At 59.8% G+C, this 115343-nt stretch carries 105 protein-coding genes and 5 tRNA genes (2 of these 110 cut by a window edge); 78 read left to right on the forward strand and 32 right to left on the reverse strand.

Going from position 1 to position 115343, the window contains the following annotated elements; translation table 11 throughout:
- Positions 1-85, forward strand: partial view of a class I SAM-dependent RNA methyltransferase gene (locus QWU43_RS03030; RefSeq protein ID WP_370914038.1) — the end only. Its footprint begins 1244 nt before the window's first position; 85 of the gene's 1329 nt are visible here — the last part of the coding sequence; its start codon lies beyond the left edge, outside the window; the stop codon is at positions 83-85.
- Positions 86-422: 337 nt separating this feature from the next.
- Complete coding sequence (gene dxs / locus QWU43_RS03035; RefSeq protein ID WP_370917083.1) at positions 423-2375, forward strand: 1-deoxy-D-xylulose-5-phosphate synthase; 1953 nt, start codon at positions 423-425, stop codon at positions 2373-2375.
- A 43-nt stretch (positions 2376-2418) separates the two neighbouring features.
- On the opposite strand, the gene QWU43_RS03040 is transcribed toward dxs, so the two are convergent.
- Entirely contained in the window at positions 2419-3624 is a 1206-nt protein-coding gene (locus QWU43_RS03040; RefSeq protein ID WP_370914040.1) for an HRDC domain-containing protein, read from the reverse strand.
- Positions 3625-4080: 456 nt separating this feature from the next.
- On the opposite strand from QWU43_RS03040, the gene QWU43_RS03045 reads away from it, so the two are divergent.
- From QWU43_RS03045 to QWU43_RS03060, 4 genes are read left to right on the forward strand one after another with little or no spacing between them, the layout of a single operon-like run.
- The gene (locus tag QWU43_RS03045) at positions 4081-5085 is read left to right on the forward strand and encodes a siderophore ABC transporter substrate-binding protein (protein WP_370917084.1); all 1005 of its coding nucleotides are present in this window, start codon (positions 4081-4083) and stop codon (positions 5083-5085) included.
- 9 nt (positions 5086-5094) lie between these two features.
- Positions 5095-6036, forward strand: a complete 942-nt coding sequence (locus QWU43_RS03050; RefSeq protein ID WP_370914042.1) for an ABC transporter permease — start codon at positions 5095-5097, stop codon at positions 6034-6036.
- A gap of 10 nt (positions 6037-6046) precedes the next feature.
- A complete protein-coding gene (locus QWU43_RS03055) occupies positions 6047-7057 on the forward strand; it encodes an iron chelate uptake ABC transporter family permease subunit (RefSeq protein WP_370914043.1) in 1011 nt (336 codons plus the stop codon).
- Complete coding sequence (locus tag QWU43_RS03060; RefSeq protein ID WP_370917085.1) at positions 7054-7809, forward strand: ABC transporter ATP-binding protein; 756 nt, start codon at positions 7054-7056, stop codon at positions 7807-7809. The genes QWU43_RS03055 and QWU43_RS03060 overlap by 4 nt, the downstream gene beginning before the upstream one ends.
- A gap of 11 nt (positions 7810-7820) precedes the next feature.
- Here the strand turns inward: QWU43_RS03060 and QWU43_RS03065 are convergent, their stop codons facing one another.
- Complete coding sequence (locus QWU43_RS03065) at positions 7821-8459, reverse strand: DUF3000 domain-containing protein (protein WP_370914045.1); 639 nt, start codon at positions 8457-8459, stop codon at positions 7821-7823.
- Between the two features lie 185 nt (positions 8460-8644).
- Between QWU43_RS03065 and hemQ the strand changes: the two genes are divergently transcribed.
- Positions 8645-9346 (forward strand): hydrogen peroxide-dependent heme synthase, encoded by a 702-nt coding sequence (hemQ, locus tag QWU43_RS03070; RefSeq protein ID WP_370914046.1) that lies wholly within the window; start codon positions 8645-8647, stop codon positions 9344-9346.
- A gap of 54 nt (positions 9347-9400) precedes the next feature.
- On the opposite strand, the gene msrB is transcribed toward hemQ, so the two are convergent.
- The 7 genes from msrB to QWU43_RS03105 all read right to left on the reverse strand — a co-directional run bounded on the left by msrB (position 9401) and on the right by QWU43_RS03105 (position 12386).
- A complete protein-coding gene (msrB, locus tag QWU43_RS03075) occupies positions 9401-9820 on the reverse strand; it encodes a peptide-methionine (R)-S-oxide reductase MsrB (RefSeq protein ID WP_370914047.1) in 420 nt (139 codons plus the stop codon).
- Entirely contained in the window at positions 9817-11148 is a 1332-nt protein-coding gene (locus QWU43_RS03080; RefSeq protein WP_370914048.1) for a glycosyltransferase family 87 protein, read from the reverse strand. The genes msrB and QWU43_RS03080 overlap by 4 nt, the downstream gene beginning before the upstream one ends.
- A 30-nt stretch (positions 11149-11178) precedes the next feature.
- The gene (locus QWU43_RS03085) at positions 11179-11946 is read right to left on the reverse strand and encodes a pyrimidine reductase family protein (protein ID WP_370917086.1); all 768 of its coding nucleotides are present in this window, start codon (positions 11944-11946) and stop codon (positions 11179-11181) included.
- A 71-nt stretch (positions 11947-12017) separates the two neighbouring features.
- Positions 12018-12093, reverse strand: a tRNA-Gly gene (locus QWU43_RS03090).
- A 31-nt stretch (positions 12094-12124) separates the two neighbouring features.
- Positions 12125-12196, reverse strand: a tRNA-Val gene (locus tag QWU43_RS03095).
- 13 nt (positions 12197-12209) lie between these two features.
- A tRNA-Cys gene (locus tag QWU43_RS03100) sits at positions 12210-12283 on the reverse strand.
- A 30-nt stretch (positions 12284-12313) separates the two neighbouring features.
- A tRNA-Gly gene (locus tag QWU43_RS03105) sits at positions 12314-12386 on the reverse strand.
- A gap of 367 nt (positions 12387-12753) precedes the next feature.
- Between QWU43_RS03105 and QWU43_RS03110 the strand changes: the two genes are divergently transcribed.
- The 24 genes from QWU43_RS03110 (at position 12754) to QWU43_RS03225 (ending at position 37355) form a co-directional block, all read left to right on the forward strand.
- Positions 12754-12825 (forward strand) — tRNA-Val (locus QWU43_RS03110).
- A 321-nt stretch (positions 12826-13146) separates the two neighbouring features.
- Positions 13147-13746 carry a copper resistance CopC family protein gene (locus QWU43_RS03115; RefSeq protein ID WP_370914050.1) on the forward strand — a complete coding sequence of 200 codons (600 nt, stop codon included), beginning with the start codon at positions 13147-13149 and terminating at the stop codon, positions 13744-13746.
- Positions 13747-13753: 7 nt separating this feature from the next.
- On the forward strand, positions 13754-14356 hold the full coding sequence (locus QWU43_RS03120) for a copper chaperone PCu(A)C (protein WP_370917087.1): 603 nt from the start codon (positions 13754-13756) through the stop codon (positions 14354-14356).
- Positions 14357-14469: 113 nt separating this feature from the next.
- The gene (locus tag QWU43_RS03125; protein ID WP_370917088.1) at positions 14470-15771 is read left to right on the forward strand and encodes a Dyp-type peroxidase; all 1302 of its coding nucleotides are present in this window, start codon (positions 14470-14472) and stop codon (positions 15769-15771) included.
- 310 nt (positions 15772-16081) lie between these two features.
- Positions 16082-18067 (forward strand): threonine--tRNA ligase, encoded by a 1986-nt coding sequence (gene thrS, locus QWU43_RS03130; RefSeq protein ID WP_370914053.1) that lies wholly within the window; start codon positions 16082-16084, stop codon positions 18065-18067.
- A complete protein-coding gene (locus QWU43_RS03135; protein WP_370914054.1) occupies positions 18039-18650 on the forward strand; it encodes an HIT domain-containing protein in 612 nt (203 codons plus the stop codon). Before thrS ends, QWU43_RS03135 begins: the two co-directional genes overlap by 29 nt.
- Entirely contained in the window at positions 18643-19287 is a 645-nt protein-coding gene (pgsA, locus tag QWU43_RS03140; protein ID WP_370914055.1) for a phosphatidylinositol phosphate synthase, read from the forward strand. The genes QWU43_RS03135 and pgsA overlap by 8 nt, the downstream gene beginning before the upstream one ends.
- Positions 19288-19304: 17 nt before the next feature.
- Positions 19305-20291 (forward strand): phosphatidylinositol mannoside acyltransferase, encoded by a 987-nt coding sequence (locus QWU43_RS03145; protein ID WP_370917089.1) that lies wholly within the window; start codon positions 19305-19307, stop codon positions 20289-20291.
- The gene (locus QWU43_RS03150) at positions 20288-21412 is read left to right on the forward strand and encodes a glycosyltransferase family 4 protein (protein WP_370914057.1); all 1125 of its coding nucleotides are present in this window, start codon (positions 20288-20290) and stop codon (positions 21410-21412) included. The genes QWU43_RS03145 and QWU43_RS03150 overlap by 4 nt, the downstream gene beginning before the upstream one ends.
- Positions 21406-21870 carry a hypothetical protein gene (locus tag QWU43_RS03155; protein WP_370914058.1) on the forward strand — a complete coding sequence of 155 codons (465 nt, stop codon included), beginning with the start codon at positions 21406-21408 and terminating at the stop codon, positions 21868-21870. The genes QWU43_RS03150 and QWU43_RS03155 overlap by 7 nt, the downstream gene beginning before the upstream one ends.
- A gap of 125 nt (positions 21871-21995) precedes the next feature.
- Positions 21996-22892 (forward strand): pyridoxal 5'-phosphate synthase lyase subunit PdxS, encoded by an 897-nt coding sequence (gene pdxS / locus QWU43_RS03160; protein WP_370914059.1) that lies wholly within the window; start codon positions 21996-21998, stop codon positions 22890-22892.
- An 85-nt stretch (positions 22893-22977) separates the two neighbouring features.
- Entirely contained in the window at positions 22978-23517 is a 540-nt protein-coding gene (locus QWU43_RS03165; protein WP_370914060.1) for a hypothetical protein, read from the forward strand.
- 134 nt (positions 23518-23651) lie between these two features.
- Entirely contained in the window at positions 23652-24530 is an 879-nt protein-coding gene (locus QWU43_RS03170) for an acyl-CoA thioesterase (protein WP_370917090.1), read from the forward strand.
- Complete coding sequence (gene pdxT, locus QWU43_RS03175; protein WP_370914062.1) at positions 24530-25120, forward strand: pyridoxal 5'-phosphate synthase glutaminase subunit PdxT; 591 nt, start codon at positions 24530-24532, stop codon at positions 25118-25120. The genes QWU43_RS03170 and pdxT overlap by 1 nt, the downstream gene beginning before the upstream one ends.
- Before the next feature lie 195 nt (positions 25121-25315).
- The gene (locus QWU43_RS03180; RefSeq protein WP_370914063.1) at positions 25316-26077 is read left to right on the forward strand and encodes a YebC/PmpR family DNA-binding transcriptional regulator; all 762 of its coding nucleotides are present in this window, start codon (positions 25316-25318) and stop codon (positions 26075-26077) included.
- Positions 26078-26284: 207 nt separating this feature from the next.
- A complete protein-coding gene (gene ruvC, locus QWU43_RS03185) occupies positions 26285-26875 on the forward strand; it encodes a crossover junction endodeoxyribonuclease RuvC (protein WP_370914298.1) in 591 nt (196 codons plus the stop codon).
- Entirely contained in the window at positions 26872-27471 is a 600-nt protein-coding gene (gene ruvA / locus QWU43_RS03190) for a Holliday junction branch migration protein RuvA (RefSeq protein WP_370917091.1), read from the forward strand. Before ruvC ends, ruvA begins: the two co-directional genes overlap by 4 nt.
- 57 nt (positions 27472-27528) lie before the next feature.
- Complete coding sequence (gene ruvB / locus QWU43_RS03195) at positions 27529-28632, forward strand: Holliday junction branch migration DNA helicase RuvB (RefSeq protein WP_370917092.1); 1104 nt, start codon at positions 27529-27531, stop codon at positions 28630-28632.
- 82 nt (positions 28633-28714) lie between these two features.
- Positions 28715-29140 (forward strand): preprotein translocase subunit YajC, encoded by a 426-nt coding sequence (gene yajC / locus QWU43_RS03200; protein WP_370917093.1) that lies wholly within the window; start codon positions 28715-28717, stop codon positions 29138-29140.
- A gap of 326 nt (positions 29141-29466) precedes the next feature.
- Positions 29467-31485 carry a protein translocase subunit SecD gene (gene secD, locus QWU43_RS03205; RefSeq protein WP_370917094.1) on the forward strand — a complete coding sequence of 673 codons (2019 nt, stop codon included), beginning with the start codon at positions 29467-29469 and terminating at the stop codon, positions 31483-31485.
- Complete coding sequence (gene secF, locus QWU43_RS03210; protein WP_370917204.1) at positions 31485-32627, forward strand: protein translocase subunit SecF; 1143 nt, start codon at positions 31485-31487, stop codon at positions 32625-32627. The genes secD and secF overlap by 1 nt, the downstream gene beginning before the upstream one ends.
- A gap of 245 nt (positions 32628-32872) precedes the next feature.
- On the forward strand, positions 32873-34522 hold the full coding sequence (locus QWU43_RS03215) for a peptide ABC transporter (RefSeq protein WP_370914068.1): 1650 nt from the start codon (positions 32873-32875) through the stop codon (positions 34520-34522).
- Entirely contained in the window at positions 34519-35073 is a 555-nt protein-coding gene (locus QWU43_RS03220; protein WP_370917095.1) for an adenine phosphoribosyltransferase, read from the forward strand. The genes QWU43_RS03215 and QWU43_RS03220 overlap by 4 nt, the downstream gene beginning before the upstream one ends.
- On the forward strand, positions 35073-37355 hold the full coding sequence (locus tag QWU43_RS03225) for a bifunctional (p)ppGpp synthetase/guanosine-3',5'-bis(diphosphate) 3'-pyrophosphohydrolase (protein WP_370914070.1): 2283 nt from the start codon (positions 35073-35075) through the stop codon (positions 37353-37355). The genes QWU43_RS03220 and QWU43_RS03225 overlap by 1 nt, the downstream gene beginning before the upstream one ends.
- Before the next feature lie 105 nt (positions 37356-37460).
- Here QWU43_RS03225 and QWU43_RS03230 read toward each other — a convergent pair whose 3' ends face one another.
- The 4 genes from QWU43_RS03230 to QWU43_RS03245 all read right to left on the reverse strand — a co-directional run bounded on the left by QWU43_RS03230 (position 37461) and on the right by QWU43_RS03245 (position 40315).
- The gene (locus QWU43_RS03230; RefSeq protein ID WP_370914071.1) at positions 37461-37943 is read right to left on the reverse strand and encodes a hypothetical protein; all 483 of its coding nucleotides are present in this window, start codon (positions 37941-37943) and stop codon (positions 37461-37463) included.
- 230 nt (positions 37944-38173) lie between these two features.
- The gene (locus tag QWU43_RS03235) at positions 38174-38545 is read right to left on the reverse strand and encodes a hypothetical protein (protein WP_370914072.1); all 372 of its coding nucleotides are present in this window, start codon (positions 38543-38545) and stop codon (positions 38174-38176) included.
- Positions 38546-38751: 206 nt separating this feature from the next.
- Entirely contained in the window at positions 38752-39162 is a 411-nt protein-coding gene (locus QWU43_RS03240; RefSeq protein WP_370917096.1) for a hypothetical protein, read from the reverse strand.
- A 295-nt stretch (positions 39163-39457) separates the two neighbouring features.
- Positions 39458-40315 carry a peptidylprolyl isomerase gene (locus QWU43_RS03245; protein ID WP_370914074.1) on the reverse strand — a complete coding sequence of 286 codons (858 nt, stop codon included), beginning with the start codon at positions 40313-40315 and terminating at the stop codon, positions 39458-39460.
- Positions 40316-40472: 157 nt separating this feature from the next.
- Here QWU43_RS03245 and QWU43_RS03250 point away from each other — a divergent pair, with 157 nt between their 5' ends.
- Entirely contained in the window at positions 40473-41120 is a 648-nt protein-coding gene (locus QWU43_RS03250; RefSeq protein ID WP_370914300.1) for an MBL fold metallo-hydrolase, read from the forward strand.
- Between the two features lie 90 nt (positions 41121-41210).
- The gene (hisS, locus tag QWU43_RS03255) at positions 41211-42491 is read left to right on the forward strand and encodes a histidine--tRNA ligase (RefSeq protein ID WP_370917097.1); all 1281 of its coding nucleotides are present in this window, start codon (positions 41211-41213) and stop codon (positions 42489-42491) included.
- 42 nt (positions 42492-42533) lie between these two features.
- Here the strand turns inward: hisS and QWU43_RS03260 are convergent, their stop codons facing one another.
- Positions 42534-43301 (reverse strand): hypothetical protein, encoded by a 768-nt coding sequence (locus QWU43_RS03260; RefSeq protein WP_370917098.1) that lies wholly within the window; start codon positions 43299-43301, stop codon positions 42534-42536.
- A 131-nt stretch (positions 43302-43432) separates the two neighbouring features.
- On the opposite strand from QWU43_RS03260, the gene QWU43_RS03265 reads away from it, so the two are divergent.
- Entirely contained in the window at positions 43433-44074 is a 642-nt protein-coding gene (locus tag QWU43_RS03265; protein ID WP_370917099.1) for a hypothetical protein, read from the forward strand.
- Between the two features lie 9 nt (positions 44075-44083).
- Here the strand turns inward: QWU43_RS03265 and QWU43_RS03270 are convergent, their stop codons facing one another.
- On the reverse strand, positions 44084-44662 hold the full coding sequence (locus QWU43_RS03270) for a TetR/AcrR family transcriptional regulator (protein ID WP_370914078.1): 579 nt from the start codon (positions 44660-44662) through the stop codon (positions 44084-44086).
- A 1365-nt stretch (positions 44663-46027) separates the two neighbouring features.
- Between QWU43_RS03270 and QWU43_RS03275 the strand changes: the two genes are divergently transcribed.
- The 3 genes from QWU43_RS03275 (at position 46028) to QWU43_RS03285 (ending at position 47489) form a co-directional block, all read left to right on the forward strand.
- The gene (locus QWU43_RS03275) at positions 46028-46348 is read left to right on the forward strand and encodes a hypothetical protein (RefSeq protein WP_370917100.1); all 321 of its coding nucleotides are present in this window, start codon (positions 46028-46030) and stop codon (positions 46346-46348) included.
- A gap of 541 nt (positions 46349-46889) precedes the next feature.
- Positions 46890-47087, forward strand: coding sequence for a hypothetical protein (locus QWU43_RS03280; protein ID WP_370917101.1), 198 nt, complete (start codon positions 46890-46892; stop codon positions 47085-47087).
- A 195-nt stretch (positions 47088-47282) separates the two neighbouring features.
- Positions 47283-47489, forward strand: a complete 207-nt coding sequence (locus tag QWU43_RS03285) for a hypothetical protein (RefSeq protein ID WP_370914081.1) — start codon at positions 47283-47285, stop codon at positions 47487-47489.
- A 115-nt stretch (positions 47490-47604) separates the two neighbouring features.
- Here the strand turns inward: QWU43_RS03285 and QWU43_RS03290 are convergent, their stop codons facing one another.
- The 3 genes from QWU43_RS03290 to QWU43_RS03300 form a co-directional block, all read right to left on the reverse strand.
- Positions 47605-47946 (reverse strand): low molecular weight phosphatase family protein, encoded by a 342-nt coding sequence (locus QWU43_RS03290; protein WP_370917102.1) that lies wholly within the window; start codon positions 47944-47946, stop codon positions 47605-47607.
- A 97-nt stretch (positions 47947-48043) separates the two neighbouring features.
- Entirely contained in the window at positions 48044-49138 is a 1095-nt protein-coding gene (gene arsB, locus QWU43_RS03295; protein ID WP_370914083.1) for an ACR3 family arsenite efflux transporter, read from the reverse strand.
- A gap of 98 nt (positions 49139-49236) precedes the next feature.
- Positions 49237-50124: a neutral zinc metallopeptidase gene (locus tag QWU43_RS03300; protein WP_370914084.1), complete on the reverse strand. Its 888-nt coding sequence runs from the start codon at positions 50122-50124 to the stop codon at positions 49237-49239.
- 187 nt (positions 50125-50311) lie between these two features.
- Between QWU43_RS03300 and aspS the strand changes: the two genes are divergently transcribed.
- From aspS to nusB, 15 genes are all read left to right on the forward strand, one after another.
- A complete protein-coding gene (aspS, locus tag QWU43_RS03305; RefSeq protein WP_370917103.1) occupies positions 50312-52111 on the forward strand; it encodes an aspartate--tRNA ligase in 1800 nt (599 codons plus the stop codon).
- Between the two features lie 361 nt (positions 52112-52472).
- Positions 52473-53732, forward strand: a complete 1260-nt coding sequence (locus QWU43_RS03310) for a phosphotransferase family protein (protein WP_370917104.1) — start codon at positions 52473-52475, stop codon at positions 53730-53732.
- A 93-nt stretch (positions 53733-53825) separates the two neighbouring features.
- Entirely contained in the window at positions 53826-55187 is a 1362-nt protein-coding gene (locus tag QWU43_RS03315; protein WP_370914087.1) for a replication-associated recombination protein A, read from the forward strand.
- 144 nt (positions 55188-55331) lie between these two features.
- Positions 55332-58001: an alanine--tRNA ligase gene (gene alaS / locus QWU43_RS03320; RefSeq protein ID WP_370917105.1), complete on the forward strand. Its 2670-nt coding sequence runs from the start codon at positions 55332-55334 to the stop codon at positions 57999-58001.
- 245 nt (positions 58002-58246) lie between these two features.
- Complete coding sequence (ruvX, locus tag QWU43_RS03325; protein WP_370917106.1) at positions 58247-58777, forward strand: Holliday junction resolvase RuvX; 531 nt, start codon at positions 58247-58249, stop codon at positions 58775-58777.
- Positions 58778-59968 carry an endolytic transglycosylase MltG gene (gene mltG, locus QWU43_RS03330; protein WP_370917107.1) on the forward strand — a complete coding sequence of 397 codons (1191 nt, stop codon included), beginning with the start codon at positions 58778-58780 and terminating at the stop codon, positions 59966-59968. It abuts the gene before it with no gap.
- A gap of 93 nt (positions 59969-60061) precedes the next feature.
- A complete protein-coding gene (locus QWU43_RS03335; protein ID WP_370917108.1) occupies positions 60062-60910 on the forward strand; it encodes a shikimate dehydrogenase in 849 nt (282 codons plus the stop codon).
- A 402-nt stretch (positions 60911-61312) separates the two neighbouring features.
- The gene (locus tag QWU43_RS03340; protein WP_370914092.1) at positions 61313-61744 is read left to right on the forward strand and encodes a prepilin peptidase; all 432 of its coding nucleotides are present in this window, start codon (positions 61313-61315) and stop codon (positions 61742-61744) included.
- Positions 61745-61804: 60 nt separating this feature from the next.
- Positions 61805-63016 (forward strand): chorismate synthase, encoded by a 1212-nt coding sequence (gene aroC / locus QWU43_RS03345; RefSeq protein ID WP_370917109.1) that lies wholly within the window; start codon positions 61805-61807, stop codon positions 63014-63016.
- Positions 63016-63525 (forward strand): shikimate kinase, encoded by a 510-nt coding sequence (locus QWU43_RS03350; RefSeq protein ID WP_370914094.1) that lies wholly within the window; start codon positions 63016-63018, stop codon positions 63523-63525. The genes aroC and QWU43_RS03350 overlap by 1 nt, the downstream gene beginning before the upstream one ends.
- 64 nt (positions 63526-63589) lie before the next feature.
- Complete coding sequence (gene aroB / locus QWU43_RS03355; protein WP_370914095.1) at positions 63590-64684, forward strand: 3-dehydroquinate synthase; 1095 nt, start codon at positions 63590-63592, stop codon at positions 64682-64684.
- Positions 64685-64694: 10 nt separating this feature from the next.
- Positions 64695-65132, forward strand: a complete 438-nt coding sequence (gene aroQ / locus QWU43_RS03360) for a type II 3-dehydroquinate dehydratase (protein WP_370914096.1) — start codon at positions 64695-64697, stop codon at positions 65130-65132.
- Positions 65133-65384: 252 nt separating this feature from the next.
- Positions 65385-66491, forward strand: a complete 1107-nt coding sequence (locus QWU43_RS03365; RefSeq protein ID WP_370914097.1) for a M24 family metallopeptidase — start codon at positions 65385-65387, stop codon at positions 66489-66491.
- Between the two features lie 82 nt (positions 66492-66573).
- On the forward strand, positions 66574-67137 hold the full coding sequence (gene efp / locus QWU43_RS03370) for an elongation factor P (RefSeq protein WP_370914098.1): 564 nt from the start codon (positions 66574-66576) through the stop codon (positions 67135-67137).
- Between the two features lie 20 nt (positions 67138-67157).
- Complete coding sequence (gene nusB / locus QWU43_RS03375) at positions 67158-67775, forward strand: transcription antitermination factor NusB (protein WP_370914099.1); 618 nt, start codon at positions 67158-67160, stop codon at positions 67773-67775.
- A 183-nt stretch (positions 67776-67958) separates the two neighbouring features.
- Here the strand turns inward: nusB and QWU43_RS03380 are convergent, their stop codons facing one another.
- From QWU43_RS03380 to QWU43_RS03395, 4 genes are all read right to left on the reverse strand, one after another.
- A complete protein-coding gene (locus QWU43_RS03380) occupies positions 67959-68852 on the reverse strand; it encodes a hypothetical protein (RefSeq protein WP_370917110.1) in 894 nt (297 codons plus the stop codon).
- A gap of 55 nt (positions 68853-68907) precedes the next feature.
- Positions 68908-69408 carry a YbjN domain-containing protein gene (locus QWU43_RS03385; RefSeq protein ID WP_370917111.1) on the reverse strand — a complete coding sequence of 167 codons (501 nt, stop codon included), beginning with the start codon at positions 69406-69408 and terminating at the stop codon, positions 68908-68910.
- A complete protein-coding gene (locus QWU43_RS03390; protein WP_370917112.1) occupies positions 69398-69919 on the reverse strand; it encodes a YbjN domain-containing protein in 522 nt (173 codons plus the stop codon). The genes QWU43_RS03385 and QWU43_RS03390 overlap by 11 nt, the downstream gene beginning before the upstream one ends.
- Before the next feature lie 63 nt (positions 69920-69982).
- Positions 69983-71377: a TIGR01777 family oxidoreductase gene (locus QWU43_RS03395; protein WP_370917113.1), complete on the reverse strand. Its 1395-nt coding sequence runs from the start codon at positions 71375-71377 to the stop codon at positions 69983-69985.
- Positions 71378-71529: 152 nt separating this feature from the next.
- On the opposite strand from QWU43_RS03395, the gene pyrR reads away from it, so the two are divergent.
- The 25 genes from pyrR to secG all read left to right on the forward strand — a co-directional run bounded on the left by pyrR (position 71530) and on the right by secG (position 102512).
- Positions 71530-72102: a bifunctional pyr operon transcriptional regulator/uracil phosphoribosyltransferase PyrR gene (gene pyrR / locus QWU43_RS03400; protein ID WP_370914104.1), complete on the forward strand. Its 573-nt coding sequence runs from the start codon at positions 71530-71532 to the stop codon at positions 72100-72102.
- Positions 72103-72110: 8 nt separating this feature from the next.
- A complete protein-coding gene (locus tag QWU43_RS03405; RefSeq protein WP_370917114.1) occupies positions 72111-73034 on the forward strand; it encodes an aspartate carbamoyltransferase catalytic subunit in 924 nt (307 codons plus the stop codon).
- A gap of 51 nt (positions 73035-73085) precedes the next feature.
- Complete coding sequence (locus tag QWU43_RS03410; protein ID WP_370917115.1) at positions 73086-74444, forward strand: dihydroorotase; 1359 nt, start codon at positions 73086-73088, stop codon at positions 74442-74444.
- A gap of 86 nt (positions 74445-74530) precedes the next feature.
- On the forward strand, positions 74531-75697 hold the full coding sequence (gene carA / locus QWU43_RS03415; protein ID WP_370914107.1) for a glutamine-hydrolyzing carbamoyl-phosphate synthase small subunit: 1167 nt from the start codon (positions 74531-74533) through the stop codon (positions 75695-75697).
- Positions 75698-75702: 5 nt separating this feature from the next.
- Positions 75703-79059, forward strand: coding sequence for a carbamoyl-phosphate synthase large subunit (gene carB, locus QWU43_RS03420; protein WP_370917116.1), 3357 nt, complete (start codon positions 75703-75705; stop codon positions 79057-79059).
- A gap of 8 nt (positions 79060-79067) precedes the next feature.
- Positions 79068-79898 (forward strand): orotidine-5'-phosphate decarboxylase, encoded by an 831-nt coding sequence (gene pyrF / locus QWU43_RS03425; protein ID WP_370917205.1) that lies wholly within the window; start codon positions 79068-79070, stop codon positions 79896-79898.
- A 228-nt stretch (positions 79899-80126) separates the two neighbouring features.
- A complete protein-coding gene (mihF, locus tag QWU43_RS03430) occupies positions 80127-80453 on the forward strand; it encodes an integration host factor, actinobacterial type (RefSeq protein WP_198735979.1) in 327 nt (108 codons plus the stop codon).
- An 8-nt stretch (positions 80454-80461) separates the two neighbouring features.
- Positions 80462-81034: a guanylate kinase gene (gmk, locus tag QWU43_RS03435; protein WP_370914109.1), complete on the forward strand. Its 573-nt coding sequence runs from the start codon at positions 80462-80464 to the stop codon at positions 81032-81034.
- 74 nt (positions 81035-81108) lie between these two features.
- Positions 81109-81384 (forward strand): DNA-directed RNA polymerase subunit omega, encoded by a 276-nt coding sequence (gene rpoZ / locus QWU43_RS03440; RefSeq protein WP_370914110.1) that lies wholly within the window; start codon positions 81109-81111, stop codon positions 81382-81384.
- Between the two features lie 184 nt (positions 81385-81568).
- Entirely contained in the window at positions 81569-82843 is a 1275-nt protein-coding gene (gene coaBC / locus QWU43_RS03445; protein WP_370914111.1) for a bifunctional phosphopantothenoylcysteine decarboxylase/phosphopantothenate--cysteine ligase CoaBC, read from the forward strand.
- A 204-nt stretch (positions 82844-83047) separates the two neighbouring features.
- The gene (gene metK, locus QWU43_RS03450; protein ID WP_370914112.1) at positions 83048-84271 is read left to right on the forward strand and encodes a methionine adenosyltransferase; all 1224 of its coding nucleotides are present in this window, start codon (positions 83048-83050) and stop codon (positions 84269-84271) included.
- 48 nt (positions 84272-84319) lie between these two features.
- The gene (locus QWU43_RS03455) at positions 84320-86350 is read left to right on the forward strand and encodes a primosomal protein N' (protein ID WP_370917117.1); all 2031 of its coding nucleotides are present in this window, start codon (positions 84320-84322) and stop codon (positions 86348-86350) included.
- Between the two features lie 103 nt (positions 86351-86453).
- On the forward strand, positions 86454-87398 hold the full coding sequence (fmt, locus tag QWU43_RS03460; RefSeq protein WP_370917118.1) for a methionyl-tRNA formyltransferase: 945 nt from the start codon (positions 86454-86456) through the stop codon (positions 87396-87398).
- On the forward strand, positions 87395-88948 hold the full coding sequence (locus QWU43_RS03465) for an RsmB/NOP family class I SAM-dependent RNA methyltransferase (protein ID WP_370917119.1): 1554 nt from the start codon (positions 87395-87397) through the stop codon (positions 88946-88948). Before fmt ends, QWU43_RS03465 begins: the two co-directional genes overlap by 4 nt.
- A 44-nt stretch (positions 88949-88992) precedes the next feature.
- Positions 88993-89652 (forward strand): ribulose-phosphate 3-epimerase, encoded by a 660-nt coding sequence (gene rpe / locus QWU43_RS03470; RefSeq protein WP_370914116.1) that lies wholly within the window; start codon positions 88993-88995, stop codon positions 89650-89652.
- A gap of 108 nt (positions 89653-89760) precedes the next feature.
- Entirely contained in the window at positions 89761-90297 is a 537-nt protein-coding gene (locus QWU43_RS03475; RefSeq protein WP_370917120.1) for a PH domain-containing protein, read from the forward strand.
- Between the two features lie 43 nt (positions 90298-90340).
- Entirely contained in the window at positions 90341-92404 is a 2064-nt protein-coding gene (gene uvrC / locus QWU43_RS03480) for an excinuclease ABC subunit UvrC (protein WP_370914118.1), read from the forward strand.
- Positions 92405-92439: 35 nt separating this feature from the next.
- Complete coding sequence (gene rapZ, locus QWU43_RS03485) at positions 92440-93354, forward strand: RNase adapter RapZ (protein WP_370914119.1); 915 nt, start codon at positions 92440-92442, stop codon at positions 93352-93354.
- A 10-nt stretch (positions 93355-93364) separates the two neighbouring features.
- Entirely contained in the window at positions 93365-94378 is a 1014-nt protein-coding gene (gene yvcK, locus QWU43_RS03490; RefSeq protein WP_370914120.1) for a uridine diphosphate-N-acetylglucosamine-binding protein YvcK, read from the forward strand.
- An 80-nt stretch (positions 94379-94458) separates the two neighbouring features.
- Positions 94459-95445 (forward strand): DNA-binding protein WhiA, encoded by a 987-nt coding sequence (whiA, locus tag QWU43_RS03495; RefSeq protein ID WP_370917121.1) that lies wholly within the window; start codon positions 94459-94461, stop codon positions 95443-95445.
- 423 nt (positions 95446-95868) lie between these two features.
- Positions 95869-96873, forward strand: a complete 1005-nt coding sequence (gene gap / locus QWU43_RS03500; RefSeq protein ID WP_370914122.1) for a type I glyceraldehyde-3-phosphate dehydrogenase — start codon at positions 95869-95871, stop codon at positions 96871-96873.
- A gap of 180 nt (positions 96874-97053) precedes the next feature.
- Positions 97054-98268 carry a phosphoglycerate kinase gene (pgk, locus tag QWU43_RS03505; protein WP_370914123.1) on the forward strand — a complete coding sequence of 405 codons (1215 nt, stop codon included), beginning with the start codon at positions 97054-97056 and terminating at the stop codon, positions 98266-98268.
- A gap of 72 nt (positions 98269-98340) precedes the next feature.
- The gene (gene tpiA, locus QWU43_RS03510) at positions 98341-99123 is read left to right on the forward strand and encodes a triose-phosphate isomerase (protein WP_370914124.1); all 783 of its coding nucleotides are present in this window, start codon (positions 98341-98343) and stop codon (positions 99121-99123) included.
- Between the two features lie 204 nt (positions 99124-99327).
- The gene (gene ppc, locus QWU43_RS03515) at positions 99328-102078 is read left to right on the forward strand and encodes a phosphoenolpyruvate carboxylase (protein ID WP_370914125.1); all 2751 of its coding nucleotides are present in this window, start codon (positions 99328-99330) and stop codon (positions 102076-102078) included.
- 197 nt (positions 102079-102275) lie between these two features.
- Positions 102276-102512 carry a preprotein translocase subunit SecG gene (secG, locus tag QWU43_RS03520; protein WP_370914126.1) on the forward strand — a complete coding sequence of 79 codons (237 nt, stop codon included), beginning with the start codon at positions 102276-102278 and terminating at the stop codon, positions 102510-102512.
- Between the two features lie 156 nt (positions 102513-102668).
- Here secG and pgl read toward each other — a convergent pair whose 3' ends face one another.
- The 5 genes from pgl to tkt all read right to left on the reverse strand — a co-directional run bounded on the left by pgl (position 102669) and on the right by tkt (position 109476).
- Entirely contained in the window at positions 102669-103421 is a 753-nt protein-coding gene (pgl, locus tag QWU43_RS03525) for a 6-phosphogluconolactonase (protein ID WP_370917122.1), read from the reverse strand.
- Between the two features lie 27 nt (positions 103422-103448).
- A complete protein-coding gene (locus QWU43_RS03530; protein ID WP_370914128.1) occupies positions 103449-104417 on the reverse strand; it encodes a glucose-6-phosphate dehydrogenase assembly protein OpcA in 969 nt (322 codons plus the stop codon).
- Positions 104418-104463: 46 nt separating this feature from the next.
- Positions 104464-106020 carry a glucose-6-phosphate dehydrogenase gene (gene zwf / locus QWU43_RS03535; protein WP_370914129.1) on the reverse strand — a complete coding sequence of 519 codons (1557 nt, stop codon included), beginning with the start codon at positions 106018-106020 and terminating at the stop codon, positions 104464-104466.
- 98 nt (positions 106021-106118) lie between these two features.
- The gene (gene tal, locus QWU43_RS03540; RefSeq protein WP_370914130.1) at positions 106119-107198 is read right to left on the reverse strand and encodes a transaldolase; all 1080 of its coding nucleotides are present in this window, start codon (positions 107196-107198) and stop codon (positions 106119-106121) included.
- A 178-nt stretch (positions 107199-107376) separates the two neighbouring features.
- A complete protein-coding gene (tkt, locus tag QWU43_RS03545) occupies positions 107377-109476 on the reverse strand; it encodes a transketolase (RefSeq protein WP_370917123.1) in 2100 nt (699 codons plus the stop codon).
- A 440-nt stretch (positions 109477-109916) separates the two neighbouring features.
- Here tkt and QWU43_RS03550 point away from each other — a divergent pair, with 440 nt between their 5' ends.
- Positions 109917-110849, forward strand: a complete 933-nt coding sequence (locus QWU43_RS03550) for a heme o synthase (protein WP_370914132.1) — start codon at positions 109917-109919, stop codon at positions 110847-110849.
- Between the two features lie 29 nt (positions 110850-110878).
- Here QWU43_RS03550 and QWU43_RS03555 read toward each other — a convergent pair whose 3' ends face one another.
- From QWU43_RS03555 to mptB, 5 genes are all read right to left on the reverse strand, one after another.
- Entirely contained in the window at positions 110879-111841 is a 963-nt protein-coding gene (locus tag QWU43_RS03555) for a quinone oxidoreductase (RefSeq protein ID WP_370914133.1), read from the reverse strand.
- 71 nt (positions 111842-111912) lie between these two features.
- The gene (locus tag QWU43_RS03560) at positions 111913-112911 is read right to left on the reverse strand and encodes a heme A synthase (RefSeq protein ID WP_370914302.1); all 999 of its coding nucleotides are present in this window, start codon (positions 112909-112911) and stop codon (positions 111913-111915) included.
- Between the two features lie 73 nt (positions 112912-112984).
- Positions 112985-113791: an ABC transporter permease gene (locus QWU43_RS03565; RefSeq protein ID WP_370917124.1), complete on the reverse strand. Its 807-nt coding sequence runs from the start codon at positions 113789-113791 to the stop codon at positions 112985-112987.
- Between the two features lie 2 nt (positions 113792-113793).
- Positions 113794-114780: an ABC transporter ATP-binding protein gene (locus QWU43_RS03570; protein ID WP_370914135.1), complete on the reverse strand. Its 987-nt coding sequence runs from the start codon at positions 114778-114780 to the stop codon at positions 113794-113796.
- Positions 114777-115343, reverse strand: partial view of a polyprenol phosphomannose-dependent alpha 1,6 mannosyltransferase MptB gene (gene mptB, locus QWU43_RS03575; protein WP_370914136.1) — the 3' portion only. The gene runs 1131 nt beyond the window's last position; 567 of the gene's 1698 nt are visible here — the last part of the coding sequence; its start codon lies off the right edge, out of view; the stop codon is at positions 114777-114779. Before mptB ends, QWU43_RS03570 begins: the two co-directional genes overlap by 4 nt.

Consider the following 115343-nt stretch of genomic DNA (forward strand, 5'->3'; position numbering starts at 1 on the left):
TGCGGTAGCCGGAGCGTTTCCGGGAACCCACCATCTCGAGGCGTTCGGTCTGCTTTTACCGAGCCGTGACAACGAAGCTCGCTAGGAAGAGACCATCTTCGGGAAGAGTCTTGCACGCTCCCTGGGTTCTCGTGTCTGCTGGCAGCCAGAATCCGCCACGGGGTAAGATCGACGGAACAACCGTACCCGGTTGTCCCGTGGCGTCTCGACAGCAACGGTTCGTACAATGTCCTCCCGGGCAGCCGCTGTTTCAGCCCCTGGCGGCACTATCGTCATCACGGATTACCGTGATCCGGTGGAGAACGAACCGTGGACGAGTGCGCCGACCACCAGGTCGTCCCCAGCCGGACGGCGTGTCCGATCAGGGTCTCGGCCACCCACCGACAGGACCCGACGAAAGAAAAGGTGTCTGACTCACGCCAATGGAGATCCTCAACCGTATCCACACACCCGCTGACCTCCGGGCCCTCGGCGATCTCGAGCTGAAGGGACTCACGGAGGAGATCCGCGACTTCCTTGTGGAGAAGGTCTCCGCAACCGGGGGACATCTTGGTCCCAACCTCGGTGTCATCGAGCTGACGATCGCGCTGCACCGAGTTTTCGACTCACCACATGATCCACTCATATTCGACACCAGCCACCAGTCCTACGTTCACAAGATTCTCACAGGACGTGCCGACCGGTTCGATTCGCTCCGCCAGAAGGCCGGTCTCTCGGGGTACACCAGCCGTAGTGAAAGTGAGCATGATTGGACGGAATCGTCCCACGCGTCGGCGTCGCTGAGCTACGCCGATGGATTGGCGAAGGCCTTCGAGATTACCGGTCAGACCGACCGCACGGTTGTCGCCGTGGTCGGAGACGGCGCGCTTACGGGTGGTATGTGTTGGGAGGCACTGAACAACATCGCGGCAGGGCGCGATCGGCGGGTTGTGATCGTTGTCAATGACAACGGCCGAAGTTACTCCCCAACCATCGGTGGTCTCGCGGAGAATCTCGCGTCTCTGCGTATGCAGCCTTTCTACGACCGTTTTATGGAGCAGGGGAAGTCCACCCTGAACTCGATGGGGTGGATTGGGCGACGTACCTTCGAAGCCCTTAGGGCGGTGAAAGAAGGTGTCAGGCATTCGATGATTCCCAGTGAGATGTTCCCTGAACTGGGAATGAAGTACATCGGCCCGGTTGATGGGCACAACCTGGAGAGTCTCGAGAACGCTTTCCGATATGCGCGGGAACATCAGGGACCGATCATCGTGCACTGTGTCACCGAAAAGGGGCGTGGGTATGCACCAGCGGAGAATAACGTTGCTGATTTGATGCACTCGACAGGTATCATTGATCCTCTCACCGGAGAAGCGGTTGGTGTTTCGGCTCCTGGTTGGACTGGTCTGTTCTCGGCTGAACTTGTTGAGCTTGGTTCTGAGCGTGATGACATCGTCGCAATCACCGCTGCAATGGCGGGCCCCACGGGACTCGCGCAATTCGGGGCTGCATATCCGGACAGGTTCTTTGACGTCGGTATCGCTGAGCAACACGCGCTCACCTCTGCCGCAGGACTCGCTCTCGGAGGCCTGCACCCGGTCGTCGCGGTGTACTCGACGTTCCTCAACCGTGCTTTTGATCAACTTCTCATGGATGTGGCACTACTCAGGTTGCCGGTTACTCTGGTTCTGGACCGTGCGGGAGTCACCGGCTCTGATGGCGCGAGTCATAACGGTGTCTGGGATTTGGTTGTTACGGGTATCATCCCGGGAATCCGGGTGGCTGCTCCCCGCGACGGCCTGCGTTTGACTGAGCTACTGCGTGAAGCCACGGAGATTGATGACGGACCGAGTGTTGTACGTTTTCCGAAAGGCTCGTTGCCCGATGAGCTTCCGCCCGTATTCAGCCTCGGCGACGGAGTGGATGTTCTCGTCTACTCGGACTGCAGCCATCAGGAAGAGGACGCTGGCGAGGAAACGGACACGGTGCCGTCGGTTCTTCTCGTTTCCGTCGGGTGCATGGCGCATACTGCTGTGGCAGTGGCGGATAAACTGAGGGAACGGGGTGTCGATATGACCGTGATTGACCCCAAGTGGGTTATCCCGGTTGCCCCCTCCATTCCGGGGCTGGCTGCCGACCACGATCTCGTGGTAACTCTCGAAGACGGGGTCGTCCATGGTGGTATCGGGTCCCTTATTGCAGAGGCGCTCAACGCCTGTGAGATCGATACCCCACTACGGCAGATGGCCGTACCGGAGCGATTTTTGGATCATGCGTCGCGGGCCGAGATATTCGAGGAACTAGGCCTGGATGTTGACGGGGTCACCGAGCAAATCGATATCTGGCTCAGGACCATCGGATCTGATGATTCCCTGCTGGATCCGGACGACAACTAGCCGGGGAGATTGTTTCTCGTCCCCTGGGAACATAGGAGAGGTGTCAAAGAAGCTCCTGGGCGAGTACCGGGACGCTGAGTTCCATCTGCCATGGGCGGGCCTGCATCCTCTCCAGATGGTCGATCAGCTCGCCGACCGATCGAATCCGCCTGGTTTCCACAGCGTGCCACACCACAGAGCGAAGTGTGGCGGGAGCGAGGATATTTTCTACCGGAACCTCAACCTGCCCGGAAATTTCCGTGAGAGACTCCCTCGCACGGGTGAGAGACGCTTTGACCTTGGGATAGGAAGCGAAAGCAGATCTACCGGGGACATGCTGCGCATTGTGGGCGGGAAGCGTCGGCCATGATGACTGAGGGCTGTTGCGTGCGTTATTGATGACTGACATCCATCGTGATCGAGTACGTTCGTCCCTCCTCGGGAAACCACTGATGGTGGTGAGCTCGCGGGGTGAATCGGGTAATCGTCGCGCAATTTCTATCATCGTCCTCGTTTTTAGGATTCTATGTACTGCGCAGTCCCGCTGGCGTGCTATTCGGTCCCGTTCCAGCCATAGTGCACGTGCTACGGCGCGCTGCTCCGGCCGGTTCAGGCCATTGATGCCTTTGGCTTGTGCCCACGTTGTAGACCCTGAATCTGTATCGCGCCTGTGTGTTCGCAGGATATGGTGAAATTCCTGTACTGCCCAGTCGAGTTTTCCCTTGTTGTCGAGGATCTCGGTCATGGCCTCTGCGAGTTCGTTGAGCAGCTCGACGTCCAACGCAGCATAGTCCAGCCAGTCGGCGGGAAGCGGGCGTGTCGACCAGTCCTCCTGTCCATGCCCTTTGGATAGTGTGTAACCGAGGACGTCCTCGACCATGGCGGCCAGGTTGACCCGTTCCATCCCGGCGATCCGGCCTGCTAGTTCGGTATCGAAGAGATCGGCCGGGTACAAACCCAGCTTGCTGAGACATGGGAGATCACTGGGAGCGGCATGGATGATCCAGACCGCGGAATTCAGGACCGGGGCTAATGCCGCACGCAGCTCCCTACGCATGCCTTCAGGGTCCAGGAGGATGGTCCCGGTGTCGCGGCGACGGAGCTGGATCAGGAATGCTCGCTCGTCGTATCGGTAGCCCGATGCACGTTCAGTATCTACGGCGATAGGACCTCGGCCTGCGGCAAGCAGCTCAGCCGCGCCATTGAATCCCGGGGCGTGGTCGATGAGCCCTGGTGTTCCTTCGGTCGGTGATGTGAGGGGTACTGCCATAAGGGCCAAGTGTAATGCGGTCCCTGCTGTTCATGGCTGCCACAGGCTGATGCTGGCCTAATGTTTTCGGTGTTTTCTAGTTTATTTAGGCTGGGTTTAGGAATATGGACAACTGGGGGTGAAGGTTTCAGATTGCGGATTTGGTTATGGTTTTCATAGGGGAGCCTGCGCTATCCTGGCACGGTCGTTCGCAAATGGGAGGATGCTCGACCGATAGATAGTCATAGATAGTGCTAGATAGTGCTAGATAGTGCTAGATAGTGCTAGATAGTGCTAGATAGTGCTAGATAGTGCTAGATAGTGCAGTACGTGTGCTGTCGGCTGGGGCGTCTCATTTGTTGTGCGGCTGGAAAGCGGGTGCCGTCCCACGGTGAGTGCCTCCGGGGAAACCAGTTCAGTCATATGGCTTGGTGCGGGCGGTCCCGACACCTCAAGATCTGAAGGATAAGGAAGAATATGACTATCAGGACCCGTGTCACTGCTGTTGCCGTCGCCGCAGCTCTCACACTTGTCGGCTGCTCATCTGCGGCCGATGACACTGATCGGGAGGCCACTGCCGGATCCAGTGGGGTGAGTTCGACGGCTGCGGCATCGGGAGATGACAAAGCTACGGCCAATTACCCGGTGACTGTGAAGCACCGACAAGGTGAGACTGAGATCGCCGCCGAGCCAAAGAAGATCGTTGTCATGAACTATTCCGGCGTCGACTACCTGGACACTCTCGGTTACGGTGACCGCATCGTCGGGGTTGCCTCCGGTGGCGCGAACCCGGAAATTCTTGACGGTTACGAGGACAAGCAGAACGTCGGTTCCTTCCGCGAACCGGACTATGAGGCGATCGCATCTCTCGAACCTGACCTAATCGTCATCGGTGGCCGGACCGCGAAGACCTATGACCAGATGTCCGAGATCGCACCGACGATCGACATCACTGTTGAATATGATGATTACCTCAAGTCGAACGCGGAATCCGCCGAGATGATCGGTACCGTTTTTGGTGTCGGTAAAGAAGCAGAGAAGAAGGCCGACGAATTAGAGAAGAAGGCCGACGAGTACAAGAAGGAGATCTCCGCTGGTGGGCCCACCGCACTCGTCATTATGACCAGTGGCGGTGAACTGTCGACCTACTCCGAAAAATCTCGTTTCGGTACGATCTTCGATCTCGGTTACACTCCTGCGGCAAAGGTTGAAGAGGCTGGACCCCACGGCGATCCCATCAGCTTCGAGTTCGTGGCGGACGCTGACCCCGACTACCTGTTTGTCGTCGATCGGGATGCAGCGATCGGACGCGATGGTAGTACCGCAGAAGCAACCCTCGACAATGAGCTGATCAATAACACGAAGGCCGCGAAGAACGGCAACATCGTCTACCTTGACTCCTCGGACTGGTACCTCGTCATCGGCGGGCTGAACACCATGTCGAAGATGATCGATGCCGCCGGATCTGCGTACAAGGGCTGACCTGTCGGGATGAAATTCAACTCAACGACGCTGCTGCTTCCAGCGATCCTGGTGCTGGCAGCATTGTCTGCTCTCAGTCTGTTCGTCGGCGTTGCCGACTCAGATTGGCGCATCATGGTTGTCTCGCGGATACCGCGTACCGTCGCCATAGTGCTCTCGGGTGCGACGATCGCGGTGGCGGGGCTTCTCGTGCAGTTACTGGCCAGGAACCGCTTCGTGGAACCATCGACTGTCGGTACCACTGAGTCAGCGGCACTCGGGTTACTCCTCGTCACCCTCTTCTTTCCGGCGGCACCGATCGGATGGAAGATGACGGCAGCATCGTTGACCGCTCTAGCCGGAACCGCGCTGTTCCTCGGCGCGATTCGGCGGATCCCCAACCCCGGACTATTCACCGTTCCACTGGTTGGTATCATGCTCGGTAGCGTCATCGGAGCAGTCGCGACGTTCATTGCCTATAATTACGGCCTCCTCCAATCCCTCGGCTCCTGGCAGTTGGGTAGCTACGCAGGGGTTTTACGTGGCCGTTATGAGCTGCTGTGGATCATCGGTGTGCTCGTGATCGTCAGTTACGCGGCAGCGGACCGTTTCACACTTCTGGGACTTGGGCGTTCCTACGCCGTGAACGCGGGCGTCAATGCTCGTGCCGTGGAGACGTTCGGCCTCGCAGTCGTATCGGTGGTCTCCGCTGTGACAGTAACCGTTGTGGGGGCTATCCCGTTTCTTGGTCTCGTTGTCCCGAACCTCGTGAGTGCGGTGATGGGGGACAACACCAGGCGGTCTCTGCCCTGGGTAGCGTTAATCGGAGCGATGATGTGCATGGTCTGCGACCTTGTCGGACGCACGATCCGGTTCCCTTATGAAATGCCCGTCGGCACGGTGATGGGAGTCATCGGCGCTGCTGTTTTCCTGGTGATCCTATTCCGGAGGAATTCCCGTGTCCGTAGCTGACAATTCATCGATGACGAACACTCGGTCCGTCATCGATGAACAACGAGAACGGCGTCGTAAGGCTGATCGTTCCCGAATTCTCCTTGTCGTGGGCCTCATGTCTCTGGCCACCGCAGGTGTTGTTTTCTCCCTCACCTGGGATCTCCCGTCTGCATGGAAATTCGTACTCAAACTCCGGTTGTCGGCGGTCGCTGGCCTCGTCATCGTGGGGGTGGCGATCGGAGCCTCCACCGTTGTCTTCCAGACGATTACGGCCAACAAGATCCTCACTCCGGCGCTCATGGGCTTCGACAGTCTCTACCTCCTTATCCAGACGATCATCGTGTACTGGTTGGGGGTGATGTTCTTCTCGACAACTCCGTCGGTCGTGATGTTCTTCGTTAACACGGCCATCATGGTCGGTTTTTCACTATTTCTCTTCTCGGTTGTCTTCGTGGGCGGGCGGACCTCCATCGACCTGTTGCTGCTCATCGGAATCGTGGTGGGCGTTTTGTTCCGTTCCCTGTCCGCGCTGCTGCAGCGGATGCTCGACCCTGGTGAATACCAGGTGTTGCAGGACGTCTTCTTCGCGACATTCTCCGTGGTGGACAAGCATCTGCTGCCGTGGGCTGCCGTTGTCACCGTCGTGTGCGTCGGTATTTTCCTGGGTCGGCGCAGGCAGCTCGACGTACTGCTCCTCGGGAGGGAGACTGCAGTATCCCTCGGGGTCAATCACCGACGTGAAGTGATCATCGCACTCGTCCTCTGCTCCATCCTGGTGAGCGTCTCTACTTCTCTCGTCGGCCCAGTGACCTTCTTCGGCCTGCTCGTGGCCAACCTTGCGTACCTGCTTGTCCGCAGTGACAGGCACGGATGGACCATCCCGGTCGCTTCTGCCCTCGGTGTGGTGTTCCTCGTGGTGGGCCAGTGGGTCCTCGGCAAGCTGTTTTCCTTTGAAACCTCCCTCTCGGTGATAATCGAGTTTGCTGGCGGAATTCTGTTCCTCTACCTTCTGCTGTCAAAGAAAGGCCTGGGCCGTTGATTCGAATCGCCGGTGTGACCAAGAAATACGACTCCAACACGGTTGTTAACGATGTCAGCGTGGACATCCCAACGGGAGGCGTGACCAGTGTGATTGGGCCCAATGGGGCCGGTAAATCGACTTTGCTCGGAATTATCAGCAGATTGATTCGGGCGGACGGCGGAACCGTGAGTGTCGACGGGCATGATGTCAGGTCAACTCCCTCCCGAAAGCTCGCGCAGATCCTGTCCGTCCTTCGCCAGGAGAATCGGGTCGCTGTTCGACTTACCGTCCGTGACCTCGTCGCTTTCGGTCGGTTTCCCCATAGCGCCGGACAAATGACGCAGCGAGATGAGGAAGCCATACAACGTGCGTTGGAGTATCTGGAACTGGAGGAGTTCTCCGAACGTAACCTCGATGAACTATCCGGTGGGCAGCGCCAACGGGCATTTGTCGCGATGGTGCTGGCCCAGGAAACCGACTATATATTGCTCGATGAGCCATTGAACAACCTCGATATCAAGCACTCTTTGGCGATGATGAAACTGCTGCGGCGGACAGCGGAGGAATTGGGCCGCACAGTTGTCGTCGTGATTCACGACATTAACTTCGCTGCAGCCTATTCCGACTGGATCATCGCAATGAAGAATGGATCCCTCGTGCATAGTTGTACCCCAGAAGAACTCATGACTACCGAAAACCTGGCATCACTCTATGACGTTGACCTCACTGTCACCGAGGTGTGCGGGAGACCCGTCGCGATGTACTTTTGACTGCTCCAGATTCATAAGTGGGGCCTGGAGCTCCGCTGACTCAGTGGAATGACACCCTCGGGGGGAAGACCGGCGACATGACACAGTAACTCACTGAATGCGGCGACGTGCTCGGTCAAGTCGTTGCCGACCGCTGTCCATGACGCACGCATCTCCACTTGGAATGCGCGGGGTGGACCGCCGATTTCACCGAAGCGGACGGATGCAGTGGAGGTGACGGTCCCGCCGAGGTTCGTATGAGAGGCATCACAGTGGGCGAGTGATTCTTTCAACCAGTCCCATGCGACATCGGGCAGTAATGGGTCGCCGGCCACGGAGTCGTCCATGTCAGCCTGAATGTAGGCGACCAGACGCATCTTGCCGTCCCAGCTTTCTTCAGCTCCGGGATCGTGAAGGAGGATCAATCTGCCGAATGCGTCCCCTTCGCTCTCTGCGGTGATGTCTCCATTCGTGGAGCGTTCGATCTCGAGTCCGATCGCATGACTGTACGGGGCTAGCCGTTGCGGCGGCCGGATGGTTCCCAGGGACACCTCCGGACGTAGACGGGCCCGGTGCATGGATTCGACAGCGTCGTTGAACATCTGCGGAGCGCCGGTGTCGGCCGATGTCCCGGCGGGGGCGGGATGCTGGGGAGCTTCGGAGTCGGTCACGGGTTTCAACCTAACGCCGCAAAACCTTATGGTTGGGGAGGCGCGCCGAGGGGGCGGTCACGCCCTCCGGTGGGTATCCAACTTATGATGGATGGCAGTGCTCGCCGGTGAATACATGATGCCGACGACGTTTCACCGGTGGTTCCGTTTCGGGGCCACCCCACCACGAAAGGAGCTCGAATACCGTGGCTCAGCGCAAGGATTTCGAGAGACTCAACTCGATGCAGCAGTACTCCCAGTTCGCCACCTTCCGGATCATTCCGGGGGCGCTCGGGGATGATCGCTCTCAAGCGATTGTCGACACCAGGGAGTTCTTCCAGAAACTCGAGGACAGCGCTGTCACGGTCCGGGGAATCTACGACATTTCCGGACTGCGTGCTGAGGCCGACGTCATGATCTGGTGGCATGCGGAAGAAATCGAGGATATCCAGCGGGCTTACAACGATTTTCGTCGTACGACGACGCTCGGCCGGTGTACCGAGGCTTTCTGGACGGGAACCGCGCTGCATCGCCCGGCAGAGTTCAACAAGTCCCATCTCCCGAGTTTCATCATGGGGGAGGACCCAGGCCGGTGGATCTCCGTCTATCCGTTCGTCCGTTCCTATGACTGGTATCTGTTGGATGATGCGGAGCGCCGGAAAATCCTTGTCGAACACGGTATGGCGGCGCGGGACTTCCCCGATGTGCGTGCCAACACAGTACCTGCATTCTCCCTGGGGGACTATGAGTGGATCCTCGCGTTCGAGGCACCAGAGATGCACCGCATCGTGGATCTGATGTACCGCATGCGCTACACGGAAGCACGTCGGCATGTCCGGGAGGAGATTCCGTTCTTCTCCGGTAGACGTGTCGATGATGTCGAGGAGATCATCGCGGTTCTTCCCTGATCCGTGTCGATGCCCGCCCAATCCCGTACCGGGAAAGGCGGGCATCTGTGGTTCTCAGGATTCGTCGAGAGGTTTCTCCTCGAGGCTGAGACAGATTGAGTTGATGCAGTAGCGCTGATCCGTCGGTGTGTCGTATCCCTCACCTGTGAACACATGTCCCAGGTGGGAATCGCATGCTGCGCAGAGTACTTCGACGCGGGGTCGCCCGGGTAGTGAGTTATCCGCACGCTCGATCACCCGATCCGCAGCGAGGGGTGAAAAAAACGCGGGCCAGCCACAGTGAGCGGAGAACTTCTCGGTTGACCGGAATAGTTCGGTACCGCATGCACGGCAGGAATAGACGCCCTCAGTGACCGTGTCCGTATATTTCCCTGTGTGGGGAGCTTCGGTTCCTCCCTGCCGCAAAACCCTGTATTCCTCGGCAGAGAGCCGTTTGCGCCACTGGTCATCGGGGATGAGGGTGAAGTCGGTCATCGTTCCTGCGCTTCGCTTTCTTCTCGGGGGTGGTGGGCTGAATCAGTTGTGGTGGGGGATGGGACCGTGGTTCCTGGTGGTTCAGATGCCACTGCAGCTCGCCCGTTCCTTTCCTGCCACCACCAGATGACAGATGCCACGGATATAGTCAACACAATGAGTGCCCAACCGATGGTCGGTTTGAGATAGTGGATCGCGCGGCCAGCATCGATCCACTCATCGGAGAACCATACATCTGCGGACAAGAAACAGTACACAGCAATCCATGCGACGGGAGAGTGCATTGGGGAGCGTCGGAGTAGAACGGTGAACAGCAGCGGAAACAACAGCATCGAGTAGTACATCTGTCCGAGAGAGGACAGCAGGAACACGCCTGCTAGAAGCAAACCCGAGGTCGTCGTAAGCCAGAGCAGAGGATCGGAGTAGCGCCAGCGAAGAAGAACGAACGTCCCTACCGTGACGCAGCCCGCGAAGAACAGGAACCAGAACTTCTCCTGCCACCATGGCATGCCGTAGTAGGTGGCGATACCCGGGAGTGAACTGTTTGCGTAGTCCCTGACCTCTCCGAGATAGGGCATCGTACGGGTGATGTAATCGGTCGCGCCGGGGACAATTGGCCAGGCGATCGCGTTGATGATCGCAGGGAGAAGTACGCCGATGGCGACGGTACGCCAGTTCAGCTTCACCAGGGGGAGAAATAGCAGGGGTGCGAAGATCGGTTTGATGAGGATCGCCATCCCGATCAGAATGCCAGCGGCCCACCTGTGTTCGTGCAGCAGGCAGTAGAGGTAGGCGGCTAGTGCGAGAAGGAGTATCCCGTTGATGTTAGAGAAGACAAGGGTGTTCCGGACAGCTTCGGTGAGAAACGTGAAGAACACCGCTCCGGGGAAAACCACTGAAGACAAGGCATACCCGAACATTCTCGTCAGTACTGCGAGTCCCGCCACGATCGCACCAGCGTTGATGCAGATGAACCACATCCGGGCGGAATCGAAATCTGTGAGCATCCCCAGCGGGGACAACACCAACGTGGCTCCCGGAGAATACAGATAATGTGGATCGACATAGTGGTAGACCTCGTTGTAGATCGGCACCCCCTCATGGAAACGGCGAAGTGCGTAGTAGACCGTGGAGAAATCATCGGTCACGGATCCGTTGACGGAGAGGATCAGAATGCGGTGGATGATCAGCATCACCGACAATGGCCAGAAGACCACTCGACCGATACCGTCGAAACCGGTGGTCCGTGGGGTCGGGGAGGTTGCGGGTGCGCGCTCACCCGGGGAGATCCAGAGTGTTGTCAAACGGGATTGGGCTAGGTCAGTCACTGCACCACCATACCGCGGAAACAGCCCTGCTCAGGGAGTGGGACCAGGGTGTCTCGTGTGGTAACGAAGAAAGACGCATCCGTCTTTCGTCGCCTGCATGTCCGCTAGCTCAAGTTGGTGCTGCTCTGGTTCCCCTCCTAGATCCTCGGGGGGCGACGAAATGAGCGGAGGGGCGGCGGGCAGCGTGAGACTCGGGTCGATGGTGACGTGATGGATATCTGTCAGTCCCGCACGAACGAGTTGCCCGAGCAAGCATGCTCCGCCCTCGCAGAGAATCCTCCGATGGCCGAGTCGACGTAGTGTCTCCATGATTTTTCGCGCATCACCATCCCCAATCGAGAAGATCTGGGCTCCCGTCCCCCTAATCATTTCCCGCGAATCGGTGAGTGCAGGATCGGTGTAGGACGATTCCGGGGTGAGTATGAGCGGCGGGATACAGGTGTCGGCGAACAGTCTGGAATCAGGGGACAGAGCTAAGGATCGGCTCACGACGGCGAGAGGGGGAACCTCACCGCGTCCCTCCTTCGCGCGTCGTAAACGGGTATCAGTATCCACCACGACACCCCCGTAGTTCTCTGAACGGACGGTCTCGGCACCTACGAGAACAACGTCGCTCCAACGGCGTAGTGCCAGAAGCAGCTCGGTGTCCGTGGCATTTCCGATGGCACGGGAACTGCCGCCGATCGCTGTGGCGCCGGTGAGTGTCATGGCGGATAACGCGCGTACCTGATCTTGGTGAGGATCGGCGATTGGTCCGATCAGGAGTTCGGGTTCCAGAAAATCGGAAAGGGGGATCATGTCCTTGAGGATACGGAGCTCCTACTATACAGGAAGAGGGGCATCCCGGATTTAACCGAGATGCCCCTCTTTGGAGCGGATGACGAGATTCGAACTCGCGACCCTCACCTTGGCAAGGTGATGCGCTACCAACTGCGCTACATCCGCACACACATTTTTAGGAGTTGTGTGACTCCGGTGCGCGATACTGGGATCGAACCAGTGACCTCTTCCGTGTCAGGGAAGCGCTCTCCCGCTGAGCTAAACGCGCAAGACTTTGAAGCTGGAGGTGGAAACGGGAATCGAACCCGTGTGCACGGTTTTGCAGACCGTTGCCTCACCACTCGGCCATTCCACCGTGGTTGTTCAGGTACGAAAACCATACCAGAGCGGATGACGAGATTCGAACTCGCGACCCTCACCTTGGCAAGGTGATGCGCTACCAACTGCGCTACATCCGCATCGCAACATACTCCGGATCAGGAATCCGGTGTGGTGCGTTTTCAAACTCTAGCCCTATCCGGTTCCGTGCACAAATCCCCAGTTAAGCTGTGTTGGGGGATGGGGATCGAGCCGTTGTTCGGACGGGTGTGTGGAGTCCAGCGCTCCTTGATGTGGGTTTTGGTCCGCCCTTCCGGGATGTTCTGGTGGTCAAGACTTGCTCCCGGAGCCGGGATCATTTTCTATGGCCTTATGGCCGTCCGTGCCCATTTAGACTGGTAATTGTCCGTTCAAGCAGGCGATTAGGTCTATGGTTTAGGGTCGTGTTAACTTCTGTGTGGAAGACGGTTACTTCTTTTCTTCAGTATCGTCACCATTATGTTTTGAGGTCCCATGGCTCAGTGGAAGAGCGTTCCGTTCACACCGGAAAGGTCGCTGGTTCGATCCCAGCTGGGACCACAAATGAACCGCCCATGCGCACTACCTGCCTCGGGCGGTTTTTCATTTGCCGGGTCTGCCGTGTGGCATGGTCCGGGGAGAAGGGCAGAGCGCTGCTTTCGATGACGGGTTAGATTTGTGGCCGGAGGGTCATTCATGAGGTTTCCGTTGTTCCTGATTCGGGCGAATCCGAAGCTGGCGGGAACTTCCGGGGAACGGCAGCCGACTAGTCTAAGAGGCTGCCGTGAAAATCGGGGCCGATCACGTTCCGGCATGTGGGTTCCAGTGGTGCTGGATGGTGATTTACCCCGGAAAATCCAACAGAATCCCAGGGAGTTGAATGTGAGACAGCAGTCCGAACACCAGTGCCGTCGTGGCATGGGGCGCGCCATTTCAGCGCTTTGTGCGTCCGTGATCATCCTTGGTGCACAGTCTGGCCTCGGACCTGCGTGGTCGGAAACCCGGGCGGTTGCACATGACGTCGTAATCAACTCAACCCCTGCTGATGGGGCAACGGTGGAAGTGTTTCCGCGTGAGATAATTCTGGAGTTCTCCGGTATTCCCCGGGACAGTTTCAATACCGTTGCAGTGAGCGATACTGAGACCTCGACTGTCCTTTTCAGTGATGAGCCGGCCCTCGAAGACCAGATTGTTCGGGTGGCGGTTCCCGATGACATCACTCCGGGGCCCGGCGAATATACCGTGGGATTCCAGATCACCTCATCCGATGGGCACGCTACCCGTGGCAGAACCACGTTCACCGTTTCGGATGAAGGCGTCCCGTCGGAGGATCTGCTGGCGTCGGAGTCTAATCTGGGGGATTCCGCACGGCCCGGTTCCGCGGAATCCTCAACCCCGTATCTTCCCGGTATCGCGATCGGTGCCGGGCTCCTGCTCCTCGTGATCGTCGGTGCAGGACTGATCCTCAAGAAGAGAAAGTGAGTCCACCATGAACACCCGTACCCTAACCCGTGCAACCGTCGCTACCCTCGCCTCTGCGAGTCTTATCCTTGCCGGCTGCTCCGATTCCACGAAGGAGTCCGTGGATGATGCGACTTCAGCCGTTACTTCTGCCGCTGCTGAAGTTGGTGAAGACGTCAAGGAAGAAGTAGCTGATGCTGTGACGGAAGTGGCGTTGCACCTCGAAGACGGTTACGTTAGAGCCATCCCGGAGAACTCCGGGATGACCGCTGTTTTTGGGGTTCTGGAAAACCGAACCGACCGGGACATCACCCTGGTCGGATTCACCACTTCGCTCGATGACGCGGATTACGAGATCCATGAGGTCGTTGATGGCACGATGCGGGAAAAGGACGGCGGAATCAAGATCAAGGCGGGCGGGAAGCACATCCTGGAACCTGGCGCCGACCATCTGATGATCCTCAACCATGATAGGGCCATTGAAGCGGGATCCACCATCAATGTCATTCTCGAGTTGTCGGATGGCACGAAGGTGACGGTGAAGGATGTGCCGGTTCGCGCGATCGCAGCAGGTGAAGAAGATTATGCATCGCACGGAGACCACGGTATGAAACATGGTGATGATAGTTAGGCAAGGAACTGACGGGGGGGCCGGCGGTATTTCCGGGGGGGGGGGGGCACCTCACGTGTCACTGAATTTCTACACCTCAGCCTTATCATCCTGAAAGTCCGGTGAGATACCCGATGTCACCAGATCACCCATCCTGCCCTGTACCGCGTTCCCTGACCCGTCGCGGTTTTCTCGCGGGTTTGTCCGCAGGTGCTGCCGGGGTGGGGTTAGCCGCCTGCTCTCCGGAAACTCGCTCGGATCTGGGGCCCGAGGTTATTCCTCCAGGTGATCGTGAGATCGGGGATGCTCGTCCTGGAAATGAGACCGTGATGTTTGACGGTGAGCACCAGGCGGGTATAGCCACGCCGTTCCAGGCGCACCTCAACCTGGTGGCGTTCACCTTCGTTGAGGGCGCTGACCGGGGTTCGGCCAGACGACTGATGCGACTCTGGACGGAAGACGCTCGTCGGCTCTGCCGGGGGCAGACACCACTCGGTGACCTCGAACCCGAAATGGCGGATACACCAGCGAACCTGACGGTAACCTGTGGTTTCGGGGCCAGGTTCTTCGACGTCATTGGACGTCCCGAAGCGAAACCCGGTTGGCTCGGAGCATTGCCAGCTTTTTCGCGCGACCAACTCGAGGAAAAATGGGGTGAGGCTGACGTTGTTCTCCAGATCTGTTCCAACGACCCGGTGACGTTATCGCACGCTACTCGTCACCTGATCAGAGCCGGTGTCGACTATGTCACCGTGAGGTGGTTCCAACAGGGTTTTCTCAACTCTGACGGAAGACGTCCGGACAATGCGACCCCCCGTAATCTGTTCGGGCAGAAGGATGGCACGGTGAATCCCCGTACCGAAGAAGAGTTCGACGATATCGTTTGGATCGATGAAGGGCCCGAATGGTTGTACGGAGGTACCGCTCTCGTCGTCCGCCGTATAGCCATGAACCTCGATGAGTGGGAGATTCTGGACAGGACTTCCCGTGAGGTGGTGATGGGCCGGACACTCGAAAGTGGGGCACCGTTAACCGGAAGTGACGAATTTGATGCCCCGGACTTCGGAGCCAGGGACTCTTACGGGTTGCCGGTCATTGATCCGGCAAGTCACGTCGCGCGTTCGACCAATCCGGTGGACGAGCCGTATCAGAAGATCAGGAGGCGGGCCTTCAACTACGATCTTCCCCCGGAACCCGGGAGCGGACAAAGTTCGAATGCGGGTCTTGTCTTCATCTGCTTCCAGAAGAACCCGCTCGATCAGTTTGTGCCCATTCAACAGCGTCTCGATGAGAAGGATCGGTTGAACCAGTGGATCGTTCACGTCGGGTCCGCCGTATTCGCTTGTCCGCCCGGGGTCCAGGAGGGCAAGCCAGGTGACGGACGAACCCAGGGGGGCCGAGATCTCTACTGGGGAGCCGCGCTCCTCGAAGAATGAGACGGCGGGTTAAGATGATGGCTGACAGTTTGGCCGTTCCGCCTCGTTCGCTCCGCCACGCAGAAGTGTACGGAGTTCAGGTGGTCCGGCATTGGCCCACCTGACGCCCTGGCGACGGGCCCGCCCGGCACTGGTGAATTCCGGTGCCTGACGTTACTGTTCCACCACCGTGAACGGGATCCGGCCAGGTATGCCGGTTCCGCCGATCGCAAGAAGGAGCGCGACCAGCATCGTGTGCAACACAGACAAATCAAACGCCGGATCTCATCCGTCTATCCGAGTTTCCGCAGGTACCGCAGTAGGTGTAGCAATGCGTGAACTGGACCTTCCCAATAAGGGGGCGGATGCCGTCGTCTGCGTCGCTGATGCGGACGGCACGCTCTTTGATCTCTCTCATGTCCCGGACACCGATACGGTGTTTTCACCCGTTGCAGCGAATACCGAGGCTGGGAGGTCGGTTATCCGGCACTCCTGCGCCCATGTTCTCGCGCAGGCCGTGCAGGCTGAGTTTCCCGGTACAAAGCTGGGGATCGGCCCCGCGATCACGGGAGGTTTCTACTACGACTTCGATGCAGCAGAACCTTTCACCCCCGACGATCTCCGAACCCTGGAGAAGCGGATGAAGAAGATCATCAAGTCGGGTCAGAAGTTCGAACGTAGGGTTTTCCCGACACTTGACTCCGCCCGAGAGGCTCTCGCTGAGGAGCCTTATAAGCTGGAGCTGATCCAGGACAAGGGATCTGTCGACCCTGATTCCGATGAGGCGACAGAGGTGGGATCCGGCGAGCTGACAGGCTACTACAACGTGAATCCCCGGACCGGTGAACCTGAGTGGTATGATCTTTGCCGTGGTCCACACGTGCCTACGACACGGTATATCCCAGCCTTCGCATTGACCCGTAGTTCCGCGGCCTACTGGCGGGGAGATCAACGCAATGCCGGTCTCCAGCGTATCTATGGTACCGCTTGGGAGAGCCGGGAGGCACTTGAGGCGTACCAGACCATGCTCGCGGAGGCGGAGAAGCGGGATCACCGAAGGCTCGGCACCGAACTCGATCTCTTCAGTTTCCCGGACGACATCGGGTCCGGATTCCCTGTCTTCCATCCGAACGGTGGCATTGTCCGACTCGAGATGGAGGAGCATTCACGGCGTCAGCACATCAACGCTGGATATAGTTTCGTGAATACACCACACCTGACCAAGGGGGAGTTGTTCGCCAAATCCGGGCACCTCGATTTTTACGCCGACGGGATGTTCCCACCCATGCAGTTGGACGGAGAAACTGACGCGGATGGAAACGTCACCAAACAACCGCAGGACTACTACGCGAAACCTATGAACTGCCCGATGCACAACCTCATCTTCGCGTCGCGTGGGCGAAGTTACCGTGAGCTGCCGTTGCGTCTGTTCGAATTCGGGACTGTCTACCGATACGAGAAATCCGGGGTCATTCACGGACTCACCCGTGCCCGTGGGTTCACCCAAGATGACGCACACATCTACTGCACCGATGACCAGCTCGAAGCAGAACTCACAACGGTTCTCGAGTTCGTGATCTCGCTGTTGCGAGACTATGGTCTGGATGACTTCTACCTCGAACTCTCAACGAGGGATGCAGAGAAGAGTGTCGGATCCGACGAGATCTGGGCGCGCTCCACGGAAATCCTCGAACGGGTGGCTCACAACTCCGGGTTGGATCTGGTCCCGGATCCCGGTGGAGCGGCATTCTACGGGCCGAAGATCTCGGTCCAGGCTAAGGATGCCATCGGTCGTACCTGGCAGATGTCCACTGTACAGCTCGATTTCAATCTTCCGGAGCGATTCAATCTCGAATACACGGCCTCTGACGGAACCAAGAAACGACCGATCATGATCCACCGAGCGCTGTTCGGTTCCATCGAGCGCTTCTTTGGTGTGCTGTTGGAGCACTATGCGGGTGCCTTCCCTGTGTGGCTGGCACCGCACCAGGTCGTCGGTATCCCGGTGGCGGATGACTTCGCACCGCACCTTGACTCAGTATGCGAAAGGCTTCGGCGTGCTGGTATCCGCGCAGAGGTTGACGAATCGGATGATCGGATGCAGAAGAAGATCCGTAACCACACGACCGGCAAGGTGCCGTTCATGCTCCTAGCGGGTGCCCGCGACGTCGAGGCAGACGCCGTCAGCTTCAGATTCCTGGATGGCAGCCAGGTGAACGGAGTGCCAGTAGAGGAGGCGGTTAATTTGATCGTTTCCTGGGCCCGGGATCGGATCAATGATCAGCCGAATGAGGATCGTCTTGCGGCCCGCCGCTGAGGGAGAGAAGGCGGCGGCTGACGGAATCGTCGTCGACAGTGGCCTGGGGAACCCCGACCATCTGCAACGTCTCTGGGCTCCGTACCGCATGGCCTACATCGCGGATCCCGGTGCAGGTGGGCGCGCTGCTGATGGAAGAGTCTCTGATCCTTTTCTCCGGATTCCTGAACTCGACGACGAGGAAGGCCTGATCATCGCCCGTGGTTCATTCGTGTACTGCGTGTTGAATCTCTACCCGTATAATTCCGGGCACATGATGGTCGTTCCCTACCGTAAGGTGGCGAATCTCGAGGACCTCACCCCAGAAGAATCGAAGGAGTTGATGGTGTTCGCGCAGACCGCGGTCAAAACCGTGAAGGCGGTTTCCGGTCCGGATGCCATCAACGTCGGTCTGAATCTCGGCAGGGCATCCGGAGGATCGGTGGCTGATCACCTGCACATGCACATTGTTCCGAGGTGGGCCGGTGACTCAAATTTCATGACGGTCATTGACGGAACGAAGGTTCTGCCGCAGCTTCTGCGTGACACGAGAAGACTTCTCGCGGATGCCTGGGTGACCCCTTTGGGAGGCGGGGATGCTTAGCGCACGCGGTCGACGTCCGGCCGCTGTCGTCGTCGAACCTGTCGCCCGGGTGATGCTCAGGTTAGGTCTCACCCCAAACACGATCACCGTTGTCTCGGCGACCCTGGCTATTGCCCTGTCCGTGATTCTGATTCCCACGGGTCACCTGTTCGCCGCTGCTGTGCTTACGGGTCTGTTCTCTGCGTTTGACATGATCGACGGGACGATGGCCCGAATGCGGGGTGGAGGAACGAAGTTCGGTGCTACATTGGACGCCACCTGTGACCGGATCACCGACGGTGCATTCTTCGGTGCCGTAACCTGGTGGCTCATCTACACGCACCAGGCTGCTGGCTCGGTGGTTGCTGCGTCGTTGGTCGTTTTGGTCGGTTCCCAGGTTATCTCCTACGTGAAGGCGAGAGGAGAAGCATCCGGTCTGCGCATCGTCGGGGGACTCATCGAACGCCCCGAACGTCTGATCATCGGACTGCTGGGTATCGGATTGACCGGGCTCGGTGTTCCCTGGGCGATTGAGATCTCGATCTGGGTGCTCGCCGTTGGTACGGTCCTCACAGTCGTGCAGCGGCTCCGCTTCGCTTCACGTTCGTCAAATGCTTCAGATCGAACAGCCCCGCCCACAGGAGCGCGAACCTACTAGGTCGAGGAGACAGACACATGGACGGCAACCACGCTGATCGATGTTGGCCCGGGAACTTTCGCCGCCCGAGGTGTGATCTCATTGAAGCGGTGCTCTCCGGTGATCCTGCCGCGGTGGGGTACCTGCTCGGGTGGCGGGTCGTCCGTTGGCTTCCGGCTCCGATTGCGCGAGCGCTCTTCACCTTCGGAGCGGATCTCGCGTCGGGAGGGGGGCGTGGTATGGAACAGCTCCGTGCGAACCTGACCAGAGTTGTAGGTGCGGAGAACGTGACCCGTGACCTCGTTCGAGCTTCGGTTCGTTCCTATGCACGTTACTGGCTTGAGGCGTTTCGGTTGCCGGTCCTGGCGAAGCGCCGGGATCTCTTGGCGGAACTCGCCCCCAATGTGGTTGGACTCCGTACGTTGGATGCGGCGGTGGCCTCGCCACGGGGCCTGATTTTGGTATTGCCACACTCCGGAAACTGGGACATGGCGGGGCTCCTGATGGTGCAACGGTACGGCAGCTTCACCACAGTAGCGGAGCGGTTGAAACCCGAGGTGCTGTATGACGCCTTCGTGCGGTTCCGTACGACACTCGGATTCGAGGTGTTGCCGTTGACCGGTGGGCCCCCACCTTTCCCCATTCTCCGAGATCGACTCCAGTCTGGTGGGATCGTCTGCTTGATGGGGGAGCGAGACCTAAAACACACGGGGGTGACAGTCAACTTCTTCGGTGAGTCGGCCCGGATGCCGAGCGGTGCCGTTCGGCTTGCCCGGGATACCGGTGCCGCTCTGCATGTCGCACACAGTTACTTCACCTCCGATGGGTGGGGGTTCAGTGTCTCCGATGAAATCATCGTCGGCGAGGATATCGATGCGGCCGTGCAGAAGATGGCGGACATCTTTGCGGCTAACATTGCCGCCTACCCCGCTGACTGGCACATGCTCCAGCCGCAGTGGAACGCCGATCTTGATGCTGATCGCCTTGCACGCGGACTTCAGCGTAAGGCCGGGCAGTCGCAATGAGGATAGGAGTCGTTTGTCCGTATTCATTTGATGAACCTGGTGGAGTCCAGGCTCACATTATCGATGTTGCACATCGTTTTATCGATTCCGGGCACCATGTCGAGGTGATCGGGCCTTGTTCCGCAGACACTGAGGTACCTGATTTCGTCATCCGTGGGGGCCGAAGCTTCCCGTTCCGCTACAACGGGTCCGTCGCTAGGCTGTCATTCGGCCCCTGGGTGAACCGCAGGTTGCGGCAGTTTATCCGGAACGGGCATTTCGATGTCCTGCACATCCATGAACCCAACTCCCCGAGTTTCTCAATGTCGGCGCTTCGTCTCGCGGAGGGGCCGATAGTTGCCACCTATCATGCTTCATCGTCAGGATCACGTCTTCTTCGTCTCGCTATGCCCCTGCTCCGGCCGATGCTGGAGAAGATCCGCGGCGGAATCGCGGTGTCTGAGATGGCTCGTCGCTGGCAGGTCGAGCAACTCGGTGGAGACCCGATCCTCATTCCCAATGGGGTCAACACCGCCTTCTTCGAATCTGCGCGTATCGATCATGAACGTGCGGTGGCGGCAGGGAACAGGCCCCGGCGGGAAAATCGACGCCCCGAGATCGTCTTTCTCGGCAGACTCGATGAACCGCGGAAAGGCCTCGACATTCTCCTGCGGGCATTGGCGAAACTAGAACGCGAGGTCCACTGCACGGTGATCGGAGGCGGAACACCCCGGTCCATGGACTCCGTGAGTTTCGTGGGACGCGTCAGCGATGAGGAGAAGGCCGCGATTCTCGGGGCCGCCGACATCTACGTGGCTCCGAATACCGGGGGAGAGTCCTTCGGGATTGTCCTCGTCGAGGCAATGGCTGCCGGAGCTGCCGTGGTGGCCAGCGACCTTGAGGCGTTTGCTGCTGTTTGTGATGTCGAATCCGAGCAACCGTCGGGACTTCTGTTCGCTGTTGGCTCCGATGGTGATCTCGCAGAGAAACTCAGATGTCTCCTGGATGATGAGGATCGGCGACTAGCTCTGATCGCGGCTGGTCACCGGAGAGCGAAAAAGTACGACTGCCAGGCGGTCGCGGACAAGGTTCTCGAAGTCTACCGTACCGTCGATGATGGATCAGGGGTGCGTCTGTGCTGATCATATGGGTAACTCTGGCGGTCATCGTGACCGCATTCGCGTGCTGGTGTTATTTCACGGCGCAACGGCTCAACCGGCTGCACATAGGGACGGATGCGGCACTGTCGAGTCTACAAGCGGCCCTCGATAGGCGTGCGGATCTCGTGGGGGTTCTCACCCCGGGGGCAGAGGCTGATGCGCGGCAGGCGATCGACGTTCCACTTCTTCCCGGGAGTTTCACGGAACGGGCGCAACTGGAGCACCGCATCAGTGCCCACATGAGGAACATGGAGGGAGATCCCCCGGAACTTCTGGAGCGCGCGGTGTTTCGGGTGGACACGTCCTACCGCTTCTACAACGACTATGTGACCCGCACGAGGGCGCTGCGCACCCGGCCGCTCGTGCGGCTCATGAGGCTTGGTGGGACGGCACCTCTCCCAGAGTATTTCGCGCTTTCTCTCAATGACAGCGAGAGCTGAGCCCAGGGCCATCCCGGGCGGTGGTGAAAGTAAGTCGACCTGTTGTGTACCTCGAAGGGTCTTCCGTTCTACTATGAGCGGGTACTTTCCAGGACCCACCCCGCATACAGGAGACGGAAAACGCAGTGAGCAACAACGAACCAACCCGAGGCACAGCACGAGTCAAACGCGGTCTCGCAGAAATGCTCAAAGGCGGCGTGATCATGGACGTCGTTACACCGGAGCAAGCCAAGATCGCCGAGGATGCCGGTGCCACCGCAGTCATGGCCCTCGAACGGGTTCCCGCGGATATTCGCGCCCAGGGGGGCGTGTCCCGCATGTCAGATCCCGACATGATTGAGGGCATCGTCGAGGCCGTTTCCATTCCGGTGATGGCTAAGGCACGTATCGGTCATTTCGTGGAAGCACAGGTTCTCCAATCGCTCGGGGTGGATTTCATCGACGAGTCCGAGGTGCTCACACCCGCCGATTACGCGAATCACATCGACAAGTTCGGGTTCACCGTGCCGTTCGTGTGTGGTGCGACGAATCTCGGTGAGGCGCTCCGGCGTATCAACGAGGGAGCAGCGATGATCCGGTCCAAGGGGGAAGCGGGTACTGGCGACGTATCCAACGCGGTCACCCACATGCGTACCATTCGTGCGGAGATCAAGCGCCTGTCCTCCATGGCTGAAGATGAGCTCTACGTCGCCGCCAAGGAACTTCAGGCACCCTACGAGCTTGTTCGCGAGGTCGCGGAGACTGGTGCCCTCCCCGTCGTCCTCTTCACCGCCGGTGGAATCGCCACCCCCGCTGATGCCGCGATGATGATGCAGCTCGGAGCAGATGGTGTGTTCGTGGGCTCCGGAATCTTCAAGTCCGGTAATCCCGCCGAGCGTGCCCGCGCTATCGTCCAAGCAACCCAGAACTACGAGGATCCGGCGACCATCGCAAGGGTGTCCCGTGGTCTCGGTGAGGCCATGGTCGGGATCAATGTGGATGAAATTCCGCAGCCTCACCGACTTGCCGAACGTGGGTGGTGAAGGATCCTGAGATGGGTGTGACCGCCCGTCCGTGGGACTACACTGGGATCAAAGCACCGTTCATTTTCAGCAGGAGGTTTCGTTCATGGCTAACCGCAGCCGTATCTACGCCGCGTCAGCGCCCGAGGGTGGTGACCGCATCCTGCTGGGGCAGCATGCTGACGGCGTTCCGCTGGTTTTCAAGATCCTGTTGAGTTCCGAACCTGCACTGGTCACGGAGACTGATTCCGTGGTGTTCGCCGGAGAGTTTGCAGGGGGTGTTCAACGCTTGGAGAGGTTCCTCGAGGATCTTGGCCCGGGTTCCGGTGCTGGATTGGACCGCGGGGAACTGCGGCGTAGCGCGGAAACCGCCAGAATGGTGTTGCACAGCAAGCGGCTCCGAAACTGCCGTTATGTCATCCTCGACTGTGCTGACGGAGCCTGCGGCTTTTCCGTGGATGAACTGTTGACGGAGCTCCGCAACATCAACGACACCATCGACTCCGATCCGATCCTTGTGGGGGACCGTGCATCAAGTCTGTCCGAGCTTCTGCATAATCAGTCGCTCGTTGCACCGCAGGATGCTGAAGCCGGAAGTCGGCGGGTGTCGGAGATTGGTCTTTCCAGTATTGGCGCGGCCGTGTAGTTTCAAGCGTTTTCGGGCCTTTTGGAACTGAATTTCACCGTTCCGGGGCCCGATCCGCGTTTTATTCAGGCCCCACGTCGCCCTGGGAAACGGGTGTGCCGGGTTAGTCGGTGTCGAGGAGCAAAAGCAGGATCATGGCCAGAATAAACCGGGTCCTTGATCTGGAGCAGATCGAGAGGGACCTGTTCCGGGGAACCGTGATCGAGTCCGCACTGCTCCGTACCTTTGGTGGTCAGGTCGCTGCACAGGCACTCGTGGCGGCGACCCGGACGGTGGATGACGGGTTCGCGGTGCACTCGCTCCACGGTTATTTCGTATCCGCCGGGAGATCTGACCGCCCCACGATTTTTCTCGTTGATCGTATCCGGGATGGGAGAAGCTTCTGCTCCCGCCAGGTCAGGGCAATTCAGAGTGGGCAGCCGATCTTCATCATGTCGGCTTCCTTCCATTGCTCAGGTGACCACGGTATTGAGCACTCCGACCAGATGAGGAAAGTTCCTGATCCGGAGGAAATAGTGACGGACGTGTCCAATATGCGGGAATCGATGCGTGCGCTGTTGGCGGAGTGGAGTGATTTCGACATCAGAGTCGTTGATCCAGCCCACTACCAGCACAATCCCTATACTGCGAGTCAACAGGTGGTATGGCTTAGATCGCGGACGCGGTTACCTGACGACGATGTCGCGCACGTCTGCACCCTGGCCTACATGTCTGATATGACCTTGCTCCAGTCAGCGCTGGTGCCGCACCCCGGGGCGGAGGTTCAGGAGGCGTCGCTTGATCATGCGATGTGGTTCCTCCGCCCGTTTCGTGCCGATGAGTGGCTCCTCTACGACCAGGTATCCCCGTCAGCGTCGGGGGGCCGGGCTCTGACTCATGGACGTATCTTCGACCGAGCCGGCAACCTGGTGGCGGTTGTCACTCAGGAGGGATTAGCGCGTACCTTGAGACCGGGAACACAGTCCATCCCCATGTCCACACTGGCCACCAATGAAAGGACATCACCACAGTGATGATCGGGATTCTGGCGCTGCAGGGCGGCGTCAGAGAACATGAGAAGACTCTCGACTGCATAGGTGTCGCGCACCGGCAGATCCGGCGTACGGAACACCTGGAGGGGATCGACGGGCTCATCATTCCGGGTGGAGAATCTACCACGATGTCCAAACTCCTTGATCTCGGAGGGCTTCTGGAGCCGTTACGGAAGCTCCTCGTTGACGGACTTCCCGTCTACGGAACCTGCGCGGGAATGATTCTGTTGGCAAGAGAGGTCCTTGATACCCGCGCAGACGCACATAGCTTCGGCGTACTCGATGTGACGGTACGCCGGAATGCATTCGGCAGGCAGGTCGACTCTTTCGAGACAGACCTTGCATTCGCCGGGATTGAGGGCGCCGTCCACGCCGTCTTCATCCGTGCCCCCTGGGTGGAACGGGTGGGACCCGGTGTCGACGTACTTGCGACCGTCCCGGACGGTCCTGCCGCGGGTGCGGTTGTCGCCGTCCGGTCCGGCACTGTCCTCGCTACGTCATTCCATCCGGAATGCACCGGGGACACGAGGGTACACCAGATGTTCCGGGACATGGTCACGGCCAGCATGTGAAGGAATCGCTATGTGGACCCGGCTCGGGGTGCTGCCATGGTCCGCGTATAATCGGAACGAATCAAACGACGTATTTCAGTGGTGCCGCCGTGTCGTCAGTGACATTGGTGGGAGGGGGCACAGTCCCTCTCGTCATCCGTGATCCGACTCATCGGATGACGGACACAGAGCACCGCACCGAGGAAAGGGTATACGATGTCCGGCCACTCCAAATGGGCGACCACCAAGCACAAGAAGGCCGCCAACGATGCGAAACGCGGTAAGGAATTCGCCAAACTCATCAAGAATATCGAGGTGGCGGCACGTACCGGTGGCGGTGACCCTTCCGCCAACCCGACCTTGGATGACATGATCAAGAAGGCTAAGAAGGCCTCGGTTCCGAACGACAATATTGAGCGTGCCCGCAAACGTGGTTCCGGTGAGGAAGCTGGTGGCGCGGACTGGCAGACGATCATGTACGAAGGCTACGGACCGAATGGTGTCGCGGTGTTGATCGAGTGTCTCACCGACAACCGGAACCGGGCAGCCACCGAGGTTCGGACGCGGATGACCAAGAACGGTGGGTCAATGGCGGATTCCGGTGCGGTCAGTTACCTGTTCAGCAGGAAAGGAATCGTAACCGTGGCTGCCGAGGGGCGCACGGAGGATGATCTCCTCATGGCTGTTCTCGAGGCTGGAATTGATGCGGAGGACGTCACTAAGGTGGGTGACCTCTTCGAGGTTGTTTCCTCTCCCGGAGACATTCCCGCAGTGAAGGATGCACTCATTGCGGCGGATATCCCGGTTGATGACTCTGACAGTGACTTCCGTGCATCGGTTGAGGTGCCGCTCGAAACTGCCGACGCCCGCCGCATATTCAAACTCATCGACGCCCTCGAGGAGTCTGATGACGTTCAGAACGTCTATACCAATATGGATCTTTCGCCCGAGGTTCTGGCGGAACTCGAAGAGGATTAAACCCACCGTCTGGGACAATCGCAGGATCCGCACCCGATTCGCAAGTCTGTGCTAATCTGGGCTGTGGTCCGGCGGCTCCCTCATTCAACCTTGCTCTTCATGGAATGGTCCGCTGGTCATCCGATATCCCCGCCGGATGACTGGGGTGATTCTGCCCGGTACCTACATTGGTAGTGGGGCGCATCGACGGAGGGACCGGTGTCACGGGTGAATCTCGAGGGAATACGAGTGATGGGGATTGATCCGGGACTGACCAGGTGCGGGCTCTCTGTTGTTCAGGCGGGTAGAGGACGTGCGGTTTTCCCGGTATCGGTCGGTGTCGTGCGGACACCGGCTACGGAAGATCTCGCACACCGACTTCTTCGTTTGTCCGTCGCTGTCCGGGAATGGATGGCGGAATATCAACCTGATGTGGTTGCAGTGGAGAGGGTCTTCGAGCGGGGCAACGTCTCTACCGTGATGCATACCGCTCATGCCGTGGGGGTTCTCGTTCTCGCAGCCGCTGAACGAAACATTCCCGTCCACATGTACACCCCCAGCGAGGTGAAGAAGGCCATTTCCGGAAATGGTCGTGCGGACAAGAAACAGATGACCGCGATGATTACCCGAATTCTCGGGCTCTCGGAACCGCCAAAACCGGCTGATGCGGCTGATGCCCTCGCGTTGGCTGTGTGCCACTGCTGGCGGGCACCCATGATTTTCCGGCAGCAACAGGGGCGTGTCGTCGGTAATCATCAAGGAGCAGTCACCGGAGGGACACCTTCCCCGGACAGAGGCAAGAGGAGTTTTTCAGCATGATCGCTTCACTCCACGGAGAAGTCATCGACGTCGGACTCAATACCGCGGTCATCGAGTGTGCCGGAGTGGGGTATCTGTTCACCGCGACCCCGCAGACCCTCGCGACACTGCATAGGGGAGAGCACACCCGGGTACTCACTACGCTGGTTGTCCGTGAAGATGCGATGAACTTGTATGGATTCACCGATCCCGAGAGTCGGGAAATGTTCACGCTCCTGCAGACTGTGTCTGGCCTCGGACCGCGTCTGGCCCTCGCTGCACAATCGGTCTTCGACCCCGGCGAGCTGGCGGTCGCGATCGGTGGAGGTGATGTGCGTGGTTTGCAACGTATCCCTGGTGTCGGTAAGCGCATGGCTGAACGGATGATCGTTGATCTGAAGGACAAAGTCGGAACATACACTGCCGGAGGTGCGCCCGAGAAGACGGAGGTCGTCCCCGGAATGATCATTCCGCAACAGGTGGTCGAAGCGTTGATCGGACTCGGGTTCCCCGAGCGCACCGCAGCGACAGCGGTGAATGCGGTTTCCGAAGAGAACCCAGGACTCGACACCGCCGGTGCACTCCGAGCGGCGCTCGCTCGCCTTGGACGGGCCTGATGCCGCAAGCTGAAGGATTGGAAGTACTCCCGATCTTCGTGGGATTAGGGTGAGGACATGTCCGACATCGAGAAAACCGAGTTTCAGTTACCGGACACCAGAGATGGAGTCAGCGGCCGAGGCCGCCCAGTGGATGCGTCAGTAGCCCCGGATCGGCAACCGGCTGACGGAGACATTGAGACCACCCTGCGTCCTCGTTCCCTGGACGAATTCATCGGACAACCGAAGGTACGCAATCAGTTGGACCTCGTTCTCACTGGAGCGAGGAAACGAGGGGTTGCACCTGATCACGTCCTACTGTCAGGTCCCCCGGGTCTCGGAAAGACGACAATGGCGATGATCATCGCGCAGGAACTCGGCAGTTCCCTCCGGATGACCTCCGGTCCCGCTCTGGAGCGGGCCGGTGATCTCGCGGCCATGCTGTCCAATCTCATGGAAGGGGATGTCCTGTTCATCGATGAGATTCACCGGATGGCGCGGCCTGCGGAGGAAATGCTCTACATGGCGATGGAGGATTTTCGGATCGACGTTATCGTGGGTAAAGGACCCGGAGCCACGTCTATCCCCCTCGAACTGGCACCATTCACTCTGGTTGCCGCGACAACCCGTTCCGGGATGCTGACGGGGCCGTTACGGGACAGGTTCGGCTTTACCGCACAAATGGAGTTCTATGACACCACAGATCTGACGAGGGTGGTGACGCGTGCGGCCCGAATCCTCGGAGTAACCATCGACGCAGATGCCGCCGGCGAGATAGCATCACGCTCCCGGGGTACGCCAAGGATCGCGAACAGGTTGCTGCGACGCGTCCGCGATTTCGCGGAGGTGTACGGTGACGGACACATAGACATCGGTGCCGCACGTGCAGCTCTCGTGGTTTTCGACGTCGATGCAATGGGACTGGACCGGATTGACAGAGCAGTTCTTGATGCACTGATCAGAGGTCACGGTGGTGGCCCGGTTGGGGTGAATACCCTTGCCGTAGCTGTTGGTGAAGAACCCGCGACCGTGGAAGAGGTCTGTGAACCCTACCTAGTCCGGGCCGGGATGATTGCACGCACCGGACGAGGGAGGGTGGCGACGGTAGCTGCGTGGCGTCACTTGGGGCTCCAACCTCCTGAGGGCACACCCGGCATTGAACCTGGGGCGCTTCAGGGCTGATCGGTAAAGGCTACGCTCGTATAGAGCAGACCGCAGACCCGACTGTGCGATTCGAGGTCATGTCTCTGGCATAGTGGTGGACATGGATCTCACCAATATCTTGATATTCGGAGCAATTGCCGCCATCTTCATCATCCCGACCACGATTCAGGCACGCCGTCAGCGTCGTCGCATGGAGGAGATTCAGTCCCTGCAGAACTCCCTGCACGCTGGGGACCGGGTCGTCACAACGTCAGGCGTTCACGGGGTAGTCCGTGGAATGTCTGAGGAACTGGTGGATCTCGAGATCGCAGTGGGGGTGACGATGACCTGGGAACGCAGCGCGATCATCCGGAAGGTGGATACATCGTCGGTGTCCACCGCTGCCGACGGCATGAATTCCAATGAACGATTCTGGGAGGACACGGATGTCCGCACCGATTCAAATGATCGAAACGAGGATGATGAGATTGTCCGCTCGGAGGCCATCGAGCATCCTGATGATGGGACCAGAGGCGAACGGAATTAAACCCGGATATACGGTACGACACTACCCGGATAATCTGGTTATCCTCGCCTAATTCTCGGTTTGCTGGCGAGAGGGGAGACCGCAACCGGTCGGATGCCCCGGATGCCGTACTATAACCGTGACGACCGGACGGCGTGACCCACAGTGTGGTCTCAGGCTCCGTTCCGGACAAATGCTATGACGACCACAAGCACAGATGAACGCTGGCCCCTGGACTGTCCAGGGGCAGAGTTTCATCCGTCCGAAACCCCTATCAGCGCTGGCCGAGTTTCCCTTCCGGAAATCGCGGGCCAACGGAATACGCTGAGACACAAGGAGACACTCCATTGGCTTCGCAATCTGGGCGCAGACGCGTCGGGCAGAAGAACTGGCCGGTGATCGCGCTCGCCCTTTACCTGGTGATCCTGATCTTCGTTTACTCACTGGTCCTGCTGACCGGTGACCACTCGGCGAAGCCCCGACTGGGCATCGACCTTCAAGGTGGAACTCGGGTGACTCTGGTTCCCCAGGGTGAGGAACCGACGAAGGATCAACTGGATCAGGCCCGTAACATTCTCCAGAACCGTGTCAACGGTATGGGTGTCTCCGGTGCAGAGGTGGTGACCGACGGTAATACGCTCGTGATTACGGTTCCGGGTGAGGATACATCCCAGGCACGGGCTCTCGGACAGACCTCCCAATTGTTGTTCCGCCCCGTCGCGGAGCCGGGACAGCCAGATCCGGAGCGGTTACTTGAACAACAGACCGAAATGGCGGAGAGATGGGTATCCCTCGGAGTGATAACTCCCGAGGAAGCCCAGGACGCTGTCAATCAACTGACCGAGCAACTCAACCTCGACGCAGAACAGCAGGCCAAAGCAATATCAGACATTCAAGCACAGGCTGAGGGGACAGATGAGGGGGCTTCCGCCCCTGAATCGGAGAATTCCGGTGCTACCGTCGAGGTGGAGAAGATTGATGCGCCGAAGATCAGTGCAACGGCTCCTAAAGAACCCGCGAACTCAATCGAGGCGGCGGAACGCCGCGCTGAGGTCACCGCGATGCTGCGTGAGGATCGGCAGTCCGAGGACCCGACGACCCAGCTCGCTGCGGCATCGTTGTTGATCTGTAACGAAGAACTCGATCCGATCGCAGGCACCGATGATCCAGCGAAGCCTCTCGTCGCCTGCGACGTGGAATCCGGAGCGAAGTACATCCTCGGTCCGTCACCGCTTCTCGTCGGGGAAACCGATCCAGTTCACGGGATGCGTTTGAGCGGAAATGAAATCGACACCAATCGTCCGATCAATGGTGGTCTGAATCCTCAGACCGGGCAAATGGAGATTAATTTCTCCTTCAAATCCGGCCCCGGTGAGCAGGGCGGTGCATCGTGGGCTTCCCTGACCCAGGAATACCTGAAGCGTCAGGTGGCCATCACCCTCGACTCCGAGGTGATCTCGGCGCCTGTCATCCAGTCTCCGACACCGGTCGGATCCGGTACCTCGATCACCGGGTCCTTCACTCAGCAGGAAGCGATGGACCTCGCCAGTAACCTCCGTTACGGGGCGCTGCCCCTGTCCTTCGCGGGGGAGAATGGCGAGCGAGGTGGTACAGCCACGACCATCCCGGCTACCCTTGGATTTGCGTCCCTCAAAGCCGGTCTGATCGCAGGGATCATCGGCCTGATCCTGGTGAGTATGTTCTGCCTTGCGTACTACCGGATCTTCGGTTTCCTCGCGGTGTTCACACTCTTCGCATCAGGTTCGCTGATTTATGGATCGCTTGTGCTCCTGGGACGCTGGATCGGGTACTCCCTGGATCTCGCCGGGGTCGCTGGTCTGATCATCGGAATCGGTACCACCGCTGACTCTTTCGTCGTGTTCTACGAGAGAATCAAGGATGAGGTCCGGGAGGGAAGGACATTCCGTTCTGCGGTGCCGAGGGCATGGGAGCGAGCCAAGCACACTATTCTCTCCGGCAACTTCGTCTCCTTGATCGCCGCTGTCGTGCTTTACCTTCTTGCAGTCGGAGACGTCAAGGGCTTCGCCTTCACACTCGGCCTCACGACCGTTTTCGATCTGCTGGTGATCTTCCTGATCACATCCCCGCTAGTCATTCTTGCTTCACGTAAGCGGTTCTTCGCTAGCCCGCGGGTCAACGGACTTGCTGGGGTCATGAGGGTTGCGGGAGAACGACGTACCCGTGGTGAATGGCTCGCAGGAGACCACGCCGACAACGCGCTTGACGGAGAAACCGATGCGCAGACCATCGCTCGACTCAGTGAAGCGGGCGCCACGCCATCGGGTTCAACCCCGGTAGCCTCAGTAAACTCCGGTGTCGAGTCCGGCGAGAACGAGGAGAAATAATCATGAGTTCTTCCATCTTCAGACGTCTCTACACAGGTGAGGGCGGAATCGACTTTGTCGGGCGCCGTCGGGTTTGGTATGCCATCACGGGCATCGTTCTCGTTGTCTGCTTCCTCGGGATAGTCATCCGCGGGTTCACGCTCGGGATTGACTTCGAGGGGGGAACCAAAATGAACATGCCTGCGGAAGGTATCTCCACTGAGGCAGCGGCCGAGGTGTTCACTGAGGCCACCGGTGTTATTCCACAGAAGGTTCAGGTCGTCGGTGCCGGAGACTCACGGATCCTTGAGATCAATTCCGAGCGCCTCGATGAGCAGCAGATCCAGAATGCCCGCGAGGAACTATTCGGGAGCTTCCAGCCGGTGGATGCTTCCGGTGAACCGAACCCCGATGTCGTTGGTGACTCGACGGTGTCCGAATCGTGGGGATCGACGATCACGAATCGGATGCTGCTCTCACTTGGGGTGTTCCTCGTCTTGATCTTCGGTTACATCACCGTACGTTTCGAGCGCGACATGGCGATCGCCGCCATGGCGGGCCTATTCGTCGACGGCGTTGTTGTTGCGGGTATCTACGCGATTATCGGATTCGAGGTTACCCCGGCCACGGTCATCGGTCTGCTCACAGTTCTTGCGTTCTCGCTCTACGACACCGTTGTCGTATTCGATAAGGTAAAGGAAAACACGGCGGGATTCCTCAATACGAAACGGAGAACGTATGCTGAGCAGGCGAACCTCGCTGTCAACCAGACGGTGATGCGGTCCATCGCTACGACGGTCATATCCGCGCTTCCCATTGCAGCGCTTATGGTCGTGGCGGTGTGGCTCATGGGAGTTGGCACCCTGAAGGATCTCGCGCTCGTCCAATTCATCGGCGTGATTGAAGGAACATTCTCATCGGTGTTCCTCGCCACACCTATCCTGGTCACCCTCAAGAACCGCCAGCGTAAGATTCGTGAGCACAATGAACGTGTTCTCGCGGAACGCGAAGGACGCCAGGATGTCCGGGTCGGAGTTTCCGACTCCGGGTCAGGAGCTTCAAACAACAGCGAACGTGGGCCCCGCAGGACGGTATCCACGCCGGTTCCCGCCGTGAACCCGGGCCACGGACCTCACGGTGCTAGCTGGCGGCCCGGCCAGTAGATAAGCTCGGGCACACTGTGTGACAAGATCAGCCGTAGGATACGTTGATGTCCTACGGCTGATCTCATTGAGGTGGCCTGCCCTTCCTCCGGTGATGAGAACTATGCGCGGGTTGCTTATACTGTGATGAGTTCCGCGTGGAGCATTCTCGGTCTTTCTACCCGGAGTCCAATGAAAAAAGGGGGTGGACCGTAGGAAGTATCCGAGGCGATATGATTCCCCGAAGACCAACAAGGACTGTTCGCATGGCCGACCTGCTGCCCCGAAAATCGGTGAAGAGCAAGTACTCGCTGTCACGAGTGTTCGCTGTGATTTCCGGGGCCTTGGTCTTTCTCGGTGCCTGTGGGACGCCTGGTGATGTCTCCGGTGAAGGGACTCTTCCTCCGGAACCGACACGGTTGACACTCGCCACGTCCTCTCCCTTGGCAACCACGAATGCGGCAAGCCTACTCGGTGCGTCGACAAGCGCTGATACCCTCGCTGGAAGGCTTTATCCACCGGCGTTTGTTCACGGTCCCTCCGGACAACAGATCCCGAATCGGGACCTCATCACCGCGCAGAAACTTCCGGGAGCGGAGCCCCGGGTGATCTACACCATTAATCCCGAGGCATCCTATTCCGACGGCGCGCCGGTGACCTGTACAGATTTTCTGCTCTCCTATAAAGCCGGTGTGCTTCCCGGTCTTTTCGACGCATTTTTGCCGCTCAACCACCAGGTGAAGAACTTGGACTGCACTGCCGGAGCGAAAGAGTTCACCCTCGTGTTCAATGAAGGCACCGGTGCACGGTGGAGGCACATGTTCGGCCCGGGGACGGTGCTGCCGTCGCACGCCATCGCCGCCAAGGTAGGGATCTCTGAAGGAGAGCTGGTCACGGCACTGGTCACGGAGAACGTCGAGGCACTCCGTCCGGTAGCTGATGTCTGGAACACCGGGTTCAACCTCAGTTCCTTTGACCCAGAACTTCAGGTTTCTTCGGGGCCGTTCACCATTGACAGAGTGGATGGGGACGGGACTGTCATCCTCCGGCGTAACGATCATTTCAACGGAGATCCCGCTGAGTCGGAGTCGGTGATGGTCTGGCCTAGGGGTACAGACATTGCCGAGCGCAGAGAAGAAGCCTCGGCGGTTCTCGCTGACTTCAGCGGTGGAACATCGGTTGATTGGGTGAACCGGGATGATCCGGGAAACACCGCTGATGTCGAGTACATGACCGGCGACCGGATCGAACAACTGGTTTTGGGGGATGGGAGCCTGTTCTCTGTACCGGAGAATCGTGCGGCGTTTGCCGCGTGCATTGATCAAACGGCTGTTGCAGCGGCATCGTCGAGAATCGCGGATCATCCGGTCCCGCCGATGGGGGTGAGGCTTTCCCCCGCGAACAGCCCCGCTACGGATCATGATCGTCCGATTTCCGACGCCCATCTCGGTGTCGATATCGCTCGCGCCCAGGTTCTTGCCGGAAGTACCGTGCGGATTGGTTACCTCGGCCCGGATGCACGGTTGGCGGCGATGGTGGAGGCGATCAGAGTTTCCTGTGAACCAGCCGGAATCACCGTGATCGACGCAAGTACCGAGGGCGGGACCCTCGCTGATCTCGATGTCTCCTCGTTTGACGAATGGTGGAATCCCAAGGTCACCGAGGGAGAACTCGATGCGTTGCTGGTGGCACTGGGGCCGGCTGCCGAGTATGGTTCCGTGAACGTCACCAGTGACGATCTCGAGGGTTTCCGGGCTGCCGAAGAACGGCTCTGGCAGGAGGTTCCGACCATCCCGTTGGCTGCAGAACCCCGCATATTTGTGGTGGACCGCAACGTAGGTAACGTTGTGGTGAATACCGGTAATTCCGGGATCGGGTGGAACATGGACCGGTGGCAGGAGAGTGAGGGACAATGACGTACGACAATGCGCGCGAGGCACTCGCAGCGAAGATCCGTTACGTCCAGGATTTTCCGGAGGAAGGAATCCTGTTCGAGGATCTGACTCCGGTTCTGGCGGACGCGGAGGCATTTCAACTGGTGGTCGATGAACTCGCGGACACGGCCGAGCGCTATGGCGCCCAACTGATCGGAGGCTTGGATGCGCGCGGTTTTCTCCTCGGCTCCGCTGTCGCTTACCGTCTGGGGCTCGGTATTCTCGCGATCCGCAAGAAGGGGAAGCTTCCCCCTCCGGTACACACCGAGGAATACCAACTGGAATATGGAACGGCAGCGCTTGAGGTACCGGCAGACACTGGGACGGATCTCGAGGGCGTCCGGGTCGTGCTCGTGGATGATGTACTAGCGACCGGAGGCACTCTCGTTGCAGCAAGGAAACTCCTGGAAAGCTGCGGTGCTGTGGTGTCTGGGCACGCAGTGGTTCTGGAGGTTCCGAGGCTGGGCGGACGGGAACGCCTCGGGGATAGCCCGCTGACCGTGATCAATGAACCTACCGGTGGTGATTGCTGATGTCTCAGAACCGGCATGGCAGTAAACAGCAGGTCAACATGCGGAGCATGTCAGCACGACTGGCACGAAGTCTTACCGGGACCAGGACGAAGGTTGACCCGGTCCTCGATCCTCTGGTGAGCATTCACCGCAAGATACATCCGAAAGCGAACATTGAGGTTCTGCAGCACGCTTACCGTACTGCCGAACGTCTTCATGATGGCGTATACCGGAAATCCGGTGACCCGTACATCACTCACCCGCTTGCGGTAGCGACCATTGCCGCTGAAATCGGGATGGACACCACCACCCTGATCGCCGCGCTGCTCCATGACACTGTGGAGGACACGGACTACAGTCTCGAGGATCTCTCCGCCGAATTTGGGGAAGAAGTCGCTCGATTGGTTGATGGTGTCACCAAGCTCGATAAGGTGGCCCTAGGAGCTGCGGCAGAAGCCGAGACGATCCGGAAGATGATCGTTGCAATGAGCCAAGATCCTCGGGTTCTGGTCATCAAGGTAGCGGATCGACTGCACAACATGCGGACGATGCGATTCCTTCCACCAGAGAAACAGGCCAAGAAAGCTCGGCAGACCCTAGAAGTGATCGCCCCGCTGGCGCACCGACTCGGGATGGCGACGATCAAATGGGAGCTGGAGGATCTCTCTTTCGCGATTCTCTATCCCAAGAAGTACGACGAGATTGTACGTCTGGTGGCAGATCGTGCACCGTCCCGGGACAGGTACTTGGCCGAGATCATCTCCGATGTCCAATTCACCATGCAGGAAAACTCCATCACCGCCAGCGTGATGGGGCGTCCGAAACATTATTGGTCGATTTACCAGAAGATGATTGTACGCGGACGTGACTTCGACGAGATTTTCGATCTGGTCGGAATACGCATTCTCGTGGACAACCTCAATGACTGTTATGCAGCCATCGGTGCCGTCCACTCTCTCTATTCAGCGCTGCCGGGACGCTTCAAGGACTACATCTCGGCACCACGGTTCGGGGTATACCAATCACTTCACACCACTGTCATGGGTCCGGGTGGGAAAGCCCTTGAAGTGCAGGTTCGAACTCATGAGATGCACTACAACGCAGAGTTCGGGATCGCAGCCCACTGGAGGTACAAGGAGACGAAGGGATCCCACGCCGGTGAGCAGTCCGAAGTAGACCAGATGGCGTGGATGCGTCAGCTTCTCGACTGGCAGAAGGAAGCTGCGGACCCCAATGAATTCTTGGATTCGCTGCGATACGATCTTCAGGCCACTCAGATCTTCGTGTTCACTCCGAAGGGGGATGTGATCAACCTGCCGGTCGAAGCGACTCCGGTTGATTTTGCCTACGCGGTTCACACCGAAGTCGGGCACCGGTGTATCGGTGCCAAAGTCAACGGCAAGCTCGTCGCGCTTGAATCCACTCTGAAGTCAGGGGACCGTGTCGAGGTGTTCACCTCGAAGGATCCTGGTGCTGGCCCTAGCGCCGACTGGCAGAAGTTCGTCGTCTCTCCTAGAGCGAAAGCCAAGATACGGCAGTGGTTCGCCAAAGAACGTCGTGAGGAATCCCTGGAACTCGGCCGTGACGCGCTCGCTGCCGAAGTTCAGCGCGGGGGACTTCCGATGCACCGGCTTTTCACTGCGCAGTCCATGAAGACGGTCGCGACTGAATTGCACTACCCGGACGTCGATGCGTTGTACACAGCAATCGGAGCGGGCTCGGTGTCCGCGAAGCATGTGGCTTCACGCCTGATGGCCAACTTTGGCTCTGCGGACGAAGCCGAGGACGCGCTCGCGGCCAGAACACCATTCAGCGAGCTGGTCAGTTCTCGAAGCCAGGCTCCGGGAGACGGCACTGGCATCCTCGTCGAAGGAAGCCCCGACGTTATGGCGAAATTGTCTAAATGCTGTGGTCCGGTACCGGGTGACAGTATTTTCGGTTTCGTCACTCGGGGCGGAGGTGTCAGCGTACACCGCAGCGACTGTACGAACTCCGCGAAACTCCATCAGGAGCCCGAACGTCTCATAGCGGTATCATGGGCGTCCGAGGAATCCGGGAGTGTCTTTGCGGCGACACTCCAATTGGAGGCGCTCGATCGTCATGGACTTCTGTTCGAGCTGACTCGGGTCATCAATGAGCAGCGCGTTACTGTCACCGCGATGAACTCGTATTCTGCGGAGGATCACGTCGCGGTTTGTCGATTCACCTTCGAGGTCTCCGATACCAAACAACTCGGCTCCCTCATGACCCAGCTTCGTAATACTGAAGGAGTATTCGACGTCTACCGGGTGTCCACCGGCTAACGTGGATCTCGTCGCAGGTCTGTATGCGAACGGAAACACCGTACACATCCTATCGGAAAAAGAGTTGTGTACGGTGTTCCGACGACTGTTTCTTCTCCAGGTGACTTAGTGGGGAAGGTACTTCTGGATGAGCTTCGTCAGCGAGGCTGCCGCGGATAAGAGGCTGATGATGCCGACAACGGCCTTGATGATCTGCATGATCTTCGTGATGACCATTGCGGCCCTGGGCCCCTCGACCGTGTCACCATCGAGATTCTTGTACTCGGTCTTCTCACTGGAGCCGATTCCCGAGGACAGTGCATTATCCGAGGAGCCCTCCACGGCGGTGGCGATCGGATCGGTCTTCTCAGCATCGGATTTGCCGGTAGTTGTGCCACCGGTACCTTCCTCGGTTCCAGCGGAATCCTTGTCGGACTTCTCGTCTTTGTTTGAACCAGTGCGGACTGACCCCTCGGTACTGCCGGATACCTCAGAAGATGAGCTGCCAGGCATGGTGTCCTCGGCCCATGCTGGGACAGAGAGGACGGAAGCAGTCAGGACGGTGGTGGTGACTGCGGAGATGAGTGTGGAATGTGAAATGAGTTTCATGGTACAGGTCCTCAATAGGGGGTAGGTCAACGGTTGACAGTAGCCCACGCATGATGTCGGTCATCCGGGGGGGGGGGCATTGAGATTCTTCGATTATCAGACAACTTGCCCCGGGGATCACATCATCGTGGGGATGTGTGATGGCGGAAAAAGATAAAGCGGCCAGCCCCGTGAATACGACGGGGAGACCGCTTCATCATGTGCTTGTGCCGGGTAACTAGTTCCGGCTACTACGCTTTCGGGGCCAGTTTCTGGATGGCGTTGCTGATGGAGTAGATCGCGGTGAACAGCGAGGCGATCGTGGTCAGCATCTTGACGAATGCACCGATCTGCTTTGCGTAGTACTCGATCTTGGTGGTCTGCTTCGTCTTCCCGTTGTCATCGGTGTAGGTCACCTTGTCGCTGGAAGAACCGAGCGAGCCACTGCCCTCCTTATCGGCGTCGTCGCTCTTTTCGGAGCTGCCGTCGGTCAGCGTTGAGACGGAGCTTTCCTGCGCGTTGGTGTCATCATCATCAGCGAACGCCGGTGCGGTGATGACAGAGGCGGACAGGGCGATCGTGGTTGCTGCGGCGATCAGGGACTTGCGGGAGAAAACCTTCATGAGGATCCTTCTGTTGATGTATGGGGCGGGTGTCTGGCGCTAATGATAACCCAAATATCCGATTTATGTCGCCCCCACGCGTAAGCTAGGTGAAAGGACGGGACCAAACCGGTGTGAACGACAAGCACCACCACGTAATTATAACGTGATGGTGCTTTACTCCGGTGACCGTATCTCGCGGACGAGATCGTTCGGAAATCGGAGGATTAACCGGCGATCTTGGTGACCTTCTGGATTGCGGTGCTGATCGCGAAAATTGCGGTGAAGAGGGACGCAACGGTGGTGAGCATCTTGACCCAACCGCTGATCTTAGAGACGTAGTAGTCGACGGACGAGCACTTCTTCTCCGTGCCGTTCTTCAGGCAGGTCTTCTCATCTGAGGAAGAACCTTCGGAGGAATTATCGATGGAAGAACCCTCAGGGGAGTTCTTCTTCGGCTCCTTGTCGGTCTCCTTATCGGTGTCCTTGTCGGTGTCCGCGGTGTTGGCGGAGACGCTGCTGTTCTCTTGGCTGCTGTTCTGGTTATCTGCGGCCATCGCCGGTGCGGCGAGACCGGTGGTGGAAAGTGCAACAACGGCGGCGATGGAGACGAGGGACTTACGGGAAAGCAGCTTCATGGAGATTCCTTTTATCGGTGTTGTAAAGCGTTGGTACTTGTAGACAGACTATCCGGTTACGTTGAATCCGCAACAAACCTGCGGTTGGTCGGGGTTGACTGGGGCGGTTTTGACCGCAGATATAAGGGAATATCAAGTTGTGAGGGTTGACTTAGGATGAATAATTCTGGCGTGTGGGGGTGGAAACCGCCCCCGGATGCGTGCAAAAAAGTTTGAGAGAGAGCGCTGGAGGCGTTGTGGGGAATCACAGTACTGTGATTCCCCACAACGCCTCCAGCGCTAAACTTGCGTTCGGTCAGCCGAGTTTCGCGGTCTCGATCCGGACCTCTTCGGAGGGAGCGCCGTTTGCTCCGTCGCCGTTGACACCGGCCTCAGCGATTTTGTCGAGGGTCGCGAGGCCTTCATCTGTGATTGTTCCGAAGTATGTGTACTTCGCGGGAAGCGGAGAGTCATCGTAGTTTAGGAAGAACTGGGATCCGTTGGTTCCCGGGCCCGAGTTCGCCATTGCCACTGACCCGCGTGGATAGACAACCTGGGTATCCGCATTATCGGTGTCATCCGTGGGGTATTCGTTCGGATAGATGAAGCCCGGACCACCTGTACCGGTACCTGTGGGATCGCCGCACTGCAGAATGAAAATTCCCTGGTTCGTCAGACGATGGCAGATGGTGTCATCGTAGTATTTATTGTATGCAAGGTGTTCGATTGCGTTGACCGTGCAAGGGGAGGCCGCGCGGTCAAGCTCCATTGGGATGGGGCCTCTGTTGGTGTTGAGGGTGAGTTGGACAGTCCCCGTGGCGGGTACGTCGGTCGTGTGGGTGGGGGTGTCGACTTCTCTGGCCGCTGGCTGATCTTCGGAGCTGTAAGTGCACGACACCTTGTCTGCCAGGGGGGTGGTGCGCTTCCCATCGAGTACGCGGATGTCTGAGTCTGTCTCTTGAGCCTGGGGAGTTTCTTTGTTGGCTTCGAGAGTAGCTTCATCGGAACCTGTCCGGGTGCTTGCGAACCAGATCCCTCCAACGATGAGGGCGATGACCGCAAGGGACGCGAAAGCGACCGTTAGCGGTTTCGTCTTTTCGGAACGGTCCCGGCTCTTCAGCTCGGCTCCCAGCTTTTTCATCGCTTCGGTTCTTCGGGTTCTGTTACTGGTCAACTTTTGTCCCCTGGTCGAATCTTGTTGGCCGACCGAGATACGTTTTGGTACTCAGTGGCCATGAACATTTCCCGCTCATCCTAGCCGGTGTCCATCACCGGGCAGCAGCCGCAGGGGGATGGACCCGGTGGCGCTGTTCAGCGGTTACGATGGGGACATGGAGATTCTCGGTTTCGCGGCCGGCCCGTATCAGACCAACACATGGTTGCTCGTCGATGGCGGCCGGTGTGTTGTCGTTGATCCGGGTATGCATGCGGCTCGGCGGGTTCTTGAGATTTTCGACGAGCGTGGGCTGACTCTGGAATCAGTGGTTCTGACGCACGGTCACATTGATCACACCCGGGACTCCGGAACCTTGGCGAATCGATTCGAGGTTCCGGTTTACATTCATCCCGCTGATCGGCTTATGCTCGATAATCCGGGGGCAGGAGTCTCGGCGGCATCAGTGCAGCTTTTCACCGCTGACCGGATGACCCGGCCAGCCATCGTTCGGGACCTGGAACACGGCACTCAGCTCAGTCTCGCAGGAACTCCGTTTTCTGTTCGGCACGCACCCGGGCATTCCCCTGGAAGTACACTCCTCGTCGGTGCAGGGGTCTGTCTCTCCGGGGACGTTCTTTTCCGGGGCACCATCGGACGTACTGATCTTCCGGCCTCTGACCCTGAGGCGATGGAACGGACGTTGCGAAATGAGGTTCTTGCCCTTGATGATCGTCTTCAGGTGCTGCCCGGGCACGGTCCGGCGACAACGATGCGTGCGGAACGCCGCACCAACATCTTTCTTCTAGGGCTGACCCAGGGCTGATCTTGACGATTGCGGTTGCCGGGTATCGGCTGATGGAAATGATCGGGCAGCATCGTTTTCGGTGTGGGGCATCCTCTATACTTTGCACCCGTGAGCAACTCCCCGAAATTCAAGCCGTTTTCCGCCCCCAAAGGTGTCCCGGACTATGTGCCGCCGGTGTCTTCTGAGTTTCTGGCTGTGCGTGAGGCATTCACCAGGCAGACTCATCTGGCGGGCTACGAGCACATTGAGCTCCCCATATTCGAGGAAACGGGCTTATTCGCGAGGGGAGTCGGGGAGTCCACGGATGTAGTGAGTAAAGAAATGTACAGCTTCGAGGATCGGGGCGGGCGCTCAGTGACTCTCCGGCCGGAGGGAACCGCTGGTGTGATGCGGTCGGTGATCGAGCACAATCTTGATCGTGGCCAACTTCCCGTGAAACTCTCCTACACTGGACCATTCTTTCGCTACGAGCGTCCCCAGGCCGGACGGTATCGGCAGTTGCAACAGGTAGGAGTGGAAGCGATCGGGGTTGAGGATCCGGCTCTCGATGCGGAGACCGTGGCCTTGGCGGATCGGTGCTTCCGGGGTATCGGTCTGACAGGATTTCGGTTGGAGATCACGAGTCTCGGAGACCGCGAGTGCAGACCGGGTTACCGGCGTCTACTTCAGGAATTTCTTTTACGTCTTCCCCTGGATGAGGCGACGCGCCAGAGGGCTGAACTCAATCCGTTGAGAGTTCTGGATGACAAGAGAGTTGAGGTCCGTGACATGACCGCCGATGCTCCGCTCATGCCCGATCATCTCTGTACCGGATGTCGTGATCATTTCGAGACGGTCACGGGTCTTCTTGATGACATGGGTGTTGCCTACGTACTTGCGCCACGCCTGGTTCGAGGTCTCGACTATTACACCCGGACCTGCTTCGAGTTCGTGCATGACGGACTCGGTGCGCAATCCGGTATCGGTGGTGGCGGCAGATATGACGGCCTGATGGCGCAGCTAGGAGGTCAGGAACTCTCCGGCATCGGGTTCGGCCTCGGGGTGGATCGTGCGCTGCTCGCTCTTAAAGCAGAGAATGTCAGGGTCTCCGACGGTGCCCGGGTAGCGGTTTACGGTGTGGCTCTAGGTGAGGTCGCCCGTCGCCGGATGGCATTCGAAATCAATCGACTGCGGGGCGCAGGCATCAGCGCGGACATGTCCTTCGGCGAACGAGGTCTCAAGGGGGCAATGAAGGGAGCTGACCGCGCTGGGGCGCGGTTCGCCCTCGTCCTCGGGGACCGTGAACTAGAGTCCGGAATTGTCGCTGTGAAGGATCTCTCGGCCCACGAGCAGGTTGATGTCCAACTCTCTGAACTGGTGTCGTTTCTCCAATTGCGACTGAAGGCATGAGGTCACGGTCATCTTGCGCTGAGACCGACGTGGCGTGGATGATCAGAAGGAGACGGCGTCGAGTAGCGTCGGAATATCGGATGCCACCACGATCGCCAATGGGCGTTGGTCGCCATGTCCATTTTCTGTCACGATGACTGCCTCTGGCGTGTGTCCTGTGTCATCCCTTGATCCGAGACACTCGAGGACCTCCGGGACAGTTGCTGTTCGTGCCATGAGTTCCGCTCGATCTGTGCTCTCGGCAAATCTGAGAATGTCGGAGACGTTTGCGGCATCGATCCGGCCGTTGACTCCGAGATCATGGGCTATCCACCGTGCGACAGACCGTGATGTAAGCAAGCGATGGTAGTTTCCTTCCCGGTACACCGGGAACTGCGCGAATCCGGTGTCACGGATTGCTGCAAGAACATCGTTCACCGGGCTCTCCGGTGTGAAACCGATGATCCGATCCTGTTTCAGCACAGCGACAGCCGTTGGGGCAGCCAGGAGAACATTACGCAGTTTCCTAATTTCCTCGATGGTGTCGGGACGTGGATCAGCGATCGGGCGGCCACCGCGATACTCTCCATGGCTTATCGCATTCCGGAGATCGGCGAAAGATCGGAGTGCATCGGTTTGGGTACGGGTCAAACGATTCCGATTCGCGAGTTGGCGTACCATCCACGTGAAGGAATCCGATCGACGGGCGCCCAGTGTCTCGCGGAGGAAACCCTCGATCTCGTTGAAGGTCGTGAGAAACGCTGTGGCGGGCGATTCTCCGGGGGATCGTGTGGACTGCTTCTCGGACATGGCGGCTGATGATTCGGACACATCCACCACTGTAGCTTCGGGAGTTCTGCACGGTTGTGCACGAAAAGGATGGTATGACTTGTACAATCGGCCGCGTCAATGGTGCCGTTCCGCCGGTACTTTGCCCTGAAACCCGTGAGGAGTATTCACCAATGACCCGTAATCAGACCATACGTATCGCTGCAGCGGTAATTGCCTCAACTCTTCTGACAACGAGTTGTGGCACTTCAGATGACAAGAACGGGGAAGCCCCCACGGGAACTCCCTCGGCCATGATGTCCGTGCCACCGCTGACGGAGACCACTAACCCCGAGAGTCCCTCGTCAGTGCATGAGGAAAACACGCGTTCCAGCGTCACGGGGGCTGGGGTATCTGGTGAAGTGGACGAGGGGGAATCCGCCCCGTCAGTCACGAATAATCCGCTTGTTCCGGATGCCGAATCGAAGCGCTGGGGCGGAGATGATTACGATCGGGATCTGGCGGCGAAGATGCCGGAGGATCCGCTTTACCCTGGTGATCAGGTACAGATCCTGGGACAGAATGGTGTGATCTGTGCCGCCGGTGGATTCTATGGAGTCCACTATATCGCGGCCCCGGTTTCTGAGGGATGTGGCGTTGCGGAGGAATCGATGTCCGCTGCTTTCAGAGGGGAGGATGCGACACGTAACGTACATTTCACGCAGCCCAGGTTGGTGAAGCTGGGTGACGGACGGGATGCCCGGTGTGTGGAGAAGGGTAATATTCTGTTCGAGTGCCGCGACTTCCAGGGGGTTCCGGTCTCCTGGTTCTGGTGACCGTTGCCCTCAGTATCTGAGGGGGCGGAGGGCCCCGTGTCTTAAGCCTGAAAGATAGATTTCCACGAGATTCGCAGTGATGTTCGGCTCTAGTGCGAGGACACCGGGTACTGGGGGGCGGGAGACCGTGAGGAGCCCGATCATGAAGGTGTCGTACTGAATTGATGCTTCGATGAGACCGTGTTTTTTGGCGGAATCGAGGATCATATTGCCCAGTTTCGCGGTGTCCTGCCTCAGATCCATCACATCTGGCGGTAGCTGCGTTAAATCGTCGGGGGCGAAAGATGACACAAGGGAACCGAGGCCCATTCCCACGAGCGAATCCACGTAGAGGAGCCACTGTCCCTCGGGGTCTGTATCCAGATTGTCTAGTACGGATCTCTGGAGCTCAATGGCACGTGTGTAGAGTCTCGCTCCGCATGCGTGCAGCAGTGAGTCGCGGTCGGGGAAATTCCGGTACAGCGTGGCGATACCGACACCGGCACGGTCCGCGATGACTTCCAGCGGAACCGTGTCCGGTTGGCTGCGGAAGAGCTCGCAGGCGGTGTCTATTATTCTGTTCCGGCGTTCGAGGGCATCGGTGCGCAACGGATGACTCCAGGTGTAGGGGGGGATGGGGTACCACGCTCTAGGTGGATGGTGAACTCAAGTGATAGTCGGAACTTCCAGTGCTGTCTAGTTGATCTCGAGGATACTGTTCTCTGGAGCACCGACCGGAAGACAGGATAACCGCATGGATCGAACTCGGATCCGGATTCTACTGCGTGATGCCGATGAAATCAGGTAGCTGGCTGGACAGGCGGTTCTTCTCCCCGATGTCATCCAGGCGGAGCCATCAGAGGCGGATCTTGGGGAGAATGGTTCATCTCGAGAGTGTGGGCGGGAGTATGATCTTCTTCCCCCGTTACGATCACCTGGCCACCGGATCTCTATATACGTGTGGAGATGAGGCACTTTGCTCAGATTGTGCACGAGTTGGCGTCCGTGGTCATGCGTAGCGACGTCCTGCGTGATGATCCCGCTTCCACTGCGGGAACCGGCGGGTCGCTAGGCAGGTTCTGGGTTTTGCCCGAACTGATACCGTTGCTGAAACGACTACACAATCTTTTGTCCCTGCTCCTGGATCCGCAGACCCGGTGGACGGGCGGGAGGGGGCGTGATGACCTGACGAAGGTGCGGTGCACCAGGGAACTGTACGGTTGGGACGGAGTGGCTTATACCCCGAACACATTGGCCCGCCCAGCACCTCATTGAGCCTTTTCGAGATGCCGTGCTGAGGAGCATTGGCCCATCCACCGTAGGGATCGGATTTGATCGCCTTGACGAGGTGACGGTCGCAGCAGCCGGAATGGCTGTTGAGCGGATATTGGGCCACTAGGATTCTGAGGCACGTCTTAGGGAAGAGGTCGAGGAAGCTCTCTGGAAACTCACCCGTAAGTGCAGCCGGAGCTCACTTCACAGTTACCTCTGGATGTCCTCCGGCAACTTACTACGGATCGTCTCCGGTTCACAGGTTTGGAGAACTCCGGAATCACCATTGTCGCGGGTGTCCTGGCTGCCCCCGTTGATCGACTGACCGCGAGGTCAACGGAATCGGTGAACGGACGGCTCAGCGGATGAAGGTCGCCGCCAGAACCCATGTCGGGGAAAGATGAGAAACACCGGACACTGGGAATAGGGGAGGATCCTGTTCCCGAAGCCCTGGTTTGACACGCACACGATCTTGCTATTGTCAAGTTTCCGAACTTGACAAAGGCAGATGCTTGCGTCGCTATCGAGTACTTGATTTTTCCGCGCGTTACCGCCCGGGCCCGTTCCTGATGAATATGATGTGGCGACCCACGGTGACGGCACCGGTGAACCCTCGCTGGACATCCTTCGGACTGGTCTTGAGTGGGCCGCCGCGGCCTCTCTGCCGTTTCCTCATTCAATCATCGATTCTGGCGATGAAGCGTGGGAGGACTACCTTTCACCGACGACAGGTATTATCAGGCATTTCTCGTCGGCCTCCTCCGGATCGAGGCCGGAACGAGAGAGACGGATCCGCTTCTGGCCGACGACCTCGTTGGATGGATCCGGAAAATCCGGGTCAACCGGCTTTCCTCCGTCAACTACACCTTCGTGGGCGACAGTCCCATGGTGCCAGATTCGCGGTGGTACAACGTCGGATCATTCTGGGAGACGACAGGGGGCTGGGAAAACGGTCCAGGCTATTGCTGTCCTCGTGTATCTCGCCGCGGAGAGACATCAACCCCGAGCGGAACCTTGACGTAGCGTTGTCGTCTCCGCGGCTTCGGTTATCGTGAACTGGTTGAGCGAACTCTGATCATTCTGCGCTCTGGAGGTGTTCGTTGCACACGGTCCGGACAAGCTCTCCGCCACTGGGTTGTGGCGGGACAGAGGAGGGTTCTCATCTGCACCTACGACGGTGTCGGGGCGCTCGATCTCGGGAACCCGGATGTACTGGTCATCGATGAGGCGCGCATGATAAAAATCCCAGGGCGAAGAGAACGATTGTGTGATCTGCACTCGCCGCATCTGCAGAGACCGTGATGCTACTGGGGGAACTCCACTCTAGAACAAGGTCGAGGAATTCATAAACCTTGTCCGGATCGTCAGACCGGATCTGGCCGCACCAGGAATGGCAGACATGGAGGCGGATGATCTCCGGATCTCGTCGCCGATGCGTATCTTCAACGCAACGCCGATCAGGTGCTGGATCAGCTTCCGAACCGGGTTGATGAGCCTGAGCCGGGTGGAAGTAATAGGTGCGGATGAGACCTTTTGCCGTTGAAGTGTCGTAGAAGGATCGTGGGTGGGGATTAGCCGTGCGGCGTGGCTTACTCCTGGAGTCAGACCCGCGGAGTTGAGCTGGTTCGAAGAAGTCGTGGCTGATGCCTATGATTCGGGAGAACTGGTTCTGGTGTTCAGCTTTTTTCTGGACGTGTTTGAGTTGATCGCAGATGAATCCGGTGATTCAGTCATCGGCGGCCCGGTGTCACCGCGATACTGACCGTCCATATGTCGATGCGTTAGGAATCGCGCCCGTCGAAAGTCTCCTCTTCGCACAGATTCAGGCGGGTGGACAGGGACTCAATATTCAGGCTGGCTCCGTGGTTGTCCTCGCTGAACCCCAGGTGAAACCGACATAAGGAGGACCAGGCGATAGCCCGTGCCTACAGGATGGGGCAGCCCGTAGCGCGTTCACGTGCATCGACTGATAGGAGCTGAAACAGTCGATGAGTGGCTGTCGGAGGATACTGGCAGGAAATCGTCAATCTTCGATTCCTTCGCCGGGACAGTCGACCCTGCGCGGATGTCTGACGCGATCGACGTCTCCGAACCAGAGCTCGCGCGTGGATTTATCGCCGATGAACGGTGTGCCGACTCGGGTTGGCTGAAGGCAACGACATAGTGTTCGTGGAGGTTCCTCTGAGCTGTGACACCGCGGACTTATGGGAACATACGGAAAAATCTCGTGGCACCACAAGTTTCACCGAGCTAGGATTTCCTGGACACGCCGAGTTCCGTCAGGAGCGAACGCACCCGCCTCTCGATGTCGTCACGGATGATCGCATACGTTCAATGCCGTCGATCCCGCGGAGAGAGGGCTCATCGGTGATCCAGATCTCAGGGGTCACGACCATTCCGGATATCGGATCAAGCACAGCTTCGGCCCCCAACACGATGACCCGGTCGGCTCTGCGGAGGAGATTGGTGTCGATCTCCGAGGACACCGCATCGTCCATTGACGCGCCGATTTCAGCGACTGCGACGATTGAAAGCTGGTTCACGGATCCCTTCGGGGCGGTTCCCGCGGAATGAACTTCAACGTCGGTACCGGCGTATTTCCGTGTGATGGCTTCAGCCATCTGGGATTTTCCTGCGTTCCTCGTGCAGATGAACACAACAACCGGGCATGCTGGTGGCATCGTGGATCTACCCCGTTCTTCTTCAGCGGGACTGGAATTATTGGGTCGTGGATGCGGTTGAGGGCAGTGTCGGGTCCTCAGGGAAAAAATGCGGACCCCACCACATGATGAGGTACACCAGTGCCAGGAGAACCGGTACCTCGATGAGTGGACCGATGGTACCTGCGAGGGCCTGTCCCGACATCGCACCGAATGTTCCGATGGCGACCGCGATCGCCAACTCGAAGTTGTTGCCTGCGGCGGTGAATGCAATCGTCGTAGAGGTGGCGTAGCCGAAACCACAGGCGCGGGAAAGGCTGATCGCGAGAGCGAACATGATGAGGAAATAGAGTGTGAGGGGAATGGCGATGCGGATGACTGCCCAGGGATCGGCGGTGAGCTGTTTACCCTGCAGACTGAACAGGACAACGATTGTGTAGAGGAGGCCCCCCAATGCCAGTGGAGAGATCACGGGCAGGAATCGGGCCTCATACCATTCCCTAGACCGTGCCTGCTCACCGATTACCCGGGAGAGAAAACCCGCGAGCAACGGTACTCCAAGGAACACGAGCACCGAGATGAGAATTGCCGTGAAGGAGAAGCCCGCGGTTGTGGTCTCCAAGCCGAGCCATGACGGAAGAATCTGGAGGTAGAACCAGCCCAGAGCGGAGAACATGATCACCTGGAACACCGAATTAATGGCAACGAGGACAGCCGCGGCCTCCCGGTCTCCGCAGGCGAGATCATTCCAGATGAGCACCATCGCGATGCACCGCGCCAACCCAATGATGACCAGACCTGTCCGGTATTCGGGAAAGTCGGGAAGCAGCGTCCATGCGAGGACGAACATCAGCGCCGGACCGAGAAGCCAGTTGAGGGCGACAGTGAGAGTCATAAGCCGCCGGTCGGCGGCGATTTCCGCCGTCTTGTCGTAGCGGACTTTTGCGAGTGGCGGATACATCATGACCAGCAACCCAATTCCTATGGGCACCGATATCCCGCCGATCGACCATGAATCAAGGAGCCTGCCGAAGGCCGGAATGAACCGTCCGAGGAGAATACCGAGGGCCATGGCCGCGACTATCCACGCCGGAAGCCATCTGTCGAGGAAACCCAACCGTGCGGAAACGGGTATGCGTGAGGTGGTGCTCATTGCGTGATGCAACCTGTCTGTCGGGTGAGCTGGCCGTTGAACACTCTAGGTAGGGCAACCTCTACGGTCAATAGTCCGGAGTGGTGCATGCTGTGCCGTCACATCCTGTAGCCGCCACGGTCGAGGGTATCGCAGGAGCTCATCGATCCGGAGCGGTATCCGGCGAGGAATGCCTGTTCACGTTGTTCGGAGGATCCGTGGGTGAAAGCGTCGGGACGCACCTCACCCTGGGTGCGGCGCTGGATGTTGTCGTCACCCACTGCACGGGCTGTGGCGACGGCATCCCGGACCTGAGCATCTGTGATGGGTTGGAGCAGCGCGTCTGCGCCATCATCGGCGTAATGTGCCCAGACCCCTGCATAACAGTCAGCCTGAAGCTCGATCTTCACGGCGTTGGAATCCGCACCGGGATTCTTGTAGTCACTGAGTCCCAGAGTTCCCTCGAGGTTCTGTAGATGATGTCCGAACTCGTGAGCGACGATGTACTCCTGAGCAAGGGGAGCATTCTCTCCACCGAGATCGACGACTTGTTCGAAGAAGCTGACATCGAAATAAGCCGTTTGATCGATGGGACAGTAGAACGGTCCGGTGGCTGCGGATGCGACCCCGCACCCGGATCTGGTTGAGTTCTCGAAGATAACCAGATCAGGTGGGGAGTAATCGATACCGGCCTGAACCGGGAGTTCCTTCTCCCAGACGAGATCCAGGGATTGTGCTGTGGCCGATACCCGGCAGTCCGCGTGACGGTTGGCGTCCGCCCCTGTCCTGCAGTGATCGAGTGTTCCGGTCTTTCCGCCGCTACCGGGAGAGACCTGCGTCTGCTGCTGATTCAGAACCTCACTCAACTCTCCGGGGTCGCCTCCGAGGAGCACGAATGCGATGGCCACCAGAACGGTGCCGATACCGCCGCCTGCAGCGAGTCTCATCCCGCCACCGGACCGTCGGGCGCGGGAGGCGTTCAGGTCGACATCATCACGAAAGGTCATGCGATGATCATGCCACAGAAGTCCAGGAATCCAACGCGGCTGAACTCGCTGAATTGATCTACCGGTACCGCTGACCGGGTGCCGGTAGCAGGGCTTTTCAGCCCGGAAGGACCGGGCTGAGGTATCGGAGGGTAGACTCGCAGGTCGATCAAGTTTCATCTTTGACTAGTGGAAGGACACCAGACACGTGTTGCGCACTCATCTTGCGGGCGACCTGCGGAAGGAATCAGCGGGACAGACGGTGACGCTGACCGGATGGGTTGCGCGCCGCCGTGATCATGGGGGCGTGATATTCATCGACCTGCGGGATCGTTCCGGTGTCGCTCAGGTGGTCTTCCGGGACTCCGACGTCGCGGAAAAAGCCCACCATCTGCGCAGTGAGTTCTGTATCAGGGTTACTGGTGTTGTGGAGGCTCGTCCGGAGGGGTCAGAGAACCCCAATCTGGCGTCAGGCGACATCGAGGTCAACGTGACCGGATTGGATATCCTCAACGAATCTGCACCGCTCCCGTTCCAGATTGAGGATTCCGCCACATCCGGTGAGGTCGGCGAGGAAGCTCGACTCCGTTACCGCTACCTGGATCTCCGCCGTCCGAGTCAAGCGAAGGCCATGCGGTTGCGTGCCAAGGCGAACCAGGCCGCACGGCGGGTTCTCGATGCCAATGCATTCACCGAGGTTGAGACGCCCACCCTGACGAGGGCAACTCCGGAAGGGGCCCGTGATTTTCTGGTTCCGGCTCGCCTGAAGCCCGGGACCTTCTATGCCCTGCCACAGTCTCCGCAGTTGTTCAAACAGCTCCTGATGGTTGCGGGACTCGAGCGTTACTACCAGATAGCCCGGTGTTACCGGGACGAGGATTTCCGTGCGGACCGGCAGCCCGAATTCACGCAGCTCGATGTAGAAATGAGCTTTGTCGACGAGAATGATGTGATCGAGCTCGCAGAGCAAGTCCTGGTGGAGCTGTGGAAGTTGATCGGTTATGAGATCAGCACCCCGATTCCGCGTATGACGTACGCGGACGCTATGCGTCGTTATGGTTCAGACAAACCTGACCTTCGCTTCGCTATCGAGATCACCGAATGTACAGATTTCTTCTCCGAGACCACCTTCCGGGTGTTCAAGAACGAGTACGTCGGTGCGGTCGTGATGGCTGGCGGAGCCAGCCAGCCGCGCCGCCAGCTTGATGCGTGGCAGGACTGGGCCCGTCAGCGTGGAGCCAAAGGGTTGGCGTACATCCTCGTCGGTCAAGACGGAGAACTTGCGGGACCAGTGGCCAAGAACATCACGGACCAGGAACGCGCGGGTATTGCAGACTACGTCGGAGCGAAACCGGGGGATTGCATCTTCTTCGCCGCCGGCGACACAAAATCTTCCCGGGCACTTCTCGGTGCGGCACGCGGTGAGATCGCCCGGAAGCTTAGCCTCATCAAAGAAGGTGACTGGGCCTTTACCTGGGTCGTTGACGCACCCATGTTTGAGCCTTCTGCGGATGCCACCGCTTCCGGTGACGTTGCGCTGGGGCATTCGAAGTGGACTGCCGTCCACCACGCGTTCACCTCTCCGAAGCCCGAGTTTCTCGACACCTTTGACGAAGATCCCGGTTCCGCGCTCTCTTACGCCTACGACATCGTGTGCAACGGCAACGAGATCGGTGGTGGATCGATCCGTATCCACCGGCGAGATGTTCAGGAGAGGGTGTTCAAGGTCATGGGCATCACTGATGAAGAGGCCCAGGAGAAGTTCGGATTCCTTCTCGACGCCTTTGCCTTTGGGGCACCGCCGCACGGTGGTATCGCTTTCGGATGGGACCGGATTATGAGCCTTCTCGGTGGGTTCGAGTCAATCCGTGATGTCATCGCGTTTCCGAAGTCTGGCGGCGGAGTCGATCCACTGACGGATGCTCCGGCTCCGATCACCCCGGAACAGCGTAGGGAATCGGGGATTGACGCGAAACCGAAGAAGCCAGTACAGGCTGAGCGGAACTGACGTGAAGGATTACGGCACTCGGATAACTTCGGGTGCCGTAATCACCCAGTGCCGGGCATCTGTGTAATCCACGGTTGCCGATATTGGGGGAGGTTTGCTACCCCCGATATGCCTTTGGAAAACATCCGGGCTTCGATGTCCTCCGCTTTCTTTTCCCTGTCGACACCACATTTATTCCACTTCCTGGCGAATTACTGTGGAAGGCACATCGTGCCAGTCTCCGTGGGGGGAATGACGCATTTTCTTCACTAGGGATACAGTGGGGGGAGTGTCGAGGGCTGAGTGATGATCACTTACGTGACCGTCCCGAGTGCCCTTTTCACGTCGGATTCCCGGCATACGACCCATGAAGGAGTGTTCCATGCTCGCGACCGAAGAGATCGTCGAGGTGGCCCAGGAACTGCTGTCCGAGCGTTTCGGCGGCACCCAGAAACTCGGGGATGTCACATCCCTCGGTGGGTCCGGTACCGCTGTGGTGCTACGGGCCCGCGTCGCGGTATCTCCGTTTCTGCAGCAGCGGTCAGTCGTCCTGAAATACACCCCACCCACTGGAGACCGCATTGATGATGCAGCACTGATCCGGGAGGTCGTGTCCTATCAGTTCACCACGTCGTTGCCCGCCGATGTCCGGCCTGGCCCGGTCCTTCTTGCCTATGACATTGACAGGAGGATCCTTGTCATCACGGACTCCGGAGACGGTGAAACCTATGCGGATCTGCTATCCACCACAGAAGGCGACGAACGTCTTTCACTTGTGCGCAATCTCGGGCGGGCACTGGGGCGTATGCACGCCGGTACCGCCGACCGTGAGGCAGGGTTCGATATCCTGCTCAAGCGGATGCTCCGGGCATATCCGGACACCGGAGAACTGCAGTACGCACGCGACCAGGGTTTGCCGGGATCGATTGACCGTGGTCTGGAATTGCTGTCCGCGGCAGGTATTGAGATACCGGCGGTGGTCCGGCATTTCGCGGCGGATGCGAAGCGACGGTTGGTCAGTGGTCGGCACCGAGCGTTCACTCCTTTCGACCTTTCTCCGGACAACATCATTCTCGCTGACCGCACGCAGTTCCTCGATTACGAATGGGCGGGATTCCGGGACGCGACCTTTGACATCGCGTGCGTTATCGCAGGCTTCCCACAGTTCCTTTTCACACGCCCCATAACCGATGAGGAGACTGACGCTTTCATCGCATCTTGGGTCGAAGAGGTACGGGAGATCTGGCCTAACGTCGCCAACGAGGTCAGACTGCAGGCCCGCATCGTGACCGCGATGATCGGCTGGGCGATATCCAGCGTCTGTTACCTCCACTACGGATCGATGAACCAGGTGATCAGCGAGCTGGGAGAACGGGCTGAGGCACGCTCGGCATCCATACCAGGGCCTGAGATCGAAGCTGTCGTCACCGCTGAGATATCCGACCTTGACGACGACTACGATGTTCTCGCGGGGGTTCTCGATGACTTCGCGGAGGGGGATGGTTTAGCCAGAGAGGATCTCCACGAGACCTTTACTGCCCTCGCGCATTACGCAGAGCGTGGATCCGACCCCCGATTCGGAGAGGTTCACTGTTTCGCCGCGTCGGTGGTCGAACGTCTTGATGAACTGAACGGTAGGTAAGGGTGGCAGGTACTGCACGCCGCCGTGAAAAGCGGCGGCGCGTTCAAAGAAGCGGGGCATTCGCGAAATTCAAGAGAGGAAGATCCAGTCCTGATGGCACAGGCCACCCTGTTTCCCGGTGAGGATGAAGGTGCCGGGAGTCCGGATAGTGGAACCGAGTACTTCCATCCTGGGGGGCATGCACCTCTGGCTGCGAGAATGCGTCCGCGTAAGCTTGACGAAGTGGTGGGGCAGAAGCACATACTGGGGCCCGGTAAGCCGCTCCGTCGGCTGGTCGAGGGGTCCGGTGCGGCCTCGGTTATTCTCTATGGTCCTCCGGGTACCGGGAAGACGACGATTGCTTCCCTGGTCAGTGCGGAGACCAAACGACATTTCGTCGGACTCTCCGCACTGAATGCGGGTGTGAAGGAAGTTCGTTCCGTCATTGACCGTGCCCGTCGTGATCTGGTCAATGGTCGTCGTACCGTGTTGTTCATCGATGAAGTCCACCGGTTCTCCAAAACACAGCAGGACGCACTCCTCGGTGCCGTCGAGAACCGGATCGTTCTCCTCGTCGCCGCGACGACGGAGAACCCGTCGTTCTCTGTGGTTGCGCCATTGCTCTCCAGATCTCTCATTCTTCAACTGCATCCACTCAGTGACGATGACGTGCGAGTTGTCCTGGAGCGAGCCCTCATCGATGAGCGTGGAATCGGTGGCCGGATCACGGCCTCGGCTGATGCCATCAGTCAGCTTGTGGCTTTAGCAGGTGGAGATGCCCGGCGTGCGTTGACCTACACCGAGGCTGCGGCTGAAGCGGTTCCGGATGGTGGCGAGCTCACCGTGGACACGGTGCGGGAGAACGTGGACCGTGCGATCGTCCGGTACGACCGTGACGGTGACCAGCACTATGACGTCACCAGTGCGTTCATTAAATCGGTGCGGGGATCGGATGTTGATGCGGCGCTACACTACCTCGCGCGGATGATTGAAGCGGGGGAAGACCCACGGTTCATCGCCAGACGTCTGGTGATCCTTGCCTCCGAGGACATCGGGATGGCTGATCCCGGTTCCCTGACGATTGCTGTGTCCGCTGCACAGACTGTAGCGCTCGTAGGGCTACCTGAAGGGCGTCTGGCACTCGCACAGGCGACGATCCATCTTGCCACTGCGCCGAAATCGAATGCGGTGATCACCGCGATCGATGCCGCCCTGAACGATGTTCGTGAAGGCCGCTCCGGACACGTTCCGCCGCATCTCAGGGATGGGCACTACGCCGGGGCGAAGAAACTCGGGAACGCTGTCGGCTACCGTTACCCGCATGATGATCCGCGGGGTGTCCTTTGCCAGCGTTATCTACCCGAGTCCCTCGTCGATGTGGTGTACTACAGGCCAACCAGCCATGGAGCGGAAAAGCGGCTCTCAGACGTCACCGGGAGATTGCGCAGGGTCATCCGCGGCACAGAACGGAATTGAACTGGGGGTGTGTTCGGTCTCGAAGCTTCGCCGCAGAGTCCTGCTCAGACTTCGGCAGGAGCGGGGTGGAGCAGGAGACGGTCACTGAAGCGGGTAAGGTTGTCCGAGACCAACCCCTAACCCGACAGCGAGGATTCTAGAACCGTGCAGACCCACGAGATCCGGGAGCGCTTCATCGCGCATTTCGTCAAAGCTGGACATGTCGAGGTGCCCAGTGCCCCGCTGATCCTGGATGACCCCAACCTCCTGTTCGTCAATGCCGGAATGGTGCCGTTCAAGCCCTACTTCCTAGGGCAGCAGAATCCGCCTTTCCCCTCCGGTACCGCGACCTCCATCCAGAAGTGTGTCCGTACGCTGGACATCGAGGAAGTCGGTATCACCACCCGGCACAACACCTTCTTCCAGATGGCGGGCAATTTCTCCTTCGGCCAGTACTTTAAGGAAGGCGCGATCTCCCACGCGTGGAATCTGCTTACCGGTTCGGTCGAGGACGGCGGCTTCGGGATGGATCCCGAACGCCTGTGGGTCACCGTCTACCTTGACGACGACGAGGCGGCGGACATCTGGGAGAAGAAGGTCGGTCTGCCGAAGGAGCGTATCCAGCGGCTCGGCATGGCGGACAACTACTGGTCCATGGGAATACCCGGCCCCTGTGGCCCCTGCTCGGAGATCTACTACGACCGCGGGCCGGAGTACGGCGCTGACGGCGGCCCGGAAGCCGACGACAACCGCTACATGGAGATCTGGAACCTCGTCTTCATGCAGAATGAGCGCGGCGAGGGCATCGGCAAGGACAACTTCGAGATCCTCGGCCCGCTGCCTAAGAAGAACATCGACACTGGCCTCGGCATCGAACGCGTCGCCTGCCTGCTGCAGGGCGTCGAGAATGTCTACGAGACCGACCTCCTGCGGCCCGTGATCGACGTCGCCGAGCAGCTCACCGGCGCGACCTACGGTAAGAAGCACCCCGATGACATCCGGTTTCGGGTCATCGCCGATCACTCCCGGACCGCTATGATGCTGATCCTCGACGGCGTCACCCCGGGCAATGAGGGACGCGGCTACATCCTGCGCCGGCTGCTGCGCCGGATCATCCGGTCCGCGCGGCTGCTCGGTGCCACGGGTGAGACGATGGAACGCTTCATCGCCACCATCATGGACACGATGACCCCGTCGTACCCCGAGATCGCGGAGTCCCGGGGCCGGATCCTCGACACCGCAGTGACCGAGGAGAAGTCATTCCTCCGTACCCTGGAGTCGGGAACGCGGTTGTTTGAACAGACCGCTGAGGGGGTTCGTGCCTCGGGAGCGAAGACCCTCGGAGGGGAACAGGCCTTCGCACTCCATGACACCTACGGTTTCCCGATCGACCTCACCATGGAGATGGCTGCCGAGGCGGGACTTGATGTGGATCGTGCCGGATTCGAGAAGCTCATGGCTGAACAGCGTGACCGGGCCAAGGCAGACAGTCGAGCGAAGAAGCACGGTCACGCAGATCTTTCTGTGTACCGGGAGTTCGTGGACGAACATCCCACTGTGTTCGTCGGATACGACAATCTCGAAGCGGAGAGCAAGGTTCTTGGACTGCTGCGGGACGGGAAAACCGTTACGCATGCTGAACAGGGAGACGATGTCGAGGTGATCCTTGATGTCACCCCGATGTACGCGGAAGCCGGTGGACAGTTGGGGGACCGAGGGGAAATAGTCCTGGGAGACACCCGACTACGGGTCAACGACGTACAGAAGATCGGCAAGAAACTCTGGATCCACAAAGCCACCGTAGAGGGCGGTGAGATCTGTGTCGGCGAGCGGGCGCTCGCCTCAGTTGACCACGCTTGGCGGCACGCGGCCAGGCAGGCACACTCCGGAACCCACCTCATCCATGCGGCGCTGCGGCAGGTCGTCGGTCCGAACGCGGTGCAGGCGGGATCGATGAACAAGCCGGGTTACCTCCGTTTTGACTTCAATTCCGCCCGGCCACTTACGCCTGAACAGCTCACCGAGATCGAAAACATCACCAACCAGGCCGTTGATAGCGACTGGGCAGTCAATACTTTCGAGACGACCTTGGACGAGGCGAAAGCAATGGGAGCGCTTGCCCTGTTCGGTGAGAACTACGGAAACGTAGTCCGCGTCGTCGAGATTGGTGGTCCTTTCTCGATGGAGCTCTGCGGTGGAACCCACGTAACGCATTCTTCGCAGATTGGTCCTGTTTCGGTGCTCGGTGAGGCGTCGGTCGGATCCGGTGTACGACGTATTGAGGCGTACTCCGGATTGGATTCATTCCGCTACCTGGCCAGGGAACGTGTTCTCGTGGAGGGGATCGCCAGCTCCCTCAAGTCTCCCAGTGAGGAACTACCCCAGCGGATCGCTCACCTGACTGAGAAACTTAAGGCAGCGGAAAAAGAGATCGCTGCATTGCACCGAAAGCAGCTCGCGGCGGCCACTGGTGAATATCTGCGTCAGGTCCGTGAGATCGGGGACTTCAAGTTACTCACGGTACGGTTGCCCGAGGGAACCCCGGGCGGTGATCTGCGGACCGTCGCCACCGATTTGAGGAACCGGATCGGAACGGCTCCGGCGGTCATCGTGCTCGCCACTTCAGATCAACGGGGGAAGGTTCCGTTCCTCATCGCCGCGACGGACGCGGCGGTGGAGCGTGGTGTCCGTTCCGGCGATCTCATCAAGGTGTTCGGAGGTCCAGTCGCCGGACGTGGCGGTGGCAAACCGGATATGGCTCAGGGTTCAGGCTCGGAAGCAAGCGGGATCGATGCAGGATTCACCGCCGTGGAGACCGAACTCCGGGGTAGGTGAACGGGGTCCGTGTGCGGTGTGTCGGGACCAGCGGTGGGCGTCACTGTTTCGGACACGCCGCATCAATCGGTGCATGGTGTGACGTGAACCTATAGATTTGTGTGGTACCTTTCCCTGCTGTCGTCATGCGCCGTCTGTTACGGTCGTGGCGTGGTGGGGGATGCACGGTATCCCCACCGACAACGCCGGAGTTTCTCTCTGTGCCGCCTGCGTCAGTGACCGACATGAAGGATGAATCCGAGAGTATGTCCATACAGCCAGACAAACCCGGACGTAACGATCCCGGCCGGGGGCGCCGTCTAGGAATTGACGTCGGGACGGTTCGGATCGGTGTTGCCGTCTCCGACTCGAATAGTGTTTTGGCCACTCCCGTGGAGACGATTCCCCGGGTTACCGGACTTCGTGACCGGGACGGATCCGATATTGACAGAATCCTCGAACTCATCCGTGAATACGGAGTTGTCGAGGTGATCGTGGGTTTGCCCCGGGATCTCCGTGGAAACGGATCGGCGTCCGTGACCCATGCTAGGGAACTCGCTTTTCGGATTAATCGCCGGTTGACCGGATGGGATGATCAAGGTAGAGCCATTCCCGTTCGTATGGCTGACGAACGCCTCACTTCGGTTCTGGCAACCCGTGCACTGCACATGTCGGGACGAAATACAAAGAGTGGGCGCAGCGTAATCGATCAGGCTGCAGCCGTAGAAATTCTCCAGTCCTGGCTCGATGCCCGGATAAATGCACTGGCAGCCACCTATGACGAGGACGGTTCATAAATGACGAGAGCACGTTCCCGACGTACCGTGAATGGTCGTCGGATGGAGACCAAATATGTGCGCCGCAGGCAGTACGGCATGGCGATCATCATCGCCAGTGTCCTCGTCATCATCGGGACGATGGTTTACATAGTGAGCTCCCGGAGTGGTTCGAATGTACCGGAGGACTTCACCGGCACCGGCAATGAGATCGTCCAACTCGTCCAGATCGAGGAGGGATCGTCCGTGTCCGCACTCGGTCCGGAGCTCGTGAAGAGAGGGATCGTCAAATCGAACGGTGCGTTCCAAGCTGCGGCCGGGGCGAACCCGGATGCGGCCCGGGTCCAGCCGGGGTTCTACCGGCTCCAGGGGGAGATGAGCGCGAAGTCCGCGGTCGCGGCTCTCGTGGATCCCGCGAACAAGGTGGAGATGCTGGAGATCCCGGGTGGTGCGACACTGATGGATGTTCGTGTCATCGGAGGTGCCACGCGTCCCGGAATCTACACCAAAATATCTGCAGTGACCTGTACAGAGGGATCCCCGAACTGTGTCACCACGAAGGAACTCGAGCGTGTTGCGGCAACCAGTGATCCCGCTGAGCTTGGAGTTCCCGGGTGGGCACTCGATCAGGTTCGGGCCCGGGCAGGTGACCCGAAGCGTCTGGAGGGGTTGATCACACCGGGTAGTTATGTGATCAATCCGGCTAAAGACGCGGTGGGAATCCTGACGGAACTCGTGAGTGCTGGAGCTGAAGGGTACAACTCCACTGGGATCGTGGAGCGGGCGGCCGCGATGGATCTCTCCCCCTATGAACTGCTCACCGCGGCGTCACTGGTGGAAAGGGAGGCACCTGCCGGTGATTTCGACAAAGTTGCCCGCGTCATCCTCAACCGACTTGCAGCGCCGATGCGGCTGGAGTTCGATTCCACCGTGAACTACGACCTGAGTGAGGTTGAGGTTGCCACGACCGATGAAGATCGCGCCCGCAAAACTCCGTGGAATACCTATGCGATGGATGGTCTCCCACAGACTCCGATTGCCGCGCCTTCGATTCAGGCCATCGAGGCGATGGAGAACCCCGCGGAAGGTAACTGGCTCTTCTTCGTCACTGTCGACACCGACGGGAGAACCGTATTTAACGATACCTTCGAGGAGCACCTGCGAGACATACAGCAGTCGGTCGACAATGGTGTCCTGGACTCCAACCGATAGGCCGGTGAGGGGCGGCACCCACAGGTTCTGTTCAGGATGGATGCGCGTCGGTGTGTAACAGGTTTCTTCTGAGTTTTTCTGAAAGGCGTTCTCATGAGCATCGTCATCCGGCACAAGGTCGCAGTGCTCGGTCAACCGGTGGAACACAGTCTTTCCCCAGTGATCCACACAGCCGGCTACCGGGCCGCGGAACTGCATGACTGGGCCTACAATCGAATCGACTGCAGTGCCGAGGACCTCCCGGGTCTGGTGGCAACAGCCGGGCACGAGTACGTCGGATTCTCCGTAACGATGCCCGGTAAATTCGCCGCACTGTCGTTCGCGGACGAGGCGACCTCACGCGCCACCGCGATTGGCTCGGCGAATACACTGGTTCGAACCCGTAATGGCTGGAGAGCGGACAACACGGACTGTGAAGGAGTGCTCGCAGCCCTGGACGCGCTCGGGATCATCCGGGTGGAGGGTAGCTCCCGGGCAGTCCTCGTTGGTGCGGGAGGCACTGCACGCCCGGCTCTGTGGGCTCTCGGTCAGGCGGGATTTCGTGAAGTGACGCTGATCAACAGGTCTGATCGAAGTGCTGAATTTACGAACCTCGCGTCGGACCTCGGAATCAATCTCCAGTGGTGTAGCTTCGATACCGAAGCGGTGCGGAAGGCGGCACGAGGAGCCACGGTTGTCATCTCCACTGTTCCGGCGAATGCCGCAGAAGGACTCGCAGGTAGCCTGGCTCAGGCTCCGATCGTCGATGTGATCTATGATCCCTGGCCGACTCCACTCGCCGTGGCTGCGCTGAACTCCGGTGTTCCGGTTGTCGGCGGTGACATCATGCTCCTCGGGCAAGCACTCAGCCAGTTCGAGCAGTTCACTGCGGTGCGTGCCCCTCGGGAAGCGATGCGGGAGGCGCTGGAACAAGCTTTGGCCGCGAAAGGAATGGGGGTATGACGGGCGTCGGGGCCAGCCCCGGTCATGGTCGGAAGACGATCCCTGTTTCCGGCATGTCCTCGTCGCGGTCCTGGTACCGGTCGGTTATTTCCCCGTGCTGTTCCTGTCCGGACTTGACCACGATTCCCGCCATTCGCTGAACTGAGCTATCTCACGACCGCGAGCGTCATCTTGTTGGCGAATGCGGTCAGCTACGCCCGTCGCCTGGATAGCGCAGATGAGAACCGGCCGCCGTGTTGGATCATGGCTGCTTTCGTCTGTTATCACGTCGCGGTATTGACACTGACGATATTCGACATCATCATGCGAGTTAGTGTGGCATTCTGATCATCTCGGGTGTCTCATCCACAATTTGACCTGATTGGGACAGGAATCGGTCATCGTGAGGCTAGATTTCGGTGGATGATCATGTTTTGTTCGGTACTTATTCTCTGTGGCTGGGCTTTTTGCCTCGGACAGAGTGACGTCCACCACCGGCGACTTCCTGACGGATTGACTCTGCCTCCCGCTGTGGCGGCTGTTCTGATCACCGGATGGATCGCACCCAATGAACTTCTGCCGGGTGTCAGTTGGTTCCTGGTCTACCTCTTTCTGGGTACCGCCACCGGCGGGGGAATCGGAGGCGGAGACATTAAACTGGCGCTTCCGCTCGGTGTGCTAACCACGGTGACCGCAGGTTTCGCTGGTATGTGTGTCGCCGTTGCACTCGCTGGTGGCCTCACCACCGGAATCCTTTTCATCACCCGAAAAGGCTCACTTCCACATGGCCCGGCGATGCTCGTCGCCACGTCGCTGGTGCTTCTCTTCGTCGGAGCGGGGGCCGTTATTCCTTGATATGAGATGCTTCAGGGACCCTGCTGTCCCATTGAAGTACCGGCATGGAACAATGAGCACATGCTTCGATGGACTACAGCAGGCGAATCTCATGGCCAGGCTCTCATAGCGATGGTTGAGCACATGCCATCGGGTGTTCCGCTGACGACCGATCAAATCTCCACCCAACTCGCGCGTCGGAGACTCGGTTACGGACGTGGTGCCCGGATGAAGTTTGAGGCCGACGAGGTGACTATGCTCACCGGGGTTCGGCACGGACGGACCATCGGTGGTCCGGTCGCCATCATGATTGGGAACACAGAATGGCCGAAATGGACGACGATCATGTCCGCAGATCCGGTGAACCTTGATGATGACGGAGTCGTTCAGGCAATGAATTCCGGACGGGGAGCCCGACTGACCCGCCCCCGCCCCGGGCACGCGGATTTCGCCGGGATGCTCAAGTATGATTTTGATGAGGCTCGCCCTGTCCTGGAACGGGCATCCGCGCGGGAGACCGCGGCACGAGTGGCGGCTGCGACACTCGCCCGTAGCTTCCTCCGTGAGGCCCTCGGCGTGGAGGTTCTCTCGCACGTTATCTCCATCGGTGCATCGACGGTGGTCGAGGATGCACCGGTCCCCGAGTTCAGTGATATCAATGCTATCGATGAATCCCCGGTAAGGGCGTTCAACGCCGTGGCTGAGGAGTCGATGATCGCGGAAATCGAGGCCGCCAAGAAATCCGGTGACACACTTGGAGGAGTCGTCGAGGTTGTCGTGCACGGGCTACCGATCGGTCTCGGGAGCCATATTTCAGGTGAAGACCGTTTGGATGCCCAGCTTGCCGCTGCAGTCATGGGTATCCAGGCCATCAAAGGAGTGGAGATCGGCGATGGTTTCGCCGAAGCACGTCGGCGCGGTACCGCCGCGCACGATGAGATGATCAGGACCCCCGATGGTGTCACCCGTACCACGAACCGGGCCGGTGGGCTCGAAGGTGGAATGACCAACGGACAGCCGTTGGTGGTCAGGGCTGCGATGAAACCGATCTCGACTGTTCCCCGAGCATTGAAGACAATCGACATGACGAGTGGTGAAGCAGCGAGCGCAATTCACCAACGTAGCGATGTCTGCGCCGTTCCAGCGGCAGGGGTCGTCGCGGAGGCCATGGTCGCCCTGGTTCTGGCGCGGGCGGTTCTCTCGAAGTTCGGAGGGGACAGCCTGAACGAGACATCCCGTAACATTGACAGCTATCTTCGTCGTGTCGCCGAGCGTCTGGAGTTCGATAACTGATGTCCAATCCCCGTGTTATTCTCGTCGGACCTCCTGGTGCCGGGAAATCCACCATCGGTCGTCGGCTGGCCAGTGCGCTGAACACCACGGTGGTTGATACCGACGAGATGATCGAAGAGGCGCAGGGTAAGCCGTGCGGAGATGTGTACGCCGCACTCGGTGAGGCTGCCTTTCGGGAACTGGAGGCACGAATCGTTGAATCCGCGCTCACACACAACGGAGTGGTCAGTCTCGGTGGCGGAGCCGTCGTACACCGTTCCACGCGGGAACTGTTGAGTCGGCACGAGGTCATCTGGCTCGATGTTTCGCCTGAAGAAGGTGTACGTCGTACGGAAGGCAGTAACCGTCCGGTCCTAGACGGTGCGGACGCCGTTGCCCGTTACACCGAACTGCTCGAGAACCGACGGGAATTCTACCGCGAGGTGGCGAGTTTCCGCGCAAGGACTGATGAACGGACGCCTCAACAGGTGGTCGCGGACGTTCTTGGCTATCTGGACTCCGAGGCATAGTCCGCCCTGGCTGCCGTCCGGAACCGTGTTACAGGACTATCCACCGAACCCGAAAGGCTTCACCGTGAGTACACCCGGTAATTTTGAATCAACGATCGCCGTCAACGGTCCTGCACCGTACACCGTCAGGATCGGACACCGCCTGGATGCGTCGATCGCCAGCTTTGTTTCGGCGTTACCCGGGGTGCGCAAGGTCGCGGTTCTCCATCAAGATGCATTGCGGGGAATCGCAGATGGCTTGGAGCGGGAGTTGGTACTCACGGGGCTGGAGGTCATCCGGCACGTGATCCCCGATGCGGAAGCCGGAAAAACACTTGATAGCGCCGGTGACTGTTGGGATGCTCTCGGCCGCGGCGGAATCGGACGTCGGGACGTGGTGATCGGGCTTGGTGGGGGAGCTGCAACAGATCTCGCCGGTTTCATCGCCGCCACATGGATGCGTGGAATCGCCGTCATTCAGGTTCCGACCACACTACTCGCGATGGTCGATGCCGCTGTAGGGGGAAAGACCGGGATCAATACCTCAACAGGTAAGAATCTGGTGGGTTGCTTCCATGAGCCTGCGGCCGTCTTCATTGATTTGGAACGCCTGTCCACCCTTCCGGAAGATGAGATAGTCGCGGGGAGCGCCGAGATCATCAAGACCGGGTTCATCGCGGATCCGGCGATCCTCGCTCTCTACGAAGCCGACCCGGGCGCGTGTCTGCTCCCGGAAGGGTATTTGCCTGAGCTGATTGCCCGATCCGTTGCGGTCAAGGCACGTGTCGTGTCCGAGGATCTGCAGGAGTCCGGACTCCGGGAGATCCTCAATTACGGCCATACTTTTGGACATGCCGTTGAACTCCGGGAGAACTTCGTCTGGCGCCACGGACGTGCTGTGGCGGTGGGCATGATGTTTGTCGCCGAGCTTTCTGCGCGGGAGGGACACATGGATGATGCCCTCGTCGAGAAGCACCGTCGGATTCTCAATTCCGTCGGACTACCGACCACATACACCGCTGGCTGTTTTGATGAACTTTACGCGGGGATGACTCGTGACAAGAAGAACCGCGACGGGAAGATCCGTTTTGTGGCCTTGACAGGGGTTGGGCGAACAACGCGGATCGAGGGGCCGTCGATTGACTCCCTCCGTGCCGCCTACGACGCGATCATCGAATAGTATCGATGCCATGCGCACCATTGACGTGTACAACGGTCCAAACCTTGACCGACTCGGAAAACGCCAGCCGGAGATCTACGGTTCGACTACGCTCGCGGACGTCGAACAGGAACTCACGGCACTCGCGGAGAGTCTGGGCGTTTCTGTGCGCTGCCGTCAGTCGAACTGGGAGGGCCAGCTCATCGACTGGATCCATGAATCTGCAGAAGCTGGCCGCGCGGTCATAATCAACCCTGGAGGATTGACTCATACCTCTGTGGCGCTCCGCGATGCTCTCGCTGAAATTGCAGATGGGGCAGGTTTCATCGAGGTTCATATCTCAAACGTGCATGCCCGGGAGTCGTTCCGGCACCATTCCTATCTCTCACCGATTGCGCGCGGGGTCATTGCCGGTCTAGGAACTGACGGATATGGTTTTGCTCTGCGCAAATTAGCTGCCGTCGACTGACGGGGTGGTCCTTGGACCCGGTAGCTATACCGTCGTACACCCCGGTGAACTGTGCTTTACAGGAAGTAGAGACTGCGGGAATGCCCCATCACCACCCCTCCTTACGGGATTTCCGGTACCGCCGCAAACACTGGATGGTGTCGACGGGTTACCCTGAACAAAAAGAAATTCATGGTGGCGGGTTGCGCTCGGGTAATTACCCCGACGGCCCTCCGACCGATTCCGATTCCTTCTCGAAAGTACGGTGAGCTTGTGACTTTTTTCGCTGATACTCGTTTCTCCAACCGTCGACGCGCACTCGCGGCCACACTGGCCGGACAGCGGATAGATTCAATTCTGGTGACGCACCTCACGCACGTGCGTTATCTTTCAGGTTTTTCCGGTTCGAACGGAGCACTGCTGCTCTCCAAGGATCTATCTGCCAGAATTGCCACCGATGGTCGCTACATCACACAGATCGCCGAGGAAGTGCCGGACATTGACTGCCTCGTGTCGCGTGATGTCGCAGCGGAGCTGCTCCGCGAGATCGAAGGACCGCGTCGTGTCGGTTTTGAGGCTGCACATGTTACGGTCGCACAGTTTGACAAACTGGTAGAAGCGTGTGGCGAAGATGTGAAGCTCGTCCCCGTCACCGGACTCATCGAGGATCTCCGTCTGATCAAGGACCAGCTTGAGCTGGAACGGCTCACCGCTGTCGCGGACCTGGCGTCCACAGCACTGCAGCAGGTGCTCGACTCCGGTGAACTCGCCGTGGGGCGTACCGAACGCCAGGTGGCGGCGGATCTGGAATATCGGATGCGGATGCTTGGAGCGGAGCGGGTCAGCTTCGATACCATCGTCGCCTCTGGTCCAAACTCAGCGAAACCCCACCATGGCGCGGGGGATCGGGTGATTGAATCCGGAGATCTGGTGACCATAGATTTTGGTGCGCATGACAGGGGGTTCAACTCGGACTGTACCCGAACCTTCATCATGGATCACACCACGGACTTCACCGAGGGGATCTACCGTCTGGTCCAGCGTGCGCAGGCGGCTGGTGTGGAAGCTGCGACACCGGGTACTCCTCTCCGAGAGGTTGATGCAGCCTGCCGCAGCATCATCGAAGCCGCAGGGTACGGAGACTACTTCGTGCACTCGACTGGACACGGTATCGGGCTGGATGTTCACGAACCGCCATCTGCCGCTGTGACCGGTGCCGGGGAACTTCGTGAAGGGATGACGTTGACGATTGAGCCGGGCATCTACATCCCCGGTCAGGGTGGTGTCCGGATTGAGGACACACTCATCATCACAGCCGGTGCGCCGCAGGTGATCACCCAACTACCGAAGGACCTGCAGGTGATCCATGCGGAGGCGTAATGTAAGCTGATACGCCGTACCAGCGGGAGTCCGGATTATCCGGCCCGATCCCCGCATCGTGATATCCGAGGGAGAGCAACGCGTGGCAACCACCGCCGACTTCAAGAACGGTCTTGTGCTCAAGATCGACAACAAGCTGCAGCAGATCATTGAGTTCCAGCACGTCAAGCCGGGCAAAGGTCCGGCTTTCGTGCGGACGAAGCTCAAGGACGTCGTCTCGGGCAAGGTTGTGGATAAGACCTTCAACGCCGGGGTCAAGGTCGAGACTGCGACGGTTGACCGACGTGACATGACCTACCTCTACCATGACGGTACGTCCTACGTCCTGATGGATGCGAAGACTTTCGAGCAGTTGGAGGTCGGAGAACATCTCATGGGTGACGGCGCGAAGTTCCTCCTTGAGAACATGACGGTCCAGGTTTCTTTCCATGAGGGCGAGCCGCTTTTCGTGGAGCTGCCGATCTCCGTGGAACTGAAGGTTGAGCACACTGATCCGGGGCTTCAGGGAGACCGTTCGACCGGAGGCACGAAGCCGGCAACTCTCGAGAGCGGTGCGGAGATCCAGGTCCCGCTGTTCATTGAGACCGGTAACGTGCTCAAGGTGGACACCCGGAACGGTTCCTACCTCTCACGAGTGAACAACTAGGCGTCGGGACCACTTCGGCAGTGACTGACACAGGAAAACACCCCAATTCCAGACGGCGGACATCCCATAAGAGCCGCGGCGCCCGTTTCCGGGCACGGCGGCGTGCCGTCGATATTCTTTTCGAGGCGGAGGCGCGCGACGTGGATCCGATCGCGATCGTCGAGGATCGCGTGGAACTGTCGCGGCTTCCGCATCCTGACGTGGCGCCGATCGCCGATTACACCAGGCGTATCGTGGAAGGAACCGCGTACGAGCTGGATCGTGTTGATGCGACGATCGCCAGGTATCTCGTGGAAGATTGGACCTTTGGACGTCTACCTGCCGTCGAGCGTGCGATTCTGAGGGTCGCAGTTTGGGAGATGCTCTGCAATCCCGAGGTACCGCCGATCACCGCTATCGATGAAGCTGTGCGTCTCACGGGTGATTACTCCTCTGAGACTGCGCAGGCCTACGTCAATGCGGTACTCGATTCGATCGCGGGGAATCTTGACTCACTTCGGGTGAATGAACCGGAACCTGAGGCTCCGGATTTCCTCGATCCCGATCCTGAACTCGACCATCTGGTTGGGCATGTTTACTCTGCAGTGGAAGAGACCGTTGAATCTACGGATGGCCGTGCCGATAGCGGTGATGAGTAGATTCACTGACGCGTGTTGAATCACCGTAGGGCCCCTGAACCCCAGATTAAGTGGGTTCGGGGGTCGTTTGTGTTTATCCGGAATCGTGGGCGGTAATGAGGGGGTAGCCGAGTGAGCAGGATCGGGGTTATGGATGCTATCCAGATGACGAGACTTTGCATTCCATGAGAAGGCACTGACGGATCAGGGGAGTGGGCAGACCGAGGGGGCCCGGAGGCGGTCGGAAACGTGATGGAGTCCAGTCTGCATCCACCGGATTTTTCGGTCGAGTGTCTCGGAGAGAACTTCGGGGTCGAGTCGTCCCGGGCAGAAAACCAGTGCCGTTGCTTTGAGCACGACTTCCCCCTGTGAGGTGACGAAATCCATGACAGGTCCGGCCGCTGAGACCGTGAACTCGTTGCAGATGTGCAGTGTCATGGTCAGAAGATCGACGTCATCGCCCGGAAGGCCGGTCCGCCACCTGGCTTCTATCTTGTACCACGGGGAGTGATCGGCGGATTTCATCGTATATATGACCGGTCCACGGCGCGCGCTACCGTGTGTGATGCCGACGGCGATGTCATCGAGACCGGACAGCACCGCATGCAGTTCAGAGGGCGATATACCCGGAGCGGAGGCACCCGCCTCATCGTTCTGTGGAATGGCGTCGAATGCGGTCACTGCTGCTTCTTCTCCGTCGGGTAGGGAGCGTGCAGCGTATTCCATGAGCCTGCGCGTGCCATGGAGTGTGTGAAGCGTGAATGCGGACAGGATTCCCTCATCGATCCGGTCCGCGCACATTAGAGCGGCGGATGAGACGAGGACGATGTGTCCCGGTGCAATGTCGGTGTTGTAGCCTGCGGACGGTAGATCCCATCCTCGTGTATACCAGGCCTGGATCAGGTCGATGACAGGTGCGGAATTCTCCATCGCGGTCAGCTTCTTCCACATACCGGAGGCGATCAGGCTGTTTTTGTCGGACACCGTGAAGGTGAGGACCCATGCCTTGGTCTCCACGGTGATCATGCCGTCACCGTTTGTCGGGCTATGTCCGTCGGCGATAAGGGTTTTGGAAACGGTCGAGAGAATCGGATGCACGGTTATCTGGGGCCTTCGGGAAGATACTGTTCGGGGAGGGAGAATGGGTGCGTGGTCAGGCCTGTCGTGTGTTCCAGCCTTCAGTTGCACCACGGAGAGTGGCGGTGATCTCGGACAGTACTTGCTGTCCACCGAGGATTCCGTCCACCCCGGACCGGATCGCGGCGGTGAGCTGTGGTTCGGTCATTCCGGCTGCGAGGAGGGTTTCACTCTCGGTCCGGAGGATGAGCTCGTCGGTTCGGTCCACGACCGCCGCTTTCACGTCGTAGCTGTACACGTTGAATTGGTTGGCTGCGAGAAACAGTGTCGGGTCGCCTGCGGAAGGGACAGTACCGGTGGGCACATCAGCACGGATGAGGAGTACCCCTCCACCGATGATCGCGAAAGTGGCCTGGATACCGTTGAGATTCGCTCCCGCGATCGTCGTTTCATCAGACATGGTTAGTTCGACTCCGAAGTTGCGCATGACGGTGCGTACGTCATCGAAATCCACGTGCCCGACTTCTGCGGATGTTCCAGCCAATGGGTTGACGCCGGTTGAGTTCTCACTGCTCATGGTTGTGCTCCTGCCAGGTGACGAGGTCGGGGAATTGGGTGCCCAGCCAGTTGAAACAGTTGACCGTAAGTTCCAGGGTCGACATGGTGAATGCACCGATCTGATTCCGGGTCGCGCCGTGACCGGCCAACAGGCGTCTGTGCGCATAAATGGAGAGTGCTCCGTCGGGAGTTTCGGAGAAGTGCAGTATCGGAGTGATCTGGGTCAGGTTCCACTCGTTGACCGCCGCGAGCAGTTCCGGGGCACGTTCCCGGGGTGGTGTAGCGCGCCACATGGCGTCCGCGAGGATCTTGTCGTCCCGGATGAAGAACCCGAATGCTGCGTTGGGGAAACCGGTACGGAGGACGTCAGGAGATTCCTCCTCCCGGAGCCATTTGAGGCCTTCACCGTCCAGAATTTCAGCGACACGATCGAGGTCAACCGGTGTCGGGATGTTGTCTTTGTCGGTCACTGCCGTGCAGAGCTCCTCGGGTAGCTGTGAAGTGTGTTCCAGGGCGCTCAGGTGCGCCATGTGTGCTTTCCGAGATCCTACCGGGAGTCGGTACGGGGATCCCGCTGCATGCCTCGTCGGCAGTCACACCGAGGGGCTTGATCCTGTGGAACCGAGAAGCTCCTCTGCTCCGAGTTCATGGGCGAGTGCCCTGTTGATCGTCGGGTATCGGAACGTGTGGTCGAGTGCGTTCAGGATCGTGGGTGCGACCCTTTGGTTCGCCAGAGCGATCTGCTCGGCTCCTTCACTGCCCAATAGCAGTTTCGGTCCGAGGGCGGGGATCTGGAGGAATGCCGGACGATTTAGTTCGCTGGCCAGCGCTGCGGTCATCTCCACGTTGCGGACGGGGTTGCGGGCGGTGGCGTTGACGGGACCGGAGAGCGCGCGGTCAACGATCGCTCGGAAGTAGATATCGGTCAGGTCGTCGAGGGCTATCCAGCTAAACCAGATGGACCCGTCCCCGAATTTGCCGCCGAGACCGGCGGAAAAGAGCACCTTGAGCAGGGGGAGAACCCCACCGGTACCGGCCAGTGCGATACCCGTACGGACATTCACTACCCGTTTTCCGGCGTCGACGGCCGGTTGGCAGGCGCGCTCCCAGTCACGGCATACATCCGCGAGGAATCCGTCGCCGCTCTCGGATGCCTCGGTCAGGATCTCGTTTCCCCGGTCATGTCCGTAGAAACCGATCGCGGAGGAGCAGACCATGGTACTGCAGGTGGGGGATGTGGCGACGAGTTTCGCCAGATAGTTGGTTGGGCCAGTCCGGGATTCCCGGATGGCCCTCTTGTGCCCCTCCGTGAATCGACCGAGAAGAGGTTCGCCTGCGAGGTGGACAAGGACATCCACTCCGTCGAGGAGGTGTGGATCGGGGTCACTGGGATTCCAGTGCCTGCCGACTCCGGAATCGGCACTGCGATGCAGCCTGACGACGGTATGCCCGGCAGTGCCGAGTTGGGCGCAGAGCGCTTTACCGACGGTGCCCCCTGAACCGGTTACGGCGATGGTGAGGGGACGGGGGTCTCCGTTCGGGGCCCGGTTCTCGGGTGAGATGAAGGCGTTCATCCGGTCGAGAAACTTGAGGTCCTCGAAGAGCTGGTGCTGCCGGTAAGCGAATAGCCCCGTGAGAGCGGACCCGGGTACGCGGGTCGACACGGCATCAGTGATCACGGTTCCACCGGGGGCATCGGTGAAGGTATGGATGTGTCTCCAGTTTGCAAGGGAACGAAGGGGCGCGGAGACGCAGACATCCGTGAAACGATGTCCGCGTCGGTATCCGGACAAGTCATGCCGCGCAACCCATTTGAGACCGGCTGGGAGGCTGAAGATCGTGGTTCCGTCTGATAGCCGTGCTGCCTGCTTCAGCGGGGTCATGGGGACGAAAGGGGGAGAGAGTCGCATGACGGCACCGGCGCGTGTGTGCCAGTCCCAGACCCGCTCCCTGTCGAAGGGTACGAAGTGGCTCGTGGTCAGGCTCATGCTGGCGCTCCCGTCATCAGTTTCACCGCCGGACGGGTGGGGTCTGCGGAGGTTCGTTTCTCCATGGTTCCGGTGGTGCTAGGGTAGTGATCGTAGTTCAAGCATAGGCATCCTTTAAGGAACCGCACCGTGAGGCGGGAAAGGAGGTCACGATGAGCGGACACGATCAACCGGTTACGACGGAGCTGCTGTCAGCGGACGATGTCGGTCGGACGGTCGCGCGCATCGCGCACCAGATCATTGAGAAGACGGCCCTCGACTCTGTGGAGTCCGGCAGGGTCATTCTATTGGGCATCCCATCGGGGGGTGTGCCCCTCGCACGGCGTCTGAAACGCAAGATAGTGGAATTCTCCGGGGTCGAGGTCTCCTGCGGTTCACTCGATATCACCCTTTACCGGGATGATCTGCGTTCTCGTGGTCACCGGGCACTGCAACCCACCGATGTACCTGCCGGTGGAATTGACGGGGCGACGGTTGTTCTCGTCGATGATGTCCTTTACTCCGGGCGCACGATTCGCGCTGCACTCGATGCGCTGCGTGATCTGGGTCGTCCGGAGGTCATTCAGTTGGCGGTTCTCGTGGACCGGGGTCACCGTCAGTTGCCCATTCGGGCTGATTATGTCGGGAAGAATCTCCCGACTTCCCGTTCCGAGGACGTCGACGTCCTTCTCGAAGACATCGATGGCCGTGACGCCGTCGTGCTGACCCGCCCCGACGGGGTGTGAGGGATTCCATGAAACATCTGCTCAGTATCAAGGACCTCGACCGCGACCAGATCATCGGTCTGATGGATGAGGCCGACAGGTTCCGGGAGGCGCTTGAGGGCCGGGAAGTGAAGAAGCTCCCCACGCTCCGCGGTCGGACTATCTTCACGGTCTTCTACGAGAACTCGACCCGCACCCGTTCGTCGTTCGAGACCGCCGGCAAATGGATGAGTGCGGATGTCATAAACATCTCCGCATCATCGTCCTCGGTGAAGAAGGGTGAGTCGCTGAAGGACACGGGTTTGACCCTGAAGGCTATCGGTGCAGACGCACTGATCATCCGCCATCCGTCGTCGGGCGCCCCCCAGCAGCTCGCCCAGTGGGTTGCGCCCGGTGGCGACGGCCCGAGCGTCATCAACGCCGGCGACGGTGCGCACCAGCATCCGACCCAGGCACTCCTTGACGCCGTCACCATCCGGCAGCGGCTCGGTTCTGTTGAGGGCAGGAAAGTGGTGTTGGTGGGGGACTGTCTCCACTCCCGTGTCGTCCGCTCCAATGTCGACCTGTTGTCGACCCTGGGGGCCGAGGTTGTGCTCGTTGCGCCGCCGACGCTCCTGCCTACAGGTGTGGAGAACTGGCCGGTCCGGACCGCGTGGTCGATGGACGATGAGATCGCTGACGCAGACGTCGTGATGATGCTCCGTGTCCAGCAGGAGCGCATGCTCGGTGGATTCTTCCCCTCGCACCGGGAATACGCGAACCGGTATGGGCTGTCGAAGGACCGGCTTGCCCGGCTGAAGGAAGACTGCATCGTCATGCATCCTGGGCCGATGCTGCGTGGCATGGAGATCAATTACAGCGTCGCTGACGCACCGCAGACGGCGGTTCTGCAGCAGGTGTCCAATGGTGTCCATCTCCGGATGGCTGTGCTGTTCACCCTGCTCGCCGGCTGACTATCGACTCACCCACAACCCTCAAAGACTTCTCCAGGACGCGTGATTTCCATGACTGCAACCAAGACCTCTGACTGGCCCGCCACCGGTGCCCTCGCACCCGTGGAACCGGGTACTCTCCTCATCTCCGACGTCCGCCCCTACGGCGAGGGCGCGCCGGTCAACGTACTCGTGACAGATGGTGTCATCACCTCATTAGACGCTCCCGCAGACACCTCCGCCGACCGGCGTATAGACGGCGCCGGGGGTGTTCTCCTGCCCGGACTCGTCGACATGCACGTGCATCTGCGGGAACCAGGCCGCGAGGACACCGAGACGATCGTCACCGGCTCCGCTGCCGCGGCGAAGGGCGGTTTCACCGCCGTGTTCACCATGGCCAACACGAACCCGGTCATGGACCAGCCGATCATCGCCGAATCCGTCTGGTTCAAGGGCCAGGACATCGGCCTCTGTGATGTCCATCCGGTCGGCTCCATCACCAAAGGACTGTCGGGCAAGGAGATCACCGAGTTCGGCTTGATGGCCGATTCCGCGGCGAAGGTTCGGATGTTCTCCGACGATGGCATGTGTGTCTCCGACCCGCTGATCATGCGCCGGGCTCTCGAGTACGCCCGCGGCACCGATGTGCTGCTGGCCCAGCACTGCGAGGATCCGCGGTTGACCGCCGGTGCCGTGGCACACGAGGGAGAGGTCGCCGCAGAGCTGGGCCTTCGGGGCTGGCCCCGCGCCGCCGAAGAGTCCATCGTGATCCGGGATGCGCTGCTCGCCCGCGACTACGGCGGGCGCGTGCACATCTGCCACGCGTCGACCGCGGGCACGGTTGAGCTACTCACCTGGGCTCGTGAGCACGGTATCCCGCTGACCTCCGAGGTCACGCCGCATCATCTTCTGCTGACTGATGAGTGCCTCACCTCCTACGACGGGCGGTACCGGGTGAACCCGCCGCTGCGCGAGGACAGTGACACCCACGTCCTTCGACAGGCGCTCCTCGACGGAATCATCGACTGTGTGTCGACCGACCACGCCCCCCACGGGTCCGAGGAGAAATGCTGCGAGTTCGAGAACGCCCGCCCCGGCATGCTCGGCCTCGAGACCTCGCTGGCCATTATCGCCCAGCTCTTTGTCGAGACCGGTCTCGCAGACTGGCGCTGGGTGGCGAAGGTGATGAGCGAACGTCCCGCCGAGATCACCCGACTTCCCGGTCACGGTCGTCCGATCGCAGTAGGGGAACCCGCCAACCTGTGCGTCGTCGACCCGGATTGTCGGTGGACCGCCAGGGGTACCGAGATGGCGTCGAAGGCGGAGAACACCCCCTATGAGGGGCGTGAGTTTTCCACCCAGGTTCGGGCCACGGTTCTCCGGGGCCGGGTCACCTGCGAAGACGGCACATCTGCCGCACCCCGGAACTGAACGGGTCCACCCCACGACAAGATTGCATATAATACAACACAATGAATAAAACCGATTCTCATCCCAGACCCCCGAAAGGCGGCCCCGTGAGCGACCCCGTCGACACCAAGCGGTCCGATATCCCTGCAGTTCTCGTTCTCGCTGATGGCCGCATCTACCGGGGCTTCGGCTTCGGGGCCACTGGCACCACTCTCGGCGAGGCTGTCTTCAGCACCGGGATGACCGGTTACCAGGAGACGATGACCGATCCGTCCTACCACCGGCAGATCGTTGTCGCAGCAGCGCCACAGATCGGTAACACCGGATGGAACGACGAGGACGGCGAATCCCGCGGTGACCGGATCTGGGTTGCAGGCCTCGTTGTCCGTGACCTCGCACACCGTGTTTCCAACTGGCGTGCGGAGCGGACTCTCGCCGAGGAGATGACGGAACAGGGGATCATCGGTATCCGGGGCGTCGACACGCGGGCACTCGTGCGCCATCTCCGCAACCACGGCTCCATGGCAGCGGGGGTGTTCAGCGGTATTGATGCACAGTGTGACACAGAGGAGCTCGTCCGTATCGTCAACGCCCAGCCTTCCATGGTTGGTGCGGACCTCGCCGGTGAGGTTAGTTGCACCGAGCCCTACACCGTTGAACCGGATGGTGAACACCGCTTCACCGTCGTTGCCTTCGACATGGGTATCAAGACGAACACCCCCCGTAACTTCTCCTCCCGTGGAATCCGTACCGTAATCGTTCCGGCCGGCACGGATTTCGAGACCATCGCGTCCTACTCTCCGGATGGAGTCTTCGTCTCAAACGGTCCAGGCGACCCTGCGACCGCCGACGCCATGGTCGCGGCGGTCCGCGATGTCCTGGCCGCGAAGATCCCGTTCTTCGGGATCTGCTTCGGCAACCAGATCCTCGGTCGCGCCCTCGGAATGGAGACCTACAAACTCAAGTTCGGCCACCGCGGCATCAACGTCCCGGTACTCGACCACGCCACCGGAACCGTCGAGATCACTGCCCAGAATCACGGCTTCGCGCTCAAGGGGGAGGCGGGCGTCGAATTCGACACCGACTTCGGCCCCGCGAGGGTGACCCACACCTGCCTCAACGACGATGTCGTCGAGGGAGTAGCACTCGTCAACGGACTGGCGTATTCCGTGCAGTACCACCCGGAGGCTGCTGCCGGCCCCCACGACGCCAATCCCTTGTTCGACCGTTTCGTCGAGCTCATGTCCGCCCACAGCACCTCGACGGAAGGTTAAGAACCATGCCCAAACGTAGTGACATCAACCACGTCCTAGTCATCGGCTCCGGGCCGATCGTTATCGGACAGGCCTGCGAGTTCGACTACTCCGGCACCCAGGCATGCCGGGTCCTGAAGGAGGAGGGCCTGCGGGTCACCCTCATCAACTCCAACCCGGCGACGATCATGACCGATCCCGAGTTTGCCGACCACACCTACGTCGAGCCGATCCGGCCCGAGTACATCGAGAAGATCTTCGAGGCGGAACGCGCTGCCGGTCACCCCGTCGACGCCGTCCTCGCCACCCTCGGCGGACAGACCGCACTGAACGCCGCCATCGCCCTCGACCGCCGCGGCAGCCTCGAAAAGTACGACGTCGAACTGATCGGTGCGGACATCGACGCGATCGAACGCGGCGAGGACCGGCAGAAGTTCAAGGACATCGTCGAGCGTATCGGCGGCGAATCCGCCCGCTCGCGGGTCTGCCACAATATGGACGAGGTCCGGGAGACCGTCGCCGAACTCGGCCTGCCCGTCGTCGTCCGGCCGTCCTTCACCATGGGCGGCCTCGGCAGTGGTCTCGCCTACACTGACGAGGATCTCGAGCGGATCGCCGGTGGGGGACTGGCCGCCAGCCCGGAGGCGAACGTCCTCATCGAGGAGTCCATCCTCGGATGGAAGGAATTCGAGCTCGAACTCATGCGTGATGCCAACGACAACTGCGTCGTCGTCTGCTCCATCGAGAACGTCGACGCCCTCGGCGTCCACACCGGAGACTCCGTCACCGTCGCGCCCTCCATGACGCTCACCGACCGTGAGTTTCAGATCATGCGTGACCAGGGTTTCGCGATTCTCCGCGAGGTTGGCGTCGATACCGGTGGCTGCAACATCCAGTTCGCCATCAACCCGGACAACGGCCGTTTGATCACCATCGAGATGAACCCCCGCGTCTCTCGCTCCTCGGCGCTGGCCTCGAAGGCGACCGGTTTCCCGATCGCGAAGATCGCCGCGAAGCTCGCCATCGGCTACACCCTCGACGAGATCACCAATGACATCACCGGCGTCACCCCGGCGGCCTTCGAACCGACCCTCGACTACGTTGTGGTCAAGGCACCCCGCTTCGCCTTCGAGAAGTTCCCCGGTGCCGACGACACCCTCACCACGACCATGAAGTCCGTCGGTGAGGCGATGTCCCTGGGCCGCAACTACATCGCAGCCCTCGGCAAGGTCATGCGTTCGTTGGAGACCAAGCAGACCGGGTTCTGGACGAAACCCGACGAGTTTTTCGCCGGTGATCGTGCCACCGACATTGACGCGGTGCTCGCCGACCTCCAGCGTCCGACCGAAGGACGCATCTATGATGCGGAGCTCGCTCTCCGACTCGGCGCCACGGTTGATCAGGTGCACGAGGCCAGCGGCATTGACCCCTGGTTCCTCGGTGAGCTGCAGGCACTCGTTGACTTCCGTGCCACCCTCGAGAACGCACCGGTGCTCACCGAGGAACTGTTGCGCACCGCGAAATGGTACGGGCTGTCCGATCTGCAGATCGCGGCACTGCGCCCGGAACTCGCGGGTGAGGACGGAGTCCGTCGGCTGCGCTGGTCCCTCGGCGTCCGGCCCGTCTTCAAGACGGTCGACACCTGCGCCGCGGAGTTCGAGGCGAATACCCCGTACCACTACTCGGCCTACGAGCTCGACCCGGCCGCAGAATCCGAGGTCGCCCCCCAGACCGAACGGGAGAAGGTTATCATCCTCGGGTCCGGCCCGAACCGGATCGGCCAGGGCATCGAGTTCGATTACTCCTGCGTGCACGCCGCGCTCGAACTGTCCCGCGTCGGATACGAGACCGTCATGATCAACTGCAACCCGGAGACCGTCTCCACCGATTACGACACCGCCGACCGTCTCTACTTCGAGCCGCTGACCTTCGAGGACGTCATGGAGGTCTATCACGCCGAGACGCAGTCCGGCACCGTCGCGGGCGTCATCGTCCAGCTCGGCGGCCAGACCCCGCTGGGGTTGGCGGAGAAACTGCGCGATGCCGGAGTTCCCGTCGTTGGCACCAGCCCCGAGGCTATCGACCTTGCCGAGGACCGCGGCGAGTTCGGAGAGGTCCTGCGCAAGGCGAAGCTCCCGGCCCCGGCCTTTGGCACCGCAACCTCCTTCCGGGAAGCTCGAGCCGTGGCCGAGGAGATCGGCTACCCGGTTCTCGTTCGCCCGAGCTATGTACTCGGCGGACGCGGAATGGAGATCGTCTACGACGAGCAGTCGCTGTCCGACTACATCGATCGCGCCACCGAGATCACCACCGACCACCCCGTACTCGTCGACCGTTTCCTGGACAACGCCATCGAGATCGACGTCGATGCCCTCTGCGACGGCGATGAGGTCTATCTCGCCGGTGTGATGGAGCACATCGAGGAGGCGGGCATCCACTCCGGTGACTCCGCGTGCGCGCTGCCCCCGATGACCCTCGGCCCGGAGGACATCGCCAAGGTCCGCGAGTCCACGGTCAAGCTGGCACACGGGATCGGTGTCCGCGGCCTGATGAACGTCCAGTACGCCCTGAAGGACGACATCCTCTACGTCATCGAGGCCAACCCCCGCGCCTCCCGCACCGTGCCGTTCGTGTCCAAGGCGACCGGTGTTCCGCTCGCCAAGGCGGCGGCCCGAATCTCCCTCGGCGCGACGCTCGCCGAACTCAGGGAGGAGGGCATGATCCCGACCAGCCACGACGGCGGTTCACTGCCGCTCGATGCGCCGATCGCGGTCAAGGAGGCGGTCCTGCCGTTCAACCGCTTCCGCCGCGCGGACGGATCGCTGCTCGACAGCCTGCTGTCTCCGGAGATGAAGTCCACCGGTGAGGTCATGGGCCTGGCGGACAACTTCGGTGCCGCCTACGCCAAGGCCGAGGATGGTGCCTACGGTGGTCTGCCGACCGAGGGCACGGTCTTCGTCTCCGTCGCCAACCGGGACAAGCGGACCCTGATCTTCCCGATCCAGCGCCTGGCCACCCTCGGGTTCAGAATTCTGGCCACTTCCGGTACGGCACAGATGCTGCGCCGCAACGGAATCGAGTGCGAGGTTGTGTACAAGCACTCCGATGTCAAGCAGGGGGACGACAAGATCTCCGTTGTCGACCGGATCCTTGGCGGCGACATTGATCTCATCCTCAACACACCCGCCGGTTCCGCCGGTGCGCGGCATGACGGATACGACATCCGTTCGTCCGCGGTTTCGGTCGGAGTGCCGCTGGTGACCACCGTCCAGGGCGTCACTGCGGCTGTCCAGGGCATCGAGGCCATGCGCTCTGGCGAGCTCACCGTGCGTGCGCTCCAGCAGCTCGATCACGCCGTCGACATGGTCCGGGAGAAGGAATGAGCGGCACCGTGACCCCCTCCTTCGGGGACCGGCTCGCCGCGGCGGGCGCCGACCGGGGCCGACTGTGCGTCGGCATCGACCCGCACCCGGGTTTGCTCCGTGACTGGGGGCTGTCGGCTGACCCGTCCGGCCTAGGTGACTTCGCTCGGATCTGCGTGGACGCCTTCGCGGACACCGCTGCACTGGTCAAGCCCCAAGTGGCCTTCTTCGAGCGTTACGGCAGTGCGGGCTACGCGGTGCTGGAGGAGACGATTCTCACGCTCCGCGAGGCCGGATGTCTCGTGCTCGCGGATGCGAAACGGGGAGACATCGGATCCACGATGTCGGCATACGCCGACGCCTGGCTCCACGACGACTCGCCACTCGCCGTCGACGCGGTGACAGTCTCCCCGTACCTCGGGTTCGGTTCGCTGGACCCCGCCGTGTCCCTGGCCGTGGAGAACGGTAAGGGGGTGTTCGTGCTCGCTGCCACCTCCAATCCGGAAGGACGGGAGGTGCAACATGCCGAACAGGCTGACGGCACGTCGGTCGCACAGTATGTCGTCGACTCCTGCGCGGTTCGGAATGAACCGTTTGTGACTGCCGGTGGATACGGCCCCTGCGGTGTCGTGGTGGGGGCGACGGTGACCGGTCCGCCCTCGCTCGAGCAACTCGGTGGTCCAGTCCTGCTTCCTGGTGTCGGTGCGCAGGGAGCCGGACCGGGCGATGTGGCCTTACTCACCCAAGGCGTTGAGCCGTTGGCGTTCGCCAGTGTTTCGCGCGGCATTCTCCGCGCGGGGCCGAACGTTGATGACCTGCGGAAAGCCTGTATGCAGCAGGCTCTCAGCTTCGGTCGTTGATGGTCTCTGAATGTCCATCGAAAATACTGGTCAAGGGCTTTTCCGATGGCAGGGAGAGCCTGCTTTCGGCCTCGACCTTGGACTTTGGGGCACTAGTGTTAGACTGTTCCAAGTTCGCTGGCTGACACTGTTGAGATTTTTGGTGTCGTGACCGGCGAGAACTGGTAGAACCGAAACCCGAGACTACCCATAGACACTGTCCGAGAACATGAAAAACGGAGGAACCCCGTGGCCCTTCCCAAGTTGACCGATGAGCAGCGCAAGGATGCCCTTGCAAAGGCTGCAGAGGCCCGTAAGGCGCGCGCCGAGCTGAAGGAGAAGCTGAAGCGAGGTGGCACTAACCTGAAGGAGGTGCTGGCTCAGGCGCAGAGTGATGAGATCATCGGTAAGACGAAGGTCTCCGCGCTGCTCGAGGCCATGCCTAAGGTAGGCAAGGTCAAGGCCAAGGAGATCATGGAGGAGCTGGAGATCGCTCAGACTCGCCGTCTCCGTGGCCTCGGTGACCGGCAGCGCCGTGCGCTTCTGGAACGTTTCGGCTTCTCCGAAGAGGACTAGTCAACGATATGTCGGGTGAACGGATTCCAGGAAACCTGGTTGTACTCGCAGGGCCTTCCGCTGTCGGTAAATCGACGGTGGTCAATCGGCTCCGAGATGAAGTCCCCGACCTGTTCTTCTCCGTTTCCATGACGACACGTGCGCCACGGCCCGGAGAAGTCCACGGCCGTGACTACCTCTACGTGACACCTGAAGAGTTTCAACGCACCATAGATTCTGGTGGGATGCTCGAATGGGCCGACATCCACGGCGGTCTGCAACGCTCGGGTACCCCTGCAGGGCCCGTCCGGGAGGCGCTTGAACGCCATCGTCCCGTACTTGTGGAGGTCGATCTGGTCGGTGCGCGTAATATCGCTCGAATCATGCCTGAATCCCAGACAGTTTTCCTCGCGCCGCCATCTTGGGAGACCCTGGTGGAACGCCTGACCGGTCGTGGTACGGAGCCTGCCGACGTCATCGAACGTCGCCTGCAGACAGCGAAGGATGAGCTTGCGGCGGCCGATGAATTTGATCATGTGATCGTCAATGATGACGTGGATCGCGCGGTCGCCCAGATACGTGTACTCCTTACCGGTGACTGACCGGTCCGGGGTCGTAGTTGGTCCCAGACGAACCAGAACCATTTTTCTTCCTCGACTTTTGAAGGTGCTAAACCGTGAGCAATGACATCTCCGCCACTGAGGCTGTATTCGATCCGCCAGTCGGAATCACCGATCCTCCGATCGACGAGCTGCTGGACAAGGTGTCCTCGAAGTATGCCCTGGTAATCTTCGCCGCCAAGCGAGCTCGGCAGATCAACAGCTACCTCCATCAGCGTGATGAAGGCGTTTTTGAATTCGTCGGTCCGTTGATTGATGATCATCACGCCAAGCCACTGACCGTTGCACTTCGCGAGATCAACCGCGGAATGCTCGACCACGAAGAAGGCTGATTGATCCTTCCAGGGCCTTCCGAATAAGACTCGATGCGATGTTGTTCCGCACACCCTTTCTTCTTCCACGGACACCCGGAGGTTTCACACCATCCGGAGTGCTCCGCTGGAGGGAGGAGGGGTCTCGTGTTTTCCGGTATCGACAGCGCACATCTTGATTGAACAGTAAAGATTGAAGGACATCGTGGCCAGTACAGTACCTTCTGCACATCCGGATCCCGCGTCCGTATCCCGGAATATCGTGCTCGGTGTGACCGGTGGCATCGCCGCATATAAGGCTTGCCATGTAGTTCGTGGCTTCACTGAGCGGGGTCACTCCGTCCGGGTGGTGCCCACCGAATCTGCGTTGAACTTCGTTGGTGCAGCCACATTCGAGGCGCTGTCCGGGAATCCTGTGGCGGTGAGTGTCTTTGACCGGGTGGAAGAGGTCCAACATGTTCGGGTGGGACAGAACGCTGATCTGGTGGTGATAGCACCTGCGACCGCTGACCTGATGGCAAAACTGGCGATCGGTCGGGCTGATGATCTGCTGACCGCGACCTGTCTCGTTGCGACCTGTCCGGTGGTCCTCGCCCCGGCGATGCACACCGAGATGTGGAATCACCCTGCAACCAGGGCTAACGTCGAGATTCTCCGGTCGCGGGGGGTGACAGTTCTGGAGCCGGCGCATGGTCGGCTTACCGGGCCCGACACCGGACCAGGCAGGCTTCCCGAACCACAGCAGATCATCGACCTAGCCCTGTTGCGGCTGGCTGAGAACGAGCTGCCCCGGGACCTGAATGGGCGCCGTATCCTGATCACCGCAGGGGGGACGAGAGAGAATATTGATCCTGTGCGTTACCTCGGTAACCGGAGCTCCGGGAGGCAGGGATTTGCGCTGGCTGAAGTCGCGGTGCAGCGAGGAGCGAAGGTGACTCTTGTCGCGGGTTCCGTGGATGAACTACCTGTGCCGTGTGGTGCAGAACTTGTTCGTGTTTCGTCCGCCCGGGAGCTTGACGAGGAGGTGCGCACACGTGCCGACGTACACGACGTGATCATTATGGCGGCAGCGGTCGCTGACTATCGGCCGACAGATGTTGCTCCGGTGAAGCTGAAAAAAACCGGGGCTACAGCGCTAACGAATTTGGAGCTGACGGAGAATCCTGACATTCTCGCGGGACTCGTGGCAGACCGTCTGGCGGGGAAGCTGCGGGAGGATACGGTGATTGTCGGTTTCGCTGCTGAGACTGGTGATGACGCGGCTACTGCTTTGGACCACGCCGTCCAGAAGATCAGGCGGAAAGGGTGCGATCTGCTCATGTGCAACGATGTCGGATCCGGGAAGGTATTCGGGCGAAGCCGGAATCGTGGGTGGCTGATCACACCGGACGGTGTTGCGACGGATGTGCCGGACGGCACGAAATTTGAGGTCGCGTCCCGGATTCTCGATTTCGTGTCGCGAATCACCAGCGGCCGATGATCGTTTGCCAGTGGCCGAAGTCTCTCTCTGTGACCTGCGGCTGAGGGGGCCATTGCAGTTTTAGACAGCTTGGTCTATATTTAGGTTGGTTTCGTCACCGGGCGGCCGCACTCCGGTGCGCTCCGCGACTTACCAGTACAGTCGCCTCCGTATCACTGAACGAGCCCGCCAACCAGGAAATCAACGAGTTTAGAAGGAAGTACCGTGGCTGTAGGCACCAGCGCCGTCCGTTTATTCACCAGCGAATCGGTCACCGAAGGGCATCCCGACAAGATCTGTGACGCGATCTCTGACACGATCCTCGATGCGATGCTCAGGGTTGATCCACGTTCGCGGGTCGCCGTCGAGACGGTTGTGACCACGGGGCTTGTGCATGTTGTCGGTGAGGTCCGGTGTTCCGGATACGTCGAGATCCCGGCGCTCGTTCGAGACAAACTCCGGGAGATCGGTTTCACCTCTTCAGAAGTCGGTTTCGACGGCACCACGTGTGGAGTCACGGTCGCCATCGGAGAGCAGTCGCAGGAGATCGGTGCCGGGGTCGACACCTCCCACGAGGTCCGTAACGGAGACACCGGGGATGATGACAATCAGAGTGGTGCGGGTGATCAGGGACTCATGTTCGGATACGCGACAAACGAGACCCCGGAATACATGCCGCTACCGGCCGCGACCGCACACCGGCTCGCCCGGAGGCTCACGCAGGTTCGAAAAGAGGGAATTGTCCCGAATCTCCGACCTGACGGCAAGACGCAGGTCACCTTCGCCTACGACGGTGATGACCGTCCCGTCCGGCTCGATACCGTCGTCATATCGACGCAGCATGACCGTGACGTGAGTCAAGAATGGTTGGCTGAACAACTGCGTTCCCATGTGATCGAGTACGTTGTCCGTGAGGCGGGCCTGGAAGATTATGTTGACGCTGATCTCACCGTTCTCATTAATCCCTCCGGATCCTTCGTCGTCGGGGGGCCGATGGGGGATGCTGGTTTGACGGGCAGGAAGATCATCGTGGACACCTATGGTGGAATGGCTCGTCACGGTGGGGGTGCGTTCTCGGGTAAGGACCCGAGCAAGGTTGACCGTTCAGGTGCCTACGCCATGCGTTGGGTCGCGAAGAACATTGTCGCGGCAGAACTCGCGGACCGTGCCGAGGTCCAGGTCGCCTACGCCATCGGGAGGGCGAAACCGGTCGGGCTTTACGTCGAGACCTTCGGTACCGCACACGGGGGCCTGTCGGACGCTGATATTCAGGCAGCGGTGGCTGAGGTCTTCGATCTTCGGCCGACCGCCATCATCCGGGAGCTCGATCTTCTCCGTCCGATCTATGCGGATACCGCGGTGTACGGCCATTTCGGGCGGACTGATCTGGATCTCCCCTGGGAACAGCTCAACAGGGTTGACGCGCTGCGATCGGCTGCCGGAATCTGACCCGACCCCGAGCATGCAGCGCCCAGATACCGATATACAATCAGCGGCATGTCTCCATCCCGTTCCCCGGCGCAGAGAGCGCCGGTGGCGCGGGTTCTTCCGCTCCTGGGTCTCGCGCATCTGGATCGCACCTTTGATTATTTGGTCGATGCGACACAAGATGAAGACTGTCGCCCCGGAGTGAAGGTCAGGGTTAGGTTCTCCGGGCGGTTAATCGATGCGGTTGTCCTCGACAGAACCTCCGTCAGTTCGCACAGCGGTGAACTCGTTTGGCTCGAACGGGTCATCTCACCGGAGATCGTCTACCCCGAGGAAACCCGGGAACTGGTGGACGCTCTCTGTGATCGCTACGGCGGGGTCCGGAGTGACCTGATCCGCTCCGCAGTTCCTGTTCGTCACGCAACCGCGGAGAACGCGGACACCTCGACCCCATGGGAACAACTCGGGACCGTCAGTGAACCTGATCTGGCTCCCTGGATCAGTTATCTCCACGGTCCTGGTTTCGTTGACGCTGTCCTTGCCGGACGTTCTGCACGCGCCGCGTGGCAGATCGCCCCCGGAGACGATTGGGCTCGGGCATTGGCAGCTCTTACCGTCGCCACCGTCCGTACCGGGGGAGGGGCATTGGTCGTCCTCCCAGATCAACGCGACGTCAATACGCTCGAAACCGCTCTCCGTGAACTGGTTTCCGCCCGCCAGGTGACTGTGCTCAATGCGGCATTGGGACCGCAGGCGAGATACCGTCGGTTTCTGTCGATACTTCACGGGCAGGGACGCTTGGTCATAGGCACCCGCAGTGCGGCGTATGCACCGGTTGCCGATCTCCGGCTCGCTGTACTTCTGCATGACGGGGACGAGAACCTGATCGATCCGCGTGCCCCCTATGCGCATGCGCGTGAAGTGCTTACGACCCGAAGTGCGCAGACAGGGTGTGCACTCATCCTCGGCGGCCACTCGAGGACCGCCGAGGTGCAGCTCATGGTTGAGCAGGGATGGATGCACAGTCTCGTCGCTCCCAGAGAGGTCATTCGCCAGCGGATGCCCAGGATCCGGGCTACCGCAGACAGTGACATCGAGTTGGAACGGGATCCGCGGGCCCGTTCCGCACGAATCCCCGGTGTTGCCTTCGAGGCGGTGCGCCGTGCGCTCGAACGGGATAAACCCGTGCTCATCCAGACACCGCGGAAAGGCTATGTCCCCACACTCGCCTGTGGCCGGTGCCGAGCTCCCGCGAGATGCCGCTCCTGTAACGGACCCGTTGGACTTCCCGCTAACGATGCGGATGTCCCGGGCGTACCGACATGCCGGTGGTGTGGAAGACCAGCAGCCAATCATCGGTGCGGAAACTGCGGGTCGGTCCGGCTCCGGGCCGTGGTTCTGGGCTCGGAGCGCACCGCAGAGGAATTCGGTAGAGCCTTCCCGAAGTTCCCGGTCTCAACCTCCGGTGGTTCCCGAGTGCTCGATGAAGTGCCGATGGGTGCCCGGATCGTTGTATCCACACCCGGTGCTGAACCACCGGTGCGGGATGGCTCTTACGGCGCCTGTCTCATTCTCGACGCCTGGGCACTCCTCGGGCGCGCAGATCTCCGCGCCACCGAAGACACACTGGGGAAATGGGCCTCTGCAGCGACCCTTGTCGCACCGGCTGAATCCGGTGGGGAGGTCATCATCGTCGCTGATCCGGCTCTCCAACCTGTTCAGTCGCTCATTCGTTGGGATCTGGTGGGCGCCGCAGCTACTGAACTGGCTCAGCGTAGAGAGGTTGATCTTCCTCCCGCAGTACACCTTGCTGCAGTCGATGGTCCACAGGCCACTCTCGATGAATTCCTGGAGCTCGTCCAGCTTCCCCGGGGTGCAGACATCCTCGGCCCCGTTGCTCTGCCACCCGGAAAACCACTGCCGGGGGAGTACGACGAGTCCCGTTTCGGCCCGCCGCAGCGCATTCTCATCAGGGTTCCTCTCGGTGCAGGCCCGAGGACCGCTCTCGGCAGGGCATTGAGAGGAGGGAGGACTGCGCGTGTGGTGCGGAAGGACGAGCTCCCCCTCCGGGTCCAGGTTGATCCGATCCACCTAGGGTGACCCGATTTTCGGGGACGCCGGAGACGGAGTGCAACCGATCATGAACCTGGCCGTAGGATGGGGTGTTGACCGTTTATCCCTATAGTAAGGATGCTCCCCGCCCATGCGCCTGGTTTTTGCCGGTACTCCGGAACCCGCTGTCGTCGCCTTAGAGAAACTCCTCGCCTCCAACCATGACGTTGTCGCGGTTATCACGAGACCGGATGCCAGGCGGGGGAGAGGCCGGACGCTGCACCCGTCACCGGTCGCGGAACTCGCCACCGCCAACGGCATTGAGGTTTTGAGACCAACGACGCTGAACCCGGGTACCGCCGACGGACAGCTACTGCGCTCCCGATTAATGGAGCTCGCACCCGACTGCATTCCTGTGGTCGCCTACGGGAACCTCATCACCCCTGATCTGCTGGAAGTGGCTCCGCACGGGTGGGTAAACTTACACTTTTCTCTGTTGCCGGCGTGGCGTGGTGCGGCTCCCGTTCAAGCTGCCATCGCAGCCGGAGATATCGAAACGGGTGCGGTGACCTTCCGCATCGAAAAGGGACTGGACACCGGCCCGGTGTTCGACCGGATTCTGGAACCGATCGGCTCGGATGACACCGCGGATGACCTTCTCACCAGGCTCGCGCACAGGGGTGCAAAACTTCTGGTGGATACGATGGATGGACTCGGCGACGGAGCACTCATCCCTGAGCCCCAGTCCGGTGACGCCACCTATGCATCAAAGATCTCGAAGGAAGATGCCCGGATTGACTGGAACTCGGATGCATCGGTCATTGATCGACGAATCCGGGCGTACACTCCAGTGCCCGGTGCCTGGACGACCCTGAACGGTCAGCGCATGAAGATTGGGCCGGTCACTGTTATCGATCAGGACATTACTGGGACTCTGGCCCCCGGAGAAATCCGGTTGACTGCGGCCGGAGTCACCGTCGGGACCGGAGACGGATGTGTGGTGCTTCAACAGATACAAGCCCCCGGAAAGAAAATGATGGATGCGATGGACTGGGCGCGTGGCGCTCATCCGGAAGAAGGAACGGTACTCGTATGAGCTTGGACAAATCCGGTGGTTTCCGTGCACGGAGTGGCGGAAGCCGACCGCAATCTGATCCCTCGGCGACCTCGAGGACGGGCGGATCGTCCCGCTCTGCCAGCCATCCGAAGAAACAATCCGGGACTTCCACCCGACGCCGGGACGGACTGCCTCAACGAACGGAGGCATCGAAGAAGGGCAGGCCCCAGACACCTGCATCCGTGCGGCCTCTCACCCCGGGCGTTGATATGCCTCGTGCTGCAGCGCTGCATGTCCTTCGTGCGGTACGTGCCGATGACGCCTATGCGAACCTCGTGTTGCCAGGGCTCCTCCGAACGCACGGGATCACTGATCGTGATGCTGCGTTCGCGACTGAACTCACCTACGGTACGCTTCGCCAGCTCGGAGTCCTGGATGAGATCATTGACGCCGCATCAAGTCGGCCTGTGGAGATGATCGATGGGGAGTTACTGGATGTTCTGAGGCTTTCCACTTACCAGCTTCTCAATATGCGCGTCGGGGCTCATGCCGCAGTGGATAGTGGGGTTCGGTTGGCGGAGGGAATCGGGCAGGAACGGGCCAAAGGATTCGTTAACGCGGTCCTCCGCACGATTTCGAGGAAGTCTCCGGAGACCTGGATGATGGAACTTGCACCCCGGGAGGAGATACCTGCGGTCGCGTTTGAACACGCACATCCGGTGTGGATCGCGGAGAGTTTCGCCAGGGTCATTGGTACAGGTGAGCTGGCGAGTGCACTCGCAGCGGATTCTGCGCGACCGAGGGTCCATCTTGCGGCACGTCCGGGAGAGATCACGGCAGAGGAACTCGCGCTGGTCACCGGCGGTGAGCCCGGACCCTATTCGCCCTACGCGGTTCACCTTGATTCGGGTGATCCCGGGGATCTGGAACCACTGCGGGAACGCTTGGCCACGGTCCAGGATGAGGGAAGCCAGGTCATCGCTCGTGCGGTGGTTGAAGCTCCGCTCGACGGCCCGGACGCCGGTCGTTGGCTTGATCTGTGTGCTGGTCCGGGTGGGAAAGCTGCACTCATTGGGGCGCTGGCACGTGTTGATGGAGCCCGGGTCGATGCAGTCGAGGTCTCTGAGCATCGTGCCAGGCTTGTCCGGACGGCGACCAGTGGACTTCCTGTGGATGTTCATACCGCTGACGGTCGTTCACCGGGTCTGATCCCCGGGTACGACAGGGTACTCGTTGATGCCCCGTGTTCTGGGCTGGGTGCGCTGCGTCGACGCCCGGAGGCGCGGTGGCGGAAGTCTGAGTCGGACATCGCGGGTCTGGCGGAGCTGCAATTCGAGTTGTTGTCAAGCGCAGTTTCACTCACACGTCCGGGTGGTGTGGTTGTGTACTCGACCTGTTCGCCGGATCTCAGGGAAACCAGAGGCGTCGTCGATCGGGCGCTCGTTGAATGCGATGTCGTGGAGCTGGATGCCCGTGAACTCGCCTGTGGGATGTCCGGTACCGGGGAAAACCTGAGTGTGCAGATGTGGCCGCATCGGCATGGAACCGACGCGATGTTCTTCGCGGTGTTCCGGGTTGGCGGGAGCTGATCCGTTACTGTGCGTAGCAGGGGGCAGAGCGATAGGATGGCGACATGTCACAGCCGATCATCGCACCGTCAATCCTGTCCGCCGACTTCACCAGACTTGGCGAGGAGATAGCCAGGGTATCGGATGCGGACTGGATCCACGTGGACATCATGGACGGCCATTTTGTCCCCAATCTATCGTTCGGGGCGATGATCACCGCTGCTGCTCATCGGGTCACAGACATCCCTCTCGATGTCCACCTGATGATCGAGAATCCGGAGAAATGGGTCGATGACCATATCGAGGCCGGAGCACACACCGTCATCTTCCACATTGAGGCCACCGACGATCCGGTCACCCTCGCTCGGCACATCCGGGAGAAGGGGGCTCGAGCCGCCTTCTCCCTACGGCCGGGTACCCCGATCGAGGAGCACCTACCGATCCTCGATGAATTCGACCAGGTTCTCGTCATGAGCGTCGAGCCAGGCTTCGGCGGGCAGGCATTCATGCCGGATCAGCTGGAGAAAGTTCGCACCCTGCGTCGAATCATCGATGAACGTGAGCTAGAGTGCACCATCGAGATCGACGGTGGTATCTCCCGTGACACTATCGCCGCGGCCGCCGCTGCGGGATGCGATGCATTCGTTGCGGGGTCAGCCGTCTACGGTGCCGGGGATCCGAATGCCGAGATAGGCCATCTGCGCAGACTCGCGGCGGAAGCCTGATCAAGCTATCTGAAGCGTACCCGAAGGTCCGGAGTTCTTTACCGGATGACGGGGAGGGAGGGCTAGACTGTTCCACGAAACATGGCCGTAACAATGAACAGAGATTGAGTGGACGTGAACCCAGAGGGCAAGACCAACGGAGTCGAGGACGGCGGCGTCGACATCCAGCGTATACTCGCCGCGGATACCCCTACGACCACCGACCGTCCCTGGGAGCTTGTTGTTACTTCCCGTCGTCTCAGGTTCCTCGCGATGGTGGCTGTGATCGTGGTGATGGCTGTTCATATTTTCATGGCTTTTGCCGTCGCGGTTGGGGATACCGGCGCAGCGGTGACGACCGTCGATCAGTGGTCCTTTGTCGGCGTTGGTTTAGTTATAGCTTTTTTCTGCATCGGTATCGCTCGTCCGCGGGTCCGTGCCAACTCTGATGGCGTCGAGGTCAGGAATTTCATCGGCACCCGCTTTTACCCCTGGTCGGTGATTTACGGTCTTTCCTTTCCCAGAGGGGCGCGTTGGGCGCGACTCGAGCTCCCGGAGTTCGAGTTCGTACCAATGTGGGCATTCCAGTCCGCCGATGGGGAATCCGTTGTCGAAGCCGTATCCCACTTCCGCGACCTCGAGGACGCGTACATGCCGGAGGACTAGGGTAAACCTGATGCGCGCACCATGTGTGATGAGTCGGTGACCTGTGGCTGACCCGGCTACCTATCGCCCGGCGCCAGGGAGCGTTCCCACGGACCCGGGAGTCTACAAGTTCCGTGATGCCTCGGACCGTGTTGTCTACGTCGGTAAGGCCAAGAATCTCCGTTCGCGACTGTCCAGTTACTTCCAGGATGTGACTCAACTGCATCCCCGGACCCGGCAGATGGTTTTCACCGCATCGTCAGTTGAATGGACGGTAGTGTCCAGTGAGGTTGAGGCCCTTCAGCTCGAATACACCTGGATCAAACGTTTTGATCCTCGTTTCAACGTCAAATACCGCGATGACAAGACCTATCCGATGCTCGCGGTCACTGTCGGAGAAGAAGTCCCGAGGGCCTTCGTCTACCGTGGTCCCCATCGGAGAGGAGTGCGGTATTTCGGTCCTTACAGCCACGCCTGGGCAATTCGGGAGACCCTTGATCTGCTGATCCGTGTCTTCCCTGTCCGAACCTGTTCCAAGGGGGTGCTGAACCGGCATCGTCAACTCGGTCGCCCTTGTCTGCTCGGATACATCGACAAGTGCTCTGCCCCGTGCGTCGGCAGAGTGAGTCCGGAAGAACACCGGGAGATCGTCGATGGTTTCTGTTCCTTCATGGCGGGACAGACTGACCGGGTGACTCGCCGCCTCGAACGCCAGATGCGGGTTGCCGCGGAAGCTCTCGACTTCGAGCGTGCTGCACGTCTGCGGGATGATCTCGGAGCGATCACCAAGGCGATGGAGAAACAGGCGGTGGTCCTGGGGGATGGGACCGACGCTGACGTCATCTGCTGCGCGACTGACGAACTGGAGGCCGCCGTCCAGATCTTCCATGTCCGAGGTGGACGTATCCGTGGACAACGCGGTTGGGTCGTGGAAAAAAGCGGTGACACTGAGTTGGATATCGCCGAGGATGGGCATGATCCGGCGGTACCACGGATCATTCAGAACTTTCTCACCCAATTCTATGGGGATGCCGCTGAGCGCGCGGTGGATGAGCGCTACCGCCACGATGCGGATATTCGTCGCCGTGGTGTCGACAAGTTGTCCCACAGTAGTGAAGAGACAACCTCGGATCATCTGACTCCTGTCCCCCGGGAGGTTCTCGTCCAGGTACTTCCGGAGGACCCGGCGGAAACCGCTGACTGGCTAAGTACCCTCAGAGGGGCACGAGTCGATCTCCGCGTACCTCAACGAGGAGACAAGCGTGCGCTTGCAGACACCGTCGAACGCAACGCCAGGGAGGCGTTGAAACAGCACAAGCTCAAACGGGTCGGTGACCTCACGGCACGATCTGCAGCGCTCAGGGACATTCAGGATGCGCTCCTGATGGAAGATGCTCCCCTCCGGATCGAGTGCACGGACATCTCCCACATAGCGGGTACTGATGTCGTGGCGTCACTGGTCGTTTTCGAGGACGGACTTGCTCGAAAGTCCGACTACCGGCGCTACCGGATCCGGGATGCTGCGGGCGATGGACACAGTGATGATGTCGCATCCATCGCGGAGGTGACCCGGCGTCGTTTCCTGCGCCATCATGGTGGCTGCACCGCAGTACCCGAAGCGGAGGAATTTGACGGCACTCGCTTCGATGACGAGAAGATCGAGGAGCAGTCCACGGATGGGAGAAGGTTCGCCTATCCACCGAATCTATTTATCGTTGATGGTGGTTTACCGCAGGTTAATGCAGCTCAGGCTGTGTTTGATGAGCTCGGTATCACTGACATAACACTCGTCGGGCTGGCTAAACGGCTGGAGGAGATCTGGGTACCGGGAGACAGCGAACCGGTTATTCTCCCGAGAAACAGTCAGGCCCTCTACCTGCTCCAGCAGATTCGTGATGAGGCGCACCGTTTCGCCATCACTTACCACCGACAACAGCGGAGCAAGCGGATGCGGGTCAGTGAACTCGACGGAATCAGGGGGCTCGGGGCCGCGCGCCGTACCGAACTCGTGCGCCATTTCGGTAGCGTCAAAAAACTGAAGGCCGCGAGCGTTGAGGAAATCACCGCAGTCAAGGGGTTCGGCCCCACCCTCGCGAACACAGTGTATCGGAGTTTGCATCCGGAGTAGGTTCCTTGTGTGAGTCCCTGGGATAGGATGTGGACATGACAGTCGATTCGCGTGAAGGTTCCTCTGAGCGTTGTCGTGATCACTCGATTGAGAGAGATCCCGTTCTCGTCACCGGAATGTCGGGTGCAGGCCTCAGCTCCGCGGCCCGGGTTCTGGAGGACTTGGGCTGGTACGTGTCGCAGAATCTGCCGGCTGGCCTGATGGTGGAACTCGTCGAACTGTGCCGACGGGATGACTCGCCGGTGGACAAACTCGCGATGGTCACCGATGTCCGGTCGCGGAGTTTCCACGGAGGACTGCAGCAGGTGCTCGGTGAGCTACGCCAGAAGGGGATCAATCCGACGATTCTCTTCATGGATGCGCGAGATGACATGCTCATCCGCCGGTTCGATACCGTGCGTCGTACTCATCCGTTGCAGGGGACAGACACGCTAAGTATCGGTATCGAGAGGGAACGGGAAGCGCTTGCCGGGATCAAGGAGCGCGCGGATGTGGTCATCAACACCTCCGATCTTTCGGTGCACGATCTCCGCCGTGCCATAGAGAGCTCTTTCGCCACGATCGACAATATGCGCCAGCACGTCACAGTACAGTCCTTCGGGTTCAAGAATGGCGCTCCGGCGGACGCAGACCTCGTCGTGGACGTTCGTTTCCTCCCCAACCCCTACTGGGAACCTGAACTCCGTCCGTTCCGTGGTGTCGACAAGCCGGTCAGTGATTATGTCTTGGCGCAGCCGTCCGCCAAGGAATTCATCGACAACTTCGTATCTATGTTCACCACTATGGTCGAGGGATATCGCCGCGAAGGTAAGAGTTTCATCACCGTTGCGGTCGGATGTACCGGGGGACACCATCGGTCGGTCGCGGTGGCCGTTGAGATCGCTCGTCGGCTCGATGGAATAGAGGGCCTGGACATTTCGGTCAATCACCGTGACATCTGTCGTGGCTGAGAGGCGAATGATGAGTGACAGCGCCTGCACGACGTCCCCGGAACTCCGCCGCCTGACTTGTCTTGGTGGAGGTCATGGTCTGTTCCAGACACTGAGGGCGGGACGTCACCTCAATGTTGACGAGATCACTGCAGTCGTGACTGTGGCCGATGACGGTGGTTCATCAGGGCGAATCCGGCAGGAACTCGGGCAGATACCGCCCGGAGATCTGCGAATGGCGCTGGCCGCACTCTCCCGTGACGATGATGAGGGGCGTATGTGGGAGGAAACTCTCCAACACCGTTTTGGTGGTTACGGGGCGCTTGCGGGACATGCAGTGGGAAATCTTCTCATTGCGGGATTGACAGATGTACTCGGAAGCGAGGTAAAGGCGTTGGACGCCGTCGCCACGTTGACCCGTTCGCATGGTCGGGTTCTCCCCATGTGTGAACAGCCGTTGGAGATTGAAGCGGAGGTGGCGGGACTCGGTGATGAGCCGATGGCGGTTCGCCCGGTCCGGGGGCAGGTCGCGGTCGCTTCGACGACCGGCAACGTTCGTCGGGTAAAGCTATTTCCGGAGCGTCCCCGGGCGGGTGTGGATGCGGTTGCCGCGATCAGGTCCGCCGACATGGTCACCCTCGGACCCGGATCATGGTTTAGCTCGGTCATCCCACACATCCTCGTCCCAGACATTGTACGGGCGTTGATCGAGACGGATGCGTGTCGTGTGGTCGTCCTCAATCTAACGGCTGAGCCGGGCGAAACCGCTGGATTCTCCACTGAACGTCACATCCACATGTTGACTCAGCACGCACCGGATCTGCGTGTTGATCAGATCATCATCGATTCGACGATGATCTCCAGTGAAGTGGAGCGCCGCTATCTGGCGCGCGCGGCCGCCACAATCGGCGCAGATGTCGTCTTCGAACCGGTTCGTGCCGGTGATGGTGACGGTGGCTGGGTCAACCGCCATGATCCTGTCAAACTCGCGGAAGCATTTCGCCGAGTTTATGCGCGCCACATGATTGGGGGAAGTCGACGGTAGGATCGACGGGTCGCCCCGAAGTTCCGTCCACCGGACGGGAAACCGATGGGGAATCCAGTGAATGAGGGGAGCCAGGTACCGTGGCGTTGACGACGCGGGTTAAGGAAGAACTGGGACGTGTCGCGATCAAACGCGACGCGCAGCGGACTGCAGAACTCGCTTCTCTGCTCCGCTTCACCGCAGGTATCCAGGTGCTCGGGGACCAGATAGTGGTCGAGGCGGAGGTGGAGTCGATGGAGATCGCACGACGTATCCGGGACTCCATCAGGTATCTCTATGATCGCGAGGCTATCATCCATGCTGTTGGTGTGGAAGGCGCCCGGCGAACCAGACGGTACACCGTGACGGTGTCTGACGGTGCCGGGGAGATTGCCAGGAGAGTGGGACTGGTCTCGCCGTCGGGACACTTTGTCAGGGGGCTGCCGCCCCGGGTCGTGTCCGGCACTGTGTCTGATGCGGAAGCAGCCTGGCGTGGTGCGTTCCTGGCGAACGGTTCACTCACTGAACCCGGAAGGAGTTCGGCGCTCGAGGTCACGTGCCCCTGCCCCGAGGCTGCCCTCGCGCTCGTCGGATGCGCACGGCGTCTGGGTATCACCGCGAAGACGAAGGAAACCCGCGGAACCGAGCGCGTGATCATCCGTGATGGTGCGGCGATCGGTGCGCTCTTAACAAGAATGGGTGCTCAGCGTACGCGTCTGGAATGGGATGAACAGCGCATAAAACGGGAGGTTCGGACCACAGTCAATCGCCTCGCGAACTTTGACGACGCGAACCTGCGTCGATCGGCTCGTGCGGCTGTGGCCGCGGCAGCCAGGGTGGAACGAGCCCTGGAGATCCTCGGGGAGGACGTTCCCGATCATTTGGCGGAAGCCGGACATCTGCGGGTGCAGCACCGCCAGGCGTCCCTGGAGGAGCTGGGGCGGCTCGCCGATCCACAGATGACGAAAGACGCGGTGGCAGGGCGGATCCGGCGCCTGCTCTCGATGGCGGATCGGCGGGCGGTGGAACTCGGGGTTCCCAAGACCACGGACGTTGTCACGGACGGATTGTTCTCGGACGGATCCTGAGCTGTGATCTGGAGCTGACGTGAGTCGGCTCCGTTGGCGCTGGTGTGCCGGACGGCAGCGTTTTACCACGGTGTGACGAACTGCACATTTCTAGCTACCATGTGTTTGATCTGCCCGGCTGGGACGAAAAGATCCCGCTATTCGGGGGTGATAGGCATCTCGGAATCCTGGTTGATGCAGGCAGGGGGTTTTCGGTACCAAAATTCACCGTCCGTGCGGTGTGGGATTTCAAAAGTCGGCCGAGAGTGTTCTGTCCGTTCGGATGCCCGTATATGTCTATTTCTGGTTCGACTGTGCCCGGTTTCACTGCGCGCTTCGGCGGACGCCGGTAGAGTGAGAGCCATCAGGGATGAACGCTTGAACTGCCCGGTTTGGGGTCATCCCGATGGATCAAAAGTTCCAACAGGACATAAGGAGATCACAGTGACGGTTCGTGTAGGCATCAACGGCTTCGGTCGCATCGGACGCAACTACTTCCGCGCAATTCTCGAGCGCGGCGCCGACATCGAGGTTGTTGCAGTCAACGACCTGACCGACAATAAGACCCTGGCGCACCTGCTCAAGTTCGACTCCATCCTCGGTCGTCTCGGCCAGGACGTCGACTACGACGATGAGTCGATCATTGTCGGTGGTAAGCGCATCCTCGTCACCGCAGAGCGGGACCCGAAGAACCTCGGCTGGGGCGAGAACAATGTCGACATCGTCATCGAGTCGACCGGTTTCTTCACTGACGCCAACGCAGCGAAGGCCCACATCGAAGCGGGAGCGAAGAAGGTCATCATCTCCGCTCCCGCAAAGAATGAGGACGCTACCTTCGTTGTCGGTGTCAACCACACCGATTACGATCCCGAGAAGCACGAGATCATCTCGAACGCTTCCTGCACCACCAACTGCCTGGCTCCGATGGCAAAGGTGCTGGATGATGCCTTCGGTATTGAGCGTGGCCTGATGACCACGATCCACGCCTATACCGGTGACCAGCGTCTGCAGGATGCGCCGCACAGTGACCTCCGCCGTGCACGTGCCGCAGCCGTCAACATCGTTCCCACCTCAACGGGCGCAGCCAAGGCTGTCGCTCTGGTCCTCCCGCAGCTCAAGGGTAAGCTCGATGGTTTCGCGATGCGTGTCCCGGTCCCGACCGGTTCCTGCACGGACCTCACTTTCACAGCTTCGAAGGAAGTTTCTGTGGATGAGGTTAACGCCGCCATCAAGAAGGCTGCTGAAGGTGAAATGAAGGGCATCCTCGCCTACTCCGAGGAGCCCTTGGTCTCCACCGACATCGTCACCGACCCGCATGCCTCTATCTTTGACTCCGGCATGACCCGCGTCATCGGTGACCAGGTCAAGGTCGTCTCCTGGTACGACAATGAGTGGGGTTATTCCAACCAGCTCGTTACCCTGACCGAATACGTCGGCGAGCGCCTCTAGTCCGGAGCGGAAACTTCCGCTGTCCGGGCTGACGCCCTGAATACGCTAGCGGCCCGGGATGTGCACCTTCTTTCAGTGGTGCCCCCGGGCCGTTCGCGCACGCGGCATCCGGTACCGGCACCGTTCCCTGACCGCACCACAACAAACACTCAGACTCAACCTGAACCTCAAGGAGAATCAATGACCGTCAAGAACCTCAATGATCTGCTCAACGAAGGCGTGGAAGGCCGTTACGTTCTCGTCCGTTCGGACTTCAATGTTCCACTGGACGAGAACCGTGTGATCACTGACTCCGGTCGCATCACCGCGTCACTGCCGACGCTCAAGAAGCTTGTGGACGCGGGTGCCAAGGTCATTGTTATGGCCCACCTCGGTCGTCCGAAAGGTGAAGTCAACGAGAAGTACTCCCTCGCGCCGGTCGCTGAAGCTCTCTCTGAGGAACTCGGTCAGTACGTGGCACTCGCCGGTGACGTTGTTGGTGAAGACGCCCATGAGCGTGCCAACGGATTGACTGAGGGCGATGTTCTCCTGCTCGAGAACGTTCGTTTCGACCCCCGTGAAACGAGCAAGGATGCCGGGGAACGTGGTGCATTCGCTGACCAGCTCGTCGCCTTAACGGGTGAGAACGGTGCTTTCGTATCAGATGGATTCGGTGTTGTTCACCGTGCGCAGGCTTCCGTTTATGACGTAGCACAGCGGCTCCCGCACTATGCAGGACAGCTTGTCGAGAAAGAAATCAAGGTTCTCGGTGAGGTTGCGGCTAATCCGGCGAAGCCCTATGTTGTCGTTCTCGGAGGATCCAAGGTCTCCGACAAGCTCGGCGTCATTGAAGCCCTCGCCCCTAAGACGGATGCCCTGATCATTGGTGGCGGGATGTGCTACACCTTCCTCGCAGCCAAGGGGCACAACGTACAGCAGTCCCTCCTCCAGGAGGAGATGATCGACACCTGTCGTGATCTGTTGGACCGATTCGGGGATTCTATCGTGCTGCCCATCGATATCGTTGCCGCAGAGAAATTCGACAAGGACGCCGAGAAGCAGATCGTCGATGTCGCTGAGATTCCGGAGGGATGGATGGGACTGGACATGGGGCCGAAATCGGTTGAGCTGTTCGCTGCGAGGCTCGCGGACGCCAAGACGATTTTCTGGAATGGTCCGATGGGGGTCTTTGAGTTCCCGGCCTTCGCCGAAGGCACGAAGGGAGTCGCACAGGCGATGATTTCCGCGACCGAGAACGGTGCATTCTCAGTCGTCGGAGGCGGCGACTCTGCAGCTTCCGTCCGGACCCTCGGCCTCGATGAGAACGGTTTCAGTCACATCTCCACCGGAGGTGGGGCATCACTCGAGTTCCTCGAAGGCAAGACCCTGCCGGGCGTCAACGTCCTGGAGAGCTGACTCAACATTCACGCCGTCCGAGCTGGCGGCGAGAACGTCACCCGATAAACCACCACTAAGAAAGGTCCGAAGATGGCACGTACCCCCCTCATCGCCGGCAACTGGAAGATGAATCTCAACCACCTGGAGGCCATCGGCGTCGTCCAAAAACTCGCTTTCGCGCTCCCCAAGGACTACTACGACAAAGTCGATGTAGCGCTGACGGTTCCGTTCACGGACATCCGTTCCGTGCAGACCCTCGTAGACGGTGACAAACTCCGGATCACCTATGGTGCACAGGATGTGTCCCGGCACGAATCCGGTGCATACACCGGAGAGGTCTCCGCGGAGATGCTCGCCAAACTTGGTTGTTCCTGGGTCGTTGTCGGCCATTCGGAACGGCGTGAGTACCACGGAGAATCCGATGAGCTCGTCGCAGCCAAGGCCGCGACCGCGCTGAAACACGGGATCAGTCCCATTGTGTGTGTTGGCGAGCCACTGGAGGTCCGTGAAGCCGGGAAGCACGTTGACTACGTTGTCGCACAGACCCGTGCGTCCCTCGACGGCCTAGACTCTGAGCAGCTCGCGAAGACTGTTGTCGCCTACGAACCCGTCTGGGCGATCGGGACCGGCAAGGTAGCCAGTGCTGATGACGCCCAGGAAGTGTGTGCCGCTATTCGTGCCACCATCCGTGAACTCGCTGACGATGAAGTCGCTGACGGAATGAGGATCCTCTACGGTGGATCAGTGAAGGCGGACTCCGTCGCTGAGATCGTTGGGAAGCCTGACGTTGATGGTGGTCTCGTTGGTGGGGCTTCACTCAACGGTGAAGATTTCGCCAAGCTTGTCGCCAACGCCGCAAGCCCGGCGGCCTGACATCATCGATAGTTCGGGCGAACCCGAGCTATCACCCCGCGTGCCCGGCGTCATCCACGCGACCGACACCGTGATCACCGGTTTCGGTTCCGTCGAGATGGCGCCGGGCTTCGTGCTGTCCATATCACCCAGCAGAACCCGTTACCGTACCGGCGCCCGGCTTCATCCACCGGCTCCACCGGCAGACTGATAAGGAAAAATACCGTGCAAGAACAACTTCGCGAGGACATCCGGCATCTCGGGCGCATTCTCGGGAACGTCATCCGTGAGCAAGAGGGTGACGCCATCTTTGACCTTGTAGAAGGCGCCCGGCGTGCGTCATTCGCCGTGGTGAAGGGGGAGCGGACCCTCGACGATCTCGTCGCGATGTTCCGGGACCGCGACACCGACACGATGATCAAGGTCGTTCGTGCTTTCTCGCATTTTGCACTTCTTGTCAACCTCGTCGAAGACCTCAACGACGAGAACACCCGGCAAGCTGTACTCGATGGTGGTGCGCCCGCACCCGATTCGACGCTGGAAGCCACCTGGGTCAAGCTAAAGGAAGCGAACATCAGCGCAGAGGCGGTCGCTGAAGCGATTGCCACAGCCGAGGTTGCTCCGGTTCTTACGGCGCATCCCACGGAAACGCGGCGGCGAACCGTGTTCGATGTCCAGAAGCACATTACTGCGTTGATGCAGGAGCGGCACGACATCGCATCTCGCCCCCGGAATGTCCGCACCGAGGCGCGCAAGGTCGAGATCGATCGTGCGATCCAACGACGGATCACGATTCTCTGGCAGACTGCGTTGATCAGGGTCGTCCGCCCTCGGATCGAGGATGAGATCGAGGTCGGACTCAGGTACTACAAACTGAGTCTGCTCCGCCAGATCCCCGACATCAACCACGATGTTCATCATGAACTGCGGCAGAGATACGGAAACGCCATCCCGGCGACAGCCGTGGTCAAGCCAGGTTCCTGGATCGGCGGTGATCACGACGGAAACCCGTACGTCACCGCGAAAACCCTCCGTTATGCAACGACCCGTGCCGCACAGACGGTTCTGAAGTTCTACGCGACGCAACTCCACAAGCTCGAGCACGAACTGTCGCTCTCGGACCGTCTGTCTGAAGTCAGTCAAGACCTCATTGCGCTGGCTGATCGTGGACACAATGACATACCCAGCAGGGTCGATGAGCCCTACCGACGGGCGGTACACGGTATCCGCGGCCGCATTGCCGCGACACAGGCGAAGCTCATCGGTGCCGACTCGATCGAAGGTACCTGGTACCAGGTGCATGCACCCTACGAGAATCCGGAGGAGTTCGCGGCGGAGCTGGATGTCATTGACTCAGCCCTCCGAGATTCCTACGACGGACTCATCGCGGACGACCGCCTCGCACGGATACGCTCGGCTGTCGAGAGCTTCGGATTCCATCTTTATTCGCTGGATCTTCGGCAGAATTCCGAGTCCTTTGAGAACGTACTCACTGAGGTGTTCTCTCGTGCCGGTGTCACCGGGGATTACGGTTCCCTCGATGAGAACTCCAAGCGGGAGCTCCTCATTTCCGAACTTTGTTGCCCAAGGCCTCTTATTCCACCCCATCCGCAGAACTTCAGTGAAGAGACACAACGGGAGCTCGACATCATTGCTGCGGCCGCTGATGCCGTCGCGAAATTCGGGGAGCGGATGGTTCCGCACTGCATTATATCGATGGCCCAGTCGGTCACGGATATCCTCGAACCGATGGTCCTTCTCAAGGAATTCGGACTCATCCGGATCGAGGATGGTCTGCTTCGGGGAACCGTTGATATTATCCCGTTGTTCGAGACCATCGAGGACCTCCAGGCAGGTGCCTCGATCCTCCAGGATATCTGGGGTGTGTCCTTGTACAGGTCCTATGTGAATCAGCGTGGCGGGATACAGGAGGTCATGCTCGGATACTCCGACTCGAACAAAGATGGCGGCTATTTTGCTGCCAACTGGGCGCTCTATGATGCAGAACTCGACATAGTCGAGGCCTGCCGTCGTAACCAGATTCGACTCCGGTTCTTCCACGGCAGGGGTGGAACAGTGGGCCGCGGTGGTGGCCCCAGCTACGATGCCATTCTCGCGCAACCTGATGGTGCCGTCTCCGGGTCTGTCCGAATCACCGAGCAGGGAGAGATTATCTCCGCGAAGTACGGCCATCCGATCACGGCCAGGAGAAATCTTGAAGCGTTGGTGTCCGCGACACTCGAAGCTTCGCTCCTCCCGGTCGATCATCTCGCGGACCCAGGTCGTGCACATGAGATCATGCGGGAGATTGCTGCACTTTCCCGACGGAAGTACTCGCAGCTCGTCCACGAGGATCCCGGCTTCATCGAGTATTTCACCACTTCGACACCGCTTCAGGAGATCGGGGCACTGAATATCGGATCCAGACCTTCAGCCAGGAAGCAGACATCGTCAATAGATGATCTCCGGGCGATCCCGTGGGTGCTGGCATGGTCACAGTCCCGTGTGATGTTGCCCGGCTGGTTCGGTGTGGGGACCGCGCTCCGGGAGTGGATCGGTGAGGATCCGCAACGACTAGCGGAGATACGGCAACTTTACCGTGACTGGCCGTTCTTCACCTCGGTGATGTCGAATATGGCGCAGGTGATAGCCAAAGCCGAAATGCCGCTCATGAAGCTCTATTCCACACTGGTGAAGGACCGGAAGGTAGCTGAGCGGATCTCCGGGACAATAGCTGCGGAATACGATCTGACAATCGACATGTTTCTGACGGTGACTGGCGCAGACCGTCTGTTAGCAGACAATCCGACACTCGAACGCTCGGTTCGGAGCAGGTACCCGTATCTTCTGCCGCTCAATGTCATCCAACTTGAGCTGCTCCGACGTTACCGCGCGGGCGAAAGTGATGCAGGTGTACCAGAAGGTATCCAGTTGACCATGAATGGACTCGCCACTGCTCTTCGTAACTCGGGATAACCGTGAACTACGCTACTGTCCGGAACCCGGATACCTAGCTGCGCTCCGGATTAGCGGTGCGACCACCATCTTGTCGGTTGCACCGTGTAAGGTGGTAGCGGAAAGCCGTTGATACGGCGATGCCCCCGGCCGAGAGCCTTCGAAGAAATCCAGCCGGGACCTACACGTTTCTCCACAATCTAAGGATCCACGTTTCCATGGTGCTTACGCTTCAGATCGTTCTCTTTCTTTCCTGTTTAGGCATGACCATGTTCGTGTTGCTGCACAAAGGTAAGGGCGGCGGTCTTTCGAGCCTCTTCGGTGGAGGAGTTCAGTCGAATCTCTCCGGCTCCACAGTCGTGGAGAAGAACCTCGATCGGGTGACCATCATCTGTGCGGTGATCTGGATTGTCTGTATCGTCGGGCTCAACCTCATTCACGCCTACGTGAGCTGACGTATTATCCGGAAAGCAAGCAAAAGAGAACCGCAGGAACGCTCTCCCGTCTAGAGAGCGTTCCTGCGGTTCTCTTTTGCTTGCACCCGGGCACTGGCCGATGAGCATCTTCACCGCACACGACGCCGCCCGGGCGTCGCTCACCGTGGTCGCAGATCAGCAGGCTGCTGAATCATCGAGGAAGAGAATCGTTTCGGTGCGCCCCCGGACCCCGGCAGCAGGCCAATCCTCGGCTGCAGCACCGGACCTGACAGCTTTAGCGGCCTCCTTCTTCTCTTCTCCTGCTACGAGCAGCCATACCCGCTCCGCACGGTTGACGGCGGGGAGTGTTAGTGTGACCCGTTCTGCAGGAGGCTTCGGGGAATTGATGACCGGGGTGACCAGGCGTTCGGTTTCCTCTACCGCAGGACTGTGCGGGAAAATAGAGTTGATGTGGCCTTCTCCACCCATGCCGAGGAGATGGAGATCAAAGCCACGGGGGGCGAATACCGACAGATCGCGTTCGAGGTTCTCGGCGGCGACTGACAGGTCGATCTCCCCGAGTCCGTACCCGTGAATATTACCGTCTGGGATGTCCACGTGGTCGAGGAGCGCGGCACGTGCCTGGCCTTCATTTGATTCAGGATCCGTTACATCGACATTGCGTTCATCGCCGAAGAAGACGTGGATGCGTGACCAGTCGATGTGTAGCACCGGAAAGTCCTGACTCATTGTTCTAGCGGTCGCGTCGAACTCAGCAAGCCGGTTGAGCAGACCAATTCCGGCGCCACCACCGGTGAGGACGATGCGGGCGATTCCGTCACCGTGCAGACCTCCGGTCGCTTGGGCTGAGGCAATGACTTGAGTCATGCGTGTTGCGGTGGTGTCGATGAGGGCAGTGAGGTCAGCGACGCGGATGATTTCGACCATGCGGATTCCTAACGTGGGTGGTTTCGATCAGTCGGTGAAAGCGTCAACGTAATGGACGCGGTTCAGTCCGCGTAATGCTCGGGCGTATGCGAGATCAGGGTCGAGGTGGCGGAGTTCCTCGGCCAGGCAGTCTGCCTGGCTACGGCGGCCGAGGGCCACGAGACCGTAAGGTTCACCGTCGACCGTGACTTCTAGTGTTTCAGCATCGCGAACTTCCACGGTGATGGTGGACCGACTTCGGAAGAGGACAACACGGGTGATGGCAATGCATTCACGGCCATCGGCGTCCACGGGAATGGCATCCTGTCCCGTCGAATGGCGAACAATGTTGATACCGAATCTGTCAGCGAGCCAGCCTGCGGCGAGATCGACGCTGGGGGAGTCGGCCGGCCCGTGGATTTCAGCATCAAGGATCCCCTCGTGGGGTGGCTGGTCGAGAGTGGATGCGACGATACCCCGCCACTGGGTGATCCGGGACCACGCCATGTCTGAGTCACCGGGACTGTAGTGGTTTCGGCGTCGATAGATGGAGTCCTCGGGTGGGTCGTAGAGCGCATCAGTGATTCGACGCGCGGCGATGTCGCCGATCGGGTCGGCGGAGGGATTGACGGGTGCCGTTCCCGGCCACCACGCGACGATGGGGGTATCGGGTAGCAGGAGCGGAGTTACGACTGCCTCAACATGGTTGGCGACTTCTCCATTGAGACGCATGAGGATGATCTCGGATGCACCGGCGTCACCACCAATTCTGATCTCGGCGTCGACCGTGGATTTTTCGGCCGAGGGATCCCCGATCACCATGACGAGAACCCGCGAGGGATGTTCACGGGATGCATCGTTCGTGGCCTTTATGAGACATTCGATGTCATCGTCGGCGTCGGCGACAACGATGAGGGTGAGTACCCGTCCTGTGGTGACCTGTGCGCCCGATTCGCGGATTGACACCAGTTCGGCGGCGATCTCCCGGGTGTCGGTGTCGGGCAGTTTGAAGATCATGGGAGCCTTTCGACTTGCAACGGCATGATTGGATGAACGAGGGGGATCAGGGCCGACGCCAGGTTCGATCCTCGCGGGCGAGCATTTTTTCCGCGGACAAAGGACCCCAGGTACCCGCCTCATAGTCTTCCGGATGGCCGTGTTGTTTCCAGAAGTTGAGGATCGGGTCGAGTATCCGCCAGGAAAGTTCCACCTCCTCGTTGGTGGGGAACAGACTCGACTCGTCCAACAGAGCATCGAGAATGAGACGCTCATAGGCTTCGGGAGATTCTTCCGTGAATGCCTCCGAATAGGAGAAGTCCATGTTGACGTCCCTGACCTCCATCGTGGATCCGGGTACCTTAGACCCGAAACGCATGAGTACTCCCTCATCAGGTTGGACACGAATGACGACGGCATTTTGACCGAGGGCTGATGTCATGACGTCACCGAAAGGAAGATGAGGGGCGGGTTTGAAGATCAGGGCGATTTCCGTCACTCGCCGTCCGAGGCGCTTACCGGTGCGGAGGTAGAAGGGTACACCGGCCCAACGTCGTGAATTGATCTCCAAAGTGCAGGCCGCGTAGGTCTCGGTGTCGGAGTCCTGCGAAAAGCCCTCTTCCTCTCGGAGTCCGGGAACTCTGGTCGAACCCTGCCAACCTGCGGTGTACTGACCCCGGGCAGTGGTTTTAGCCAGTGGTTGAACCGGTGCAGTAGCGCGGAGAACCTTGATTTTCTCAGCCTGGAGTTCCGACGGAGTGAAATCCACCGGCTCCTCCATCGCGGTCAGGGCGAGAAGTTGGAGGAGGTGGTTCTGGATGACGTCTCGGGCGGCACCGATTCCGTCATAGTAGCCTGCACGGCCTCCAAGTCCGATATCTTCGGCCATGGTGATCTGGACGTGGTCGATGTAGTGACTGTTCCAGAGGGGATCGAAGAGTTGGTTGGCGAACCGCAGAGCCATGATGTTCTGGACAGTTTCTTTACCCAGGTAATGATCGATACGGAATACGGAGTCCTCCGGGAACACTGCATTAACCACGCGGTTGAGTTCATGCGCGGACTCCTGGTCGTGGCCGAAGGGTTTCTCGATGATAACCCGGCGCCAGGAATTATCCGGGGCCTTCGCCATACCCGATCTCTTCAACTGGTTGCAGACATCCGAGAAATAATCTGGTGGGACAGACAGATAGAAGCCCCAGTTACCAGCGGTCCCCCGAGTCCGGTCAAGTGTCTCGAGTTTTGCTCCGAGTTTGTCGAAGGCCTCGTCGTCACGGAAACTACCCTGAACGAATTCCATTCCCTCGGCAAGCCGTTCCCATACACTCGATCGGACCTCGGTACGGGCGCTTGCGATGACGGCGTCATGGACGTAGGCCTCGAAGTCCTGCTTCGACCAGTCGCGCCGACCGTAACCGACGAGAGCGAATCCTGCGGGGAGGAGGCCGCGATTGGCCAGGTCGTAGATGGCCGGGAGCAGCTTCTTACGGGCCAGGTCACCGGTGACCCCGAAAATGACCATGCCGCATGGTCCGGCGATCCGGGGCAGGCGCTTGTCCTGGCGGTCTCGCAGAGGGTTGAACCAGGGCGCGTTATCGGGGACGCCGGTCAGAGTATTACTCACGGTTATGTCTGCCTGCTTCGTCTTTGGATGGGATCCGCCGTGGACGTCGTTGGCTCGACGGCGGGAGGTAGGGCGGAAGGTACTGTCTACTACGCGCTTCAGAGGCGCTGCCTCATGGATTCGAGAAGTTCATTCCAACTCTGCTCGAATTTCTCGACACCCTCACGTTCGAGCACGGCAAAAACATCGGCGAGGTCGATTCCGACTGCTTCAACAGCCGAAAGGAGTTCCCGGGAGTCATTGGCACGGTCCGTGAGGGTGTCGCCGTGCAGGCCGCCCTGCTCCAGAACTGCGTCGATCGTCGGCTCTGGCATGGTGTTCACGGTCTGCGGTCCTGCGATCTCCGTCACATATAGAGTATCCGGGTAAGCGGGGTTTTTGACGCCTGTCGACGCCCAGAGTGGACGCTGTACGGTCGCGCCCTGCGGCAGATCAGTATCGGCGAAGGAGGTCCGGAACAGATCGTAGGCGAGGCGTGTGTTGGCGATTCCCGCCTTACCGCGGAGGGAAAGAGCTTCGTCAGTACCGATCTCTTCCAGTCTGCGGTCGACTTCGACGTCAAGGCGGGAGACGAAGAGGGAAGCGACCGACTGGATTTTGGAGACGTCGTGGCCGTTTTCTGCGGCAGCCCGGATTCCAGCGATATATGCCTCGATGACCTCGCGATATCGCTCGCAAGAGAAGATTAAAGTGACGTTGACACTGATACCTTCGGAGAGAGCCTGCGTGATCGCGGGGAGGGAACCGGGGGTCGCTGGAATCTTGATTAGGAGATTCGGTCGTTCTACGCGTTCCCACAGTTCACGAGCCTGGATGATCGTGGCTTCTGCGTCATCGGAGAGTCGAGGATCCACCTCAATGGAGACTCGACCGTCTACCCCTCCGGTTCGTTCGAAGGTCTCCCGGAACACGTCGCAGGCACGACGGACATCGTCAACCGCCATCGCGTAGACCGCGGTGTCGGCGTCGACGCCTTCTGACTTCAAGGCTGCGATCTGTTCGTCGTAGGCGGTACCCCGGGTCATTGCGGTAGCGAAGATGGCGGGGTTGGTGGTCACTCCGACGATGGATTTAGATGCGACGATCTCCTCGAGGTTGCCGCTGTCGAGGCGGTCTCGGGAGAGGTCATCGAGCCAGGTTGCGGTACCGATCTCGGCGAGTTCATCGATGTGGGTCATGGTGGCGGCTCCTAGTAAGGACAGGGGGAATCGTCTGTTCCCTCGGCTTCGAGAGACGAGGGTAGTCGTGTTTCCGTGGTGATGCAGCGTTCGACTGCATCTGTGACACCGATCCGGGCCACCCCGATCACCGTTGGCGGTGTCAGGGATGGCCCGGCCGGAATGATTGTCCCGGATGTTAGATGGCGGCGGAGAGGGATTCGTGGGCGGCAGCAACAACCGCTTCGGTTGTGATACCGAACTCTGTGAAAAGCTTCTCGTAAGGCGCGGAGGCACCGAAGTGCTCCAACGACACCGGACGCCCAGCGGTGCCGAGCCAGCGGTACCACGGCATCGCGACACCGGCTTCGACGGACACCCTTGCAGTCACAGTCGACGGGAGTACGGACTCGATGTAATCGGAGTCTTGCTCCGCGAACCAGTCCATGCAAGGAACGGAGACGACACGGGCCGAGACTCCCTCGTTCTCGAGGACCCTGGCAGCGTCGACCGCGAGCTGTACCTCAGAGCCGGATCCCATGAGAATGACATCGGGGAGCGCCTTCGATCCTTCAACCAGAATGTAGGCACCACGGGCGACACCTTCATCAGCCTTCTCCGCCGTACCTTCGAGGACGGGAACGTTCTGGCGGGTGAGTGCCAGTCCCTTAGGGCCTTCACGGTAGAGCAGGGAGTGTTTCCAGGCTGCAGAGGTCTCATTGGCATCGGCGGGCCGCAGCATGGAGAAGTTCGGGATCGCACGGAGACTCGCGAGCTGTTCGATCGGCTGATGGGTCGGGCCATCCTCGCCGAGGCCGATGGAGTCGTGAGTCCATACGTAGTAGGCATCAGTGCCCATGAGGGCGGCAAGACGGACAGCGGGGCGCATGTACTCGGAGAAGATCAGGAAAGTTCCACCATAGGGGCGGGTACCACCGTGAAGAGCGATCCCGTTCATTATGGACCCCATCGCGTGTTCGCGGATACCGAAATGGAGATTCCTTCCGTAAGGCTCCGCAGTCCAGGTGTCGGTGGTGATGTGCTCCGGTCCGAAGGACGGTGCCCCCTTGATCACAGTGTTGTTGGATCCGGCTAGATCCGCGGAACCGCCCCACAGCTCGGGAAGTGATGCTCCGAGAACCTGGAGTACCGCTTCAGAGGCTTTCCGGGTTGCAACACCCTTGGCATCCGGTTCCCAGGTGGGCAGATCATCAGCCCACCCCTCGGGAAGTTCACGAGCGGCGAGCCGTTCGAAGAGTTTCTTGCGTTCGGGGTTCGCTGTCGCCCACGCCTCGAACTTTTCATTCCATGTTCGGGTCTTCTCCGCACCGCGTTCGGTGAGGGAACGGGTGTGTGCGAGAACTTCCTCATCGATGTGGAAGGACACCTCTGGGTCAAAGCCGAGGACCTTCTTGGTTGCAGCGACCTCGTCATCACCCAGGGCTGCTCCGTGCACGGCCCCGGTGTTCATCATGGTCGGGGCCGGATATCCGATGATCGTACGGACACGGATGAAGGAGGGACGACTGGTGTCTGCCTTGGCTTTCTCGATGGCAGCCTCCAGAGCCACCACGTCCTCACCGGACTCGACCTCGAGGGTCTGCCAGCCGTAGGCGGCGTACCTGGCGACGGTGTCCTCCGTGAAGGCGATCTGGGTGTCATCCTCAATCGAGATCCGGTTGTCGTCCCAGAACACGATGAGGTTACCGAGGGCCTGGGTTCCCGCGAGGGAACTCGCTTCGCTGGTAACGCCCTCCTCAATGTCCCCGTCCGAGGCGATGCAGAAAATGTGGTGGTCGAAGGGGGACTCTCCGGCGGCTGCTTCCGGGTCGAAGAGGCCACGTTCACGACGGGCCGCCATCGCCATACCGACCGCAGAGGCGAGCCCCTGGCCGAGAGGACCGGTGGTGATCTCTACACCGGCTGTGTGTCGGTACTCGGGATGCCCGGGGGTCTTGGCTCCCCAGGTTCGAAGTGCCTCAAGGTCCGCCATCTCGAGGCCGAAACCCCCGAGGAAGAGCTGGACGTACTGGGTCAGGGAGGAATGACCGCAGGAGAGAACGAAACGGTCGCGGCCCGCCCAGTTCGGAAGATCAGGGTTGACGTTCATGGCCCGCTGGTAGAGGGTGTATGCCAGCGGTGCGAGACTCATTGCGGTGCCGGGATGTCCGGAACCGCAATTCTGCACCGCATCAGCAGCCAGAACCCGTGCCGTATCGACGGCGCGGGTGTCTAGGTCGCTCCAATCCGCAGGGTAATTGTGGCGAATGGATTCCTTCAGTTCATCAGACAGGGTCACGGTCCGGGTCCTCGTTTCATTCGGGTCGCCAGAAGGACTGGCTGGGATCATTAACCACGGAGTCGCCCGCGGTAATCAACAGAACCAGCTTAACGGCTCAGCCGTACTTGTGCTCCAGTGCCCCGCGGGGTCCGGTGGGTCAACGGAAAATTCCCGGAGAATTTGTCGTATTCGACCGGGGGTGTCCCCAGCCCGTGGGGGTGCACTGTTCCGACTGGGAAGCGGGGTCGAAGGGAGATAAGATCAAACGGGTGTGTACCCTCTATTTATTGTCGAGGGTACGCAGCCACGTCCGTGGTGGGTTCATCCTTTCCGTGTGTGCCGCCCCTGGTGCTGCCGCGGGAAGATCCGGTGTCAACCAGGTGTCGTTCCCCGATGAGACACCGCGAAGCCCGTGACCCGCTGACGCTTCGACCCGACATCTGCTGGAGGAATGGTCCTTGGAGACGATAAAGGCGTACCTCGCGCTGACGAAACCAAGAGTCATCGAGTTGCTCCTGGTCGCGACAATCCCTGCGATGCTCCAGGCGGATCGTGGTGAGAACCACGTGGGGTTGATTCTGCTGACCGTCATTGGTGGCTGGATGGGAGCCGCTGCGGCGAACACCTTCAACATGGTCGCAGACAGTGACATCGACAAGGTTATGAAGCGGACTGAGCGTCGTCCACTGGCGAAGATGGTTGTGACCAATCGAAATGCGACAGTGTTCGCATGGACGCTCACCGTGGTCAGTTTCTTCTGGCTGTGGCTGCTCTGCCGTTCACTTCTCGCAGCGCTCTTCGTGATGGCGACGATTGCGTTCTACATCTTTATCTATACGAAATGGTTGAAGCGTCGGACACCGCAGAACGTCGTGTGGGGTGGTGCGGCCGGGTGCATGCCGGTTGTTGTCGGATGGGCCGTGATTACCGATAATCTACCTGCGGGAATTCCACCACAGTGGTGGCAGGCGGTCGTGCTCTTCCTAATCATCTTCTTCTGGACTCCTCCTCACACTTGGGCGCTCGCGATGCGCTACAAGGAAGATTATCGGGCTGCCGGCGTGCCCATGATGCCGGTTGTGCGCACTGAGGTTGAGGTGACCCGCCAGATCGTCCTATACACCTGGGCCACAGTCATCACGACCCTGCTCCTCGTTCCGGCGGCTGGGTTCATCTACGCCGCTGTAGCGGTGGTCGCAGGGGTCTGGTTCATTGTGATGGCACACCTCCTGCACCGAGGTGTCGTTCGCGGTGTGGAGGTCAAGCCACTGAAACTCTTCATTCTCTCGAACAACTACCTCGCGGCAGTGTTCGTGGCACTGTCAATCGACGCATTCTTCGGTCTCGAGACCGTGGGGGAGATGATTGGTATCTCCACGACATTCTTCTGATATCTGGTGCCCCGGAAGAAGGGGCAGGATCAGGAAACCTCCAGGACGATCGATCCGGTGCTCGCCCGGGACTCCAGCTCACGGTGTGCTGAAGCGGCCTCGTCCAGTGAATGGACGGAGCCGATCCGTACCTCCATGCGTCCCTCGACTATCGCCTGAGTGACCGCCTGCGCACGCATCACGAATTCTCCTTCACGAGCGGTCCATGCACCGATCGACGGCCTAGTGAGGAAGATCGATCCGTGTGTGTTCAACAGTTGGGGATCGATAGGGGCTACCGGGCCTGATGCAGCACCGAAAAGACACACCGTGCCGCGGGGACGCACCGCCCGTAGTGACTGGTCGAATGTTGTCCTCCCCACTCCGTCGTAGACGATATCTACGCCCGTTCCTCCGTTGACCTGTCGCACCTGTTCCGCGAGATTGTCGGAGTAGCGGAACACCTCGGTCGCGCCGGCACGTCGCGCGAGTTCTTCCTTCTCGGCGGTTGACACCACCGAGTAGACCCTCGCTCCGCGTTCCACCGCCATCTGAGTGACGAGCAGGCCAACACCGCCCGCTCCCGCGGTGAGCAGGCAGGTGTCACCGTCCCGGAGTGAATAGACCCCGTCGGTGAGATAATGTGCGGTGATCCCCTGCAGCAGCATTGATGCTGCAGTGTGTAGATCGATACCTCGGGGTACCGCGACGAGACGATCCCGGGGCACAACGGCATACTCGGCATAGGAACCGAAACCGTCGCACCACGCGACGAGGGTGCCCTCAACGATCTGGCCCCGAGGATCCTGCACCACTCTCCCGGTGCCCTCAAGACCGGGGATGAAGGGAAGCTCGGCGTTGTAGAGACCCTCGCGGTAGTAGGTGTCTATGTAGTTGACTCCGGCGACGTCGACAGCCACCAGAACCTGATTCTCATTTGGAACGGGGCGGGGGACCTCGGCTGATTCCAAAACCTCGGGCCCGCCGTGACTGGATATCCGGATAGCTCGCATAGGACAATCTTAACGCGTGATACAGCCCCTGGGATGGCAGATCCGGGTCATCGCGGATTAAGGGGACGGTTTCAGCTCCGCTGGGAGATTCGACTACGACGTACCGTGTCTCCCCGTGGAGAACCGGTGAGACCTGTCTTACCACCGACCCGGTCGCGGCCGTACGCGAACAGTACCCCCGTGAACGCGACCACGGTACCGGACAATCCGACGTGTACCGGTACCGTCCATCGCGGAACGCCGAAGTTGAACTGAATGATGCCGATCGCAGCCTGCAGGATGATGAAGCCGATGAGGATCCAGCCGATCCGGCGCGCCCGGAGAGCTGCCCCGACGGTGACCAGAGCAATGACGAGGCCGACGGTCAATCCGAGATAGAGATACATGAAATGGGCGTGGATGTTGGCGATACGGACGAGATCTATGTTCAGTCGACCCTCCATACCTACTCCGGGGTCACCTGAGTGCACACCAGCACCCGTGACCATGGTGCCTGTACCGAGGACGATGGCGAGACTGGTCGCAGAGAGGATCGCGAGGTGCCGCAGCGGACGTGGGTATGTTTCGGTGGGTGACCCGTTGTCGGGTTCCGCGATACGTACCCAGAGGACCGCCGCCAACCAGATGAGCAGCATCGAGGGCAGGAAGTGCATGGCCACCGACCACCACCGGAGTTCGAGGTGGACGGAGATGCCGCCGAGAATCGCCTGGACGATGACACCAATCCCCTGGATGAAGGCAAGAACGAGGACCTCGCGTCTCCTGGCTGACCGGAGTACCGCGATGAATACCAGGAGTGCCGCAGTGGCGACCACGAATGTGAGCAAACGATTGCCCCATTCGATGGCTTGGTGAATCCAGGGAGCTGCTCCCGCGACGGGGACGAGAGAACCGGGTTGGCAGTTTGGCCAGGTGACGCAACCGAGACCGGAGCCGGTGACCCGGACGATGGAACCGGTGACGGTGATGCCGGCCTGGCAGACGAGAAGAACCATCGCCAACCTGCGCTGGACACGAACCTCGGGTCCAGCGAGGAGTGATCGGAACCACCGGATCGGATGGGTGAACAGGAAAATACTTGGGCTGGTACTCACGATCCGATCCTATCCTGCGTCCCGGGAATGAACCGTATGCTGGAGCGGGTCAGGCGGTGAACTTGAACACTCTGACTGTCGCAGCTCCGGCGATGAGTGCCCAGGCGACGAGGATGAGCAACTCCGGCGTGGGGAACACTCCTGTGACTGCGTTGTTCAAGCCCTGAGTCAGCGCGACAGAGGGGATCACAACGGTCCATTCCGCCCAGTCCCCAATGCTGCCCGAGCGAATCTGGACGTACGAGGCGATCCCGATCAGAAGGAACCAGACAAGGTTAGCCAGAGCCAGGACAATCTCGGAACTGAGTGTTCCGCCCATGAACAGACCCAACGCGGTGAATGCCGCGACACCAATCATCAGCGTGAGTGCTGCCAACGGCAGATTCACGGGATCTGGACGCCAACCCAGGACCAGCGCGGTTGTGCATAGCAGGATCGTCTGTACCGCTGAAACAGCAAGTACCCCGAGGACCTTCCCTGCGATGATTACCCATCGTGGCACCCCGGATGCTCCGATCCGTTTCAGTGCTCCATACCTCCGGTCGAAAGCCACGGCTATGGCCTGACCCGTGAAACCTGCGGAGACTGCAGAAATCGCCAGTGTCAAGGGCAGAATGACGGCGACGGGCTCCTCAGCGTCGAGAAGTGGCATCAATGAGAGTGCGATCAGTGAACCGAGAGGGATCACCAGGCTGAGCAGTTGCTGCTCGCTGTGTCGTAGGAACAGACGAGTCTCGATCCGTGCCTGAGCGAGGAGCATTGCGAGGGGACCGGCCTGGTGTGGATCGGGGGAGAAGGTACCCGGCGTGAAGCGTGCTTCCCCGGTGGTTCGTACCTCGGGTTGTTCTCGGGTCACGGTCAACTCCTCATTTCGCGGCCAGTGATGTCCAGGAAGACATCCTCCAAGCTCCGGTGGTCGATACCCAGTCCACGGATGAGTACATCCTGCTCGGCGGCGGCTGAAGCGATGGCCGCAACGAGAGCGGGGGTGGGTCTAGCCTGAATCCTGTAGGAGAGTGGCCGCGTCGCGGTCAGTCCGGCCCCCTCGTGGTATCCCATGGAAGCCAGTGATACGCCGAATGCGGCGGGATCGAGTCTGGCAGACGTATCGATACGGATCTGTGCAGCCCCTCCGCCCGTCAATGCCGTCAGCTCCGTGGGGCTTCCCTCCGCGACCTTCACTCCACGGTCAAGGATCACGACATGATCTGCCAGTGCTTCAGCCTCGTCCATGAGATGTGTGGTTAGGACCACGGTGACCCCGTCCCGCCGCAGGGAGTTCACCAGTTCCCAGACCGCTAAGCGGGACTGGGTGTCCATTCCGGCGGTGGGTTCGTCCAGGAAAACCAGCTCCGGGCGTCCGACCAGGGCGCAGGCGAGGGACAGGCGCTGCTGCTGGCCTCCTGAGAGCCGTCGGTATGATGTCCGTACGTGGCGCGTAAGACCAACGAGTTCGAGCAACCAGGTGGGATCGAGTGGATGAGCGCTGTAGGAAGCCGTGAGTTCGAGCATCTCTCCGACCCGGATTCCGGGATAGGCACCACCTCCCTGGAGCATCACACCGATTCTGCGCCGTACCGCATCCGCATTCGCAACGGGGTCGAGTCCGAGGACCTGAACCGACCCGGAGGTCGGTTCAGTGAATCCCTCACACATCTCGATCGTGGTGGTCTTCCCCGCGCCGTTGGGACCGAGCAGAGCGAAGACCGTTCCACGTTCAACACGGAGATCCAGATGATCGACGGCTCGGACGTCGCCGAAGTTCCGCGTCAGTGCGCGGGTCTCCAACGCTGCATCCACGGGAGTTTCACCGGTCCGCCGACGAACGGGTTCTGTGTCAGTCACGTCGGCCAGTCTATGACACGAGGGTGACGCCGTCGTACAGCCCACCACAGCAACGTCACCACCGTGACAGAACAGATGACCGTCGACAGGTAGATCCCCGCGACGGTTCCCGGTGGGAGAGGTAATCCACGCGGCAGGACGAAGAAGGAAACAACAGCGGAGTATGCGGTCGCTGATGCCCGGAACAGGGGTCGATTCGCCCATGCGGCCAGGGGCAGGATGGCCCAGAGCATGTACCAGGGTTGGACGACGGGAAACAGGAGAACCAGGACGAAGGTGGAGATGCCCAGCCCGCCGACCGGGTGGATCGTCCCGCGGTATACCGCGATCAGCATCCGGATCATGAACAATCCGGCGACAGCCACACCAACGGCGCGGGTCACAGCGAGAATGGCCGTCGTCTGGTCACCGAGGCCGGAGATCATTCCGATACCACCGGCGATGACCCCGAGCGCGGTCGTCGCGGACATCCAGGAGCGCACGGCAACAGCGCCACCCTGCCCGGTCACCCAGCCGAGACCTATGCCGGTGGCCGCAGTCAGCAACGCAATGGAAGCGAGCAT

The sequence above is a fragment of the Corynebacterium sp. CCM 9204 genome (assembly GCF_041357695.1).
Classification (GTDB): Bacteria; Actinomycetota; Actinomycetes; order Mycobacteriales; family Mycobacteriaceae; genus Corynebacterium.

Coding starts and splice junctions, on each gene's coding strand:
- dxs (WP_370917083.1), top strand. CDS start 423: ATGGAGATCCTCAACCGTATCCACACACCCGCTGACCTCCGGGCCCTC.
- QWU43_RS03040 (WP_370914040.1), bottom strand. CDS start 3,624: ATGGCAGTACCCCTCACATCACCGACCGAAGGAACACCAGGGCTCATC.
- QWU43_RS03045 (WP_370917084.1), top strand. CDS start 4,081: ATGACTATCAGGACCCGTGTCACTGCTGTTGCCGTCGCCGCAGCTCTC.
- QWU43_RS03050 (WP_370914042.1), top strand. CDS start 5,095: ATGAAATTCAACTCAACGACGCTGCTGCTTCCAGCGATCCTGGTGCTG.
- QWU43_RS03055 (WP_370914043.1), top strand. CDS start 6,047: ATGACGAACACTCGGTCCGTCATCGATGAACAACGAGAACGGCGTCGT.
- msrB (WP_370914047.1), bottom strand. CDS start 9,820: ATGACCGACTTCACCCTCATCCCCGATGACCAGTGGCGCAAACGGCTC.
- QWU43_RS03085 (WP_370917086.1), bottom strand. CDS start 11,946: ATGATCCCCCTTTCCGATTTTCTGGAACCCGAACTCCTGATCGGACCA.
- QWU43_RS03120 (WP_370917087.1), top strand. CDS start 13,754: ATGAACACCCGTACCCTAACCCGTGCAACCGTCGCTACCCTCGCCTCT.
- QWU43_RS03125 (WP_370917088.1), top strand. CDS start 14,470: ATGTCACCAGATCACCCATCCTGCCCTGTACCGCGTTCCCTGACCCGT.
- thrS (WP_370914053.1), top strand. CDS start 16,082: ATGCGTGAACTGGACCTTCCCAATAAGGGGGCGGATGCCGTCGTCTGC.
- QWU43_RS03135 (WP_370914054.1), top strand. CDS start 18,039: ATGAGGATCGTCTTGCGGCCCGCCGCTGAGGGAGAGAAGGCGGCGGCT.
- pgsA (WP_370914055.1), top strand. CDS start 18,643: ATGCTTAGCGCACGCGGTCGACGTCCGGCCGCTGTCGTCGTCGAACCT.
- QWU43_RS03145 (WP_370917089.1), top strand. CDS start 19,305: ATGGACGGCAACCACGCTGATCGATGTTGGCCCGGGAACTTTCGCCGC.
- QWU43_RS03150 (WP_370914057.1), top strand. CDS start 20,288: ATGAGGATAGGAGTCGTTTGTCCGTATTCATTTGATGAACCTGGTGGA.
- QWU43_RS03165 (WP_370914060.1), top strand. CDS start 22,978: ATGGCTAACCGCAGCCGTATCTACGCCGCGTCAGCGCCCGAGGGTGGT.
- QWU43_RS03170 (WP_370917090.1), top strand. CDS start 23,652: ATGGCCAGAATAAACCGGGTCCTTGATCTGGAGCAGATCGAGAGGGAC.
- pdxT (WP_370914062.1), top strand. CDS start 24,530: ATGATCGGGATTCTGGCGCTGCAGGGCGGCGTCAGAGAACATGAGAAG.
- QWU43_RS03180 (WP_370914063.1), top strand. CDS start 25,316: ATGTCCGGCCACTCCAAATGGGCGACCACCAAGCACAAGAAGGCCGCC.
- ruvA (WP_370917091.1), top strand. CDS start 26,872: ATGATCGCTTCACTCCACGGAGAAGTCATCGACGTCGGACTCAATACC.
- ruvB (WP_370917092.1), top strand. CDS start 27,529: ATGTCCGACATCGAGAAAACCGAGTTTCAGTTACCGGACACCAGAGAT.
- yajC (WP_370917093.1), top strand. CDS start 28,715: ATGGATCTCACCAATATCTTGATATTCGGAGCAATTGCCGCCATCTTC.
- QWU43_RS03215 (WP_370914068.1), top strand. CDS start 32,873: ATGGCCGACCTGCTGCCCCGAAAATCGGTGAAGAGCAAGTACTCGCTG.
- QWU43_RS03220 (WP_370917095.1), top strand. CDS start 34,519: ATGACGTACGACAATGCGCGCGAGGCACTCGCAGCGAAGATCCGTTAC.
- QWU43_RS03225 (WP_370914070.1), top strand. CDS start 35,073: ATGTCTCAGAACCGGCATGGCAGTAAACAGCAGGTCAACATGCGGAGC.
- QWU43_RS03230 (WP_370914071.1), bottom strand. CDS start 37,943: ATGAAACTCATTTCACATTCCACACTCATCTCCGCAGTCACCACCACC.
- QWU43_RS03235 (WP_370914072.1), bottom strand. CDS start 38,545: ATGAAGGTTTTCTCCCGCAAGTCCCTGATCGCCGCAGCAACCACGATC.
- QWU43_RS03240 (WP_370917096.1), bottom strand. CDS start 39,162: ATGAAGCTGCTTTCCCGTAAGTCCCTCGTCTCCATCGCCGCCGTTGTT.
- QWU43_RS03250 (WP_370914300.1), top strand. CDS start 40,473: ATGGAGATTCTCGGTTTCGCGGCCGGCCCGTATCAGACCAACACATGG.
- QWU43_RS03265 (WP_370917099.1), top strand. CDS start 43,433: ATGACCCGTAATCAGACCATACGTATCGCTGCAGCGGTAATTGCCTCA.
- QWU43_RS03290 (WP_370917102.1), bottom strand. CDS start 47,946: ATGGCTGAAGCCATCACACGGAAATACGCCGGTACCGACGTTGAAGTT.
- arsB (WP_370914083.1), bottom strand. CDS start 49,138: ATGAGCACCACCTCACGCATACCCGTTTCCGCACGGTTGGGTTTCCTC.
- QWU43_RS03300 (WP_370914084.1), bottom strand. CDS start 50,124: ATGACCTTTCGTGATGATGTCGACCTGAACGCCTCCCGCGCCCGACGG.
- QWU43_RS03310 (WP_370917104.1), top strand. CDS start 52,473: ATGCTCGCGACCGAAGAGATCGTCGAGGTGGCCCAGGAACTGCTGTCC.
- QWU43_RS03315 (WP_370914087.1), top strand. CDS start 53,826: ATGGCACAGGCCACCCTGTTTCCCGGTGAGGATGAAGGTGCCGGGAGT.
- ruvX (WP_370917106.1), top strand. CDS start 58,247: ATGTCCATACAGCCAGACAAACCCGGACGTAACGATCCCGGCCGGGGG.
- mltG (WP_370917107.1), top strand. CDS start 58,778: ATGACGAGAGCACGTTCCCGACGTACCGTGAATGGTCGTCGGATGGAG.
- QWU43_RS03335 (WP_370917108.1), top strand. CDS start 60,062: ATGAGCATCGTCATCCGGCACAAGGTCGCAGTGCTCGGTCAACCGGTG.
- QWU43_RS03340 (WP_370914092.1), top strand. CDS start 61,313: ATGATCATGTTTTGTTCGGTACTTATTCTCTGTGGCTGGGCTTTTTGC.
- aroC (WP_370917109.1), top strand. CDS start 61,805: ATGCTTCGATGGACTACAGCAGGCGAATCTCATGGCCAGGCTCTCATA.
- QWU43_RS03350 (WP_370914094.1), top strand. CDS start 63,016: ATGTCCAATCCCCGTGTTATTCTCGTCGGACCTCCTGGTGCCGGGAAA.
- aroQ (WP_370914096.1), top strand. CDS start 64,695: ATGCGCACCATTGACGTGTACAACGGTCCAAACCTTGACCGACTCGGA.
- QWU43_RS03385 (WP_370917111.1), bottom strand. CDS start 69,408: ATGAGCAGTGAGAACTCAACCGGCGTCAACCCATTGGCTGGAACATCC.
- QWU43_RS03390 (WP_370917112.1), bottom strand. CDS start 69,919: ATGGCGCACCTGAGCGCCCTGGAACACACTTCACAGCTACCCGAGGAG.
- QWU43_RS03395 (WP_370917113.1), bottom strand. CDS start 71,377: ATGAGCCTGACCACGAGCCACTTCGTACCCTTCGACAGGGAGCGGGTC.
- pyrR (WP_370914104.1), top strand. CDS start 71,530: ATGAGCGGACACGATCAACCGGTTACGACGGAGCTGCTGTCAGCGGAC.
- QWU43_RS03405 (WP_370917114.1), top strand. CDS start 72,111: ATGAAACATCTGCTCAGTATCAAGGACCTCGACCGCGACCAGATCATC.
- QWU43_RS03410 (WP_370917115.1), top strand. CDS start 73,086: ATGACTGCAACCAAGACCTCTGACTGGCCCGCCACCGGTGCCCTCGCA.
- carB (WP_370917116.1), top strand. CDS start 75,703: ATGCCCAAACGTAGTGACATCAACCACGTCCTAGTCATCGGCTCCGGG.
- gmk (WP_370914109.1), top strand. CDS start 80,462: ATGTCGGGTGAACGGATTCCAGGAAACCTGGTTGTACTCGCAGGGCCT.
- QWU43_RS03455 (WP_370917117.1), top strand. CDS start 84,320: ATGTCTCCATCCCGTTCCCCGGCGCAGAGAGCGCCGGTGGCGCGGGTT.
- fmt (WP_370917118.1), top strand. CDS start 86,454: ATGCGCCTGGTTTTTGCCGGTACTCCGGAACCCGCTGTCGTCGCCTTA.
- QWU43_RS03465 (WP_370917119.1), top strand. CDS start 87,395: ATGAGCTTGGACAAATCCGGTGGTTTCCGTGCACGGAGTGGCGGAAGC.
- rpe (WP_370914116.1), top strand. CDS start 88,993: ATGTCACAGCCGATCATCGCACCGTCAATCCTGTCCGCCGACTTCACC.
- rapZ (WP_370914119.1), top strand. CDS start 92,440: ATGACAGTCGATTCGCGTGAAGGTTCCTCTGAGCGTTGTCGTGATCAC.
- yvcK (WP_370914120.1), top strand. CDS start 93,365: ATGAGTGACAGCGCCTGCACGACGTCCCCGGAACTCCGCCGCCTGACT.
- pgk (WP_370914123.1), top strand. CDS start 97,054: ATGACCGTCAAGAACCTCAATGATCTGCTCAACGAAGGCGTGGAAGGC.
- tpiA (WP_370914124.1), top strand. CDS start 98,341: ATGGCACGTACCCCCCTCATCGCCGGCAACTGGAAGATGAATCTCAAC.
- secG (WP_370914126.1), top strand. CDS start 102,276: ATGGTGCTTACGCTTCAGATCGTTCTCTTTCTTTCCTGTTTAGGCATG.
- pgl (WP_370917122.1), bottom strand. CDS start 103,421: ATGGTCGAAATCATCCGCGTCGCTGACCTCACTGCCCTCATCGACACC.
- QWU43_RS03530 (WP_370914128.1), bottom strand. CDS start 104,417: ATGATCTTCAAACTGCCCGACACCGACACCCGGGAGATCGCCGCCGAA.
- tal (WP_370914130.1), bottom strand. CDS start 107,198: ATGACCCACATCGATGAACTCGCCGAGATCGGTACCGCAACCTGGCTC.
- QWU43_RS03555 (WP_370914133.1), bottom strand. CDS start 111,841: ATGCGAGCTATCCGGATATCCAGTCACGGCGGGCCCGAGGTTTTGGAA.